An 88,392-nucleotide genomic window follows, 5' to 3' on the forward strand; every position below is an offset into this window, starting at 1 on the left:
TGGTGTCCGGGGGCGTCCGGGGTGGCCGGCCGGGCGCCGGGGACCCGCGGCCGCACGGACGCGCCGGCTCCCCGGGGAGCGATGACGTCCTCGGCGTGCCCGAGGACCGGAGTGGGCACCTTCACCCCTTCCAGGTCCCCGCGGTGGTCCGAAAGGAACGTGGCGCGCGCGAAGACGCGGGCCGTCGCCGTGACGTGGTGCCGGTGTCGTACGTCCGTGTCCGTCATGCAGTCTCCTGCTCGCGTCCCCTCCGCGCCCTCCTCCACCTCGATAAGTCGGCAAATTTCTTTATTTCCTCGCCCCGGACGGTTCGCCGCCCGCCGAAGTGTCCGTGCCGCATGCTGGACCCATGAGCGACAAGGACGGTGAAGCACCCGGGCTCGCGCGGCTGGCCGGGCTGATCGCCGACGAGACCAGGGCCGCCTGTCTGCTGGCGCTGCTCGACGGGCGGGCGTGGACCGCCGGCGAGCTGGCCCGGCACGCGGGCGTCGCCGCGTCGACCCTGAGCGAACACCTCGGCAAGCTCGTCGCGGGCGGGCTGCTCACCGAGGAGCGGCAGGGGCGGCACCGGTACGTCAGGCTGGCCGACGAGCGGATCGCGCACCTGGTGGAGGACCTGGCCGCGCAGGTCGCGCCCGAGGCGGCCACGCGGCGTCCGCGCACCCTGCGCGCGTCGAGCGCCGGGTCGGCGATGGCCCGCGGGCGCACCTGCTACGACCATCTCGCCGGGCGGCTCGGGATCACGGTCACCGACGCGCTGACCGGGCGCGGGCTGCTGCGCCAGGACACCGGCTTCGCGCTCACCGACGCGGGGCTCGACTGGTTCGAGGCCGCCGGGATCGCCCTGAAGCCGACGGGCCGCCGGCCGCTGGCCCGGGCGTGCCTCGACTGGACCGAACGCCGTCCGCATCTCGCGGGCGTCGCCGGAGCGGCCCTGTGCCGGCACGCGCTGGACGCGGGGTGGTGCGTGCGCATCGGCTCGGAGCGGGCGGTGAAGGTGACGCCCGCCGGTGAGGGCGCGCTGTCCGAGCTGCTGGGCATCGACCCGGTGGCGCTGCGCTGATCGCGCGTGTCCCCGTCCGAAAGCCGCCGGTCGCCCCGGCCCTTCCTTCCCCGTATCAGGAGCATGATGAGCACTGCCCCGTCCCGCCGTGCCGGACTTCTCGCCGCCGGCGCCGCCACCGTCACCGTCGTCCTGTGGGCCTCCGCCTTCGTCTCCATCCGCAGCGCGGGCGAGGCGTACTCACCGGGTGCGCTGGCGCTCGGGCGGCTGCTGTCGGGCGCGCTGACGCTGGGCGTGATCTGGCTGCTGCGCCGGGAGGGGCTGCCGCCGCGGCCGGCCTGGCGGGGGATCGCGATATCCGGGCTGCTGTGGTTCGGCTTCTACATGGTCGTCCTGAACTGGGGCGAGCAGCGGGTGGACGCCGGTACGGCCGCCCTGGTGGTGAACGTGGGCCCGATCCTCATCGCGCTGCTCGGCGCCAGGCTGCTCGGCGACGCGCTGCCACCGCGGCTGCTGACGGGGATGGCGGTGTCGTTCGCCGGTGCGGTGACCGTGGGGCTGTCGATGTCCGGCGAGGGCGGCTCCTCGCTGTTCGGGGTGGTGCTGTGCCTGCTGGCGGCCGTGGCGTACGCGGGCGGGGTCGTCGCCCAGAAGCCGGCACTGGCGCGGGCGAGCGCGCTGCAGGTGACGACGTTCGGGTGCCTGGTCGGGGCGGTGCTGTGCCTGCCGTTCACGGGGCAGCTGGTGGCCGAGGCGGCCGACGCGCCCGTCTCCGCGACGCTCAACGTGGTCTACCTGGGCGTGTTCCCGACCGCGCTGGCGTTCACGACGTGGGCGTACGCCCTGGCCCGTACGACCGCCGGCCGCATGGGCGCGACCACGTACGCGGTGCCCGCGCTGGTGGTGCTGATGTCGTGGCTGGCGCTCGGCGAGGTGCCGGGGCCGCTCACGCTGGCGGGCGGCGCGCTGTGCCTGGCGGGCGTGGCGGTGTCCCGGTCCAGGAAGCGCGCGGCGGCGGCTCCGGGGCCGGAGGGGGCCCCGGAGCCGCGCCACGAGGACGCGGGCCGGCGGTAGGTTGTCTCCGGCCCCCGCGGCGGGGTCAGAAGACCACCAGGGCCCGTCCGCCCTTGCCCGCCAGCATGTTCTCGAAGGCCGCCGGGATGCCGTCCAGGGCGATGTGTTCCGTGACCAGGGCGCCGAGGTCGAGGCGGCCGGCGCGGACGTGTTCGGCGAGGACCGGGAGGTCGCGGGCGGGGTCGGCGTTGCCGTAGACGCAGCCGGACAGGGTGCGGCCCCAGTGGAAGATCTCCAGGGCGTTGAAGGTGACCTGTTGGTCCTTGCCGCCGATGCCGACGACCGTGGTGCGGCCGCCGCGCCGGGTGGACTCCCAGGCGGTGCGGATGGTGACCGCGCGGCCGACGCACTCCACGGCGACGTCGACGCCCTGCTTGCCGGTGAGGGCGCGGATCTCGCGGGCGGTGGTGTCGGAGGCGATCAGGTAGTCGGTGGCGCCCGCGGCGCGGGCCAGTTCCTCCTTCTCGGGGGACACGTCGACCGCGACGATCTTCGAGGCGCCCGCGATCCGGGCGGCCTGGAGGGTGGCGAGGCCCACTCCCCCGACGCCGAAGACCGCGACCGTCTCGCCCTCGCGCACCTTCGCCGCGTGGTGGACGGCGCCGTAGCCGGTGAGGACGGCGCAGCCGAGCAGCGCGGCGTCGGTGAGCGGGATGCCGTCCGGGCAGGGCAGGACGCAGGACGCGGCCACGACCGTCTCCTCGGCGAACGCGGCGACGTTGAGGCCGGGGTGCAGGTCGGTGCCGTCGTCGGCGCGGCGGGCGTGCACGTTCGCGGCGCCGGTCAGGGCGTTCGCGCACAACCAGACCTCGCCGAGCGAGCAGGGGTGGCAGGCGCCGCAGGACGGGGCCCAGTTGAGGACGACGCCGTCACCGGGCGCGACGTGGGTGACGCCCTCGCCGACGGCGACGACGGTGCCGGCGCCCTCGTGGCCGAGGACGGCGGGCAGCGGCACGCGCATGGTGCCGTTGGACAGGGACAGGTCGGAGTGGCACACCCCGGCGGCGGCGAGCCGCACCCGGACCCGGCCGGGGCCGGGCTCGGGCAGCTCTATCCCGGTGACCTCCAGCGGGGCACCCGGGGCGGGTACGACGGCGGCGCGGACTGCGGTACGGACGGCCATGACGTGGACGGCTCCCCTGCGGGCTGGATGCGGGACAGAAGCAGGACTGAAGTGGGTTAGAACTGGAGGGACTTGGTCTGGAGGTACTCGGCCAGGCCGTGCGCGCCCAGTTCGCGGCCCACGCCGGACTGCTTGTAGCCGCCGAAGGGCGCCAGCGGGTTGAACCGGCCGCCGTTGATGTCGACCTGCCCGGTGTCCATGCGGCGGGCGAAGGCGACGGCCTCGGCCTCGTCCCCGGCCCAGACGGCGCCGGCGAGGCCGTACACCGTGCCGTTGGCGATCCGCAGGGCGTCCTCCTCGTCCTCGTAGCGCAGGATCGACAGGACCGGCCCGAAGATCTCCTCCTGGGCGATGGTCATCTCCTCGGTCACGTCGGCGAAGACCGTCGGGCTGACGAAGTACCCCCGCTCGCGCGGGGCTTCGGGGCCGCCCGCGACCAGGCGCGCGCCCTCGGCGACGCCCTTCTCGATGTAACCGCGCACCCGTTCGCGCTGCTTGGCGTTGACGACGGGGCCGATCCGGTCGCCGTACTTCGCGGCGGCCTCGGCGGCGAGCGCCACGGCCTCGTCGTACCGGTCGCGGTGGACCAGCATCCGCGTCCACGCGCTGCACGTCTGGCCGGAGTTGGACATGACGTTGGCGACGCCGACGTTGACGGCCCTGGCGAGGTCGGCGCTCGGGAGGATCACGTTGGCGGACTTGCCGCCGAGTTCGAGGGCGACCTTCTTGACGGCGGCGCCCGCGGTGGCGCCGATCCGGCGGCCGACGGCGGTGGAGCCGGTGAAGGAGACCAGGTCGACGCCGGGGTGTTCGGCGAGGGCCTGGCCGGCGACCGGGCCGAGGCCGGTGACCAGGTTGAAGACGCCCGCCGGGACTCCGGCCTCGTGCACGGCCTCGGCGAAGAGCTGCGCGGTGAGCGGGGTGTCCTCGGCGGGCTTGAGCACGATCGTGCAGCCGGCCGCGAGCGCCGGGGCGACCTTGGCGACGATCTGGTGGAGCGGGTAGTTCCAGGGGGTGATGGCCCCGACCACGCCGATCGGCTCGTGGTGGACCACGGAGTTGCCGACCTTCTCCTCGAAGGCGTACGTCGCCGCCAGCTCGGCGTAGGAACCGGCGACCGCGATCGGGGCGCCGACGTGCACGGCCTGCGAGAACTTCAGCGGGGAGCCCAGTTCGGCGGTGACCGTCCCGGCGATCTCGTCCTTGCGGGCCACCAGGACGTCCCGCAGGGCGGCCAGGCGCGCGGCGCGCTCGGCGGGCGGGGTGGCGGCCCAGCCGGGCAGGGCGGCGCGGGCGGCCCGTACGGCGGTGTCGACGTCCAGGGCGTCGCCGGCGGGGACGTGGCCGATCACCTGCTCGTCGGCCGGGTTCACGACCTCGATCGTGTCCCGGCCGTCGGCGGGACGCCAGGCTCCGTCGATGTACATGCCGTCGTGTGCCTTCATCGCGTTCCTTCCGGGCGGGCCTCGTCGTCCGACCCCAAACTAGCGCCGTTAGTTTTACGGCACCAGGGGCTCCCCCGATGGTGGCGCGGCTCACCCTCCCGGAGTGCGGAATCGCGGCGCGGTCACTCCTCCAGGTCGGGCAGCCGCGCCGGGGCGGGGCAGATGCGGTCGCCGTGCTGGTCGAAGACGAACAGGTGGGCGAGGTCGACGAGGAGGGGCACCTGCATGCCGTGGCGGAGGTCGATGTCGGGGGTGGTCCGGACGATCAGGTCGCCCGGGAGGCGTCCGTCGGGGGCGGCGACCGCCGGTTCGGGCTCCTCCGGTTCTTCCATGACGACCACCGGTCCGGCGCGCAGGGCACCGGCCCGTTCCCGCAACCGGTCCAGGACCGTGCCGTCGCGGCGGCGGCGCCGGACGGTGCGGGCGGCGGGGCGGGGGGCCTCGAGGTCGGGTACGACGGCCGGCCGCGAACCGGTGTTGAAGTGCACGAGGACCTCGTGGCCCTGGAACTCGACGTGCTCCACCAGCCCGGTGAGCAGCACCTCGCCGGGGCGGGCGGCGGAGGGCTTCGCGATCCGTACGGCCTCCGAGCGCAGGCCCACGATGACCTCGCGGCCCTGCTGGACGCGGAGCAACTGGTGGTCCAGGGAGAGCGGTTCGGGCAGGCGCAGGAACTGCTTGCCCAGGCTGATCGTCATCGCCCCGTCGAGCGGGGCGCGCACGAGGCCGCGCAGCAGGTTGATGCGCGGGGTGCCGATGAAGGCCGCCACGAAGACGTTGCGCGGCAGGGCGTAGACGGTGCGCGGGGTGTCCACCTGCTGGAGCACGCCGCCGCGCAGCACGGCGACGCGGTCGCCGAGGGACATGGCCTCGGACTGGTCGTGGGTGACGTAGACGGTGGTGACGCCCAGTTCGCGGGTCAGTCCGGTGATCTCGGCGCGCAGGTGGTTGCGGAGTTTGGCGTCGAGGTTGGAGAGCGGCTCGTCCATCAGGAAGGCGGTGGGCCGGCGGGAGATGGCCCGGCCCATGGCCACGCGCTGGCGTTCGCCGCCGGAGAGCTGGGCGGGGAAGCGGTCCAGGAGGTCCTCGATGCCCAGCATGCGGGCGGTGGCGTCCACGCGGGGGGTGTGATCGGCCTGGGGCGCCTCGACGCGCAGCGGGAAGCCGATGTTCCCGCGGGTCGTCATGTTGGGGTAGAGGGCGAAGTTCTGGAAGACCATCGACATGCGCCGCTCGGCGGGGAGCAGGTCGTTGGCGTACTCGCCGTCCAGCAGGAGCCGGCCCTCGGTGATCTCCTCCAGTCCCGCGATCATGCGCAGGAGGGTGGACTTGCCGCAGCCGGAGGGGCCGAGCAGGACGAGGAACTCGCCGGGCGCGATGTCCAGCGACAGCCGGTCCACCACGCGGACGCCTCGCGCGTAGGTCTTGCTCACGTCGTGCAGGGAGATGGCGCGTGTCATGGAGTGTCCCCGGGGGCTCACTGGCGCTGGTTCTTCGCGGACGGACGCCTCGTGCGGGACGCACGGGGCGTGTGAGTCACGGAAGTTAACGGACTGTGCCCGGCCGGGGAAGACGCCGGACCGCAACTCGCGGAAGCGTCCGTATGGCGAGAAAGCGGACGGCCGGATTCAGGCCCGGGGGCGTCTCAGGGAGTGATCGGGCGCGTCGTCGCTGCGCGGGCGGGACGGCGGGACCGCGCCGTCGCTGCGCGGGCGGACGGTCCGGGACCGTGCCCCGGGGCGGCGGACGGCCGGCCACCGTTGTGCGGGGCGCGCCGGGCGCCGGCGGTCACCGTTGTGCGGGGCGCGCGCGGAGCGCTAGGCGTCCGAGTCGTCGTCCCCGCCCGAGCGGCCGTTCGAGCGGCCGCTCGAGCGTCGTGAGGCGCGGGCCAGTTCGCCGGCCGCCAGGGTCGCGCGCGCCACTCCGCGGGCCCAGCGCGGGCCGCCCCGGGCCGCCCACACCACGCAGGCGCATCCTCCGACGACGAGCAGCAGGACGCCGGTCAGGACGAGTACGGTCACGGTCGTTCCCCCGATTCGCTTGTGGTGACCGCCATCATCCCCCGTGACCCGGCGGGCCCTCCCGGCGGCCACCGCCCCGGCACGCCGTGCGACGTGACGGCCGGGCCCGGTCGGGGCGGCCGGGGAACGTGCGGTCGGGTGCCGGTCCGGACGGCGAGCGCAGCGCCACGCCGGAGGAGAGCAGGAGCAGGGCGCCGAGCATCACGAAGGGCGCGGCCACGCCCGCGACGCCGGCGATCAGACCGGCCGCGGCGGGGGCGGCGACCTGGCCGAGGCGGTTGCCGGTCAGGCGCAGGGCGAGGGCGGTGGAGCGGGCCTCGTCGGGGGCCGCCCGGACGACGGTCGTCATGGACAGCGGCTGGCCGACGCCCAGGCAGAAGCCGAGGACGGCGAGCATCACGCCCAGCGCCCACACCGGCACCGGCAGCGCGACGCCGGCGCACAGCACGGCCGCCAGCAGACAGGTGACCGTGAGCAGCAGGGTGCGGCCGAGCAGGCGCAGCAGGGGCGTGAGCACCAGCCGGCAGGCGATCGTGGCCGCGGCGCGCAGGCTGAGCAGGACGCCGATCACCGCCGGGGAGATGCCCCGGTGCTCGCCGACCACCGGCAGGTAGGCGGTGAGGATGTCGGTCGCGGACAGCACCGACAGGCTGATCAGGATGCCCGCGGGCACGCCCCGGGCCCGCAGGATGCCCGCCACCGGGACGCGCGGCCCCGGCTCCTTGCGGAACCCGGCGGCCGTCGAGTGCTCCGTGCGCCACAGCGAGGTGAACGCCACCGCCGCGCCCGCGCCCGCGACGACCAGGGCGAGCGCGCTGGTGCCGGCCATGTCGGGGCCGCCGATCAGCGCGCCCGCGGCGATGGGACCGACGAGCTGGCCGAGCGAGGCGCCGATGGTGAAGTGGCCGAAGTTGCGGTCCTGTTCGTGCGGCGCGGACTGGCGGGCGACCAGCGACTGGGCGCCGATGACGAAGCAGAGGTGGCCGAGGCCCATGACGCCGCTCCACAGCGCCATCGTCCACAGCGACCCGGCGACGCCGCTCAGCGCGCAGCCCCCGGCGATCAGCGCCACCCCGACGGGCAGCAGCGGGGCGCAGCGGCCGTGGTCGGTGCGGCGGCCCAGCGGCACGGCGGCGAACAGCGGGAGCAGCGCGTACACGCCGGCGATGACGCCGACCGCCCGTTCGTCCGCGCCCAGCGCGAGGGCCCGGTAGGAGACGGCGGGCCGGGCCATCGACACCGCCCCCTGCGCGAAGCCGAAGGCGATGACGAGGCGGAGCAGCCAGCCGCGGTTCCCGCCGCGCACGATGATCGTGTCCCTTCCTGATGATCTCTGGCGGTCAGACGATGCCGAACAGGATGCCCGCCGTGAGGATCACCAGGCTCGTCAGGACCGCCCACTTGACCACGAACCGCGTGTGGTCGCCGAACTCGACCTTGGCCATGCCCACCAGGACGTAGACGGCGGGGACCAGGGGGCTGGACATGTGCAGCGGCTGGCCGACGATCGAGGCGCGGGCGATCTCCAGCGTCGACACGCCGTGCGCGTGGCCGGCCTCGGCGAGCACCGGCAGGACGCCGAAGTAAAAACCGTCGTTCGACATGAAGTAGGTCAGCGGCAGGCTGAGCAGGCCGGTGACGAGGCCCATGTGCGGGCCCATGCCGTCGGGGATGGTGTCCACGAGCCAGTTGGCCATGTGGTCGACCATGCCGGTGCCGGTGAGGACACCGGTGAAGACGGCGGCGGCGAAGACCATGCCGGAGACGTTGAGGACGTTGTCGGCGTGGGCCGCGATCCGGGCCTTCTGGTCGGGGATGTGCGGGAAGTTGACGGTGAGGGCGAGCGCGGCGCCGATCAGGAACAGCACCGGGATCGGCAGCAGCTCCATGATCATGGCGGTCAGCAGGGCGACCGTGAGCAGGGCGTTGAACCAGTACAGCTTGGGGCGCAGGGTGGCCCGGTGCGGGTCGAGGCCCTGGAAGCCGTCGTCCGCCGCGCCGTCCCGGTCGGCCGCACCGTCCCGGTCGGCCGGGCCGCCGGAGCCCGCGGAGCCCTTGCCGGAAGCCTTGCCCGCTCCCGTGCCCGTCGCCGCGCCGGCACCGGCGCCGACCAGCACCGTCTCGGTCTCGTCCGCCCGCACCAGCGCCTCGTCCAGCGTCAGCGTGCCGAGCCGCCGGCGCTCGCGCAGACCGAGGACGCAGGCCAGGACGACGACCGCGACCAGACCGACGGCCAGGGCCGGGATCATGGGCACGAAGATGTCGGTGGCGTCGACCTTCAGCGCGGTGGCGGCGCGGGCGGTGGGGCCGCCCCAGGGCAGGGTGTTCATCACGCCGTTGGCCATCGCGGCGACACCGGTCATCACGACCAGGCTCATCTTCAGGCGCTTGTAGAGCGGGTACATCGCCGAGACCGTGATCATGAAGGTGGTCGAGCCGTCGCCGTCCAGGGAGACGATCGCGGCCAGCAGCGCCGTACCGACGACGATCCGCATCGGGTCGGCCTTGCAGAACTTCAGGATCGCGCGGACGATCGGGTCGAACAGCCCGACGTCGATCATCACGCCGAAGTAGACGATCGCGAACATGAGCATCGCCGCGGTGGGGGCGAGGCTGGACACGCCGTCGATGACGTAGTCGCCGAGGTGGGCGCCCTTGCCGACGAACACGCAGAACAGCGCGGGGATCAGCACGAGCGCCGCGATCGGCGACATCTTCTTCATCATGATCAGGACCAGGAAGGTCGCGATCATGGCGAAGCCGAGGATGGTCAGCATGAGTGAGTACCTAACGTTCGCCCTTGAACATCCCACCGGGGCAGGCGGTGCGAGCGACGTTAGGGGCCGTGAAGCCGCGGCAACAAGATGTCGACGTGCGAGCAATAAGCGCAAAACTCCAGGTCACAGCTTTGCGTCGGTCAGTGGGGTGAGCGTTATGGGGACGCCGTTGAGGACGGCGTTGCCCGAGAGCGGGTCGAGCAGGCTGCCGTCGAGGAGCTGGTTGACGTTGACGCCGGGGTCGCCGGCGGCGTGGGTGAGGCGGGTGCCGGGCCGGTCGTGGCCCCAGCCGTGCGGGAGGCTGACCACGCCCGGCCGGACGGTGTCGGTGACCTCGGCGGGGACGGTCACCTCTCCCCCGGCGCCCTTGACGCGCACCGGCCGGCCGTCCCGTACGCCGAGCCGGGCGGCGTCGTCGGGGTGCAGGTGCAGGGTGCAGCGGTTGGAGCCGCCGGTGAGGGCGGGGACGTTGTGCATCCAGCTGTTGTTGGACCGCAGGTGGCGACGGCCGACCAGGACGAGCCCGGCGGGGCGCTCGGTCATGGCGTGCCTCAGGCGCGGCAGGTCGGCGGCGATCGGCGCGGGCAGCAGCTCCACCTTGCCGCTGCGGGTCTTCAGCGGCTGCGGCAGGCGCGGGCGCAGCGGGCCGAGGTCGATGCCGTGCGGGTGGGCGAGCAGCCGCTGGAGCGTGAGGCCGTCCGGGCGGGCGCCGAAGCCGTCGCCGTAGGGGCCGAGGCGCAGCATCATGTCGAGCCGCCGTTCGGGGCCGTCGACGCCGGTGAGGCGGGCGGCGAGGTCGCCCGGGTCGCGTCCGTGCACGGGCGAGTGCGGCTCCCGTACGGCCTTGCCGAGGGTCTGCTCGATCACCATGGCGTCGACGGCGGCGGGGTCGGCGCCGTGGGAGCCGGTGGCGGCGAGGATCAGCCGGGCCAGGATCTCGGTCTCGGCCATGCGGCCGGGTTCGAGCGGGACGGCGGGGCGGGTGTAGCGGACCTGGTTGCGCACGGCGAGGGTGTTGAAGGCGAAGTCGTGGTGGGGGCTTCGGGACGGCGGGGGTGGCGGCAGGACGACGTGGGCGTGGCGCGAGGTCTCGTTCAGGTACGGGTCGACGCTCACCATGAAGTCGAGCGATTCCAGCGCCTTGTCGAGCCGGTCGCCGTCGGGTGCGGACAGGACGGGGTTGGCGGCGATCGTGATCAGGACGCGGACCGGTTCGCCCCGGTCGGTGGCGGTGTCGATCTCCTCGGCGAGGGCGGCCAGCGGCAGTTCGCCCTTCGCCTCGGGGTGTCCGCTCACTCGGGAGTGCCAGCGCCCGAGCGCGAAGCCGCGTCCGGGTCCGGCGGGGCGTGGGGTGCGGTCGGTGGCGGCCTGCGGGAAGAGGGCGCCGCCGGGCCGGTCCAGGTTGCCGGTGAGGATGTTGAGGACGTCCACGAGCCAGCTGGCGAGGGTGCCGTGCGGGACGGTACAGCTGCCGATGCGGCCGTAGACGGCCGCGGTGGGGGCGGCGGCGAGTTCACGGGCGAGGGCGCGCGTCGTGGCGGCGTCGACGTCGCAGGCGGCGGCGACGGACTCCGGGGTGAAGTCCCGCACGACTCCGGCGAGTTCACCGACCCCCTCCACATGGGGTTCGAGGGCGCCGAGCGCCACCAGGTCCTCCTCGAACAGGACGTGGGTCATCGCGGCGAGGAGCAGGGCGTCCGTGCCGGGGCGGATCGCCACGTGCCGGTCGGCGAGCTTCGCGGTGCGGGTGCGGCGCGGGTCGATGACGGTGAGGGTGCCGCCGCGGGCCCTGAGGGCCTTCAGCCGGCCGGGGAAGTCGGGCGCCGTGCACAGACTGCCGTTGGACTCCAGCGGGTTGGCGCCGATGAGGAGCAGGTGGTCGGTGCGGTCGAGGTCGGGCACGGGGATGGCGTTCGCGTCGCCGTACAGCAGGCCGCTGGAGACGTGCTTGGGCATCTGGTCGACCGTGGAGGCCGTGAAGAGGCTGCGGGTGCCGAGTGCGCCGACCAGGACGGGCGGGTAGAGGGCGCCGGCGACGGTGTGCACGTTGGGGTTGCCGAGGACGATGCCGGCGGCGTGCGGCCCGTGCCGTTCGACGACGGGGCGGATGCCCGCGGCGACCGCGTCGAACGCCTCCTCCCAGGTGGCCTCGCGCAGCTCGCCGTCCCGGCGCACGAGGGGCGTGCGCAGCCGGTCGGGGTCCGCGTCGAGGGCGCCGAAGGAAGCGCCCTTGGGGCAGACGAACCCGCGGCTGAAGACGTCGTCGCGGTCACCGCGGGCGGCGGTGACCCTGGTGCCTTCGACGGTCAGGGTGAGACCGCAGGTGGCCTCGCACAGGGGGCAGATGCGCAGGGCGGTGCGGGACACGGGTCCTCCCGGAGGGCGGCGGTGACGGTGACGCGCGGACGTGGAACCTCGCGGCGAGCATACCGACCGGTAGGCATGGTGGGGAGGCCTTGGACGCACCCGGTGGGAGGACGGCCTCCCGGTACGTCAGTCGAACACCCGCCCCAGGTACGCCGCCAGCAGCTCCCGGGCCTCCTCGATGATCGCCTCGTCACCGTCCGGCGACACCCGGAAGGCGAGCTGGACGAGGGTGTCGGCGGTCTCCACGGCGACCAGGAAGACCCGGCGCACGGCGTCGTCGGGGCGGCGGCCGAGGTAGCCGGAGAGCAGTTCGGCGACCCGGTCGGCGACGCGGTGGTTGGGCTCGGCGTCACGGCCGCCGACCGGTATCTGGTTGCCGAAGTCGACGAGGGAGAAGCCGGGCGCGGTCCGCTTCATCGCCAGGTACTCGTCCAGCACCGCGTCGAGGGCGTCGCGCCAGCCCCCGTCGCCGGCCTCCGTCAGCCGCCCGGTCACGCGCTCGGTGTAGCGCTCGAGATTGCGCTGGGCCAGCGCGTCGGCCATCTGCCGCTTGTTGCCGAAGAAGCGGTACACCGAGCCGATGGGGACGCCGGCGCGCTGGGCCACGGCCCGGGTGCTCAGCGCGTCGTAGCCGACCTCGTCGAGGAGGGCGGCGCAGGCGTCGAGGATCCTGGTCAGCCGTTCGGCGCTGCGCCGCTGCACGGGGGCACGACGGAGCGGGGTCGCGTGGGGCACGTGCCTCATGATGCCTTTCCGCCGCGGTCCGGGGAACCGTGACCTCCGGTACGCGGGCGGACCGCGGCGACGGACGGGGCCGCGCCCTCGCGGAACACCGGCCCCGCGGCCCCGGTCGGCCCCGCACCCTCGCGGAACACCGGCCCCGCGGCCCCGGTCGGCCCCGCACCCCCACGGAGCGCCGGCCCCGAGGCCCCGGTCGGCTCCGGGTCCGAGACCGTGATGTCCGCCGTGCTCTCCACCGGCTCGCCGTCGACGGCCCAGACGGTGCCGTCGTCGGCGTACAGGCGCGCGGTGACGTGGTGGGTGCCGCGCGGAACGAGCCCGGCGGCGAGGTGGTGGCGCGGGCCGCGCAGCGACGCGACGAGGTCTCCGTCGACGAAGAGGCGGGCCACACCGCGACCGGCCACGGCCGTCGCCTCCGTGCCGGCCGGGGAGAACCGGAAGTTGCGAACGGTCAGGCGGACGTCCCAGCCGTCGTCGGCGTGGGGCTGCACCTCGATGTCGACCTCGGGCTCGCGCCCGGCGTCCGCCTCCCGGTGGCGCCGACCGTCCCCGTCGGTGCCGCCGGGGAGTCCGCCCGCCGACGCGGGTGACGCGCCGGTTCCCGGCTCTTCCCCGCCACCGGGGCCGCAGCCCGCGGGTCCGGTCGGCAACAGGACACAGACCGCGAGCGCGGCGGCTGCTCTCCGCGTCCACGACATGCCGGGAGAGTAGAACACCGGTGCGACACCCCGGATCCCCCGGAGGTCTGGTTCCGGTCATCGTCCCCGAGGAGGAGGGCGAAGGTCCGCTCGCCCCCTTGCGCCCGGGAAACCGCAATCCTACGGTGAGGCATAGGAATCAGAGGGCGAGGGAGCGATTCATGAGCGGGGACGCGCGGAAGACCGCGGAGGGTCTGGCCTACCTGTCCGGTTTCGGCAACGAGCACAGTTCCGAGGCCGTTCCGGGCGCACTGCCCGAGGGCCGGAACTCGCCGCAGCGGGCGCCCCTCGGGCTGTACGCGGAGCAGCTCAGCGGCACGGCGTTCACCGAGCCGCGGGCGCACAACCGGCGCTCGTGGCTGTACCGCATCCGCCCCTCGGCCGCGCACCCGCCGTTCACCCGGACCGGCAACGGCGCGGTCCGCACCGCCCCGTTCACCCAGTGCGTGCCGGACCCCAACCGGCTGCGGTGGAACCCGCTGCCCGAGCCCGACGCCGGGACGGACTTCCTGGCGGGCCTGTGGACCCTCGGCGGCAACGGCGACGCGACCCAGCGCACCGGCATGGCCGTGCACCTGTACCACGCCAACGCCTCCATGGAGCGCGTCTTCAGCGACGCCGACGGCGAGCTGCTGATCGTCCCGGAGCGCGGCGGGCTGCTGCTGCGCACCGAGTTCGGGCTGCTGCACGCCGAGCCGGGCCACGTGGCGCTGATCCCGCGCGGGGTGCGCTTCCGCGTGGAGCTGCTCGACGCCGACGCCCGCGGTTACGTCTGCGAGAACTACGGCGCCCCCTTCACCCTGCCCGAGCTCGGCCCGATCGGCGCCAACGGCCTGGCCAACGCCCGGGACTTCCTGGCACCGGTCGCGGCGTTCGAGGACGACGACAGCACGACGGGCCCGGTGGAGGTGGTCAACAAGTTCTGCGGCAACCTGTGGTCGGCCGTCTACGACCACTCCCCGCTCGACGTGGTCGCCTGGCACGGCACCCACGTGCCGTACGTCTACGACCTGCGCCGCTTCAACGTGATCGGCACGATCTCCTACGACCACCCCGACCCGTCGATCTTCACGGTGCTCACCTCCCCTTCGGACACCCCGGGCCTGGCGGGCGTCGACTTCGTGGTGTTCGCGCCGCGCTGGCTGGTGGGCGAGGACACCTTCCGGCCGCCGTACTTCCACCGGAACGTGATGAGCGAGTACATGGGCCTGATCGAGGGCGCCTACGACGCCAAGGCGGAGGGCTTCGTGCCGGGCGGCGGTTCGCTGCACAACATGATGTCGGCGCACGGCCCGGACCGGGAGACCTTCGACCGGGCGAGCGCGGCCGAGCTGAAGCCGCAGCGGATCGACGACGGTCTCGCGTTCATGTTCGAGACCCGGTGGCCGGTGAGCCTCACGCCCCAGGCGGCCCGCGCCGAGCACCTGCAGCAGGGCTACGACGACGTCTGGCAGGGCCTGGAGCGTCACTTCCGCCCCTTGCACTGAGGATTCCCCTACCGGTACGGATGGCCCGTGACCTCCTTCGCCCCGGACTCCATCGTCCTGAACCGCAAGCTGCCGCTCTGGTACCAGGTGTCGCAGTCGCTGCGCGCCTCGATACTCGGCCGCTCGCCCCGGGATCCGCTGCGCCTGCCCACGGAGGAGCAGTTGGCCGGGCACTACGGGGTGAGTGTGCTGACCATGCGGCAGGCGCTCAAGGAGCTGGAGGACGAGGGGCTGATCACCCGCCACCGTCGGCGCGGCACGTTCATCGAGCCGCACGTCAGGCGGGGCGCCCCGGTGCGGCTGCTGGGCTCGGTGGACGCCATCGTGGCCCAGCAGTCCGGCATGAAGGCCGAGCTGCTGGACCACGGCACGGCCCCCGTGCCGCCCGAACTCACCGAGTACTTCCCGGACCTGGCCGAGGCGGCCACGTACCACCGGCTGCGCTGCGACGAGAAGACCGGCGAGCCCACCAATCACGCCCGCAACTGGGTCCGGCCCGAGCTGGCCGCCCGCATCGACCCGGACGACCTCGCGCGCCGGCCGATGACCAAGGTGCTGCGGGACGTGGTGGGCGTGGACATCAGCCGGATCACCGACACCGTCGAGGCCCGGCTAGCGGACCCGGAGACGGCGCGGCTGCTCGAGGTCCCGCTGCTCAGCCCGATCCTGCACTACACGGGCATCACGTACGACACGGCGGGGCGGGTGCTGGACGTGGCCGTCATCCACTACCGGGGGGACCGTTTCTCCTTCACGGTCACGCTGGACGCCACCTGAGGCCGTGGCACCCCGTCGTACGATGCCGGGCGTGACGCACGACGACGCTCCGCGGCCGGCGGACCTCATGCCGTGGTCCGTCGCACCGCCGCGGCTCGGCCGGGGGTGGCCGGCGGCCCCCGACCCGGCGGCCCTGAAGGCCCGCTGGGACGCCCTGGTGAAGGCGGAGGGACCCGATCGCGAGGCCCTGTTCGAGCCGACGCGTGCGCGCACGCTGCACACGGCGGTCGGGCAGCTGCCGGGCACGTCCGGCGGCACGGACCGGCTGGTGCGCGCCTCGGGGCCCTGTCCCGAGCCGGTCCGCGTGCTGCGCGCGCCCTTCGACGAGCAGTGGCTGATCCCCGACCAGCGGCTGATCGACGCGGCCCGCCCCGAGTTGTGGCGGGTGGCCGACGAGCGGCAGGTCTTCGTCGTGGAGGCGTCCGACGCCGCCGGCCCCCTCCTGCTCGCGACCTCGTTCCTCCCCCTGTTCGGTCCGGCCCGCGTCCGCCCGCTGCACCGGCGCCCCGGCGGGGCCGAGCCCAACCTGGCCCCCGGGCTGCTGGACCACCTGGCCGGCCGGCTCGGCCTGCGCCCCGGTCCGCTGGACGTGCTGGCGTGGATGGTGGCGGCCGTCCGTCCCGGCCCCGTGGTTCCGCTGACCGCCGACCCCGCGCAGTGGGAGCACGGCGTCTCGCTGGGCCGCCGCGCGCTGTGGCTGATGCGCCGCGACGGCGAGCGCCCCAAGCTGCCCGGCGGACGCCGCCCCTACGTCCGCGCCCCGTTGCCCGCGCGCCCGCTGACCCTGCGCTACGACCGGGAGGAGGAGGCCCTGTACCTGGACGAGGGCCGTGTCTCCCCGGTGCCGCCCGGCGCCTGGGACTTCGAGGTGGGCGGGGTGCGGGTCCTGGAGCAGTGGTTCGCGGCCCGCACCGCCGGGGGCGAGCCGGGCACGCTGGCGGCGATCCGCCCGGCCGGCTGGCCGCAGGCCTGGACGTCCGGGCTGCTGGAGCTGATCACGGTCCTCGCCCTGCTGGCCGAACTGCGCCCGCACTGCGCGGAGCTGACGGTGACGGAACCGGTCACGGCCACGGAACTGCGCGCCGCGGGCGTCCTGCCGGCCCCCGAGACCTCCCGCAGACCGGCCTCGGTCCTGGACGGCCTCGAGGAGGGGCCGGAGGGACAGCTGGCGCTGCTGTAGGGGGCGGTCACCGCTCCGGCAGGGCGGCCTCCTCGTCGGTGAGGGCGCGAAGCGGTCGTGCTCACCAGTCGTCGCCGATGTCGAAGTTGGCGTCGATCGGCATGCCGTCCTCGGCGAACACCGCCACGAAGCAGGTCCCGGTCGCGACCAGGCCGGCGTACAGCTTCTCCGCCAGCTGCCGGGTCTCGGCCGACTCGGACCGGGACCGGGCGGTCAGCATCGCCGGGACCTTCTCGAAGACCCAACCCGGCTCGCCCTCGTCGACGTACAGGGAGACGCTCATCGCGTCGTCCTCGAACCGGTACCGGTGGCTTCCCCGGTCCCCGGGCTCTCCCGGAGAACCGGCGAAGGAGACCTCGAGAACGCGCGCGACGTCGGCCCACAGCCGGTCGCCGAACTGCTTGCAGTCCCCCTCGCTCTCCACGGGACCGGCATGGAGATCGAAGTCCCTCTTGACGCCGCCGTGCACCTCGTACTTTCCCACCGGATGCTCCGTCCGTTCACGCCGGTCGGGGTCCTACGCGAACCCGTCCAGCACCCTCTCCAGCGCCCGCTCGAACACCGCCTCCAGGTCGATCGGACCGGCGTCCTCCGCGAAGGACGCCGCCAGTCGCGGGTAGGCACCGCTCGCGAGCTGCCGGCCCAGGTAGGCGATCCGCACCGCGTTCTCCTGCTCCTGGGACCAGGGCAGCGAGCGGGTGCGTTCGACGGTGGCGAGTTCGTTGCCGACGTAGGTCGTCACCACGCCGTTCACCATCGCCACCAGCTCCATCTTCGTGCCGTACGGCGCGTCGAAGGGGTCGAGGCAGGCCAGGCAGTGCTCCAGGTAGCGCAGGGCGTTGGGGCTGAAGCCGTAGACCGGGGACATCAGCCGGGGCAGCCAGGGATGGCGGTGCATCAGCGCGCGGGTCTGGTGGGCGACCCGGAGCATGTCGGCGCGCCAGTCGCCGCTCGGCTCCCACAGCTCGTGCTCGCCGCTGACCGCGTCCATCATCAGCTCGTGCAGGTCCTCCTTGCGGGGGACGTAGTTGTACAGCGACATGGTGCCGCAGCCCAGTTCGGCGGCGACGCGGCGCATCGAGACCGCGTCCAGGCCCTCGGCGTCGGCGATCCGCACCGAGGCGGCGGCGATGTCGGCGCGGGTGTACGCCGGTCTCGGCCCCCGGCCGGTGCGCTCGGGGCGCGCCCAGATCACTTCGGGTACGGCCGCTCGGCCCGCCATCGTTCATCACCTCGGCCACCATCCTAGTTACGTACACCGTACGTAGTGCGCTATGGTCGACCCATGACTACTACGTACGCTGTACTTAGTGAGGGTCTGGAGAAGCGCTTCGGCGAGGTGCGCGCCCTGCGGGGGCTGGATCTCGCGGTGGCCGAGGGCACGGTGTGCGGGCTGCTCGGACCGAACGGGGCGGGCAAGACCACGGCGGTGCGGCTGCTGACCACGCTGCTGCGGCCGGACGCGGGCTCGGCGCGGATCGCGGGGCACGACCTCGTGCGGGAGGCCGCGGCCGTCCGGCGCCTGATCGGCGTGACCGGGCAGTACGCCTCGGTCGACGGGGACCTCACCGGACGTCAGAACCTGCGGCTGTTCGCCCGGCTGCACCGGGTGCGGGACGCCTCCGCGCGGGCCGCCGAGCTGCTCGACCGGTTCGGCCTGGCCGAGGCCGCCGACCGGCCGGCGTCGACCCTGTCGGGCGGCACGAGACGGCGCCTCGACCTGGCCGCGAGCCTGATCCGCCGGCCCGAGGTGCTCTTCCTGGACGAGCCGACGACCGGGCTGGACCCGGCCAGCCGGAACCAGATCTGGGACGCGGTGCGCGCCCTGAAGCAGGAGGGCACGACCGTGGTGCTGACCACGCAGTACCTGGAGGAGGCCGACCGCCTCGCCGACGACATCGCCCTGGTGGACCGGGGGCGGGTGGCGCACACGGGTGCGCCGGCCGAGCTCAAGGCGCTGGTCGGGGCGCACGCGGAGGCCGTCGTCGCGGACGCGGACGCCCTGGGGCGGGCGGCGGCCGTCCTCGACCGGCTCACCGGGGCCGAGCCGGTGCTCGACCACCAGCGCCGGGCGGTCGGCGCGGTGAGCACCGACCCGACCCTCACGCTCCCGCGCCTGGTGCGCGAACTCGACGCGGCGGGCGTGCCCCTGGTGGACGCGAGCCTGCGCCCGCCGACCCTCGACGACGTCTTCCTCCGCCTGACCGGCAGCAAGGAGCTCGCGGCATGAGCACGACGACGGTGACGACGACCGCGGGAAGGGCCACGCCGTACGACCTCGCGTACGACGGCGCCATGATGCTGGGCCGGCAGGTGCGGCGGATCCGGAACAATCCGGGGCTGCTGATCCTCACCCAGACGATGCCGGTGACGATGCTGCTGTTCTTCGGCTACGTCTTCGGCAGCGCGCTGGCGATGCCGGGCGCGCAGTACCGGTCGTTCCTGGTGCCGGGCCTGCTGGTGGCGACGGCGGCGAACGGGATCATGACGGGCATGTTCCAGGCCGCCCAGGACGTCCACCGGGGCGTGACGGACCGGTTGCGCACCCTGCCGGTGAGCCGGGCGGCGGTGCCGCTCGGGCAGTCGGTCGCGGACGTGCTCGTCACGGCCGCCGGGACGGTGCCCTTCCTGCTGGTCGGGCTCGCCGTGGGCTGGCGGGTGGAGGGCGGTGCGCTCGGCGCGGCGGGGGCCGTGGGGCTGCTGCTGCTGTTCCGGTTCGCGACGACGTGGATCGGGATCTTCCTGGGGCTGCTCACCCGGAGCGAGGAGGCCGCCGGCCAGCTGGGCGGGGCGACGTTCGTCCTGCCGCTGCTGTCCAACGCGTACATCCCGACCGAGGGTCTGCCGGGGTGGCTGCGCACGGTCGCGGAGTGGAATCCGATCAGCGCGGTGACCACGGCGCTGCGCGACCTCTTCGGCAACGCGCCCGTGCCGGAGGGGGCGGCCTGGCCGGTGGCGCATCCCGTCGCCGGGTCGCTGGCCTGGTGTGCGGTACTGCTCGCGGTGTTCGCGCCGCTCGCCGTGCGCCGGTACGCGCACGGCGAGCGCTGAGCGGACCCGATCCTCGTCACCGCCGGGCGGGGACGCGGCGGGGCGGGGGCGCGCCCCCGCCGGGGATCACACCGGGGGCGCCACCGCGTGCCGTGGGGATGACGGACGGGTGCGTGGCGCCGTGCCGGGACGGGTGTGATCGCCGGGGCGCGGACCTCAGTTGCTGCCGAAGAGCGAGCGACGGAGCCGGCGCAGGGGTGCGAAGAGCGAGACCCCGCGTACGCGGGCGCCCCTGACGCTGCGCCGGTGCGCGGGCTCACGCGCGGTCAGCTCGCGCATCAGCGACGTCGCCTCCAGCGTCTCCCGCTGCGGAAGGGCGGGGCCTCCGAGCACCGCGAGATGACGGTCGAGGCGCGAACTGGTCGCGCTGCTCCCGCAGGTGATCGCGGGCACCCTCGCCCTGCTGCGCACTGTTATCTGTTCCATGTCACTCCCCACCCGTACGAGTCCACCCGGCCCGGGCAGGGTAACCCTATCGTCCCGGTGAGGCAGCCGTGTATCGCGGTCACAGGATTCACCTTCCCCGTAAGGGTGTTGACGATCACTCTCCGAATCCGACGGATTCCAGGGCGAGTTGGACAACATGCTGTTCGTCGGCCCGTCCGGGTCCCCCGCGGGGCCCGACGGTCACGGTCGGTGACGTCTCGGACCGGTCCGGTTCGACGCGGTCGGGGGCGTGTCGCCGCCACGTCCGCACGCCCCTCGGACACGGGGACGACCACGGCGGGGGCGGCCTCCGCGACGGAGACGGAGGGGGAGGCCCCGACGAGCAGGGCCTCCCCCTCCTCCGGCTCTTCCGCTTCTCCTTCCGCTCCGGATCAGGCGGCGCTGTTGAGGACCGGCAGGTAGCCGCCCGACTGACCGGCCGCGGTCGGGTGGTACGACTCGCCGATGTTGAGCCAGTTCACGCTGTGCAGCCAGGAACTGCCGGAACAGATCTCGTGTCCGGTGAACGGGGGACGCACGTCGCCGAAGGTGAAGCCGTGGTCGGCGGCGCGCTTGGCGATGGTGGTGTTGAGCAGGTCGGAGGCGTCGTTGATCGCCTTCCGCTTGGTCTCGGAGAGGCCGATGCAGGAGGTGCCGAGCTTGTAGAAGCGCGGGTAGCCGATGACGACGACGTGGGCGTTCGGGGCCTTGTTGCGGATCGCCGAGTAGACGGCGTCGAGGTTGCCGGGCAGGGTCTGGTCGACGTACGCCCGCGCGGTGGCGATCCGCGACAGGCAGGAGCTGTCGGACTGGAGCACACAGGTCGTCATGACGTCGGCGAAACCGGCGTCGTTGCCCCCGATGCTGATCGAGACGAGGCTCGTGGAGGAGCCGAGCGGGCCGAGTTGTCCGGCGAGGACATCACCCGTACGGGCTCCGGAGCAGGCGGTGAAGTCGAACGACGAGGGTGAGTGCGCGGCCGCCCACAGGTACGGGTAGGCCTTCGTGCTGCGCTTGCAGTCGCCGGAGGAGCTGAGGTAACTGCCCGCTCCGACGCCGGAGGAGTAGGAGTCGCCGAGGGCCACGTAGCCTCCGGCGGCCGCGGCCGCGGCCGGGGCCGGGGCCGCCTGGGCGGTCGCGGCCCCGGTGAGGGCGGCGCCGGCGGCGAGAAGGACCGAGGTCAGGAAGCCGACAAGTCGGGAACGTCTCATGGAACCTCCCTTTAGCAGGATCTCTGCCTCAACCGTGGTAGCAGCTACGCGTGTTGATAGGAAGTGTCCATGCCAATAATTGGCTGACGATGATTCAAAACCGGACGAAAGTCAGCGGGAACACCAGTGCCGTCTTGACGCTCTCCGGTGGGCTGGGCCACATTGAGGTCCGGCATCTTGGGCTTCGGGGGGCAAAGCGGAACGGTCAGGGGACCCGACTTCCGCGCGAGATCGCCCCTCGAGAAGAACAGATGACGGCAAAACAACAAAAACGTGAGACCTCGTTCCAGGTCTTGCCATAGGGGTTCAATCGTCAATACCGTCATACATCTTCCGCATCGGTACGTCGGCAAGCGGCTCAGGGGAGGGCTCGAGGCCGCGGCGGACCGGGCGGAGCGCGGTAGGGGGGTGCCGTGCTCGGTGACCACATCGGTGGCCGGGCCGTGCCGCGCGGTCGGCTGCCGTCTTCCTTGTCGGCGTCGACAGGCTTTGCCAGCTCACCTGGCACGCAACGGGGGTCCACATGCCGTCGCGCCGTGGGTGAGAACCCCCCTTTCGAACCGGATACAGAGCCGGACCGCCCTGGGGCGGGCGGTCCGCCGGACGAGAGGGATCAGACTCATGAGCTCAGTCCTGCAGCCGGCGGCGACGGACAACGAACCGACACCCGCCGGGAAGTACCGGCCCGTCTCCTCGCACCTGGCGATCGCTCCGCCGGTGAGCGTGGTCATCCCCGCGATGAACGAGGCGGAGAACCTTCCCTACGTCTTCAAGACGCTGCCCGACTGGATCCACGAGGTCGTCCTCGTGGACGGCAACTCCACCGACGGCACCGTCGAGGTCGCCCGGGAGCTGTGGCCGGACGTCAAGGTCGTCGAGCAGCGCGGCAAGGGCAAGGGCGACGCGCTGATCACCGGCTTCGAGGCGTGCACCGGGGACATCATCGTGATGGTCGACGCCGACGGCTCGGCCGACGGCCAGGAGATCGTGTCGTACGTCTCCGCCCTCGTCTCGGGCGCCGACTTCGCCAAGGGATCCCGCTTCGCCAACGGCGGCGGCACCGACGACATGACCTTCATCCGCAAGCTCGGCAACCGCGCCCTGTGCGCGGTCGTCAACCGGAAGTTCGGCGCCCGCTACACCGACCTCTGCTACGGCTACAACGCGTTCTGGCGGCACTGCCTGGACAAGATCGACCTCGACTGCACCGGCTTCGAGGTCGAGACCCTGATGAACATCCGGGTCGTCAAGGCCGGCCTGAAGGTCCAGGAGATACCCAGCCACGAGTACCTGCGCATCCACGGCGTCAGCAACCTGCGCGCCGTGCGGGACGGGCTGCGGGTGCTCAGAGTGATCCTCGACGAGCGCTCCAACCGGCGTGCGCTGCGCAGCCGTACGCACTCGCCGACGCTCGTGTCGGCCGGCTCGGCCCGGAGGAAGGTGTCTTGAGCACGGTCGGCACCCCCCTCACGATCTCCGTGGTGATCTGTGCCTACACCGAGGACCGCTGGGAGGACATCCTCGCGGCGGTCGCCTCGGTGCGGGCGCAGTCCCACCCGGCCCTGGAGACGCTGCTGGTCGTCGACCACAACGAGGCGCTCCGAGGGCGGCTGGCCCGGGAGTACAAGGACGTCCCGGACGTGCGGGTGTGCGCCAACGCGGGCCCGCGCGGCCTGTCCGCCGGCCGCAACACCGGCATCGCGGCCTCGCGCGGCGAGGTCGTCGCCTTCCTCGACGACGACGCCGTGGCCGAGCGCGACTGGCTGCGGCACTTCGCCGCGGGGTACGCCGATCCGGCGGTCATGGCCGTCGGCGGACGCACGGAGCCCGTCTGGGCGTCGGGGCGCCGGCCCGACTGGTTCCCGGAGGAGTTCGACTGGGTGGTGGGCTGCACGTACCGCGGCCTGCCGCCCGGCCGGGTCCGGGTGCGCAACGTGCTCGGCGGCAACGCCTCCTTCCGGCGCGAGGCGTTCGACGCGGCGGGCGGTTTCGCGACCGGCATCGGACGCGACGGCGACAAGCGCCCGCTGGGCTGCGAGGAGACGGAGCTGTGCATCCGGCTCTCCCGCGCCCGGCCCGACGCGGTGCTGCTGATCGACGACCGGGCGGTGATCCACCACCGGGTGCCCGGGGCGCGCGAGCGCTTCGGCTACTTCCGCACCCGCACCTACGCCGAGGGCCTGTCCAAGGCGCTGGTGGCCCGGAGCGTCGGGGCGGACAAGGGACTGGAGTCCGAACGCCGGTACGCCACCCGCGTCCTGCCGGTCGGGGTGGTGCGCGGCCTGCGCGACGCCGCGCTGGCCCGGCCGGGCGGCGCGCGCCGGGCGGGGGCGATCGTCGCCGGGGTGCTCACGGCGGCGGGCGGCTACGTGGTGGGCAGCGTACGGGCGCGGCGGGGCGGGGCGGCGTTCTCGGTGACGCCCGTCGGACCGGCCGAGGGGGGCGCGCATGGCTGAGGTGTCCGTGGCCGACGCGCGGGTGCCGATCCTCATGTACCACGCGGTCGCCGCCGACCCGGACAAGGCGACCCGCGCCCTGTCCGTGACCCCGGAGGCGTTCGCCGAGCAGATGGCGGCGATCGCCGACCGCGGCCTCACCCCGGTCGGCACCGCGGAGCTGGCGGCCGCCTGGCGCTCCGGCGGCCCGCTGCCGGAGCGGCCGGTCCTCATCACCTTCGACGACGGCTACGAGGGCGTGCACCGGCACGCGCTGCCCGTGCTCGCGGGGCACGGGTTCCCGGCCACGCTGTTCGTCACGACCGGCTGGCTGCGCGGCCCGTACGACACCGGGGACGCCCTGGACACCATGCTCGACTGGGACCAGGTCCGCGAACTGGCCGCCGCGGGCGTGGAGATCGGCGGGCACAGCCACACCCATCCGCAGCTCGACCAGCTCGGCGGGGACGCGCTGCGGTACGAGCTGATCCACTGCCGGGAGGTCCTCACCGACCAACTGGGCACCGCGCCGGTCTCGTTCGCCTACCCGTACGGCTACTCGGACCGCCGGGTGCGGGAGGTGGTCCGCGAGACGGGGTACGCCCAGGCGCTCGCCGTCGGCAACGGTCTGGCGCGCCGCCGTCAGGGGCCGTACGCCCTGCGGCGGGTCACCGTGCGCCGCAGCACGGGGCCCGAGGAGTTCGCCCGACTGCTCGAGGGGCGCGCGATCGCCCGCACGTTCGCCCGCGACCGCGCCCTCACCAAGGGGTACGCCGTGCTCCGCGGGGCACGCCGGGCGCGGACGCGGTTGCCGGGGGCCGGTGCCTGAACCATCCGGCCGCCGGATGCCGCGTGCGCCCGGGAAACCGGGTGCACGCGGCGTCCGCGTGCCCGATCATGGCGGCATGTCCGTGAACCCGCACGACGCCCTGCCGATCCGGCTCAACGTCGACGACAGCGACTCCCCCTCCGACGTGGTCGACGCGCTGTTCCTCGGCCGTTTCGCCACCGGCGAGCAGCCGTTCGCGCACGCCGTGAACATCGACCGTGTGCGGTCCGGGGCGTCGCTGCTGCCGCCCGGCGCGCGCGTGCTGCGCGTGGCCCGCGACGACGACCGCAGCGCGACCCTGGCGGAGGGCGAGGGCTGGACGCTGCTCGTCTCGCGCTGGAACCGGGGCGCCGACGTCACGGTGACGGCGACCAGCGCTGACCTGGCCGAGAAGGTGCTCGGCGACGCGACCGACGGCGCGGCGGACGAGCCGGAACCGCAGCCGGAGAACGTCACCATGGGCTTCTGGTACGTCTCCCCGCGACGCGGCCCGCACCGCACCACCCGGCAGATCTCGGCCGGCACCTGGGACGAGGTCCGGGCCAACTACACCGCGCCGGTGGCACGGGCGATGGACGGCCTGATGAGGACGACCCCCGAGGACATCGCGGGCCGGCTGCTGCTCCTGCACGGGCCGCCGGGCACCGGCAAGACGTCGGCGCTGCGGACGCTGGCCCGGTCCTGGCGGGACTGGTGCCAGGTGGACTGCGTGCTGGACCCCGAGCGGCTCTTCTCCGACGTCGGCTATCTGATGGACATCGCCATCGGCGAGGAGGACGCGTCGGGCAAGGACCGCTGGCGGCTGCTGCTGCTGGAGGACTGCGACGAGCTGATCCGCGGCGAGGCCAGGCACACCGCCGGGCAGGCCCTCTCGCGGCTGCTGAACCTCACGGACGGCCTGCTGGGCCAGGGCCGCAACGTCCTGGTCGGGGTGACGACCAACGAGGACCTGGAACGGCTGCACCCCGCCGTGGTGCGTCCGGGCCGGTGCCTGGCCCGCATCGAGGTGGGCCCGCTCACCCGCCGGGAGGCGGTGGACTGGCTCGGCACCGAAGAGGGCGTCGGCCGGGAGGGCGCGACGCTGGCGGAGCTGTTCGCGCTGCGCCGGGGCACCTCGCCGACCGCGCTGCCCGAGCCGCGGGACGGCGCGGAGGCGGGGTTGTACCTGTAGCTGTGCGATGGGGGTGCGACTCCGTTCGCCGGCACGCCGGACCGGCAGTACCGGGACCGGCGGGGCGTCCGGTACCCGCCCGGCCACCCCGCCGGGGCGCGGGGCCGGGACGTGGTGCGGTTCCGCCGCGCGGACGCGACCGGCCACGACGCACGCGCGGACGGCGGACCGGCCCCGCCACCACGGCGCTCAGCCCCCGTAGGCGGCCCGCAGCGCATCCCGCACGGCGGCCACCGCGTCCCCCTCCGGAAGGCCGAGCCGCCGAGCCCGCTCGGCGTAGACCTGCGCCGCCGACGCCAGCTCCCGCTCCGCCGCCGCGCCCGCCGCGGCGACGAACGTGCCGTTGCGGCCCCGCGTCTCGATCACGCCGTCCGCCTCCAGGGCCCGGTACGCCTTGGCGACCGTGTTGGCGGCGAGTCCCAGGGACTCGGCCAGTCCGCGCACCGTCGGCAGCCGGTACCCCACCGGCAGCGCGCCCGAGCGCGCCTGTTCGGAGATCTGGGCGCGCACCTGCTCGTAGGGCGGGGCGCCGTCGTCGATGTGGATCTTCAAGGTCACCCGGCGATTGTCCCGCACCCGCCGGAAATCCGAAGGCGTCGCGACCGTGGTCCCGCGTAGCGTGCGGCCCATGACCGTGATAGTGCGCGATCTGCGCCCCGGAGTGCGGGCCGACCTGGAGGGCTTCGCCCGGGTCCGGCACGCCGCCCTGCCGTACATCCTGTCCACTCCGGAATCGATCGTCCACGCCCTCACCCGGACCCACCCGAGGGCGCGGTTCCGCTCCCTGGTCGCGGAGGAGGACGGCGAGGTCATCGGCACGGCCCAGACCGGGCTGGTCCACGACAGCCCGGAGCCCGGGCAGGGGTTCCTCAACGTCTACGTCCACCCGGACAGGGTCCGGCACGGCGCCGGCGGGCTCCTGGTGCGCACGGCCGAGGAGTACCTGGCGGGCGAGGGGGCGACGAAGCTGTTCGCCTGGGTGCTGGAGGAGCCCGCCCACCTCGCCTTCGCCGAGCGGCACGGCTACGGACGGCGGCGCAGCGCCCACTTCCTCCGGCTGGACCTGGCCGGCGGCACGCTTCCGCCGCCGTGGTCCCCTCCCCCGGGCGTCGAGCTGCGCACCGCGGCCGACTTCGCGGACGATCCGCGTCCGCTGTTCGAGCTGGACGCGGAGGCGGCGGCGGACGAACCGAGCGACGTCGAGGCCGAGCTCACGGACTACGAGGCGTGGCTCGCGGAGACCTGGCGGCATCCGCTGCTGAACCGTGAACTGACCACGGTCGCCGTCCTCGACGGCCGCCCCGTCGCCTTCAGCGTCGCCTTCACGGACGGCCACGGCCGGTACTCCACCGCCATGACCGGCACCGCCCGCGCCCACCGCGGCGAGGGGCTGGCCAAGCTCGTCAAGACCGCCTCCCTGCACCGCGCCCGCGCGGCGGGGTGCACGGAGGCCTTCACGGGCAACGACACCGGCAACGGCCCGATGCTCGCCGTCAACAGGGGCCTCGGGTACGAGGTCTGCGCGACGGAGGTGCGGTATGTCCGTGAACTCGGCTGAAGCACCGGCCCGGGTGGACGTGGTCCTCGTCAAGGCGGGCCGTACGAAGATCCGTTATCCGAGTGAGCTGCTGGACGACGACGGGACCCGCGTCGTGGTCCGCGCACCCTGGGCCGGTGGCGGCGTGCGCGACTTCGGCTTCGTCCGCTTCGAGGCCGGTGACGTGTTCACCGAGTACTACTGGCGCGACCGGTGGTACTCCGTGAAGGAGGTCCGGGCCGGTTCGGGTGTGCTGAAGGGCTGGTACTGCGACATCACCCGCCCCGCCGTGCTCACGGGCGCGGAACTGGTCGTCGAGGACCTCGACCTGGACCTGTGGCGCTCCGCGGACGGCACGGACGTACGACGGCTGGACGAGGACGAGTTCGCCGAGAGCGGTCTGGCGCAGCGGGACCCGGAGGCCGCCGGTGCCGCCGTGGCCGCGCTGGACGAGCTGGAGCGGCTGGCCCGCGGGGACGGTTTCACGGACCTGCTGACGTAGGCACCGGCCGTTTCACGGACCTGCCGGCGCAGGCACCGGCCGGCTCACGGGCCCGCCGGTGGCGGCGTCGGGGGCGGTCCGGGCAGCGCGACCACCGCGTACCGCTCGTCGTCGACCTCCTTGCCCCACAACGACGGATCGTCGGACAGCCGTTCCACGCGGATCCGCCCGCCGAGCGGGGCGAGGAGACCGGTGAGCCGGTCGGCGGGTATGCCGACCGGGGCGACGCTCCCCCACACGCCCTCGACGAGGACCAGCCGGCCTCCCGGCCGCAACAGTCCCCGCCAGTGCGCCAGGACGCGGCCGGGATCGGGCAGCGTCCACAGCACGTGCCGGACCAGGACGGCGTCGAAGCGCCGCTCGCCCACCGGCGGTGCCCCCGCGTCGCCGGTCAGGAACGCGGCGTCACGGCCGGCGAGTTTGGTCCGGGCCAGCTCCACCATGGCCGGGGACAGGTCGACGCCGGTCACCCGGTGTCCCTGCTCGGCCGCGAGGAGCGACAGGCTGCCGGTGCCGCAGCCCAGGTCGAGGACGTCACCGGGCCGGGCGGGCAGCCAGGACCGCAGCCGGTCGGCCCAGGCCCGGCGCACGCCGGGGTCGCGCAGCCCGTGGTCGGGTTCCTCGTCGAAGGCCGCGGCCCCGGCGTCCCAGTCGATGCCCACCGTGGTCGTCCCGTCACTGTCGTCCGTCATGGCCCAAGAGTGACATCCACCACTGACAGCGATGCATCGATGAGGAACTCTCGGGGAAAGGGTCTACCTCCGTGAGAACGCGGAACCCGGTGGATCCGTGAGGAGGCAGCCATGCGCCGTCTGACCGTGCAGAAGCCCCTGAAGAAGACCGACGCCCGCCGAGTCCGTGAGGAGGCCGACGAGCGCCCCGCCGGGCGCCCGGAGGTCCGCAAGGACATCGCCCGCACCTGGTGGCCGGACAACTGACCGGGACGCCCTGCCGTGAGACGCGTCAGAGCAGTCGCCTGCGGTAGTGGACGCGGTCGTAGGGACCGTCCACCCGGCGCTCCACGACCTCGTAGCCGTACTTCGGGTAGATCCGCTGGTTCTCCCACATCAGCGCGTTCGTGTAGAGCCTGATTTCGGGCAGGTCCAGGGCACGCGCGTGTGCGTCCACGAACCGCAGCAGCCGTCGTCCCACGCCCGTGCCGTGCGCGTCGGGGTGGACGGCGATGCTGTCGAGGAAGAGGTGGTCCTCGAACACCTCCAGCACCACGAGGCCCACGACGGGTTCGCCCGTGACGAACACCCTTCCCGCGGCCACGTCCGCCGCGTGGTCCGCCTCCATGGGCTGCGGCACCACCCCGATGCGCTCGATGTAGGGGCGGTACGCCGCGTCGGTGACGGCTCCGACCGCGGGCACGTCGGCCGCGGTCGCCGCTCTGGTCTCCTCGTTCGTCATACGGCGAACGGTAGGTACCTGAGCACAGTCTGAGCACTCCCTTAACGCGACCATAAGGATCGCCGGATCCCGCTTCCGGCAGGGAATTCCACGGTTTCCAGGGGCTAGCTTGCTGATCACCCCACGGGTTCCGGCCCATGTCCCAGTGACCGTTTCGAGGAGTTCCCATGCCCGCGTCCCGCAGGGTCGCCGCCGTCGTCGCCGGCCTCGCCCCGCTCGCCCTGACCGCGCTGGCCGCCGCGCCCGCGTCGGCGCACGGCTCGATGGGCGACCCGGTCAGCCGGGTGTCGCAGTGCTACGCCGAGGGTCCCGAGAGCCCGGAGTCGGCCGCGTGCAGGGCCGCGGTCGCGGCCGGCGGCACCCAGGCGCTCTACGACTGGAACGGCATCCGCATCGGCGACGCCGGCGGACGGCACCGGGAGCTGATCCCGGACGGCAGGCTGTGCAGCGCGAACAGCGAGGAGTTCAAGGGCCTCGACCTGGCCCGCGCCGACTGGCCCGCGACCGGCGTGAGCAGCGGCTCGTACACCTTCAAGTACCGTGTGACCGCCCCGCACAAGGGCACCTTCAAGGTCTACATCACCAAGCCCGGCTACGATCCCGCGAAGCCGCTGGGCTGGAGCGACCTGGATCTGTCCGCCCCGGTGGCGACGGTCACCGACCCGGTGGCCTCGGGCGGCTACTACACGTTCTCCGGCACCCTGCCCGAGCGCACCGGCAAGCACCTGCTGTACGCGGTCTGGCAGCGTTCGGACAGCCCGGAGGCGTTCTACTCCTGCTCGGACGTGTCCTTCGGCGGTGACGGCGGCGGCAGCGGCGACGCGGAGGGCGGCGCCGCCCCGGCGCCGTCGGCCTCCGCACCGTCCGAGGAGCAGATCGCGGCGGCGGCCGACAGGTCGACGATCGAGCACCACGGGCACGGCGACCAGGACTCCGCGACGACGACGGACCCGACCGATCCGGCCACGCCGACAGCCGCGCCGACGGCCGGGGCGGCTCCGGCGGAGACCCCGGGGGCCGCGGCGGCCGGTGACCCCAATGAGGTCCGGGCCGCCGGTGCCGGCACCGGGAACCTCGCCGAGACCGGCGGCGACGGCAGCACCTCGTACCTCGCCGTCGGCGGTGCCGCCGTACTGGCGCTCGGTGCGGCGGTGCTCTTCGCGTCGGTCCGCCGGCGGGCGCCGGGCGGCGGCCGGCACGGTCGCTGACCGGGGACCACGGGGGAACGCGGGGCTTGTCCGGCGGCTCGGGCCGGACAAGCCCCGCGTGGTGTGCCGGTGCCGGTGCCGGGGTCAGCCGAAGACCGAGGCGCAGGTGGTGGGGGTGGCGTGCGCCGGGTCGAGCGCGTTGGCCACCTCGTGGAAGGCGATCCGGTCGAGCAGTCCGATCGCCAGGTGCTCGGACAGGTCGAGCGGGCACAGGTCCTGCAGCAGGACGTTGCGCACGCCGGGCCCGCTCAGGTACTGGCTGCGGTACGGCGTGACCACCTCGTCGTACCGGGTGGCGAGGACGGTGTAGCGGACGCCGGGCACGGTGTCGCCGCCCTCGTTGAGCCTGGTGAGGAGGTCGGAGCCGGCGATCTGGTCGGCGAGGGCCGGGGTGTGCTCGTTCAGCAGGTCCTCGGCGCCGGGGAAGTACGGCAGCAGGTGCGTGAGGCCGGACAGGGTGGTGCCGTGGTTGCTGGGCGCGATGCCGACGAGGGCGTTCACCTTGCCGGCCCCGCCGAGGAACTTCAGGTAGTAGCGGGGCATCATGCCGCCCTGCGAGTGGCCGACGATGTCGGCCTTCGCGGCGCCGGTCGCGGCGAGCACCCTGTCGACGTGGGCGGAGAGCTGTTCGGCCGACCTCTCGACCGGCCCGAGGCCGTGGAAGAACGGGACGCCGGGCAGTTGTCCGTAGTCGAGGGAGAAGACGCAGTAGCCGCGGTGCGTCAGGTAGGGCGCGAGGCCCAGCCAGTTGTCGACGGAGTTCCCGAGGGTGCCGTGGACCAGGACGACGGGGCGGGGGTGGGCGGCGGACGGCTTGCAGGCGTAGTCGTTCCAGCCGGTGCCGGGACGCGCGTCGGCGGCGTGGACGGTGGTGGCGGGGACCAGGGCGGCCGCGGCGGTCAGCAGCAGCGCGGCCAGGGGTCTGAGCACTCGCTTCCAGGGCAGCATCGGGTGATCTCCTTGCGGACCGAGGGAGGTGCGACGGCATGACGCCCTGTGATCCGGATCACGGGATGCTGTTCACTCGTCAAGTTACGGGCGAGTAGCTCACGTGTGAAGTGACGCGTCGGCAAAAACTTCCAGTGGTAACCGACGTGGGCCGGTCCGCAGGTGAGGGAGGGTCACCAGGTGGGCCGCACGGGCCCCTCGGACGCGACGCGGGCCACGAGGCCGTACAGCGCGTGGACCCCGTCCTCGCCGATCACGTCCCCCCACCCGCGCACGGCCTCGGCCGCCGCCTCCTCGGCGGCCCGCGTGCACGCCCACCCCCGCTCGGTCAGCACGACCAGCCGGGCCCGCGCGTCGACGGGGTGCGGCCGGCGTTCGGCGTACCCCTTGCGGACGAGCTCGTCGACGAGCTGACTGGCGGCCTGCTTGGTCACACCGAGGTGCGCGGCGAGGTCGGTGGCCGTCGCACCGTCCGGGGCGAGCCGGGCGAAGGCGAAGCCGTGGGCGGGCCTCAGCCCTTCGAAGCCGCGGGCGACGACGCCCTCGTGGATGCGCTGCGTGAGCCCGCCGGCGGCGGCGAGCAGGGCGACGGACAGGGCCATGGCGTCGGAGTTCTGCACGGGGGCATTGAAACACCCTTGACGAATTGGTCAAGCAGATTGACCATGAGGGCGACAGGGAAAGTCAAGCCGCTTGACTACTTGATGCGAGGAGTCCGCCATGCCCGTCGTCCGCTCGTCCGAGGGCGTCACCCACGAGATCCACGGCGTCCGCTTCGTCTCGTACGCCGCATCCCGCACCGGCAGCAGGGAACTGTGCGCCTGGCGGGTCGAGATCCCCGCGGGGACGCGGGCGCCCGCGCACACCGTCGGCCGGGAGGAGATCTTCCACCTGCTCACCGGGGAGCTGCTGATCACCCTCGACGGCCGCACCGAGCGCGTCACCGCGGGCGACACCGTGATCGTCAACCCGGGCGCGACCCTCGCCGTGGAGAACCCCACCGACCGGACCGCGACGTCCTGGGTGACGACCTCCGTCGGCCTGGTGGCCGAGCTCGCCGACGGCACCCGGATCACTCCCCCGTGGGCCGACTGACCCGCGGGCGCCCCGGACCGCCGGCGACCCCGGCCTCGCCGCGCGCCGTCCCGCACGGGCGGGCGGCATCCGTTCAGCCCCTCCCCGCCTGCACCGGCACCCGTACGCCCCGACCGTGGGAGCATGGCGCACACCTCGGGCACCGACACGCGAACCCGCTCCTTCCTCGACGAGGCCAAGGACGCCGTCACCCCGCGGGCCACCGCGCTCGTCCTCGGCGTGCTCGCGCTCCAGCTGCTGTTCATCGCCTCCTACGTGGGAGCGCTGCACGATCCGAAGCCGAAGGACGTGCCCTTCGGCGTGGTCGCGCCCGGGGCGGCCGCCGGACGGACGGTGGACCGGCTGGAGCGGCTGCCCGGTTCGCCGCTGGACCCGCGCACGGTGGCCGACGAGGCGGGCGCCCGGCGGCAGATCATGAACCGGGACATCGACGGTGCCCTGATCGTGGACCCCCGGGGCAGCCGGGACACCCTGCTGGTCGCCTCCGGCGGCGGCACCGTCCTCGCCACCACCCTGGAGGGCATCACCACGAAGCTCGAGGAGGCCGAGGGACGCACCGTACGGACCGTCGACATCGCCCCGGCCTCCGCCCACGACTTCGACGGACTGTCGTCCTTCTACCTGGTCGTGGGCTGGTGCGTCGGCGGTTACCTGTGCGCCTCGATCCTGGCGATCAGCAGCGGCGCCCGGCCGGCCGATCCGCGCCGCGCGGCGATCCGGCTGATCGTGATGGCGCTGGTGTCGATCGTCGGCGGACTGGGCGGCGCGGTGATCGTCGGGCCGATCCTGGGCGCCCTGCCCGGCAGCGTGGTGGACCTGTGGGGGCTCGGCGCGCTGATCACCTTCTCGGTGGGCGCCGCCACGCTCGCCCTCCAGGGCGTCTTCGGGATCGTCGGCATCGGGCTGGCGATCCTGCTGGTGGTGGTCGCGGGCAACCCGAGCGCGGGCGGCGCCTTCCCGCTGCCGCTGCTGCCGCCGTTCTGGAGGGCGATCGGGCCGGCGCTCCCGCCGGGCGCCGGGACGTGGGCGGCCCGTTCGATCGCCTACTTCGAGGGCAACGCCGAGACCGCCTCCCTGCTGGTGCTGTGGGCCTGGGCGGTCGCGGGGACCGTGATCACGTTGCTGGCGGCCGTGCTGCGCCGCCGACGGCAGGAGGCGGAGCTGCCCACGCAGGTCGGCTGACCCGCGCGGCCGGACGGGACGTCCGCGGGCATGCGGACGTCCCGCCCCTCGCGCGCGGGGCGGGACTCCACAGGTGCGTGTGCTCAGCCGATCTGCGTGCCGGTGGCCGACAGGGCCTCCGTCACCGGCTGGAAGAAGGTCTGCCCGCCCGCGGTGCAGTCGCCGCTGCCGCCGGAGGTGAGGCCGATGGCCTTGTCGCCGGAGAAGAGCGAGCCGCCGCTGTCGCCGGGCTCGGCGCAGACGTCGGTCTGGATCAGGCCGTTGACGATGTCGCCGTTGCCGTAGTTCACGGTGGCGTCCAGGCCGGTGACCGTCCCGTCGTGCACCTGGGTGGTGGAACCGCTGCGGGTCACCTTCATGCCGACGGTGGCCTCGGCGGCGCCCGAGATGGCCTGCGAGGACCCGTCGTAGAGGTTCACCTCGCTCGGGTGGGCCACGTCGGCGGTGTACTTGACCAGGCCGTAGTCGTTGTCCGGGAAGCTGGACGCCTCGTTCTGGCCGATCACCGTGCCGGAGGAGTCCGACCAGCTGGAGATGGACTCGGTGCAGTGCCCGGCGGTGAGGAAGTACGGCTCGCCGCCCTTGGTCACGTTGAAGCCGAGCGAGCAGCGCCCGCCGCCTCCGGTGATGGCGTCGCCGCCCGCGACGAAGGGCTTGTACTCACCCTTGGTCCGCCTCAGTTCGGCCTTGGCGCCCAGCCCGTCGACCACCTCGGTCAGCTTGGCCCACTCGGCCGCGGAGACCGTGCGGTCTGCGGTGACGACGACCTTGTTGGTGGTCGGGTCGGTCGCCCAGGACGTGCCCGGGACGGCCGCGTCCTTCGCGAGGGTGGTGCGCGCGCTCTTCAGCTCGGCGAGCGAGTTCTCGACGATTCTCGCCTTGGCGCCGGCCTCCTCGACGGTCTGCGCGGCGGCCTCGTCGAGCACGTTGACGACGAGGCTCTTCGCCCGGGCGTCGTAGTACGTGCCCGCCGCGTCGGCGCCGAGGTCGCCGAGCAGCGCGGAGGCGAGCTTCCCGGCCGCCGTGACCGACAGGGTCTTCGGCGCGGAGGCCTCCGGGGACTCGCTGGCGTTCGCGCTCTGGAAGGTGACTCCCGCGGCGACCAGTGCGGTGATGCCCGCACCTGCCACGGCTGCCCGCCGCCTGGGTATGCGTCGGTGCTTCAACTCGCGTCCTCCTGTGGGGGGGCGGCCCGGAGGTTGTGGGGACCTCGTAGGCCGGAAGGCTGGTTGACGAGCGTTCACTCTTCCGACTCCACAGACCGCACACAAGGTCGACTCAAGGACGTGCGCACGACAACTCCAGCGCGGTCACAGGTCCTTCACCGGTCATGTCCCTTCCCGGAGGATTCGCGGAGCGGAATCGCACCGCGAACACCACGGCGGGCGGCCGGGCAAGGGGGAGCCCCCGCACGCGGGCTGCGTGCGGGGGCTCGTCGTGCTGCCGGCTGCGTTGCGGGACGGCCTCAGTAGACGCTGACGCCGTAGGCGCTCAGGGCCTCCGTGACCGGCTGGAAGAACGTCGTGCCGCCGGAGGAGCAGTCGCCGCTGCCGCCGGAGGTCAGGCCGTACGCGACGCCGTTGCTGCCGTAGAGCGGACCGCCGGAGTCGCCGGGCTCGGCGCAGACCGTGGTCTGGATCAGCCCGGAGACGATGTCGCCGCCGCCGTAGTTGACGGTGGCGTTCAGCGCGGTGACCCGGCCGCTGTGGGTGCCGCTGGTGGAGCCGTCACGGATGACGGTGGTGCCCACGCTCGGGGTGGCCGCGCGGGTGATGTCCACGCCGTTCGCGGTACCGGGCTTGCTGACGGACGTGTTGGTGTACCGCACGATGCCGTAGTCGTTGCCCGGGAAGCTGGAGCCGGCGGTCGTGCCGAGGACCGTGCTGTGCCCGGAGTTCGACCACCAGGTGCCGGCACCGTCGGTGCAGTGGCCGGCGGTCAGGAAGTACTCGGTCCCGTTGCTCGCACGGACGTTGAAGCCGAGGGAGCAGCGCCAGCTGCTCGCGTAGATGGCGTCACCGCCCTGGATGAGCTTGTTGAACGTGCCGGGGGTGCGCTTGATCGTGAGGGCGCCGGCCTTGTCGCCGGCCTGTTCCTTGATCTTCGCGATCTCGGCCTGGGTGACCGTGCTGTCGACGGTGACGAGCACCCGGCCGGACTTGCCGTCGACGGCCCAGGCGGTACCGGGGACGTCGGCCTGGAGCACGGCACCGCTGGCGCTCCGCAGCTCCGCGCCGCTGAAGGTGGCGGGGGCGCTGTCGGACGCGTTCGCGCTGGGGACCGCGATCGCTGCCGCGGCCACGAGGCCGGTGGATACGGCGATCAGCCGGGTCCGTCTCGAGATGCCGCTGCGGGGGTTGGTGCGCTTGATCCTCACTTTTCGTTCCTCCACGGGGGAAGTCGGGGGCCCTCTCGTGGGGTTGGGGCCCGTGAGGCGCAGTCAGGGAACGGGCGTCCGGGTCCCGGACACGCCGTGCTCCTGACAAGCGCTGAGGTTGGAGTATTCGGCCGAACGGCCGGTCGGCGCAAGAGTGCCTTTCGGCCTTCAACCACCGCCCGGCCGTCTCCGCCAACCCCCGTGGGACGTCAACGCAGTTCACGCTCCCCCGCCTCGATCCCGGCCGCCGGCGTGTTCCCCGGCGGCGGGAAGGGGCAGATGAAGTGGTCGGCGAACGCGCACGGCGGCAGCAGGGCACGGTTGAAGTCGACCGTCGTACGCCCCTCGGCGTCCGGTGCGCCGGGGCGCAGGAACCGGAAGCGGTGACTGGTGCTCCCACTGGTGGCGTCCGCGAACACGGCCCACAGCGAACCGTCCTCCTCCACGGTCACCTGGAGCGTGTGGTCCCGGCCGTCCAGCGTGAAGGCCAGTTCCCCGCCGAGGCCGAGCCCGCGCTCCCGTCCGTCCGCGTTCGGCACCCGCACGCTGCGCCGCCCGGTGTCGTACGGCGTGAAGCGTCCCGGCACCGACCGGCGCGGATCGTAGGGCGTGGCCACGATGCCGCGGAACGCGCGCCGCGCCCCGGCGGCCGGGTCGAAGTCGCGCACGCCCCAGGCGCCCTCACGGAGCAGGACGACCAGGCGCCGTTCGCCGTACGCCACCCGGGCCGCGCTCGCCGGGCCCGGGTCGGCCGCCAGCCGCACCTCGCCGTCCAGGGGCCGGCCGTCCACGATCAACCCGTCCGCCCCGGCGGCCGTCAGCACCACGGCGTCGTCGTCCGCCGCCCAGGTGCCCGGGATGCCCGGCAGCCGCCCGTCCGGACGGTCCTCCAGCCAGTACGTGCCGGTCAGCGCGAGCGGCCCGTAGGGCGCCGACACCGTCGCCACGCGCTGCTCGTGCCAGCGCTCCCACTCGTCGGATGCGTCCGTCGTCATGCGGTCGCCCTTCCCCACCGGTCCGGGGCGATCACCGGGTCCGAGGTCTCGCCCCCGAACCGGGGGACCGACGGCCGGCCGACGGTCCCTCAGCAGTCGCACCCACAGTCACAGCCGCTGCAGCAGCACCCGTCGTCACCGCAGCAGTCACTGCAGTTGCTGCAGCACTCACAGCAGTCGCAGCAGTCGTCGCAGCTCTGGCACAGCCCTTCCCTGCGCTGCCTGGTCCAGGGGTCCTCGAACGTGCCGCAGCACATCTGGCACGTGCAGGCCAGCCCCAGCCACACGGCACACCCCGCGAGCAGCCCCCGCCGGTCGCGGCGCGGCGGCTCCGGGGGCGTCGGCGCGCCGGGGCCGCCCGGGGCACCGGGCGGGGCGTACGGGTGGCTGCCGTGCGCGCAGGAGGGGGTGCCGAAGGCGCGGTCGACGGAGGTGCCCAACTCGTGCACCAGCAGCCGGTGCACCAGCCGGCCGTCGGTGAACTCGGCCTCGCGCAGCGCCAGCCGTATCCCGTGCACGGCGTCGTCGGCCAGCCGGCGTGCCTCCGTGCGCGGGGTGCCGGTGGCGGTGAGCGGGTTCCAGGCGCCCGACGCGGCGTCGGCCTCCTGGTCCTCCACGGCGTCCAGGAGATGGGCGAGCCGACCGAACAGGCGACCCGCCTCGGCGAGCGGCCCGGCGTTGTGCGGCCGTCCGGCGAGGTGGGCGGTGTGGGCGAACGCGGCGGCGGTCGCGGTCTCGGTCGGCTCGGTGACGGTGAGCAGGGGCGTGCCGGGTCCGGCGAGCGCCTCGATGCCGGTCTGCCGGTCCACGGCGTCGACCAGGACGGCGGTGTCGAACCCGACGGCGCCGCCGCCGCGGTGGCCGGCCGCGTCCCAGCCGGCGGCGACCCGGCGGGCGGCGCGGGCCACCGGCCGCCGGGCCAGCAGTCCGTCCCCGTCGGCGACGTGGTCGCGCACCTTCGCCGAGGCCAGGACCAGGGAGACGGCCGCCGCGAGCCGGGCGCCCTCACCGTGCGCGACGGACGCGGTGCGCATCCCGCGCAACGGGCACGGTCCCGCCGTGCGCCGGCCGGCCCCCGCGCCGCCCCGCTCGGCCTGAGCCTCCGTCAACACCGATATGAGCAGCCCGTCATAGTTCGTCACGATCCGCGCGAACTGTCCGTGGTTCTTGCGCAGCGCGAGACACAGCCCGCACAGGTGCGCCATCCACTGACTGGTGAGGTTCTCCCCCAGCCGGTGCCTGCAGGGCCTGACGATTCCGAACACGACACTCCCCCGTGAGTTCGTACGACGCTGAGCTGCGGCATCGTACCGGCAGCCGTGTTCACCCGTCCGCACCCTCCCTCACCCGTCCGCCGGGAAGAATCATATTTCACTCACAGTCAGCATCCGTTTGGGAAACGTCCCTTGGGACACAAGGACTCTCGACGGATCCGCTGTGCACCAGTACCGTCACAAACCCCCCGCGCGGCGTCTATCCACTTGGCGCGACGTCCGCATCATGGATGACCATAGGGATGCGGAAGACACGAAAGACCGCTGTGAGAGGAGGCGTCCATGGGATCGGTACGCAAGGCGAGTGCGTGGCTCGGCCTCGTCGACGACAACGATGACGAGCGCTACTACGACGACGACTACTCCGAGGGCACGGAGTCCCCGGACGCCTGGGTCACGGACCCGCGGGTGAAGGTGGCCTCGGACGTCGCCGAGGAGAAGGGCCGCCGGATCGGCACGGTCACCCCGGACAGCTTCCGGGACGCCCGCGCCATCGGCGAACTGTTCCGGGAGGGTGTCCCGGTCATCATGAACCTGACGGCGATGGAGGCCGCCGACGCCAAGCGCGTCGTGGACTTCGCGGCCGGGCTGATCTTCGGCCTGCGGGGTTCGATCGAGCGGGTGTCCACCCGGGTGTTCCTGCTGAGCCCGGCCGACACCCAGGTGATCAGCGGCGACCCGGCCGCGCACCGGTCGGACGGCTTCTTCAACCAGAGCTGAGGCGGGGCCGCGCACCACGGCCCCGCCCGCCCGAGCCTCACCGGAAGGCGTCGAGTCCGGTGAGCGCCTTGCCCAGCACCAGCTGGTGCATCTCGACGGTGCCCTCGTAGGTGAGCACCGATTCCAGGTTCGTCGCGTGCCGCATCACGGGGTACTCGAGGGAGATCCCGTTGGCACCGAGGATCGTGCGGGCCGTACGGCAGATGTCGATGGCCTCGCGTACGTTGTTGAGCTTGCCGAAGCTGACCTGCTCGGGACGCAGGCGGCCGGCGTCCATGCGCCGCCCGAGGTGGTGGGCGAGCAGGATCCCCTTGTGCAGTTCGACCGCCATGTCGGCGAGCTTGGCCTGGGTCAGCTGGAAACCGCCGATGGGCCGCCCGAACTGCTCCCGCGACGTCGCGTACTCCAGGGCCGCCTCGAAGGAACTGCGGGCCGCGCCCATCGCGCCCCAGACGATGCCGTAGCGGGCGTGGGAGAGACAGCTGAGCGGTCCGCGCAGACCGGTCACCTCCGGCAGCACGGCGTCGGCGGGCAGCCGTACGCCGTCGAGGACGAGCTCGCTGGTGACGCTGGCCCGCAGGGACCACTTGTGCTTGATCTCGGGGGCGGAGAAACCGGGGCTGTCGGTCGGCACGACGAAGCCGCGGATGCCCTCCTCGGTCTGCGCCCAGACGACGGCGACCCCGGCCACCGACCCGTTGGTGATCCACATCTTGCGGCCGTCGAGCACCCAGTCGCCCCCGGCGTCGCGCTTGGCGCGGGTGCGCATGTTCGCGGGGTCGGAGCCGTGGTCGGGCTCGGTCAGCCCGAAGCAGCCGATCACCTCGCCGGCGGCCATGCGCGGCAGCCAGGTCCGCTTCTGCTCCTCGCTGCCGAAGCGGTGGATGGCGTACATGGCCAGGGAGCCCTGCACGGAGACCAGCGAGCGGATGCCGGAGTCGGCCGCCTCCAGCTCGAGACAGGCCAGCCCGTACTGCACGGCGGTCGCGCCGGCGCAGCCGTAGCCCTCCAGCGACATGCCGAGCGCGCCGATGGAGCCGAGCTCGCGGGCGAGGTCCCGGACGCCGGGCAGCTCGCCCTTCTCGTACCACTCCGCGACGTGCGGCAGCACGCGGTCGGCCGCCCAGCCCCGCACGGTGTCCCGGATCGCCAGGTCCTCCGGCTCCAGCAGGTCGTCGATGCCGAGGGGGTCGGCGGGGTCGAACGCGGGCAGCTTGGGGGACGAGGCCATGGGACACCCTCCGGGACGAGTGAAAACTAGCGATGCTAGTTACGGTTCTCATGCCGACGTTACGATGCGGGGCCGCCCGCGTCCACCATCCCCGTCCCCCGCCCGCGCGCCACCCGTCCGCCGTCGGCCGAAGGGCGGACGGGCGGTGCGTGGGAGACCCCGGCGGTCACACCGAGACGCGCGACTCCGCCGCGTCCCGGGGCGCGGGCACCGCCACCGCCTCGCCGTCCTCCTCGCACTGCATCACCCGCGGCAGCCGCAACGCCATCACCGCTCCCAGCAGCAGCAGCCCCGCACTCACCACCAGCGTCACGTGCAGCCCGTGCACGAACGCGTCGCCCGCAGCCCGCCGCAGGGCACCCCCCGCGGGCCCCCCGAGCTGCGCGGCGACCTCGTAGGCCTCCCCCAGCGAATGCCCCGCCGCCGCCGACGCCGACGCCGGCACCCCCGGCACCCCGCCCGTCAGCCCGGGCGCGTACGCCGCGTTCATCACGCTGCCCAGCAGCGCTATCCCGATCCCGGCGCCCAGCTGGTACGACGTCTCGCCGATCGCCGCCGCCCCGCCGGACTGCTCCTGCGGCGCCTCGCTCAGCATCGACTCGTACGCTCCGAACAGCGTCGTCTCCAGGCCGAAGCCGAGCAGGACGAACCCGGACAGCAGCAGCGCGCGGTCGTCCGCCCGGCCCATCGCCGTCAGCAGCAGCACCGCCACCGCCGTCAGACAGAACCCGGCGCACACCATCCGGCGCGGCCCGAACCGCCGCAGCAGGCGGGCACCCGCGAGGCCCGCCGCCATCGCCGCGAAGGTCAGCGGCAGCAGCCGCAGTCCGGTCTGGAGCGGTGACAGCCCGAGCACCAGCTGCAGGTACTGTGCCGCGACCAGCTCCAGCCCCACCAGTGCCAGCATGGCCAGCACGATGCAGCCCACCGACGTGCTGAACGCGGGCCGCCGGAACATCCGCAGGTCCACCAGCGGATGCGTCCGGCGCCGCTGTCTCCGCACGAAGCCGGCCAGCAGGGCCGCGCCCGCCACCAGCGGCAGCACGGTGAACGCGCTCGCCGGCGGCTCACCGGCGCCGAGCCGCTTCACGCCCAGGACGACCCCGAACAGCCCGGCCGCCGCCATCAGCGCGCCGACGACGTCCCAGGGACCGGTGCCGTCGCCCTTCGAGGCGGGCAGCAGCAGCCGTCCCACCGGCAGGCTGACCAGCATCAGCGGGATGTTGACGAGGAACACCGAGCCCCACCAGAAGTGCTCCAGCAGGAAACCGCCGAGCAGCGGCCCGATCGCCGCGCCCACGGCGGCGACGGCGCTCCAGATGCCGATGGCCAGCGCCCGCTCCCGCCGGTCGGGGAAGACCTGGCGCAGGATCGACAGCGTCGCCGGCATGATCATCGCCCCGCCCGCGCCGAGCAGCGCGCGGGCCGCGATCAGGACCTGGGCGTTCTCGGCGAGGGCCGCCAGCGCGGAGGCGATACCGAAGAGCGCGTACCCGAGGAGCAGGATCCGTCTGCGGCCGACCCGGTCGCCCAGCGTGCCGAAGAGGATCAGCAGCGAGGCGCAGACGAGGGGGTACACGTCGACGATCCAGAGCAGTTCGATCGCGCCGGGCCTCAGGTCCTCCGTGACGGCGGGGACCGCCACGTGCAGGACGGTGGCGTCGACGGCGACGAGCAGCAGGCTGACGCAGAGGACGACGAGGACCACCCAGCGGTTGGCACCGGCCCCGGCCGCCCGGCGGCGCAGCACGGCGGCAGCCGTGGTCGTCCCGGACATGCACGTACCTCCAAGATGTTCCCTCGCGTCCGGCGGGCCGCGCGGGGTGGGGACTCCCCTGCGGCTCGGCCGGAGAGGAGCGGGGGCTCCGGGCCGTGCAACGGAACGCGAGTGACTCGCCAGCGTACGCCAGTCCGCCACGCACCCCCGTGGCCGGGCTCACACATCCCGCGTGACCTGTGTGGCGTGCGCCACCGCCCCTGCCGGGCCGTCCCGCCCGGCCGGTCGCCCCGCGGATAATCGGGCCCGTGACCGATCTTGAAACGCGTGCGGCGGCGGACCGCCCCGGTGCCCTGCGCCGGGCCGCACCGGCGCTCCTCGGCTACGCGGCCGTCCGCGCCCTGGGCCTGGCCGCCCTGGCCCTGTGGAGCGCCGCGCGCGACAAGAGCGCGTACACCCTGCTGACCGCCCGCTGGGACTCCCTCTGGTACACCAGGGTCGCCGAACTGGGGTACGGCTACGAGGTGCGCCTGCCGAACGGCGACGTGCACTCCAACCTGGCCTTCTTCCCCCTGCTGCCCTGGCTGGAGCGGCTGGGCGCGGCCGCGGGTCCGCTGTCGTACGCCGACGCGGGGTTCGCGGTGAGTCTGCTGGCCTCGCTCGCGGCGGCCTGGGGGATCTTCGCGGTGGCGGAGCACGCGTACGGCCGGGACGGGGAGGGCGCGGGGCGCGGCCTCGGAAGGGCGGTGCCGGGAGACGGGCGGGTCGGGACGTGGGCGGTACTGCTGTGGGCCGTGCTGCCGGTGGGGATCGTGCAGTCGATGGCGTACAGCGAGTCGCTGTTCACGGCGCTCGCCGCCTGGTCGCTGTACGCCGTGCTGACGGGACGCTGGGTGGCGGCGGGGACGCTGGCCGCGCTGGCCGGGCTGACCCGGCCGGTGGGACTCGCGGTGGCGGCGGCGGTGTGGGCGGCCGCGATCACCGCGTTCGTGCGAAACCGGAGCGGCACCGCCGCGCACGGCGCCCTTTCCGCACCGCGCGCCCCCGGCGGGGGCGCGCGGTGCGCGCTCGGCATGCTGCTCGCGCCCCTGGGCGCCGCCGGCTACGTCCTGTGGGTCGGCCACCGCACCGGCCGGGGCCCGCTCGGCTATCTCGACGTCCAGGCCGGCTGGCGCAACGGCTTCGACGGCGGCGTGGCCTTCGCCCGCTTCGTCGCGGCGAAGTTCACGTCGTTCCCGGCGGCCCTGGCGGGCGTCGGCCTGATCGTCGGGGTCGCCCTGCTGCTGTGGCTGTACGTCGTCTGCGTACGGCAGCGCCAGCCGCTCGCGCTGCTGGTGTACTCGGGGATCGTCACCGCTCTCGCCCTGTGCGCGTCGAGTTACTTCGGCTCGAAGCCCCGGCTGCTGCTGCCCGCCTTCCCCCTCCTGCTGCCACCGGCCCTGGCCCTGGCCCGGCTGCGGACCTCCAGGTCGGTGCTGGTGGTCGCGGGTGTCGCCGTCGCGTCGGCCGGGTACGGCGCGTTCTGGCTGAACGGCTCCGGCCCGCCCTGACCGGCCCCGTCCGCCCCGACCGCCCCCTGCCGCCCCGACCGGCACCGCCCGCCCGGCGAGCGCCGGGAAAATTCCGCACCAGCATTCGGTGAACCCATTGATAAGCACGATAAAACCGCCGACCGGGCCGATCAAAAGAATTGAAGTCCGCAGTCGGCCCCGTTTGTGGATTCCCGGGAAATAGACCACCCGCTGAGAGGAATCCCACATCACATCGTCATCACAAAGCCGTTGATTCGGCGGGGATCACTCCTCACTCGCTGTAACGTCGATTGGGTGCGTACCGAACGGAACCTCACCCGTCTGGACCGGGTGTTCGCGAGACTCGACCGGGAGCCGGAACGGCCGGCCCACCTAGATGTGCCGGAGATGAGCCGGCACCGCATTGCGCTGTTCTCCGGGACCCTCGCGTTCTATATCGCGATCGTATGGGCCGTGCTGATCACCTCGTGGCTGGTCCGGCTCGACTGGCAGGTCATGTTCTTCCGGCCCTACCAGCAGTGGCCGGAGATCCACGCGTTCGTCGACTACTACGTGGTCCTCGGCCAGCGCGGCCCCACCGCGGTGATGGTCGCGGCCTGGCTCGGCTGGCGGTCCTGGCGGCAGCACACCCTGCGGCCGCTGCTCGCGCTCGGCGCCTCCCTGCTGTTGCTGAACGTCACCGTCGGCGCCGCCAAGATCGGCATGGGCCGGCTGGGGCCGCACTACGCGACCACGATCGGCGCGAACGAGATGTGGCGCGGCGGCGATATATTTCCGAGCGGTCACACCGCGAACGCCGTGGTCACCTGGGGCATCCTGGCCTACCTGGCGTCGACGCCGAGGGCGCGGCGCTGGCTGTCGGCCCTGTCGGCGGTCACGTCCCTCGGGGTCGGGATGTCCACCGTCTACCTCGGTACGCACTGGCTCAGCGACGTGCTCCTCGGCTGGGCCGCGGGACTGCTGATCCTGCTGGCGTTGCCGTGGTTCGAGCCGCTGATCGGCCGCACCGAGACCTGGATCCTCGGCCTGCGGGACCGCTGGTCCGCCCGGCACCGCCGTACGGCACCGGCGAAGGAGCCGGTCGCCGCCCCCGTGGTGCTCACGCACCCCGTCACCGGCCGGGAGGGGACTCCGGCGCGCGAACCGGTCGCCGCGTCCCGCCCCCGGGCCCCGGCGTACCTGACCCCGGGGCCGCACACGACCCGCTCGGACCGCACGCCGGTCACCCCGGCGGGCAGCCGCCGTCCGCCGCACGCCGACCGCCACCCGCGCAGCGCGGCCCCGGCGGCTCGACCCCTGTCCGGCGGCTGACGGCACACGGACAGGCGGGGCCGGTACGCACACCCCCTCCCCCGCAGCACGACGGCCCGGCCCTCCGCACAGGAGGGCCGGGCCGTCGGCGTGTGTCAGCCCTTCCAGGCACGGGCCACGCGGCCGTCCTTCACCTCGAAGTTGAGCCGGCCCACGCGGTACTCCATGGTGATGACCGTCCCCGGCTCCAGCGACCGCACCGTCGACCAGCCCCGCTCGCGCGCGAGCCGTTCGGCCGCCCCGGAATCGAGGCCGACGTAGGCGTCCGTACTGTCCTGGGGTTCGGCGGGGGGTGTCGGAATCGGTGCCATGCCACCACGCTATGTCCTGCTCCCCGGGCGGGGAAGCCCCGGACCGTAACACAGGCCACAGAAGCCCCTACGGTCACATTTCTGTCACAGGATCACGGCATGAGTTTTGACTGAACTCCTTCACCCGAACGGATGCTTCCACCCCCCTTCCACGAGCCCTGGAGGACAATTCCGGAGCGCCGCGCCGACCCCTCGAATAAGCGAACGGAAAAAGACGCCGGAGCTCCCCGGGGATTCCGTTCCCTTTCCTTCCGGCAGGCCCGAACGGATGTACGGGGATCGGATATCGGCACAGGAAGCACACTCTTTGCTCACATGTTCCCCGCGCCCGGCCCGGCGAGGACGGACCGGGCCGACGGGCCGCACGGCATCGGCACGGCGGAACCGCCGGGGTCGCTCACACGCCCCCCGAAGCGGTCGGCGAGGACGCGGAGACCGGACGCCGCGGCGCGGTGGGCACGCCGCGCGTCAGCCGGGTGCGAGCACCCGCCACATGCGCCGATTTCCTGATTTGTCGACCTACCGATCCGGTGACTTCCGTCTCCCCGTCCTTCATCAACTTCCCTGTGGAGCACTCCACTTGACGGGAACCGTCCGGCGCCGCGGCCGCCCCGTCCCCGGTGCCGGGCGGCTCGATTCCGTTCGCCGCGGGGCGTGACTCCCGCCGCGGATCGCCCGTTGTCTTCAGCATGAGCCGGGGACCCACCCGGACCACGGGCCGGGAGCCACCCGGCCCAGCCACGTACCGCATCCCGAGGGAGCCACCCGTGCCGCGCATGCTCGACGTCAGCGACGACGTACGCGCCGAGATCGGCGACGAAGAAGCCGACCGCCTGCTCGCCGGGGGCTCCACCCCGGGCAGCTACGACTGCACGTCCTGCCGTACTCCGGGTGACTGCGAGCAGGAGCGCACCAGCACCGTTCTCTTCGTCGGGGACGAGACCGCCGTTCTCGCCTTCGCCCACGCCGGCTGTCTGCCCTCACAGGTCGTCAAGGTCACCGAGGAGCAGCTCCAGGGAGCCGTGAAGTCCATCAACGGCGACCCCGCCCGCTCGCAGCAGCCACAGCCGCAGCAGTCGGAGGCGGCCGCGGGCGAGCAGGCCGTGCTGGGCGTGACCAGCGGGCTCGTCCTGATCGCCGACGAGCTGCACCCCGCCCTCGTGGTCGAGCCGACCGCCCCCATCGTGCGGCCCGGCACCACCGGTACCGGCGACGACTTCCTGCCGCTGCTCATCGAGCAGGGCTTCACGCCGGTCGTCGAGCTGTCCGCCGTCCCCACCGTGCTGCGCGGCTGGTCGGTGCTGCTCGCCATGGGCCAGCTACACGCGGTGCTCCAGCCGGGGACGAACGGCGGCCGGCCGGTGGCCTGGTGGCAGGCGCACCAGCCCCTCCAGGTCACCGACGGCTGGCGCGCGGCGGCCGCCAAGCAGCAGCAGGTGCTGATGTTCGCGGCGCCGGTCGGGACGATCGGCCGACAGCCCCGGGAGGACCTGCTGCGCGAGGCGCTGGACAGAGCGGCGGCACACGGGCAGCTGGTCGCCGCCGCGTTGCCCCTGGCAGGGACCTGATCACCGGCCACGGGTGACCGCCGCCCCGACCGCATCCCTTCCGGCCCGGGGTCGTTTGGACATACGTGCACGCATACGACTCCTTCCACCGCCACGGTGGCCCCTCGGCCACGCCGATCTACGACGCGCTCTACGCCGAGTACGTCAGGTCCTTCCGCTCGCTGCCGGGGGATCGCAGCGGCGAGGAGGAGCTGGAGTTCACCGGGTTCCGGAACCTGTCCCGCGGCCGGGGCTACAGCGCCTACAGCGTGGGCGCCCACAGCACCCGGCTCGGCCAGCAGTCGCCGTGGCAGCGCGTCGGCCAGCTCGGCCCGCACGGCACCGGGACGATGCGTCACGTCCCGGCCGCGCTGCCGCCGGCCCCGCGCCGGGCGCCCGAACACGGGTGAGCGGCGAGAAGGGGGCGGTCCCGGCCGGGACCGCCCCCTTCTCGCTGCTCACCGCTGCTGCTTCGCTACTTCTTCTTCGCGCCGCGCTTCTCGCGCACCCGCACCGAGATGTGGATCGGCGTCCCCTCGAAGCCGAACTCCTCGCGCAGCCGGCGCTCGATGAAGCGCCGGTAGCCCGCCTCGATGAAGCCGGAGGCGAAGAGCACGAACCGCGGGGGCTTGGTGCCCGCCTGCGTGCCGAACAGGATGCGCGGCTGCTTGCCGCCCCGCACCGGGTGCGGGTGGGAGGCGACCAGCTCGCCGAGGAAGGCGTTCAGCCGGCCCGTCGGGACGCGGGTCTCCCAGCCGGCCAGGGCCGTCTCGATCGCCGGGACCAGCTTCTCCATGTGCCGTCCGGTCTGCGCCGAGACGTTCACCCGGGGCGCCCAGGCCACCTGGCCGAGCTCGGTCTCGATCTCCCGCTCCAGGTAGTAGCGGCGCTCCTCGTCGAGGGTGTCCCACTTGTTGTAGGCGACGACGATCGCGCGGCCCGCCTCGACGGCCATGGTGACGATCCGCTGGTCCTGCACCGAGATCGATTCGGAGGCGTCGATGAGGACGACGGCGACCTCCGCCTTCTCGACGGCGGCGGCGGTGCGCAGCGAGGCGTAGTAGTCGGCGCCCTGCTGGAGGTGGACGCGCTTGCGGATGCCCGCCGTGTCGACGAACTTCCAGGTCTTGCCGCCGAGCTCGATCAGCTCGTCGACCGGGTCACGGGTGGTGCCGGCGAGTTCGTTGACGACGACGCGCTCCTCGCCCGCCACCTTGTTCAGCAGCGACGACTTGCCGACGTTGGGCCTGCCGATCAGGGCCACGCGGCGCGGGCCGCCCACGGCGGTGCCGAAGGTCTGCGCCGGGGCCTCGGGGAGGGCCTCCAGGACCTTGTCCAGCATGTCGCCGGTGCCGCGGCCGTGCAGCGCGGAGACCGGGTGGGGCTCGCCCAGGCCCAGCGACCACAGATAGGACGCGTCGGCCTCGCCGCTCGGGCCGTCCACCTTGTTGGCGCACAGCACGACGGGCTTGCCGGCCTTGCGCAGCAGCCGGACGACCGCCTCGTCGGTGTCGGTGGCGCCGACCTTGGCGTCCACGACGAAGACGACCGCGTCGGCGGCCTCGATCGCGTACTCGGCCTGGGCGGCGACGGAGGCGTCGATGCCGAGGACGTCCTGCTCCCAGCCGCCGGTGTCGACGACCTTGAAGCGGCGGCCGGCCCATTCGGCCTCGTAGGTGACGCGGTCGCGGGTGACGCCGGGCTTGTCCTCGACGACCGCCTCACGGCGGCCGATGATGCGGTTCACCAGGGTCGACTTGCCGACATTGGGGCGGCCGACGACGGCGAGGACGGGCAGCGGGCCGTGCCCGGCCTCCTCGATGGCGCCCTCGACCTCCTCCAGGTCGAAGCCCTCTTCCGCGGCGAGCTCCATGAACTGCGCGTATTCGGCGTCGCCAAGCGCCCCGTGGTCGTGCTCCTCGCCCGAACCCTCGGAGTGGATGTCGTCGTTCATGAAGTCCGTACCTCGTTCATCGTGGTGATCGGTGGAACACCCCTGTACCGGATGATCCACTACTCAAGTGTCGCCTAACGGCCGGTGAGCCGCCTGGCGTTTTCCAGGTGCGCGGTGAGCTGCTTCTGGATGCGCTCGGTCGCCTCGTCCAGCGCCTTGCGGGTGCGCCGTCCGCTGCTGTCGCCCGCGTCGAAGGGGTCGCCGAAGACGACGTCGACGCGGGAGCGCAGGGGTGGCAGCGCCTTTATCAACCGTCCAGGTCGCTCGGAGCTTCCCAGGACGGCGACCGGGACGATCGGGGCGCCGCCGCGCACGGCGAAGTAGGCGAGGCCCGCGCGCAGCGAGGCGAAGTCGCCCTCGCCGCGGGTGCCCTCCGGGAAGATGCCGAGCACGCCGCCGCTCTCCAGCACGCCGAGCGCCCGGGCGATGGCGGTGCGGTCGGTGGAGGCGCGGTCCACCTGGACCTGGCCGATGCCGGTCAGGAACTGTCCGAGCGGGCCGACGAACGCCTCCTTCTTGATCAGGAAGTGCGTCGGCCGGGGCGCCACGCCCATGACCATCGGGCCGTCGATGTTGTGCGCGTGGTTGACGGCGAAGATCAGCGGGCCGGTCGTGGGCACCCGCCAGGCGCCGAGCACGCGCGGCTTCCACAGGCCGTACATCAGGCCGACGCCGATGCGCCGCCCGACCTCGGCGCCCTTCTCGGAGGGGACGGAGGGTGAGGTCACTTACCCGCCCGCTTCTCCTCGACGAGGGTGACGACGCACTCGATGACCTGCGGGAGGGTGAGATCGGTGGTGTCCACCTCGACCGCGTCGTCCGCCTTGGCGAGCGGGGAGGTCTTGCGGCTGGAGTCGGCCGCGTCCCGCTTGATCAGGGCCTCGCGGGTGGCCTGCACGTCGGCGTCCTTGAGCTCGCCGCTGCGGCGGGCGGCGCGGGCCTCCGGTGAGGCGGTCAGGAAGATCTTGAGGTCGGCGTCGGGCAGCACGGTCGTACCGATGTCGCGGCCCTCGACGACGATGCCCCGCTCGGCGCTCGCGGCGATGGTGCGCTGCAGCTCGGTGATCCGGGTCCGCACCTCGGGGACGGCGCTGACCGCGCTGACCCTGGAGGTGACCTCCTGGGTACGGATCGGGCCGGCCACGTCCACGCCGTCGACCACGATGGTCGGGGCCTCCGGGTCGGTGCCGGACACGATCTCGGGCTTGCCGGCCGCGGCCGCGACGGCGTGCGGGTCGGCCGTGTCGATGCCGTTGGTCACCATCCACCACGTGATCGCCCGGTACTGCGCGCCGGTGTCCAGGTAGCTCAGGCCGAGCCGGGCGGCGACGGCCTTCGACGTGCTCGACTTGCCCGTGCCGGAGGGGCCGTCGATCGCGACGATCACGGCCGGGGCGGTCGGGGCGGCGCCGTTTTCCACGGGGGGACACCTTCCTGGTGCGGTGCGGTGGGTGGTGTGCGGGACGCGAGCGCGTCCCGCACAAGGTTACTGGGTCCGCGGGGCCCCTCCGACAGGCGCATGATCCCGCACGGCCCCGTGCGTCACTGCCGGATCGCCCAGCCCCGTTCCTTCAGGGCCGCCGTCAGCGCGGCGGCGGCCCTCGGCTCCACCATGAGCTGCACCAGACCGGCCTGCTGCCCGGTGGCGTGCTCGATCCGCACGTCCTCGACGTTGACGCCGGCCCGTCCCGCGTCCGCGAAGATGCGGGCGAGCTGTCCCGGCTGGTCGTCGATGAGGACGACCACGGTCTCGTAGACGCGCGGCGCGGAGCCGTGCTTGCCGGGGACCCGGACCTGGCCGGCGTTGCCGCGGCGCAGGACGGCCTCGATGCCGGCGCTGCCCTCGCGGCGCTTGTCGTCGTCGGAGGACTGCAGGGAGCGCAGGGCCCGCACCGTCTCCTCCAGGTCGGCGGCGACGTCGTCGAGCAGGTCGGCGACCGGTCCCGGGTTCGCGGAGAGGATGTCGATCCACATCCGGGGGTCGGAGGCGGCGATCCGGGTCACGTCGCGGATGCCCTGGCCGCACAGCCGGACGGCGGCCTCCTCGGCGTGCTCCAGGCGGGCGGCGACCATGCTGGAGACCAGGTGGGGCATGTGGGAGACGAGCGCCACGGCGCGGTCGTGGGCGTCGGCGTCCATCACGACCGGCACGGCCCGGCAGTGCGAGACCAGCTCGAGCGCGAGGTTGAGCACCTCGGTGTCGGTGTCCCGGGTCGGGGTCAGCACCCACGGGCGGCCCTCGAAGAGGTCGCCGGTGGCGGCCAGCGGGCCGGACTTCTCGCGGCCGGACATGGGGTGGGTGCCGATGTACGCGGAGAGGTCGAGCCCGCGCGCCTCCAGTTCGCGCCGGGGGCCGCCCTTGACGCTGGCCACGTCGATGTAGCCGCGGGCCAGCCCGCGCTCCATGGCGTCGGCGAGCACGTCGGCGACCAGGGCCGGCGGGGCGGCGACGACCGCGAGGTCGACGGGCCCCTCGGGGGCCTCGTCGGTGCCGGCGCCGAGGGCGGCGGCGGTACGGGCCTGCTCGGGGTCGTGGTCGGCGAGGTGCACGACGACACCCCGCCCGGTCAGGGCGAGGGCGGCGGAGGTGCCGATGAGGCCGGTGCCGATGACGAGTGCTGTTCTCACTGGGCGATGTCCTTGCGCAGGGCCGCGGCGGCGCCGAGGTAGACGTGGGAGATCTCGGCGCGGGGCCGGTCGGACTCGATGTGGGCGAGGATCCGGACGACGCGCGGCATGGCGCCCTCGACGTCCAGTTCCTGGGCGCAGATCAGCGGGACGTCGGTGATGCCGAGCTTGCGGGCGGCGGCGGCCGGGAAGTCGCTGTGCAGGTCGGGCGTGGCCGTGAACCAGATGCTGATCAGGTCGTCGCCGGTCAGCCCGTTGCGCTCCAGGACGGCGGTCAACAGGGCCGCGACCCGCTCGTCCATGTGCCCGGCCTCGTCCCGTTCCAGTTGGACGGCGCCCCGGACCGCTCGTACCGCCACGGCATGCTCCTCGCTGACGTGCGTTTCGGCTCTTGGTCCGTCCAGCGTAGTCAGCCCGCGCCGGGCCGGTGTGCGGCGCCCGTCTCCTGAGACGCTGGTCCCGGTTCTGACCACCGCCCCCTCACTCCTGGAGCGACGACATGACGCACGGTCCGACCCGCCGTACGGTCCTTCTCTGCACGGGCGCGACGACGCTCGCCGTGAGCTGTGGCGGTGGAGGCGGCGGGAGCGGCGACGCCGGTGACGGCGGTGACGGCGGTGACGGCGGTTCCCCCACCGTCTCGGCGGAGCGGGCGCTGGCGTCGACGAGTGACATCCCGGTCGGCGGCGGCAAGGTCTTCGACGCCGAGAAGGTCGTGGTGACCCAGCCGGTGCAGGGCGACTTCAAGGCCTTCTCCGCGGTCTGCACCCACCAGGGCTGCATCGTGTCGGACGTGCGCGACGGCGCCGTCCTGTGCGCCTGTCACGGCAGCAGGTTCGCCATCACCGACGGCGCGGTGGAACAGGGCCCGGCGACGAAGCCGCTGCCGCAGAAGCGGATCACGGTGGAGGGAAATTCGGTCCGCCTGGCGTGAGGGGTCCGCGTACGCTCCCGGGCATGCACCCCGAGACGCTGGTACGCGACCACACCATCTACGCCTGTGTCATGGGTTCGCGCGCCTTCGGACTGGCGACGGAGGACAGCGACACGGACCGCCGGGGCGTCTTCCTCGCCCCGGCCCCGCTGTTCTGGCGCTTCGAGAAGCCGCCGACCCACGTCGAGGGGCCGGCCGAGGAGCAGTTCGGCTGGGAACTGGAGCGCTTCTGCGAGCTGGCCCTGCGCGCGAACCCGAACATCCTGGAGTGCCTGCACTCCCCGCTCGTGGAGTACGCTGACGCCACCGGCCGCGAACTCCTCGCGCTGCGCGGGGCGTTCCTCTCCCGCCGGGCCCACGGGACGTTCACCCGGTACGCCCACGGCCAGCGCCGCAAGCTGGACGCCGACGTGCGCACGCACGGCGCCCCGCGCTGGAAGCACGCGATGCACCTGCTGCGGCTGCTGACGTCGGCCCGCGACCTGCTGCGCACGGGCGTCCTGACGATCGACGTGGGCGAGGCGCGGGAGTCACTGCTCGCCGTGAAGCGCGGCGAGGTGCCCTGGCCGGAGGTGGACGCCCGGATGGCCCGCCTGGTGGAGGAGAGCGAGCGGGCCGTCCGCCGCAGCCCGCTCCCCGACGAACCGGACCGGCGCCGCGTGGAGGACTTCCTCGTCCGCGTGCGCCGTGCCTCGGCCCTCCGGGCGGATCCGCACGACGAGGCCGTACGGGGCGTCGTGGGCGGCCGGGACGCCGGGCAGCGCTGACGCGGGCCCGCGCCCTCGTCCGGCACCGCGTGCAGCCGCTCCACGTCGGCCCGTACGCGCGCGTGGTCGACGTCCAGGGCGTCGATCATGGGCTCAAGCGTCCCAGAGCGCTCCGAGGGCCAGCAGGTCGGCCCGGTACTCGATGCGGTCCGCCCAGTCGGCGGGCCAGGCGTCGGCGCCCAGGTGCGCGCCCGCGAAGGCGCCCGCGAGGCAGGCGATGGAGTCGGAGTCGCCGGAGGTGCAGGCGCCGCGGCGCAGTGCGGTGAGCGGCTCGTCGACGAAGAGCAGGAAGCAGAGCAGCCCGGCGGCCATGGCCTCCTCGGCGATCCAGCCCTGGCCGACGGCCAGGCAGGGGTCGGTCTCGGGCGAGACGGTGCGCACCGCCTCCTGGAGCCGGTCGAGCGTCGCCAGGCACTCGTCCCAGCCGCGGGCGATGAAGTGCTCGGGCGTGGGGTCCTGGGCGCGGGTCCACAGGTCGCCGAGCCAGCGCTCGTGGTAGCGGGTGCGGTTGTCGTAGGCGTAGGAGCGCAGCCGCCCGACCAGTCCGGTCGGCTCGGCACCCTCGGCGAGCAGCCGGACGGCGTGCGCGGTGAGGTCGGAGGCGGCGAGCGCGGTGGGGTGGCCGTGGGTGAGCGCGGACTGCAACTGGGCGGCGCCCGCGCGCTGTTCGTCGCTCAGGCCGGGGACGAGTCCGACCGGTGCGACGCGCATGTTCGCGCCGCAGCCCTTGGAGTGGATCTGGCTGGCGTCCTGCCAGGGACGGTCGCCGCGCTCCAGCAGGTCGCAGGCCCTGAGGCAGGTGTTGCCCGGGGCCCGGTTGTTCTCCGGCGACCGGTTCCAGGCGATGAACTCCCGCCGTACGGGCTCGGTCATCCCCTCGGGGGTCAGGCTCCCGCGGTCCAGGGCCGTGCGCAGCCCCTTCCCCAGCGCCAGCGTCATCTGCGTGTCGTCGGTGACGAGCGCGGGGGCGGGCAGCGCCATCTCGCGCCAGGGGCCGCACTTGGCCAGGATCGAGGGGATGTCGTTGAACTCGGTGGGGAAACCCAGGGCGTCGCCGAGGGCGAGGCCGATGAGCGCTCCGGTGGCGGCGCGCTTGGTGCCGGGGGTCGTGGTCATGCGGGGCGTCCTTCCCGAGGGGTGCGGAGCAGGGGCGGGTGCAGGGTGGTGGCCGGGCCGGCGCGGTACAGCGCGGCCGGCTTGCCGCGGCCGCCGGTGAGGCGGGCGGCGCCGGGGACCGCCTCGACGAAGCCGGGGGTGGCGAGGACCTTGCGGCGGAAGTTGGGCCGGTCCAGGGCCGTGCCCCACACCGTCTCGTAGACCTGCTGGAGCTCGCCGAGCGTGAACTCGGCCGGGCAGAAGGCGGTGGCCAGGCAGGTGTACTCGAGCTTGGCGCCGACGCGTTCCCGGGCGTCGGCCAGGATCCGGTCGTGGTCGAAGGCGAGGTCGCGGGCGGTGTCGTACGGGACCCAGCGGGCCTCGGCCGCGTCGGTGCCGGCGTGCGGCTCGGGAGGGTCGGGCAGCAGTGCCGTGAAGGCGACGGACACGACCCGCATCCGGGGGTCCCGGCCGGGCTCGCTGTAGGTCCGCAGCTGCTCCAGGTGCAGCCCGGTCACGTCCGCGAGGCCCGTCTCCTCGGCCAGCTCCCGGCGGGCCGCCTCCTCCGCCGACTCCTCGGGCAGCAGGAAGCCGCCGGGCAGGGCCCAGCGGCCGGCGTACGGCTCCTGCCCCCGTTCGACGAGCAGCACGTGCAGCGCGCCCGCGCGGAGCGTGAGGACGGCGAGGTCGACGGTGACGGCGAAGGGCTCGAAGGCGTGCTTGTCGTAGCCGGACACGGACGGCCACCCCCTTAATAGTCACTCAGACTATAAAAGGGGGTGGCCGCCCGTCACAACCCTTCGGCCTCCTAGAGGTCGACCTCCTGCATCAGCATCCCGACCTCCGTGTTGGACAGCCGGCGCAGCCAGCCCGACTTCTGGTCGCCCAGCGTGATCGGGCCGAACGCGGTGCGCACGAGCTTGTCCACGGGGAAGCCCGCCTCCGCCAGCATCCGGCGGACGATGTGCTTGCGGCCCTCGTGGAGGGTGACCTCGACCAGGTAGTTCTTGCCGGTCTGCTCCACGACCCGGAAGTGGTCCGCGCGCGCGTACCCGTCCTCCAGCTGGATGCCGTCCTTCAGGCGCTTGCCGAGGTCGCGCGGGATCGGGCCCACGATGTGCGCGAGGTAGGTCTTCTTCACGCCGTACTTCGGGTGGGTCAGGCGGTGCGCCAGCTCACCGTGGTTGGTGAGCAGGATGACGCCCTCGGTCTCGGTGTCGAGCCGGCCGACGTGGAAGAGACGGGTCTCGCGGTTGGTGACGTAGTCGCCGAGGCACTGCCGGCCCTCCGGGTCCTCCATGGTGGAGACGACGCCGGCGGGCTTGTTGAGCGAGAAGAACTGGTACGACTGCGTCGCGACGGTCAGGCCGTCGACCTTGACCTCGTCCTTCTCCGGGTCGACCCGCTTGCCCTGCTCCATGACGATCTCGCCGTTGACCTCGACGCGCGCCTGCTCGATCAGCTCCTCGCAGGCCCGCCGGGAGCCGTATCCGGCGCGTGCGAGGACCTTCTGCAGCCGCTCGCCCTCCTGCTCGGCGCCCGGGAAGGTCTTGGGCAGCCTGACGTCCTTCTTGCCCGCGTACCGCTCGCGGTTGCGCTCCTCGGCGCGGGTCTCGTACTCGCGGGACGTCGCCGGGACGCTGCGCCCGCGCTGCAGGGGCTTCTTCGGGCCGCCCTTGGCGCCACCGCGGGCCGCGGGGCCGCGGCCCGACTTCGGGCCGCCCTGGGTGGCACCGGGGCCCACGTCGTAGCGCCGCTCCTCCGGGCGCGGCTTCCTGGGACGGCCGCCCTGCCTGTCGTCGCGGTTGTTGCCGGCGCCGCGCTGGTTGCCGCGACCCCCGCTGCTCCCGCCGCGGCCGCCGCTGTTGCCACCACGGCTCCCGCCGTTGTTTCCGCTGCTGTTCCTGCCGCTGCTGCTTCGCATCAAAGTTCCGTCTTGTCGTCTGCGTCCTCGGAATCCGGGGCGTCCGGATCGAACGACGGGACCCCTTCCAGCGTCTCGGCCTCGATCGCCGCCGCCTCCGGGAGGAAGGGCGCGAGCTCCGGGAGCTCGTCCAGGCCGCGCAGGCCCATCCGCTCCAGGAAGTAGTTCGTCGTCACGTACAGGATCGCACCTGTTTCGGGTTCCGTGCCCGCCTCCTCCACCAGCCCCCGCTGGAGGAGGGTGCGCATCACACCGTCGCAGTTCACTCCGCGCACCGCGGAGACGCGGCTGCGGCTGACCGGCTGGCGGTAGGCGACCACCGCGAGGGTCTCCAGCGCGGCCTGGGTGAGGCGGGCGTGCCGGCCGTCCAGGACGTAGCCCTCGACGGCCGCGGCGTACTCGGGGCGGCTGTAGAAGCGCCAGCCGCCGGCGACGAGCCTGAGCTCGAAACCGCGGCCCTGGGCGGTGTACTCGTCGGCCAGCTCGCGCAGCGCGTCCGCGATCTGCCGCCTGGGCCGCTGGAGGACCTTCGCGAGGTGCTCCTCGGTCGCGGGTTCGTCGACGACCATGAGGACGGCTTCGAGGGCGGGCCCGAGGTCGAGGGCGGCGACGTCGCGCGCGCCCTCCGGGAACGGGGTGGTCTCGTCGCTCACGCCTGCTGCTCCTCCTCGGTCGTCCCGTTCTCCCCGGGCGTCCCGTTCTCCCCGGGCGGCCGGTCGAACTCGTCGGTCACCACCGGCTCGGCCGCCCCGTCCCCGCCGGTCCAGCGCACCAGCAGGTCGCCGAGCGCGGTCTCCTGGTCGAGCGCGACGGCCCTCTCCCGGTACAGCTCCAGCAAGGCCAGGAAGCGGGCCACGACGGTCAGGGTGTCCTCGGCGTCCTCGACCAGGACGCCGAAGCCGGCCTCGCCCAGCTCCCGCAGCCGGGCCACGACGATCCGGGCCTGCTCCTGCACGCTGACCAGGGGCGCGTGGATGTGCTCGACGTACACCTGCGGCTCGGGCCTGGGCTGCATCGCCTTCACCGCGAGCTCGGCGAAGCCCGCGGGGCCGATGCTGATGACGACCTCGGGCAGCAGCTCGGCGTGATGGGGTTCCAGGCCGACGGTGCGGGGGTGACGGCGGGCCTCGGCGTCGAGCCGCTCGTTGAAGATCTCCGCGATCTGCTTGTACGCGCGGTACTGCAGCAGCCGCGCGAAGAGCAGGTCGCGGGCCTCCAGCAGCGCGAGGTCGGCCTCGTCCTCGACCTCGGCGGCGGGCAGCAGCCGAGCCGCCTTCAGATCGAGCAGGGTGGCGGCGACGACCAGGAACTCGGTCGTCTCGTCCAGGTCCCAGTCCGGTCCCATGGCGCGGATGTGCGCCATGAACTCGTCGGTCACCTCGGAGAGCGCGACCTCGGTGACGTCCATCCTGTGCTTGGAGATGAGCTGGAGGAGCAGGTCGAAGGGCCCCTCGAAGTTGGCGAGCCGGACCTTGAAGACCCCGTCGCCCGCGTCCTCGGACGCGTCGTCGGGGTGGTCGTGGGACGCCGCTCCGGGGACGGACGCCTCGGTCCCGCCCCTCGTCGGGACGACCCGGTCCGCGGGGACGGGCTCCGGTGCCCCCGAGGACGGGCCGGAGGGGCCCTCGGGACCGTCCGGCGCGGTGGTCTCCCGGCCGGCGTGCCCCGTACCGGGCTCCGCCGCCGTGCCGGGGCCTCGCGGGGCCGCGGGGACCCGGCCCGCCTCGGACGGCGCCTCCACGCCGGGGGCGGGCGGCTCGGTGCCCGGCGTCGCCTCCTGGGGCGACGGGGCCACCCGTGGCATCCCAGGCCCTCTCCCGAGGGTGCGCCGACGGCCGGCGGGGGCACCGGGGCGGGAAGCGTCGTTCGAGGTCATGACCCCCGCAGGCTACCGCTACCGTCCGCGCAGCCGCCGTACGAGGATGCTGGCGTCCCCGCGGCTCTCCAGGTCGGCGAGGACCACGGCGACCGCCTCGCGGACGATCCGGCCGCGGTCCACGGCCAGCCCGTGCTCGCCCCGGAGCACCAGCCGGGCGTGCTCCAGATCCATGAGCTCCTCGGCGGAGACGTACACGGTGATCTTCTCGTCGTGCCGTTCACGGCCGCTGGGCCGCCGTGCGGCGGCCCGGCCGCGCTTGCGGGGCTGGGCGACGGCAGAACCTTCCTGCGCGTCCGTCCCGGGGTCGGGGCGCCGCGCCGGGCGGTCCGCGCCCCGGCTGCGCGACTCACCGGCCGGGTCCACGTCCGCCGCCGCGTGCTCCGCGCCCCCGCCGTCACCGCCCTGTGCGGGCACCGACTGCGGCGCGTCCTCGGCGGCCGCCGGGTCGCTCTCCCCCGCCGGAGCCGGTACCCGGGCGTCGCCGCCCGCCGGCCGCCGCGGGGTGGACGCCTGGAGCGCCATCCCCCCTGTCGTACGGAAGAGTTCGTCGGCCCCCGGCAGACTCACTCGGCGTGACACCGGGCGAGCACCTCCCTGGCGAGCTGGCGGTAGGCGGCGGCACCGACGGAGTTGGAGGCGTACGTGGTGATCGGCTCACCGGCGACCGTGGTCTCCGGGAAGCGGACCGTGCGCCCGATGACCGTGTGGTAGACGTGGTCGTCGAACGCCTCGACGACACGCGCGAGCACCTCACGGCTGTGCACCGTGCGCGAGTCGTACATGGTGGCGAGGATGCCGTCGAGCTCCAGGTCGGGGTTGAGCCGCTCCTGGACCTTCTCGATGGTCTCGGTCAGCAGGGCCACGCCGCGCAGCGCGAAGAACTCGCACTCCAGCGGCACGATCACCTTGTGCGCGGCGGTCAGCGCGTTGACCGTCAGCAGGCCGAGCGAGGGCTGGCAGTCGATGACGATGTAGTCGTAGTCGTCCATCAGCGGCTTGAGCGCCCGCTGGAGGGTGGACTCGCGCGCGACCTCGCTCACCAGCTGGACCTCGGCCGCCGACAGGTCGATGTTGCTGGGCAGCAGGTCCATGTTGGGGACCGCCGTCTTCAGCAGCACCTCGTCGGCCGCCATGCCCCGCTCCATGAGCAGGTTGTAGACGGTGAGGTCGAGCTCCATCGGGTTGACGCCGAGGCCGACCGACAGCGCGCCCTGCGGGTCGAAGTCGACGAGCAGCACCCGGCGCCCGTACTCGGCGAGCGCGGCACCCAGGTTGATGGTCGACGTGGTCTTGCCGACGCCGCCCTTCTGGTTGCACATCGCGATGATCTTCGCGGGGCCGTGGTCGGTCAGCGGCCCCGGGATCGGGAAGTACGGCAGCGGACGCCCGGTCGGGCCGATGCGCTCGCGGCGCTGCCGGGCCGCGTCGGGCGCGAGCGTGGCCGCGTACTCGGGGTCGGGCTCGTATTCGGCGTCGGGATCGTAGAAGTGCCCCTCGGGCAGTTCGTCGTAGACGGCGAACTGGTCGTGGGGCGCGCCACTTCCGTCGCCGGCCATGGCGTTCACGTGTTGGCCATCCATACTCATGTGTGCTGTCTGAGGTGCCTGCGGACTCTGGTGGGCAGCTGCGAAGGTGCGTACAGCGACGGAGCCGACAGCCTCGAGACGCCCGGGGCCGTGGGCCCGTGCAGGCATTCCTGGTTGACCACCCCCGGGAGTAAATGTCGACTCATTCACAAGTCGTCTTACCTCCTTGGTGACCAGGAAACTTCTAGACAGGTCAGCGTGACACCATGCCGACGTTCGGCGACTCTATGGCGTGTCGGCCGTTCGCAGCAACACAATCCGCCGGACCCGGCCGGATGTGTCGGCAAGGAAACACCCCCCTGTCAAGGGCGTACGGCCGTCGCACAGCAGGTTTCACCGGTGCGCGAATCGGTTGAAGCGTCACGTTCGAGGCGAGTTGGCCGAGAATCGCAAAGTGACCATACACACACCCGGCCGGACCTTGTCGGGCAAGGTCCGGCCGGGTGTGCGGGGTTGACGACGACTGTTGACGTATCGCCTTTTCCGGTGGATGACTTGACCGGTGCACCGGCCTCGGCGGGTCAGGCGAGCAGCGAGGCCAGCTCGACGTGCTCCAGGCCGTGCGCCTCGGCGACCTCCTTGTAGACGACCTTGCCGTCATGGGTGTTGAGGCCCTTGGCCAGCGCGGGGTCGCGGCGCAGCGCGTCGGCCCAGCCGCGGTCGGCCAGCTCCACGATGTACGGCAGCGTGGCGTTGGTCAGCGCGTAGGTGGAGGTGTTCGGCACCGCGCCGGGCATGTTGGCGACGCAGTAGAACACCGACCCGTGCACCGGGAAGGTCGGCTCGGCGTGCGTGGTCGGGTGGGAGTCCTCGAAGCAGCCGCCCTGGTCGATCGCGATGTCGACAAGGACACTTCCGGGCTTCATCCGGGAGACCAGCTCGTTGGTGACCAGCTTCGGGGCCTTGGCGCCCGGGATCAGCACGGCGCCGATCACGAGGTCGGCCTCCAGGCAGGCCTTCTCCAGCTCGAAGGAGTTGGAGACGACGGTCTGGATCTTCGTGCCGAAGATCTTGTCGGCTTCCTTGAGCTTGTTGATGTCCTTGTCGAGCAGGGTCACGTGGAAGCCCATGCCGATGGCGATCTGCGCGGCGTTCCAGCCGGAGACGCCGCCGCCGATGACGACGGCCCGGCCGGCCAGCACGCCGGGGACGCCGCCGGGCAGCACGCCGCGGCCGCCGTTGGCCGCCATCAGGTGGTAGGCGCCGACCTGCGGGGCCAGGCGGCCCGCGACCTCGGACATGGGGGCGAGCAGCGGCAGCGCGCGGTTCGGGAGCTCGACCGTCTCGTAGGCGATCGCGGTGGTGCCGGACTCGATGAGCGCGTCCGTGCACTCCTTGGACGCGGCCAGGTGCAGGTAGGTGAAGAGCGTCTGGTCCTTGCGGAGGCGGTGGTACTCCTCCGCGATGGGCTCCTTGACCTTCAGCAGCAGGTCGGCGGCGGCCCAGACCTCGTCGGCGGTGTCGAGTATCCGCGCACCGGCGGCGACGTACTCCTCGTTCGGGATCGAGGAGCCCACGCCGGCGTCGCGCTCGACGACGACCTGGTGACCGTGGCGCACCAGCTCGTGCACGCCGGCGGGGGTGATGGCCACCCGGAACTCGTTGTTCTTGACCTCGCGGGGAATGCCGACCTTCACGTGGATCACGGTCCTTGGCTCAGAGAATGGGGTTATTACAAGGCATACCCGCTCAGGCTCGGGCACACCGGGGTAGACCGCAGGAGAAAGTGCGGCAGAGCCAGTCTAATGAAGGCGTTGCCACTGTCTAGCCTTTCAAAGCATTAATCTTCACGGGAAGCGCTGCGGATTTCGCAGGCATCATCGGCTTCTTCCCTCAGCATGCGTTCTGCTGTGCTCCGGTGCAGGCCGGCCGCGGTGGGGTCGCCGAGGTGGTCGAGCGTGTCGGCGAGCCGGAGGTGCAGCGCGGCCTGGAGCCGGACGTCCTCGGCCCGGCGCGCCCACTCGACGGCCTCCTGGCAGGTGCGCAGCGACTCCTCGGGCCGCCCGGCGTACTCCTGGACACGGGCGAGCTCGCTCAACGCCCGCGCGTGAGCCGGGAGATCGCCGGTCCTGCGGTACCCGGCGACCGCCGCGCGCCAGGAGCGCGCCGCCTCGCCGTAGCGGCCGGCGTAGGTGTGGGCGGTGGCGATGCGGCCGTAGACCCGGGCGGCGTCGGCGCGTTCGTCCCGGGCGAGCCGCTGGGCGAGGGCCCGGCCGAACCAGTCGGCGGCCCGGTCGTAGTCCCCCAGCTCCAGGTGCGCGCCGCCTACGGATTCCATCGCGCGGCCGGTCGCGTACGGGTCGTCCGCCGCGCGTCCGGCGTCCAGCGCGGCCCGGTAGCGCACCAGCGCCTCGGCGGTACGGCCGGTGCGGGCGTCCAGGTCGCCCAGGTTCAGCAGGGCCGCCGCCTTCTCCCGGGGCAGATCGCGGCGCTCGGCCACGTCGAGGACGAGCCGGTGGACGTCGTACAGGTCGGGCGCCGCCGCCCGGGTGCCGAAGTGGGCCACCATGGCCCGCACCAGCTGGGACATCAGCCTGCGGGCGAGGGTGTCCAGCTCGCCGTCGGCGACCGCGTGGCGGGCCGCGGCCAGCAGGGCGGGCCGGCGAAGGCGCAGCCAGTCGGCGGCGGCCCTCGGGGTGGGGAAGCGCAGGGCCCGCGGCATGCCGTCGAGCTTCTCGCGCGCCCGGTCGCTGTCGGTCTCGGTGATCGCCCGGCACGACTGCAGCAGCCGTACCGTCCGCTCCAGCATCCGGGCGCGCGCCAGCTGGAGCTCGGCGGGCCGGTCGTGCCGGTCGGCGAGGGCCTTCAGCAGGGGATGCAGGCAGCCGGGGACCTCGTACTGCGGCAGCGCCGAGCCGACCGGGTGCAGCAGGCCGAGGGCGACGAATTCGTCGAGGGTGGCGCGCGCGTCGCCCACGGAACAGCCGGCGAGCGCGGACGCGGTGTGCGGGTCGACCAGGCCGGCCGGGGCCAGGGAGAGCAGGCGCAGTATCCGGGCGGCGGGGCCGGGCAGCGACGTGTAGACGAGGCGGAAGACGCGGCCGAGCGGCGTTCCCCGGTCGTCCTCGGCGTGCACGTGCCGGGCGAGGTCGGCGACGGCCGCCTTGGGGCGGGCCGCGAGCCAGCCGCCGGCCAGGGTGAGGGCGGCGGGCTGCGCCTGGCAGACCTCGGCCAGCTGCTCGGCGGCCCGGGGGTCGACGGTGATGCGGACCGAGCCGGTGAACCGGGACAGCAGCTCCACGGCCGACTTGGTGTCCAGGCCCCCCAGCGTGCACGGGCGGACGTCCGCGATGCCGGTCAGCGGGCCCCCGGAGACGACGACGGCCAGGCAGTCCGGGGCGTCCGGGAGCAGGGCGTCGACCTGCTCCGCGTCGGCGGCGTCGTCGAGCAGCAGCAGGACCCGGCGGTCGGCGAGCGTCTCGCGCAGGGCGGCGGCGAGGTCGTCCTCGTGGGCGCCGGGCGGGGTGGGGCGGTCCAGCTCGGTGAGCAGGTCGCGGGCGATCCGGTCCACGGGCACGCGCCTGCCGTCCGGCTCGCTCAGCCGGGCCCGCAGCAGTCCGTCGGGGTAGCGGACGGCGACCTGGGCGGCGAGCTCCTCGGCGAGCGCGGTGCGGCCGGAGCCGGGCCTGCCCGCGATGAGCAGCACACGGGCGCGGGGGGCCTTGCGGCCGGAGAGGGTGTCCAGGCCCGCTCGCTCGATGTCGGCCCGCAGCTGTTTCAGCTCGCGGGTGCGGCCCAGGAACCGAGTCTCCTCGGCAGGGTCGCCCGACAGCCGCACACCGTCCGTGTCCACCGCCTGATCCGTCACGGGCCACACTCCCGATCCCACCGCACGCCGGCGCCCGCCGGAACTCCGGTTCGGGCGTTTCCCGAGCCTAGTTCACGCTGTGCTACGCGCCGGGAGGAGCGCGGCGGGCGCATCCCCTGATCGGATCAACCGATCGTCACATCGCAGGAGGCCGCGCGGGCGTCGCCCGGGGCCGTTCGGGGGTGTGCGGGCGGGCCGGGGCCGGAGCCCCGTCCTCAGGCCTCGAACGGACGCGCCGGCCACGGCGCCTCGGCCGGGCGCAGCGCGTCCAGCCCGTCGCCGTGCTCCGCCGCGACCAGCGAGAGCACACCCACGACGAGGCAGTTGTTGTGCAGGTCGCCCGCGAGCACCCCCCGGACCAGGTCCGCGACGGGCACCCGCTCCAGTTCCATGTCGGCCTCCTCGTCCTCGGCCGCGAAGCGTTCGCCGTCAGCCTCGGACAGGTTCCGGGCGAGGAAGATCCGCACGGCCTCGTCGCAGCCGCCGGGGGTGGTGTAGACGTCGGTCAGCACCCGCCAGTCCTCGGCCTTGACGTGCGCCTCCTCGTACAGCTCGCGCTGGGCGGCGTGCAGCGGGTTCTCGCCGGGCACGTCGAGCAGGCCGGCCGGGATCTCCCAGAGCTTCTCGCGCACCGGGTGCCGGTACTGGCGGATCACCAGCGCCCGGCCCTCGTCGTCCAGGGCGAGGACGGCCACGGAGCCGGGGTGGACCTGGTAGTCGCGGCTCGTCACGGAGCCGTCGGGCATGACCACCTCGTCCGTGCGGACGGAGGTCTTCTTGCCCCGGAAGGGGGTCTGGGTCGCCCGGACCTCCCACTCCTCGGGGGTGTCCCTGATGGTCGTGCCCGTCATGCCCTGTCCTTCCAGACGTACGAGAAGAAGCCGGGACGCGCCCCGTCGAACGGACGCGTCCCGGCCACCGTACAACCGGTGTGCTACTTCGACGTCTTCCGCTCGACCGCGGCCTTGACCAGCCCGGCGAACAGCGGGTGCGGGCGGGTCGGGCGCGAGCGCAGCTCCGGGTGCGCCTGCGTGGCGACCAGGTACGGGTGGACCTCGCGCGGGTACTCGACGTACTCGACGAGCTTGCCGTCCGGGGAGGTGCCCGAGAAGACGATGCCGGCCTTCTTCTCCAGCTCCGCGCGGTAGGCGTTGTTCACCTCGTAGCGGTGGCGGTGGCGCTCCTCGACGTACTCCTTGCCGTCGTACACCTCGCGCACGATGGAGCCCTCGGCCAGCTTGGCCGGGTACATGCCGAGTCGCATGGTGCCGCCCATGTCGCCCTCGCCGGCGACGATGTCCAGCTGCTCGGCCATGGTGGAGACGACCGGGTGGGCGGTGGCGGGGTCGAACTCGGTGGAGTTGGCGTCCGCGATGCCGGCCAGGTTGCGCGCGGCCTCGACCACGATGCACTGCAGACCCAGGCACAGGCCCAGCAACGGGATCCTGTTCTCCCGGGCGTACTTGATCGCGCCGACCTTGCCGGTCACACCGCGCTCGCCGAAGCCGCCCGGGATGCAGATCGCGTCGACGTCGCCGAGCTGGGCCTTGGCACCGGCCGGGGTCTTGCAGTCGTCGGACGTGACCCACTTGATCTTCACGCGGGCCCGGTTGGCGAAGCCGCCGGCCCGCAGCGCCTCGGTGACCGAGAGGTAGGCGTCGGGCAGGTCGATGTACTTGCCGACCAGCGCCATGGTGATCTCGTGCTCGGGCTTGTGGACGCGGTCGAGCAGGTCGTCCCAGGTCGTCCAGTCCACGTCGCGGAAGGGCAGGTCCAGCTTGCGGACCACGTAGGCGTCCAGGCCCTCGGCGTGCACGACCTTCGGGATGTCGTAGATCGAGCGGGCGTCGGGGCAGGCGACGACGGCCGCCTCGTCGACGTCGCACATCAGGGAGATCTTGCGCTTGATCGCCGTGGGTACTTCACGGTCGCAGCGCAGGACGATCGCGTCCGGCTGAATGCCGATGTTGCGCAGCGCGGCCACGCTGTGCTGGGTGGGCTTGGTCTTCAGCTCGCCCGAGGGACCGATGTAGGGCAGGAGGGAGATGTGGACCACGAAGACGTTGTCGCGGCCGACCTCGTGGCGGACCTGGCGGACGGTCTCCAGGAACGGCAGCGACTCGATGTCGCCGACCGTGCCGCCGACCTCGGTGATCACGACGTCCACCTCGTCCGTCGCCATGCGGCGGATGCGGTGCTTGATCTCGTTGGTGATGTGCGGGATGACCTGCACCGTGTCGCCCAGGTACTCGCCGCGCCGCTCCTTGGCGATCACCGTCGAGTAGACCTGGCCCGTGGTGACGTTGGCGGAGCCGTCCAGGTCCCGGTCGAGGAAGCGCTCGTAGTGGCCGATGTCCAGGTCGGTCTCGGCACCGTCGTTGGTGACGAAGACCTCACCGTGCTGGAACGGGTTCATCGTGCCGGGGTCGACATTGAGATACGGGTCGAGCTTCTGCATCACGACGCGCAGACCGCGGGCCTTGAGCAGCATGCCGAGGCTGGAGGCGGTCAGCCCCTTGCCGAGCGAGGAGGCGACACCCCCGGTGACGAAGATGTGCTTGGTCGTCGAGGCTGTGCTGTTTCGAAAAACAGTGGTCGGCATGGCCAAGAGGGGGCTCCCGTGGTCGCGGTCTGGGTGCGGTGCGTCCGTCGTGCGGCCCGGTCGTCCCGGGGTGCCGTCGGCGGCGCCGCTGCGGTTCCGGGGTTTTTCTCCCACCGGTCCACGGGCTACCAGCGTATCAGCGCCGGAGGGCGGCGGCTTCCGACCACGCTCCGCGCACATGCGGACACGGACGCGCGCGGTCCACCGGATCCTCACCCGATGGTCACCCGTTCGGCGGATCCGTGTTGCCCGGAGGGGCATACAGATCATCTACGTGCGTCGTATCCTGCTCGGACGTCCGCTGCCGAGCCCGCCCGGCGACACGGCACCACCCCTCGCCCGTCAGCGCCGGAGTAACGAGAGCTCGTCAGTTCGTTGAGCGACAATGGTCGTTTGCGGCGCAGCGTTTGGCTTCACGGCCGGACGGCTGCTTTGCTTCATGGCTCAACGACGCATGACAAACCCCCCTTGACCGCACTAGCGACCGCCCCCACGCGGGGTGACGTGGCCGTTCGACTGGAGTTGCACGTGGCCGGGCGCATCGAAGACTACGCACTCATCGGAGACATGCAGACCGCCGCCCTGGTCTGCCGGGACGGCACAGTCGACTGGCTGTGCCTGCCCCGCTTCGACTCGCATGCCATCTTCGCCGGTCTGCTGGGCACCGGGGAACACGGCTTCTGGCGGCTCGGGCCCGCCTACGCCCCCGGCACCGAGCCGCCCACCGCCGCCCGGCGCGGCTACCGCGGCGACTCGCTGATCCTCGAATCCGAGTGGGACACCCCGCGCGGCACGGTCCGCGTGACCGATTTCATGCCGCCGCGCGACGGCGCCCCGCAGCTGATCCGGATCGTGGAGGGCGTCTCCGGCCGGGTGCCGATGCGTTCGGAGCTGCGGATGCGGTTCAGCTACGGCCGGGTCGTGCCGTGGGTGCACAAGCACGAGGGCCGCACGGTGGCGGTCGCGGGTCCGGACTCCGTGTGGTTCGACACGGAGGCCGAGACCTACGGCAAGGCACTGACCACGTACGCGGACTTCACGGTCGCTCCGGGTGACCGGATCGCGTTCACCATCTCCTGGGAGCCCTCGCACAAGCAGCCGCCGCCGCTGCCGGAGCCCGAGCAGTCGCTGGTGGCGACGGAGGACTTCTGGCGCGAGTGGGTCGAGCACTGCACGTACCACGGTCCCTACCGCGAGGCCGTGATCCGTTCCCTGATCACGCTGAAGGCGCTGACGTACGCCCCCACCGGCGGCATCGTCGCCGCGCCGACCACGTCCCTGCCCGAGGAGATCGGCGGCGTCCGCAACTGGGACTACCGCTACACCTGGCTGCGCGACGCGGCGATCACCCTGTCGTCCCTGCTGCGCACCGGCTACCGCGAGGAGGCCCGCGCCTGGCGCGAGTGGCTGCTGCGCGCGGTCGCCGGCGACCCGGAGAACCTGCAGATCATGTACGGCATCGCCGGCGAGCGCGAGCTCGGCGAGACGGAGCTGGACTGGCTGCCCGGCTACGAGGGCTCCACGCCGGTCCGGGTCGGCAACGGCGCGGCCCACCAGCTCCAGCTGGACGTGTACGGCGAGGTCACCGAGGCCCTGCACCTGGCCCACATGACGGGTCTGGCCCGCAACGACTACGCCTCGGTGCTCCAGCTGAAGCTGATCCGCTACCTCGAGGACCACTGGCAGGAGCCGGACGAGGGCATCTGGGAGGTGCGCGGCCCGCGCCGGCACTTCGTGCACTCCAAGGTGATGGCCTGGGTCGCCGTCGACCGCACCATCAAGCTGGTCGAGTCCGGCGACGCGGACGGCCCGCTGGAGCGCTGGAAGCAGCTGCGCGACGACATCCACCGGGACGTGTGCGAGAAGGGCTACGACGAGGAACGCAACACCTTCACGCAGTCCTACGGCTCCCGGGAGTTGGACGCCTCGCTGCTGCTGATCCCGCAGGTGGGCTTCCTGCCGCCGGACGACAAGCGGGTCATCGGCACCGTCGAGGCCATCCAGCGGGAGCTGTCCACGTCGGACGGCTTCATCCTGCGCTACCCGACGGACGGCAGGGACGAGGGCGTCGACGGCCTGCCCGGTGACGAGGGCGCCTTCCTGGCCTGCTCGTTCTGGATGGCCGACGACCTGGCGATGATCGGCCGGGTGGACGAGGCGCGCAAGCTCTTCGAGAAGCTGCTGTCCCTGCGCAACGACCTGGGCCTGCTCGCCGAGGAGTGGGACCCGCGCCTGCAGCGCCAGGTCGGCAACTTCCCCCAGGCCTTCAGCCACGTCCCCCTGATCGACACGGCCCTGCGCCTGACGGCGAGCGGGGCCTACGGGGGCTGAAGCGGGGCCCGCGGGGGCTCGAGGGGACTCGACAGGAAGCCCTGGCCGTACCCGCCTAGGCTGGGAACAGACACCAACCCCTTTCCGGAAGGGGACGGCCATGGCTTCCCTCTCGACGGCGGGTGCGGCGGTGGCCGCGCTGCAGGAAGAACTCACCGGTGAGGTGTTCATCCCCGGTGACCCGGGGTACGACGAGGCCCGGATCGTCCACAACGCCATGATCGACCGGCGGCCCGCCGTGATCGCGCGGTGCGCGCACGAGGACGACGTGGTGCGGGCCGTGCGCTTCGGCAGGGAGCTGGACCTGCCCATCGCGGTGCGCGGCGGCGGTCACAGCGTGTCCGGGCAGGCCCTCAACGACGGCGGTCTGGTGATCGACCTGCGCCTGATGCACGAGGTGACCGTCCACCCCGCGGCCAAGGCGGTACGGGTCGGCGGCGGGGCCACCATGAGTCACCTGGACCGCGCCACCCAGCCCTTCGGCCTCGCCACCACCGGCGGCCGCGCCTCGACCACCGGTGTCGGCGGCTTCGTGCTGGGCGGCGGCACCGGCTGGCTGGACCGCTGGTGCGGACTGGCCGTGGACAACCTGCTCGGCGTGGAACTGGTCACCGCCGACGCCCAGAAGGTCAAGGCCGGCGCCGACGAGAACCCGGACCTGTTCTGGGGACTGCACGGCGGCGGCGGGAACTTCGGCATCGCCACCGCGCTCACCCTGAGACTGCACGAGCTGCCGGAGTTCTCCATCGCCCTGCTGCTGTACCCGCCGGAGTCCGCCGAGGAGGTCGTGCGCACCTACCGCGACCTCGTCGAGTCGGGGCCCGACGAGGCGGGCGGCGGCGTCATCTTCCTCACCGGCCCGCCCGCGGACTTCGTCCCGCCGCCCCTGGTGGGCACCCTGCTGTGCGCGGTGCTCCTCACCTGCGCCGGTCCGGAGGCGGACCTGCGCAGGCTCGCCGGACCGCTGCTGGCGCTGCCCCACGAGGCCGAGGTCGTCGGTGCGATCCCGTACGCCGACCTGCAGTGCATGCTCGACGACCCGCCGGGGCTGCGGAACTACTGGTCGGCCGAGTACCTGAAGGGGCTCCCCGACGAGGCCGTGGACGTGTACTGCGCCCGTGCGGCCTCCATGCCCGTGCCGAGCAACACGCAGCACATCCTGTTCCCGCAGGGCGGCGCGATCTCCGACGGCCCGTCCGACTACCCGGTGCCCTACCGGGACGCCGCGTGGGTGGTGCACCCCTTCGGGGTGTGGGAGGAGCCGGACGACGACGAACGCGGCATCCGGTGGGTGCGGGACGTCCGCGCCGACGTCCGGCCGTGGAGCACCGGGGCGGTGTACCTCAACTTCATCGGCGACGAGGGCACGGACCGGGTGGTGGCCGGACTGGGTACCGAGAACACCCGCAGGCTCACGGAGCTGAAGCGGCGGTACGACCCGGACAACGTGTTCCGGTTCAACCACAACATCCCGCCCGCGTGAGGCGGACGCCCCGCCCGCGTGGGGCACGCGCGCGGGACGCCTCCCCGCGATGTGCCCGCCGGCGGCCCGCGCGGGTAGCGTCCGGCCCATGGACAGCGGCAAGGTCGACAGCGGCGACGGCTCCGGGGACGGCGGGTACGGGCCTCGGGGCGCCGGGATCACCGTGCGGCGGGCCCTGGAACTCCCCGGGCTGCGCAGTGGCCTGCCGGAGGTCGTCGCCGGTGCCGACCGCCTGCACCGCACCGTGCGCTGGGTGCACGCGGGCGAGGTGCCCAACATCGCCTCCCTCCTCAAGGGCGGTGAGCTCCTGCTGACCACGGGCTACGGCCTCGGCACCCGCCCCGCCGAGCAGCGGGCGTTCGTCCGCACGCTCGCCGAGCGCGGCATCGCGGCCCTCGTCGTGGAGCTGGGCCCGCGCTTCGCCCGGCTGCCCGCGACCCTCGTGGACACCGCCCGCGCGGCGGGGCTGCCGCTGGTCCAGCTGCACCGCGAGGTGCCGTTCGTGACGGTCACCGAGGAGATCCACACCGAGATCGTCAACGGCCACTACGCACTGCTCCAGCGGGCCGAGGAGGTGCACCGCCGCTGCACCCGGGCGCTCCTGGACGGCGGTGGAGTGCCCCATGTGCTCGGCGTCCTCGCCGAGTTCGGCGACAACCCGGTCTTCCTGGAGACGACCGACGGCCGCCTGCTGTACGCCGCCGGCTCCGGGCCCGAGGGTGCCGATCCGCTCCAGGTGTGGGAGGGGCTGCGGGGCCAGCACAAGGAGACCCCGCCCCCGGCGGGCTCGGTCCTGGTGGACGTGCCCGGCGGCGGCCCCGGCGCCGGGTCGGTGCGCGCCCGGCTGGTCCTGCTGCCCGTGCGGTCCCCGCTGGCGCCGGTGCACCGGATGGCGGCGGAGCGGGCGGCCGGCGTCCTCGCCGTGGTGCTGATGCAGGCGCGGCAGGAGGAGGAGCTGGCGGCGCGCGGGCGGGGCGACTTCCTCACCGACCTCGCCGAGGGCCGGATCACCCCGGAGAACGCCCCGGCGCAGGCCCGCGTCCTCGGCTTCAAGCCGGGCGGCAGTCCGCTGCTGCCGGTGGTGATGCGGCTCGGTGACTCCCTCGCCCCGGCCGGCGGCGGCTGGGCGGTGCTGGCCCGCGCGGTCGCCGAGGAGCTCGCGTCGGTCGGCGTGCCGGTGCTGCTGGGCGTACGGCCGGTGGAGGGCCGGGTGCCGCTCCTGCTGGGTCTGCGCTCGGAGTCGGAGCGGGCGGCGGTCGCCGACCGGGTCGCGGCGGCGCTGCGGGCGGGCGCCGAGCGGGCCGGGATGCGACGCCCGGGCGCGCACCCGCCGGTCGTGGTCGTCGGAGTCGCCGGCGGCTGGGCGGCGGCGTCGGCGGGGCTGCGGCACGCGGCGGAGACGGCGGCCGCGGCCCAGGGGCTGGACGACCGGCCGTGGTACGACGCCCGGCGCCTCGACATCGACCTGCTGCTGTGGCGGCTGCGCGACCATCCGGACCTGGCGGCGTTCGTCGACCGGGCGATCGGCCCCCTCCAGGACCACGACAACCGCTCCAGACCGCCCCTGCTGCCCACCCTCCAGACGTACTTGGCGCACGCGGGCCGCAAGGCGGAGACGGCGCGCGAGCTCCACCTGAACCGGCAGACGCTGTACAACCGGCTGGCGCGGATCGAGGAGTTGCTGGGCACGGACCTCGACGACCCGCAGACGGTCCTGGCGTTGAGCCTGGCCCTGCGAGCACGCCGGCACGTGCCGTAGCGCAGGACGCCCGGGCCGTGTCGTCGGACTCCCGTCGTCCGCCCGGAGGGCGGGCACGGCGGCGTCGGGCGGACGGAAGTTCGACGGCAGGGCCTAGAACAGCGGCGCGGGCCGGGTCAGTTCGTCGTAGACGCTCAGGACCTGGGCGACCGTCTCGTCCTCGGTCGGCCAGGTGGCCGCCTGACGTGTCCCGCGGTCGCGCAGCGCCTCCCGCCGGGCGGCGTCGCCGAGCAGTGCGACGACGGCGTCGGCGAGTGCCGCGGCGTCCCCGGGCGGGACGAGTTCGGCGGCGTCGCCGACGAGTTCGACGATGTCGCCGGTGCCGCCGGCGACGAGCGGCAGTCCCGTGTGGAGGGCCTCCTGTGCGAGAACGGAGCGCCCCGCCCCCCGGTGGTTCGGCAGCAGCGCGAGGTCGGCCGCCGCCAGCAGGTCGGTGACGTCGTCACGGCGGCCGATGAGCGCCACCGGCAGCCCCTCGTCCTCGATCCGCCGCTGCAGCTCCCCGCGCAGCGGGCCCTCCCCGGCGACGACGACCAGGGGCACGGGATCGAGACGGCGCCACGCGCGGGCGGCGTCGAGCAGGACGTCGTGTCCCCGGTGCCGTTCCAGGGAGCCGACCGTGATGAGTAACGGGCGTCCCAGGGCGCCCAGTTCGGCCCGGATCTTCGGGCGCGTCCGGTCGGGGTCCTGCGGCCCGGCGGCCCGCCGGGTCCGGTCGGGGAGGGCGACGGGCCCGAGCCGGGCGTCCCGCGCGCCGTTCAGCCGAGCCCGGTCGACCAGGTCCGAGGTGGCGCCCAGCACCACGGTGGCGGACCGCATCACCCGCCGTTCCAGTACCCGCAGCAGAGGGGCGCGCGCCCCTTCGGCGTGGACCCGGCCGTGCCGGGTGACGACGAACGGGGTGCGGCCCCGGCGCCCGCCGAGAGCGAGCACGGCGCGGAGGGAGGCGTGCAGCCCGTGCGCGTGCACCAGATCGGCGCCGGCGCACACCGCCCGCAGCGCCGCCACGGAGGCGGGGTCGCTGCTGCGCGGCACGTGCACGTGGTCGGCTCCGGCGCCGGTGAAGTCGTAGGTGCGTTCCGCCTCGGCGGGGGCGCACACCGTGACCTCCACGCCCCGCGCGACGAGCCCCGCGGCCAGTGAGCGCACGTGCGCGCTGCTGCCGGCGTCGCCTCCGCCCAGCACCTGCACGGTGCGCAGCGGTGGCCGGCCGAGCGGTGAGTGGCTGCTCGCGGGGGTCACGTGTCCCGGGACTCCTGGTTCGGCGGGGGACGGTCATGAAGAACGTACAGAAGGATGGTGCGGTCGGGGCGCGTCGGCGGCCTCCTGCGCGTCACGCCGTCAAGGATGCCAGCACGTACGGGTGTTCCGGGAACGACGATCCCCGCGCGCACGCGACCACGGGGCAACGGAACGGGACCGTTTCACTCACACGAGTGACGTGCCAGTTCGCTCACCCGGTCCCCGCACACCGCCGCGGCCACCAGCGCGACGGCGTGCGCGGCGAGGCCCGCCCTGCCGTTGCCGTCCACGACGGCGGCGCCCAGGGCCGCGCCCAGCGCGTGCGCCCCCGTGTCGCCGAACATCGTGCGCCCGGCGAGGTCGTCGGGCAGGACGGCCGCGGCGGCCCCCATCGCGACGGCGGCCGCCTCCGCCCCGGGCCCCTGCCGCAGCAGCCCCGGCGCCCCGAGCGCGAGGACCGTCACGGCGGCCCTGCCGGGGCGCACGTCCACGAGGTTGACGAAGTGGGCGGCGCCGGCGATCACGACGCCCGCGAGCACCTTGTCCAACGGCCGTTCCCTCATCACCGCACCCGCGACGAGCCCGGCCGCGCAGATCCCGAACAGCTTCACCGCCCCGCTGGTGACCTCCCCGTCCCGCAGCGCCGTCAGGTGCGCCCGGAACCCGCGCCTGGGGTCCTCGGCCCCCGCCACGTCGTCGTAGGCCCCGCAGACCCCGGCGGCGAGCACGGCCAGCCCGGCGGCGGGCCTCACCCGCGCCACCCCCGCTGCCGCCGCCACGGCGGACGCGGGCCCGGCGTACAGCCCGACGGCCCGCCCGGCGTGGTTCTCCCGTTCCCAGCGGTCACGGCCGCCCGGCGCCGTGGCCCGCAGCGCGGTCAGGGCGGTCCGGGCGACGGCTGCGGCGAGGACGAGGGAGGCACCAGGCCGGCGGCTGGAGGTGATCATCCCGTCACCCTACGGCCGTCGGGCCGGGTCTCCCGGGCCGTGCCGTCCCCGTCCGGGGATGCCGGGCCGGCGGGCGCCGTCGTGCGGGGGCCGTCATGCGGGCGCTCCGGGCACCGGAGGGGTGAGAGGGGTGCGGGCCTCGAGCGCCGCCCGCCCCAGCGTCAGCAGACGCAGGGCGCGGGGAAAGTCCTCGAGCTGTGCGGCGAGCCCGGTCGTCGCGGGGAGCAGGGCGCCGGCGGGAACGCCCCGGGCCTGGAGGATGTCGGCGGTCCACCGGAGGAAATCGGTGAACAGCGGCGCGTCGTCGACGTACAGGGCGGCGGCCAGGAAGTCGACGACGTGGGCCACGTCCTCGGCGGTGCGTTCGCGCTGGGCCTGCGTGTAGGTCCGCATCACCGGCAGGCTTTCCTCCAGCCCGGACAGGGTGTTCCTGACCAGCCGCGCCTTGCTGCCCACGACGAACGTGTACTCCTGGTCGCTCAGGTGCGGCAGGCCGTCGGCCGGCGGGTCGCCGGCGCCGGGCACGCGACGCGTGAGCCCGCTCGCGAGGATCTCCGCGGCGGCGCGTGCGTCCGGCGCCCAGGCGTCCGCGCCCAGCCGGCGTGCGTGGCGGCCGTCCGCGCCGAAGGCGGCGCCGCCGACGAGGACGGGGACGCCGACGGCCTGGACGGCGGTGACGGCCGCGTGCGCCGCGGGCAGCCGCGTGGGAAGCGACGAGGAGAGGGCCAGGACGTCGGGGGCGGTGTGGTGCATGTGCGCCACCAGGTGCGGGGTGGGCACCTGGGCGCCGAGGAAGTCCACCTCGTACCCCCGTCCCCGCAGCACCTCGGCGAGTATCCGCGCGGGCAGGGCGTGCCACTCCCCGTCCACACAGGCGACGGTCACGGCGGCGGCCGTACCCGGCGCGGAGGTGGTCGGGTCCGCGTCCCGGTGGGCCATGGCGGCGATGATCCGGTCGTGGATGGCGGTGGCCGCGTGCTCCTGCGCCACACCGAGGCGCCCCGCGGCCCACTCCGCGCCCACCCTCACCTGCACGGGCACGATGACGTCGAGCAGCGCCTCCTCGGTGGAGAGGCCGTCGTCCAGCGCGCCGAGGACGACGCGGCCGGCCGCGCGCTCGTCGCGGTCCGTCACCGCCCGCCACAGCGCGGTGCGCAGCCCGGTGACGGACCGGGGCGCTCCGTCGCCCGGCGCGGCCGGGGTGCCGGTGGGTGTCACGCCGTGCCGCCGTCCGCCGGCGCCGGGTGGGCCGACCGGGGAGCGGTGATCGCCACCAGGGCGATGTCGTCGTGCCGGTTGGCGCCGATCCACTCGGCGGCGAGCAGCTGGACGCGTTCGACGACGGCCTCGGCGGGCATCCCGGCGCAGTCGGCCACGGCGGCCCGCAGCCGCTCCTCGCCGAACATGACGTCGCCCAGGGGACCGCCCTTGGCCTCGGTGATCCCGTCGGTGAACATCAGGCACGTCTCGCCGGGTGCCAGGTCGACGTGCGCGGTGCGCGTCCTGATGCGGGGCAGGACGCCGATGAGCGTGCCGGAGGTGTCGGCCTCCTCGACGCTTCCGTCGTGCCGCACGATCAGCGGCGGCGCGTGGCCGGCGCTGGTCAGCCGCAGGCGGACCCGCGCGCCGCGGCGGACGACCGAGGCCAGGACGAGGGTCGCGAACCGGGTGTGGCGGCTGCCGAGGAGCGCGCCGTTGAGGAGGCGCAGCATGTTCTCGTGGTCGCCCGCCATGGGCAGCAGGGCGTGCAGCGTGTTGCGGATCTTGCCGGTGAGGACGGCGGCGTCCAGTCCCTTGCCGCACACGTCGCCGAGGATGGCGAGCGTCTCCTGACCGGGCTCGTCCGCGGGGTGGAGGTCGTAGAAGTCGCCCCCTATCCGCTCGGTGTCCTGCGCCGCCCGGTAGCCGCCGGCGAACTCCACGCCGTGCACCTGTCGCAGCGCGGGCGGCAGCAGGTCGGCCATGAGGGTGGCCGTGATGCCGGCCTGCTCCGAGTACATCCGGGCCGCGGAGAGCGCGGATCCGGCCCGGGCGGCGAACAGGCGGGCGATGACCTCCTCGGAGGCGTCGAACGCCGCCCGGTCGCCGCGGCGCAGCAGGATCAGCGCGCCGGCCGGCACGCCGTGCCCCGGCAGCGGGCAGACGGCGACCGACCCCACCGGACCGCCGAAGCCCTCGGGCACCGCCCAGGCGGGCAGGGCCGCGGGGTCGATCCACCTCGACGGCACCGGCGGGAAGCCCCGGAGGGCCTCGCCGAGGCCGGGTATCGACGACGGGTCGATGCGGGCGGTGGTGTGCCTGGGCGCGTCACCGCCCACGCTGCCCGCGAGGGGGTGCTGCCGGCCGTTCGCGGGGGCCACGAGGAGCGCCGCGTCGGCCAGGTGCTCGGCCGCCAGCCGTACGGTGACGTTCATGCACCGCTGGACGTTCAGCGACGCCGACAACCGGGTGGAGGTCTCGGCGAGGAAGGCGGTCCGCTCCTGCTCGTCGTGCAGCTCGCTCCGGGCCGGCATGCGGTCGGTGTCGTCGACCAGCCACCACACCACGTCGCCGTCCGTTCCCGGGGTGGGGTGTGCGGTCAGCGTCATGTGCCGGTGACGTCCGGTGACCGGCGGCGCGGGGGAGCCGAGGTCGCTGCCGGCCGTGCGCCGGTGGGCGTCGGTGAGCCAGGGCGGCACCACGCCGTCCAGCGTCGACCCGCGGGCCGCACCCGGGAACAGGGCGGCCGCCGAGGCGTTCACCCCCACGATCGTGCCGTCGGTGTCCGCGACGACGACCGGGTACGGGGCGCGCAGCCAGGAAGCGCCGATGTCCGGGGGCGAACCGCAGGGCTGCGTCGAGGCGTCTTCACATATCGTCATGTCCAAAGACCGCACGCGAGGGGTCTCATCACCTTCCCTGGAAGACACGCTCACCCCACCATGACCCGACACCCACGTCCACGACAAGCCGCCTTCCCCGGCCGGAGCGCGGTGCACTCCCCGGCCGCGCCGCGATCGGGCCGCTCCGACCTGCGGCGATGCCGCGGGCACCGGTGGATCCGGACCGCCGTGAAACCGCGGAGAGGAACGGCCGCGTGACGGCCGCGGAGAGAGGCACGGCGGTGTCCGGCACGTCCGACGCGCTGTCGCCGCCACCGGTCACGGCCGCCGCGGCACGCGCCCGGGTCAGGGACGTCCTCGACGGACTGCCGGCCCCGCTGCCCGCGACGGTGACGAACGACATACTGCTGATCACCTCCGAGCTGGTGACCAACGCGATCAGGCACGGCGGCGGTCTCACCGCGTTCCGCGCCGCACCGGAGGCCCGCGCACTGCGCATAGCGGTCACCGACCGCTCCCCCGCGCCACCGGTCGTCCGTGAGCCGGGGGACGGGAGGAACGGCGTGCCGGGCGGCTTCGGCTGGCCGCTCGTCCAGCGGCTCAGCCGGTCGGTCACGATCACCCCGGCTCCTCCGGGGAAGACGATCGAGGCCGTGGTGGCCTACGAGCCCCCGGCCGGCTGAGGCCGGCCCCTGACGGGCCCCACGGTGTCCGGCCGGCCCCCGCCCCGCGGGGGCCGGCCCACTTCTCCGCGGGTCCGGCCTACGCGTCCGCCCGGGCCGTCGCCAGCAGCTCCTCCGCATGGGCGCGGGCCGTCTGCGAGTCCTCCTGGCCGGCGAGCATCCGGGACAGCTCCCGGATCCGCTCCTCGCCCTCGAGGACCTTCACGCCCGAGCGGGTCACCGAGCCGTCGTTCGTCTTCTCCACCAGCAACTGCCGGTCGGCGAACGCGGCCACCTGCGGCAGGTGCGTGACCACGACGACCTGCGCCGTCTTCGCCAGCTTCGCCAGACGCCGCCCGATCTCCACCGCCGCCTTGCCGCCGACCCCGGCGTCGACCTCGTCGAAGAGGTACGTCGGCACCGGGTCGGTCCCGGCGAACACGACCTCCACGGCCAGCATCACGCGCGACAGTTCACCGCCGGAGGCGCCCTTGGCGATGGGCCGCGGCGGCGCGCCCGGGTGCGGGGCGAGCAGCAGCTCGACCTCGTCGGCACCGGACGGCCCGTAGGCGACCGTCCGCCCGCCGACCTCGACGCCCTCAGGGTCCTCGGTCTGCCGGATCGCGAACGACACTCGCGCGTGGGGCATGGCCAGCGACGCCAGTTCGGCGGTCACCGCGGCGGCGAACCGTTCGGCCGCCTCCGTCCGCGCGTCCGTCAACGCCTGGGCCAACCCGCCCAGTTCCGCCCTCAGCGCGTCCCGCTCGGCGGTCAGCTCGCCGATCCGCTCGTCGTCGCCGTCCAGCTCGGTCAGCCGCGCGGCGCTCCGCTCGGCCCAGGCCAGTACGGCGTCGACGTCCTCGCCGTACTTGCGGGTCAGCGCGGTCAGCGCGGCCCGCCGCTCCTCGACCGCCGCCAGCCGCAGCGGGTCGGCGTCCAGGTCGTCGGCGTATCCGGCCAGCTCCCCGGCCACGTCGCGCAGCAGGATCCCGACCTCGCCGATCCGCTCGGCGAGCGCGGCGAGCGCCGGATCGTGCGACCGCACGGCGTCCAGGGCCCGCTGGGCGCCCGCGACGAGCGTCGCCGCGTCCACGCCCTCGGGGTCCTCCGGGTCGCCCGCGAGCGCGGCGTGCGCGACCGTGGCGGCCGACGCCAGCGCCTCGGCGTGGCCCAGCCTCTCGGCCTCCTCCGCCAGCTCCGCGTCCTCACCGGCGCGCGGTTCGACGGCGGCGATCTCGTCGAGGCCGTAGCGCAGCAGATCGGCCTCCTGGGCGCGTTCACGCGCGCGCGTGGTGATCTCCTCCAGCTCGGAGGTGACGGCCCGCAGCCGACGGTAGGCCCCGGCGTACTTGGCGAGCGGCACGGCGACCGCGTCACCGGCGTACCGGTCCAGTGCCTGCCGCTGCCGGGACTGCTTCAGCAGCCCCTGCTGGTCGGTCTGCCCGTGCACGGCCACCAGCTCGTCGGCGAGCTCGGCGAGCATCCCCACGGGCACGGACCGCCCGCCCAGGTGCGCCCGCGAACGCCCTTCGGCGGAAACGGTGCGGCTGATCAGCAGGGCGCCGTCGTCCAGCTCGGCCCCGGCCTCCTCGGCCCGCACGACCGCCGCGGCGTCGCCGGGCACGGCGATCCGCCCCTCGACGACCGCGTTCTTGGCCCCGATCCGCACCAGTGCCGCGTCCGCCCGCCCGCCCAGGAGCAGCCCCAGGCTGGTGACCACCATGGTCTTGCCCGCGCCCGTCTCACCGGTGACAGCGGTGAACCCGGGCGACAGCTCGACAACGGCGTCGTCGATGACTCCGAGCGACCGTATCCGCATCTCCTCAAGCACGCACCGACCATACGAGGTTTCGCCCGTGCTGTGCGACGCCACCCCACCCGACCGGGGGCAGCCGCGGGGCGTCACCTGCGGACGGGTCGCTCGTTACTGCTCGCGTACCGCTCCCCGCCGCCGCGGGGACGCGGGCGCCGCGGCGGGTCGCGCTCAGTGCGGCGCCCCGCGCCACCCGGAGACGGGCAGCGCGAACTTGGCCACCAGCCGGTCCGTGAACGACGCGTGGTGCAGCCGGGCCAGCCGCACCGGCACCGCCCCCCGCCGCACCTCCACCCGCGCCCCGGGCGGCAGCTCCACCGTCCGCCGCCCGTCGCACCACAGCACGCCCGGCGGGATGTGCGGCAGCACCTCCACCGCGAGCACCGAGTCCGGCGAGGTCACCAGCGGCTTCGCGAACAGCGCGTGCGCGCTGATCGGTACCATCAGCAGCGCCTCGACCTCGGGCCACACCACGGGCCCGCCGGCCGAGAAGGCGTACGCCGTCGACCCGGTCGGCGTCGACAGCACGATGCCGTCGCAGCCGAACCCCGTCACGGGCCGCCCGTCGATCTCCAGCACCACCTCGAGCAGCTTCTCGGCGCCGGCCTTCTGCACGGCGGCCTCGTTCAGCGCCCAGTCGGTGTGCACGATGTCGCCGTTGCGGTGCACGACGACGTCGACGGTCATCCGCTCCTCGACCTCGTACGCCCGGTTCACCACCCGGTCGACGACCTTGTCGAGGTCGTCCCGCTCGGCCTCCGCGAGGAAGCCGACCCGGCCGAGGTTGACGCCGAGCATCGGCACCCCGGAGGCGCGGGCGAACTCGGCGCCGCGCAGCAGCGTCCCGTCACCGCCCAGCACGATGAGCAGCTCGCACCCGTCGAGGCACTGCGGGGTGGCCTCCCCGACCAGCTCCACCTCGTCCGGCAGCGGCAGATCGCACGCCTCGGCCTCCAGGACCCGCACCCCGATGCCGGCCAGCAACAGCCCCTTGACCACGAGCTCGGCGCTGCGGATGGCCGCGGGTCGCCCGGTGTGGGCGAGCAGGAAAACAGTACGAGCTCGGTTCTGTGTCAACGCGGCCCCTCCGCCACTGCACGGTCAACGTCGGCCGGGTCCAGTTCACCGGCCCCGGCCCGCAGCCACAGAAAGTACTCGACGTTCCCGGAGGGACCGGGCAGCGGACTGGCGGTGACCCCCTTCACGCCGAGTCCCAGCTCCCAGGCCCTGCGGGCGACCCCCCGTACGGCCTCGGCCCGCAGCTGCGCACTGCGTACCACTCCCCCGCTGCCCAGCCTCTCCTTGCCCACCTCGAACTGCGGCTTCACCATCATCACCAGGTCGGCGTCCGGCCGCGTGCACCGCACCAGGGCGGGCAGCACCAGCCCGAGCGGGATGAAGGACAGATCCCCCACGACAAGGTCCACGGGCTCCCCATCGATCGCCTCCAGCGTCAACTCGCGTACGTTCGTACGGTCCTTGACGGTGACGCGTTCATCCTGCTGCAGACTCCACGCGAGTTGTCCGTAGCCGACGTCCACCGCGACGACGTGCGCGGCGCCCGCCCGCAGCAGGACGTCGGTGAAGCCGCCGGTGGAGGCGCCGGCGTCGAGCGCGCGCCGCCCCTCGACGACGAGGCCCTGCGGCACGAACGCCGACAGGGCGCCGGCGAGCTTGTGGCCGCCGCGCGAGACGTAGTCCGGATCGCTGTCGTCCTGGGTGACGACGATGGCCGCGGCGGTCTCCACCTGGGTGGCGGGCTTGGTCGCGACGGTCTTGCCGACGCTCACCCGGCCGGCGGCGATCAGCTGGCTGGCGTGTTCGCGCGAGCGCGCCAGCTTGCGGCGGACCAGCTCCGCGTCGAGACGGCGGCGTGCGACTCCTGCCACGTTCGGTTCAGCTCCTGTGTTCGTGTGACCGCGGGGGCACCGGAGGTCCCGGGCGGGCGTCGAGCGCGGTGAGCGCGTCGCGCAGCCCCCGGTGTACATCCTCGTACACCGCGACGTGCCCGTCCGTGGCGAGGTGGTCGGCGTCGGTCAGGCGCCGCAGCACCGCGTCCACCTCGGGGTCGCCGGTGGGGGCGCGGGGGACGCCCAGCGGGGCGGGGGCGGCCGGGTCGTGCGCGGGGGCCTCCTCCCGGGCCCCGGCCTCGGCCACGGCACCGGCGGTGGTCTCGGTGGCCTCCTGGGACCCCGTCTCCGGGACTGCGTCGCTCATGCGTCGACGCTACCGCGAACCACTGCGGTACGGTCTGTCCCGATGGCGACGACCGAGGAGTGCCGTGCCGCACTCGACAAGCTTTCGGACATCATGTGCCGTGCCGAGGGGGACGTGCGGGCGGCGGCCGCGCTGGACCGGTCGGTGAGCTGCCACATCACCGACCTGGACGTCACCTTCGCGGGGCGCATGACGGGCGGCCGGATCGACGTGCGCGAGACCCTGGAGGGTCCGCCGCGCGAGAAGGCCGAGATCAGGCTGGCGATGACCGGCGACGACCTGGTGGCCCTGGTCGGCGGCGAGCTGGGCTTCGCCAGGGCCTGGGGGTCGGGCCGGGTGAGGCTGGAGGCGGGTCTGCGCGACCTGTTCCGCCTCCGGAAGCTTCTGTAGCCGCTCTCAGGAGCGTTCCGCGGCCGACACCTTCTCGCGTCCGGCGCCGCCGGTGAGGCGTGCCCTGCGCGCGGCCGGCACCACCAGCGGCGTGCCCGTCTCCGGGTCGTCGATGACCTGGCACCGCAGTCCGAAGACCTCCTCGACCAGTTCGGCCGTGACGATGTCGTTCGGCGCGCCCTCGGCGATGACCTTCCCGCCGCGCAGGGCGATGAGGTGGGTGGCGTACCGGGCGGCGTGGTTGAGGTCGTGCAGGACGGCCACGAGGGTGCGGCCCTGGGTCTCGTGGAGTTCCGCGCACAGGTCCAGGACGTCGATCTGGTGCTGGATGTCCAGGTACGTCGTCGGCTCGTCGAGCAGCAGCAGCGGGGTCTGCTGGGCCAGCGCCATGGCGATCCACACGCGCTGGCGCTGCCCGCCGGAGAGTTCGTCGACGTAGCGGTCGGCGAGTTCCGCGACGCCGGTCTGCGCCATCGACTCCCGGACGACCCGCTCGTCCTCCGCCGACCACTGGCGCAGCAGGCCCTGGTGCGGGTAGCGGCCGCGGCCCACCAGGTCGCCGACGGTGATGCCGTCGGGCGCGATGGACGACTGCGGCAGCAGGCCGAGGGTCCGCGCGACCTGCTTGGCGGGCATCGACTGGATGACCGACCCGTCGAGGAGCACCCGGCCCCGGGTGGGCTTCAGCATCCGCGACAGGGCGCGCAGCAGGGTGGACTTGCCGCAGGCGTTGGGGCCGACGATCACCGTGAAGGAGTTGTCGGGTATCTCCACCGACAGCTGCTCGGCGATGACCCGCTGGTCGTAGGCGAGGGTGACGTTCTCGGCGGACAGACGGTTCACGGTGCTCCTTCGGTTGTTCGGCCCGCCGACGGCGGTGACGCCGGCGCTCATATCCGGCCCGCCCTGCGCTCGGTGACCAGCAGCCACAGCAGGTAGACGCCGCCGAGGACGCCGGTGACCACGCCCACGGGCAGCCGGTCGGCGCCGAAGGCCCGCTGCGAGACCCAGTCGGCGCCGACCAGCAGGGCGGCGCCCATGCACAGCGACGGCAGCAGGTTGGGGCCGGGCGAGCGGGTCAGGCGCCGGGCGAGCTGCGGCGCGGTGAGCGCGACGAAGCCGACCGGCCCGGCGGCGGCGGTCGCGGCGGCGGTGAGCAGCACGGCGGCCACCATCAGCAGCATCCGCACGCGCTCGACGCGCACGCCGAGGGCGTACGAGACGTCGTCGCCCATCTCCATCAGCCTGAGCGCCCGGCCGTTGACGAGGACGAGCGGCACGAGCACCGCGCACAGCACCAGCAGGGGCCAGACCTGTGCCCAGTCGCGGCCGTCGAGGGACCCGGTCATCCAGACGACGGCACGGGCGGCGTCGACGATGTCGGCCCGGGTCATCAGATACCCGTTGACCGCCGTGACGATCGCGGACATGCCGATGCCGACCAGGACCAGTCGATAGCCGTGCACGCCCCGCTTCCAGGCGAGCACGTAGATACCGGTGCCGGTCACCAGGCCGCCCGCGAGCGCCCCGAGGGTGACCTGGGTGGCGGTCCCGGAGAACAGGACGATCATCACGAGGGCGCCGGCCGTCGCCCCCTGGCCGAGACCGAGGACGTCCGGACTGCCCAGCGGGTTGCGCGAGATGGTCTGGAACAGCGCGCCGCCCAGCCCGAGCGCGGCACCGACCAGCAGCCCGACCAGGACCCGCGGCAGCCGCAGTTCCTCGACGATGAACTCCTGGCTGGGGTTCCCGCCGCCGGCCAGGGTCTTCAGCACGTCCCCGGCCGGTATCTCGAAGTCGCCGGTCCCGATCAGCAGGACGCTCGCGGCGAGCGCGACGACCAGCAGCAGGGCCACGACGACCACGGCCCGGACGTCGAGGCGCAACGAGAGCCCTCCCGGGCCGCGTACAGCACGATGCGTCTTCACAGCTGGGCCGTCCTCCGCCGTCGTACGAGAAAGATGAAGACCGGTCCGCCGAGGACCGCGGTGACGATGCCGACCTGGAGCTCCGAGGGCCGCGCGACGATCCGGCCGAGGACGTCCGCGCCGAGCAGCAGCACGGGCGACAGGATCGCGGCGTACGGCATGATCCAGCGCATGTCCGGTCCGGTGAAGGACCGCACGATGTGCGGGACCATCAGCCCGACGAACACGATCGGCCCGCAGGCGGCGGTCGCGGCCCCGCACAGCACGGTCGCGGCGAGCATGGACAGCGCCCGGGTGCGGTTCAGGTGGGCGCCGAGGGCCCTGGCGGTGTCGTCGCCCATCTCCATGGCGTTGAGCGGCTTGGACAGTGCGAGCGCGAGGACCGTGCCCGCCACGAAGAACGGCAGCACTTCCCCGATGGTCCCGGTCGTCGCCGAGGACAGCGAACCGACCGTCCAGAACCGCATCGGGCCCAGCGCCGCGTCATCCATGATCATCACGGCCTGGAGGTAACCGAAGAGGGCGGCGCTGATCGCGGTGCCGGCCAGCACCAGCCGCACCGGCGTGGCTCCCCGGCTCCCGCCCAGGAACCAGACCAGCGCGCCGACCCCCGCCGCACCGGCGAAGGCGAACCAGACGTATCCGCTCAGCGAGGTGACGCCGAAGAAGGTGATGGCCGTGACGACCGCCGCCGAGGCGCCCGCGTTGATGCCGAGCAGGCCGGGGTCGGCCAGCGGATTGCGGGTGAGCGCCTGGAGCACGGCCCCGGCGAGGCCGAGCGCGGCACCGGCCAGCAGGCCGAGCACGGTCCGCGACAGCCGATCGCTCACCACGACGTCGCCGTAGGTACCCGAGTCGTGGAACAGGCCGTGCCAGACCTGGGCCAGCGACAGGTCCTTCGCGCCGACCGCGATGCTCGCCATCGCGATCAGCACCAGGATCGCTGCGGAGAGGGGCAACCCGGCGGCACGGAGCGCGCGGCGCCTCGGGGGCGCGGGAGCGGTCTCCGCGCACTGTTCGGGGGGACTGTCGACCAACACGCAGTTAGGTTAGCCTACCCTGTCATTCGATCATGATCCCAGGCAGCCGCCGCGGCGCCGACCGGCGAGGCCCGGCGAGGCCCTGCCGGGCTCCTTCCCCCTCGTCCGGCGTGCAACCCCGGCCATTCCCCGGCTCACAGCCCCAGCCGCGCCAGCGCCTTCCCCCCGTCCAGCGCGCAGGCGTTCTCCCCGCCCGCCGTCCAGGCCGCCGCGCACAGCGCGCGCAGTCCGTCCAGCGCCTCGCCGTCGCCCCGCAGCTCCAGCCGCTCGTCGCCCGCGGTCGCCGTCCAGCCGCCGCAGCGGAACCCGCCGTCCTCGTCGTCCGTGACCTCCGGCTGCCCGGTGAGCAGTCCGCGCAGATCGGCGTCGACGTACGTCGGCCGGTGATGCGGGGGCGCGGCCAGCAACCGGGCGCCGTCGGTCACCCCGGTCAGCACGAGCAGCGAGTCGACGCCCCCGTTGAACGCGCCCTCGATGTCCGTGTCCAGCCGGTCCCCGACCACCAGGGGCCGCTCGGCCCCGGTCCGCAGGATCGTCTCCCGGTGCATGGGAGGCAACGGCTTCCCCGCGACCTGCGGCTCGGCGCCGGTGGCGATCCGCACGACCTCCACCGCAGCGCCGTTGCCCGGTGCGATCCCCCGGGCACTCGGGATCGTCAGGTCGGTGTTGGAGGCGTACCACGGCACGCCGCGCGCGATCGCGTAGGACGCCTCGGCGAAACGCCCCCACGGCAGGTCGGGCCCGCCGAAGCCCTGCACCACGGCCGCCGGATCGTCCTCCGCCGACTCGACCGGCACGAGCCCGCGCTCGCGCAGCGCGACGCGCAGCCCCTCCCCGCCGATCACCAGCACCCGCGAGCCCGACGGCACCTGCTCGGCGATCAGCCGCGCCACCGCCTGCGCCGACGTGATGACGTCGTCCGCCTGCGTCGGTATGCCCAGCTCGGTCAGGTGCGCGGCGACCGCGTCGGGCGTCCGGAGCGCGTTGTTCGTGACGTACGCCAGGCGCATCCCGCCCGACCGGGCCTCGGCGAGGGAGTCCACCGCGTGCGCGATCGCGTTCCCCCCGGCGTACACGACACCGTCCAGATCGAGCAGCGCCGTGTCGTACGCCTCGCTCAGGTCCCGCCCACTGCCGTCGGGCCTCGTCCTGACGCTCCGGCTCATTGCACATCGCTCCTCATCAGACGCCTTTCCCCCGATCATCCCCCATGCGGCCGACAGTCGTACGATGCCGGGATGAATACTGAGGGTCACCCGGAAGCAACGGCGCGCCGGGGCCTGGAACTCACCCCGTTCCGAGGCCTCCGTTACGACCCCGACCGGGTCGGCAGCCTGGCCGCCGTGACGTCCCCTCCGTACGACGTCGTGGTCCGCCCCGACGGGCTGCTCCACCTCGAGTCCGCCGACCCGCACAACATCGTCCGGCTGATCCTGCCCCAGGCCGCCACGCCGGACGCCCGCAACGCCCAGGCCGCCGACACGCTGCGCCGCTGGCGGTCCGAGGGCGTCCTCACCGCCGACGCGGAACCGGGCCTGTACGTGTACGAGCAGCGCGACGGCGCCGGCCTGCTGCAACGCGGCATCATCGGCGCCCTGCGGGTGTCCGACCCGGCGGAGCAGGTGGTACTGCCGCACGAGGACGTCATACCGCACGTCGTCGCCGACCGCGCGGCACTGATGCGGGCCACCTCGGCGAACCTCGAGCCGCTCCTGCTGACCTACCGGGGCGACGGCGCGACGGCCGCGACGACCACCGTCGTGGAGCGCACCGCCGGACGGCCGCCGCTCCTGTCGACGACCACGGAGGACGGCTTCTGCCACCGCCTGTGGTCACTCACCGACCCCGACGACCTGGCCCGCGTCCGGGCCGAACTCGCGGAGCACCAGGCCCTGATCGCCGACGGCCACCACCGCTGGGCGACCTACCGCAGGCTCCGCGCGGAGCACCCCTCCCCCAGCCCCTGGGACCACGGCCTCGTCCTGCTGGTCGACACGGCCCGCTATCCGCTCCGCGTCCGCGCCATCCACCGTCTGCTGCACGGCCTCCCGGTGAGCGACGCGGTGGCGGCCCTGGACGGCCACTTCCGCGTCCGGCGCCTGGAGACGTCCCTGCCCGAGGCCATGGACGCCCTGGCGGAGGCCGCCGGCGCGGGCAACGCGTTCCTGCTCGCCGGCGACGGCGCCTTCCACCTCGTGGACCGGCCGGACACCGGTCTGCTGGCCCGCACGGTCCCCACCGACCGTCCCGAGGCCTGGCGCACCCTGGACGCCACCGTCCTGCACGCCACGCTCCTCGCCCACGTCTGGCGCATCCCCGAGGACTCCGCGGCCCACATCGCGTACATCCACGACACGGCGGCCACGGTCGAGAAGGCGGAACGCGACGGCGGTACGGCCGTCCTGATGCACCCCGTGCGCGAGGAGGTCGTCCGCGACCTGGCCCGACAGGGCGTCACGATGCCCCGCAAGTCGACGTCGTTCGGCCCGAAGCCGGCCTCGGGCCTGGTGCTGCGCGCGCTGGACCTGTGACCCGGCATGACGAAGGGGCGGGACCCGGTGCACGGGCCCGCCCCTTCGTCATACCGGGTGGACGTCAGTCCTTCTCGCCGTCCTCGACGTCCTTGCCGTCCGCGTCGCCGTCCTCGCCGGCCGGACCGTCCGCGTCGCTCTCGTGCACGCCGTCGTCCTCGCGCTCGTCGAGGGCGTCCACGAACTCCACCCCGTCCAGCTCGGCGAGCCGGTCGGAGGCGTCCGTGCTGCCGTCCCGGTCGGACTCCACGGCCTTGGCGAACCACTCCCGCGCCTCCTGTTCCCGGCCGGCGGCCAGCAACGCGTCGGCGTAGGCGTACCGCAGTCGTGCGGTCCACGGCTGCACGGAGTGGGAGGCCAGCTCGGGGCTCTGCAGCGTCACGATGGCCGCGTCCAGCTGCCCCATGTCGCGCCGGGCGCCGGCCGCCACGAGCCGCATCTCGACCTGTCCGGCCTTGTCCAGCTTCTGCACCTCGGGGGCGCCGGCCATGTCCAGCGCCTTCTCCGGCCGGCCGAGGCCGCGCTCGCAGTCGGCCATGACCGGCCACAGCTCCACGGAGCCGGTCATCCGCCGGGCGGCCCGGAACTCGGCGAGCGCCTCCGCGTACTTCTGGTTGGCGTACGCGGCGAACCCGCCCGCCTCGCGTACGGCGGCGACACGCGACGCCAGTCGGAGGGCCACCTTGGAGTAGCCGTACGCGGCTTCGGGGTCCTCGTCGAGGAGCCGGGCGACCATCACGAGGTTCCTGGCGACGTCCTCCGCGAGCGTCTTGGGCAGGCTCTGCAGCTCCTGCTTGACGTCCTTGTCGATCTCGTCGCCGGTGACCTCCTCGGGGATCGGCAGCCTCTTGATCGGCTCCCGGTCACGGTCCCGCTCCTCGCGGAAACGGCCACCGCCGCCCTGCCGGTCGTCACGCCCACGGAAGCCGCCCGGTCGCCCGCCGCGGTCGTCCCGACGGGGGCCGCGCCCACCGCGATCGTCCCGCCCGCGGTACCCACCGCGGTCACCGCCACGGTCCCCACCGCGGCTGTCGTCACGGCGGTAGCCACCACGGTCGTCGTCGCGCCGGCCGAAGCCACCACGGTCGTCACGACGGTCGTCGCGACGGAAGGAGGGACGGTCACCCCCACGCTCGTCACGACGGTCGTCCCTGCGGTCGTCACGCCGGAACGAAGGACGCTCACCGCGGTCACCGCGGTCGTCGCGACGGAAGGACGGACGGTCACCCCCACGGTCGTCACGGCGGAACGACGGGCGGTCACCGCGATCGTCGCGGCGGAAGGGGGACGGTCGCCCCCACGGTCGTCCCTGCGGTCGTCCCTGCGGTCGTCAC

Annotated in this window: 84 protein-coding genes and 1 pseudogene; 30 read left to right on the forward strand and 55 right to left on the reverse strand. The window is 73.6% G+C overall.

The window, feature by feature from the left end; genetic code table 11:
* A pseudogene (locus tag JHAT_RS19585) lies at window positions 1-227 on the reverse strand (hypothetical protein); the annotation flags it as partial.
* 122 nt (window positions 228-349) lie between these two features.
* Here JHAT_RS19585 and JHAT_RS19590 point away from each other — a divergent pair.
* Window positions 350-1,063, forward strand: a complete 714-nt coding sequence (locus tag JHAT_RS19590) for a helix-turn-helix transcriptional regulator (protein ID WP_077799514.1) — start codon at window positions 350-352, stop codon at window positions 1,061-1,063.
* A gap of 66 nt (window positions 1,064-1,129) precedes the next feature.
* Window positions 1,130-2,077, forward strand: coding sequence for a DMT family transporter (locus JHAT_RS19595; protein ID WP_375603576.1), 948 nt, complete (start codon window positions 1,130-1,132; stop codon window positions 2,075-2,077).
* A gap of 25 nt (window positions 2,078-2,102) precedes the next feature.
* Here the strand turns inward: JHAT_RS19595 and JHAT_RS19600 are convergent, their stop codons facing one another.
* From JHAT_RS19600 to JHAT_RS19640, 9 genes are all read right to left on the reverse strand, one after another.
* Window positions 2,103-3,200, reverse strand: coding sequence for a Zn-dependent alcohol dehydrogenase (locus JHAT_RS19600; protein ID WP_077799516.1), 1,098 nt, complete (start codon window positions 3,198-3,200; stop codon window positions 2,103-2,105).
* Window positions 3,201-3,256: 56 nt separating this feature from the next.
* Window positions 3,257-4,645 carry an aldehyde dehydrogenase family protein gene (locus JHAT_RS19605; protein ID WP_077799517.1) on the reverse strand — a complete coding sequence of 463 codons (1,389 nt, stop codon included), beginning with the start codon at window positions 4,643-4,645 and terminating at the stop codon, window positions 3,257-3,259.
* 122 nt (window positions 4,646-4,767) lie between these two features.
* The gene (locus JHAT_RS19610) at window positions 4,768-6,105 is read right to left on the reverse strand and encodes an ABC transporter ATP-binding protein (protein WP_077799518.1); all 1,338 of its coding nucleotides are present in this window, start codon (window positions 6,103-6,105) and stop codon (window positions 4,768-4,770) included.
* Window positions 6,106-6,462: 357 nt separating this feature from the next.
* Window positions 6,463-6,666, reverse strand: a complete 204-nt coding sequence (locus JHAT_RS19615) for a hypothetical protein (RefSeq protein ID WP_077799519.1) — start codon at window positions 6,664-6,666, stop codon at window positions 6,463-6,465.
* 34 nt (window positions 6,667-6,700) lie between these two features.
* The gene (locus JHAT_RS19620; protein ID WP_077799520.1) at window positions 6,701-7,975 is read right to left on the reverse strand and encodes an MFS transporter; all 1,275 of its coding nucleotides are present in this window, start codon (window positions 7,973-7,975) and stop codon (window positions 6,701-6,703) included.
* Window positions 7,976-8,006: 31 nt separating this feature from the next.
* Window positions 8,007-9,443, reverse strand: coding sequence for a CitMHS family transporter (locus JHAT_RS19625; RefSeq protein ID WP_077799521.1), 1,437 nt, complete (start codon window positions 9,441-9,443; stop codon window positions 8,007-8,009).
* Window positions 9,444-9,566: 123 nt separating this feature from the next.
* Window positions 9,567-11,810, reverse strand: coding sequence for a molybdopterin oxidoreductase family protein (locus JHAT_RS19630; RefSeq protein WP_077799522.1), 2,244 nt, complete (start codon window positions 11,808-11,810; stop codon window positions 9,567-9,569).
* 126 nt (window positions 11,811-11,936) lie between these two features.
* A complete protein-coding gene (locus JHAT_RS19635; protein ID WP_077799523.1) occupies window positions 11,937-12,554 on the reverse strand; it encodes a TetR/AcrR family transcriptional regulator in 618 nt (205 codons plus the stop codon).
* Window positions 12,551-13,249, reverse strand: coding sequence for a hypothetical protein (locus JHAT_RS19640; protein WP_077799594.1), 699 nt, complete (start codon window positions 13,247-13,249; stop codon window positions 12,551-12,553). The genes JHAT_RS19635 and JHAT_RS19640 overlap by 4 nt, the downstream gene beginning before the upstream one ends.
* A 161-nt stretch (window positions 13,250-13,410) precedes the next feature.
* Here JHAT_RS19640 and hmgA point away from each other — a divergent pair, with 161 nt between their 5' ends.
* The 3 genes from hmgA to JHAT_RS19655 are packed head-to-tail and all read left to right on the forward strand — an operon-like array spanning window position 13,411 to window position 16,693.
* Entirely contained in the window at window positions 13,411-14,736 is a 1,326-nt protein-coding gene (gene hmgA / locus JHAT_RS19645) for a homogentisate 1,2-dioxygenase (RefSeq protein ID WP_077799524.1), read from the forward strand.
* Between the two features lie 27 nt (window positions 14,737-14,763).
* Window positions 14,764-15,513 carry a GntR family transcriptional regulator gene (locus JHAT_RS19650; protein WP_077799525.1) on the forward strand — a complete coding sequence of 250 codons (750 nt, stop codon included), beginning with the start codon at window positions 14,764-14,766 and terminating at the stop codon, window positions 15,511-15,513.
* A 22-nt stretch (window positions 15,514-15,535) separates the two neighbouring features.
* Window positions 15,536-16,693 (forward strand): type ISP restriction/modification enzyme, encoded by a 1,158-nt coding sequence (locus JHAT_RS19655; protein WP_077799526.1) that lies wholly within the window; start codon window positions 15,536-15,538, stop codon window positions 16,691-16,693.
* Window positions 16,694-16,754: 61 nt separating this feature from the next.
* On the opposite strand, the gene JHAT_RS19660 is transcribed toward JHAT_RS19655, so the two are convergent.
* Both JHAT_RS19660 and JHAT_RS19665 read right to left on the reverse strand, forming a co-directional pair.
* A complete protein-coding gene (locus tag JHAT_RS19660; protein ID WP_077799527.1) occupies window positions 16,755-17,177 on the reverse strand; it encodes a hypothetical protein in 423 nt (140 codons plus the stop codon).
* A gap of 33 nt (window positions 17,178-17,210) precedes the next feature.
* The gene (locus JHAT_RS19665; RefSeq protein ID WP_077799528.1) at window positions 17,211-17,915 is read right to left on the reverse strand and encodes a TetR/AcrR family transcriptional regulator; all 705 of its coding nucleotides are present in this window, start codon (window positions 17,913-17,915) and stop codon (window positions 17,211-17,213) included.
* Window positions 17,916-17,978: 63 nt separating this feature from the next.
* On the opposite strand from JHAT_RS19665, the gene JHAT_RS19670 reads away from it, so the two are divergent.
* Together JHAT_RS19670 and JHAT_RS19675 are read left to right on the forward strand one after the other, a co-directional pair.
* Window positions 17,979-18,923, forward strand: coding sequence for an ATP-binding cassette domain-containing protein (locus JHAT_RS19670; protein WP_077799529.1), 945 nt, complete (start codon window positions 17,979-17,981; stop codon window positions 18,921-18,923).
* Complete coding sequence (locus tag JHAT_RS19675; protein WP_077799530.1) at window positions 18,920-19,744, forward strand: ABC transporter permease; 825 nt, start codon at window positions 18,920-18,922, stop codon at window positions 19,742-19,744. Before JHAT_RS19670 ends, JHAT_RS19675 begins: the two co-directional genes overlap by 4 nt.
* A 156-nt stretch (window positions 19,745-19,900) precedes the next feature.
* On the opposite strand, the gene JHAT_RS19680 is transcribed toward JHAT_RS19675, so the two are convergent.
* Complete coding sequence (locus tag JHAT_RS19680; RefSeq protein WP_077799531.1) at window positions 19,901-20,170, reverse strand: hypothetical protein; 270 nt, start codon at window positions 20,168-20,170, stop codon at window positions 19,901-19,903.
* A gap of 392 nt (window positions 20,171-20,562) precedes the next feature.
* A complete protein-coding gene (locus JHAT_RS19685; protein WP_077799532.1) occupies window positions 20,563-21,381 on the reverse strand; it encodes an SGNH/GDSL hydrolase family protein in 819 nt (272 codons plus the stop codon).
* A 621-nt stretch (window positions 21,382-22,002) separates the two neighbouring features.
* Between JHAT_RS19685 and JHAT_RS19690 the strand changes: the two genes are divergently transcribed.
* From JHAT_RS19690 to JHAT_RS19705, 4 genes are all read left to right on the forward strand, one after another.
* Entirely contained in the window at window positions 22,003-22,830 is an 828-nt protein-coding gene (locus JHAT_RS19690; RefSeq protein WP_077799533.1) for a glycosyltransferase family 2 protein, read from the forward strand.
* A complete protein-coding gene (locus JHAT_RS19695; protein ID WP_171990984.1) occupies window positions 22,827-23,837 on the forward strand; it encodes a glycosyltransferase family 2 protein in 1,011 nt (336 codons plus the stop codon). Before JHAT_RS19690 ends, JHAT_RS19695 begins: the two co-directional genes overlap by 4 nt.
* Window positions 23,830-24,645 carry a polysaccharide deacetylase family protein gene (locus JHAT_RS19700; RefSeq protein ID WP_077799534.1) on the forward strand — a complete coding sequence of 272 codons (816 nt, stop codon included), beginning with the start codon at window positions 23,830-23,832 and terminating at the stop codon, window positions 24,643-24,645. Before JHAT_RS19695 ends, JHAT_RS19700 begins: the two co-directional genes overlap by 8 nt.
* 76 nt (window positions 24,646-24,721) lie before the next feature.
* Window positions 24,722-25,816 (forward strand): DUF5925 domain-containing protein, encoded by a 1,095-nt coding sequence (locus JHAT_RS19705; RefSeq protein WP_077799535.1) that lies wholly within the window; start codon window positions 24,722-24,724, stop codon window positions 25,814-25,816.
* Between the two features lie 189 nt (window positions 25,817-26,005).
* Here JHAT_RS19705 and JHAT_RS19710 read toward each other — a convergent pair whose 3' ends face one another.
* Window positions 26,006-26,374 carry a GntR family transcriptional regulator gene (locus JHAT_RS19710; RefSeq protein WP_216353436.1) on the reverse strand — a complete coding sequence of 123 codons (369 nt, stop codon included), beginning with the start codon at window positions 26,372-26,374 and terminating at the stop codon, window positions 26,006-26,008.
* A 70-nt stretch (window positions 26,375-26,444) separates the two neighbouring features.
* Here JHAT_RS19710 and JHAT_RS19715 point away from each other — a divergent pair, with 70 nt between their 5' ends.
* Window positions 26,445-27,374: a GNAT family N-acetyltransferase gene (locus tag JHAT_RS19715; protein WP_077799537.1), complete on the forward strand. Its 930-nt coding sequence runs from the start codon at window positions 26,445-26,447 to the stop codon at window positions 27,372-27,374.
* Window positions 27,355-27,855, forward strand: coding sequence for a DUF402 domain-containing protein (locus JHAT_RS19720; protein ID WP_077799596.1), 501 nt, complete (start codon window positions 27,355-27,357; stop codon window positions 27,853-27,855). Before JHAT_RS19715 ends, JHAT_RS19720 begins: the two co-directional genes overlap by 20 nt.
* A gap of 44 nt (window positions 27,856-27,899) precedes the next feature.
* Here JHAT_RS19720 and JHAT_RS19725 read toward each other — a convergent pair whose 3' ends face one another.
* On the reverse strand, window positions 27,900-28,547 hold the full coding sequence (locus JHAT_RS19725; protein WP_077799538.1) for a class I SAM-dependent methyltransferase: 648 nt from the start codon (window positions 28,545-28,547) through the stop codon (window positions 27,900-27,902).
* Between the two features lie 111 nt (window positions 28,548-28,658).
* Between JHAT_RS19725 and JHAT_RS35750 the strand changes: the two genes are divergently transcribed.
* The gene (locus JHAT_RS35750) at window positions 28,659-28,793 is read left to right on the forward strand and encodes a hypothetical protein (protein WP_077799539.1); all 135 of its coding nucleotides are present in this window, start codon (window positions 28,659-28,661) and stop codon (window positions 28,791-28,793) included.
* A 25-nt stretch (window positions 28,794-28,818) separates the two neighbouring features.
* Here JHAT_RS35750 and JHAT_RS19735 read toward each other — a convergent pair whose 3' ends face one another.
* Window positions 28,819-29,268, reverse strand: coding sequence for a GNAT family N-acetyltransferase (locus JHAT_RS19735; RefSeq protein WP_077799540.1), 450 nt, complete (start codon window positions 29,266-29,268; stop codon window positions 28,819-28,821).
* Window positions 29,269-29,435: 167 nt separating this feature from the next.
* On the opposite strand from JHAT_RS19735, the gene JHAT_RS19740 reads away from it, so the two are divergent.
* Window positions 29,436-30,476, forward strand: a complete 1,041-nt coding sequence (locus tag JHAT_RS19740; RefSeq protein ID WP_077799541.1) for a lytic polysaccharide monooxygenase — start codon at window positions 29,436-29,438, stop codon at window positions 30,474-30,476.
* Window positions 30,477-30,560: 84 nt separating this feature from the next.
* Here JHAT_RS19740 and JHAT_RS19745 read toward each other — a convergent pair whose 3' ends face one another.
* The gene (locus JHAT_RS19745; RefSeq protein ID WP_077799542.1) at window positions 30,561-31,424 is read right to left on the reverse strand and encodes a triacylglycerol lipase; all 864 of its coding nucleotides are present in this window, start codon (window positions 31,422-31,424) and stop codon (window positions 30,561-30,563) included.
* A 173-nt stretch (window positions 31,425-31,597) separates the two neighbouring features.
* Window positions 31,598-32,044, reverse strand: coding sequence for a MarR family winged helix-turn-helix transcriptional regulator (locus JHAT_RS19750; protein WP_077799543.1), 447 nt, complete (start codon window positions 32,042-32,044; stop codon window positions 31,598-31,600).
* A 100-nt stretch (window positions 32,045-32,144) separates the two neighbouring features.
* Here JHAT_RS19750 and JHAT_RS19755 point away from each other — a divergent pair, with 100 nt between their 5' ends.
* Entirely contained in the window at window positions 32,145-32,519 is a 375-nt protein-coding gene (locus JHAT_RS19755) for a cupin domain-containing protein (protein ID WP_077799544.1), read from the forward strand.
* Between the two features lie 123 nt (window positions 32,520-32,642).
* Window positions 32,643-33,701 carry an ABC transporter permease gene (locus tag JHAT_RS19760; protein WP_077799545.1) on the forward strand — a complete coding sequence of 353 codons (1,059 nt, stop codon included), beginning with the start codon at window positions 32,643-32,645 and terminating at the stop codon, window positions 33,699-33,701.
* 83 nt (window positions 33,702-33,784) lie between these two features.
* Here the strand turns inward: JHAT_RS19760 and JHAT_RS19765 are convergent, their stop codons facing one another.
* From JHAT_RS19765 to JHAT_RS19780, 4 genes are all read right to left on the reverse strand, one after another.
* Entirely contained in the window at window positions 33,785-34,867 is a 1,083-nt protein-coding gene (locus JHAT_RS19765) for a S1 family peptidase (protein ID WP_077799546.1), read from the reverse strand.
* A 299-nt stretch (window positions 34,868-35,166) separates the two neighbouring features.
* A complete protein-coding gene (locus JHAT_RS19770; RefSeq protein ID WP_077799547.1) occupies window positions 35,167-36,078 on the reverse strand; it encodes a S1 family peptidase in 912 nt (303 codons plus the stop codon).
* A gap of 209 nt (window positions 36,079-36,287) precedes the next feature.
* Window positions 36,288-37,073, reverse strand: a complete 786-nt coding sequence (locus JHAT_RS19775) for a DUF1684 domain-containing protein (RefSeq protein WP_077799548.1) — start codon at window positions 37,071-37,073, stop codon at window positions 36,288-36,290.
* Window positions 37,074-37,162: 89 nt separating this feature from the next.
* Window positions 37,163-38,338, reverse strand: a complete 1,176-nt coding sequence (locus JHAT_RS19780) for a DUF5685 family protein (protein ID WP_077799549.1) — start codon at window positions 38,336-38,338, stop codon at window positions 37,163-37,165.
* A gap of 291 nt (window positions 38,339-38,629) precedes the next feature.
* Here JHAT_RS19780 and JHAT_RS19785 point away from each other — a divergent pair, with 291 nt between their 5' ends.
* A complete protein-coding gene (locus JHAT_RS19785) occupies window positions 38,630-39,067 on the forward strand; it encodes a cell division protein SepF (RefSeq protein WP_077799550.1) in 438 nt (145 codons plus the stop codon).
* A 37-nt stretch (window positions 39,068-39,104) separates the two neighbouring features.
* Here the strand turns inward: JHAT_RS19785 and JHAT_RS19790 are convergent, their stop codons facing one another.
* Window positions 39,105-40,298: an acyl-CoA dehydrogenase family protein gene (locus JHAT_RS19790; RefSeq protein WP_077799551.1), complete on the reverse strand. Its 1,194-nt coding sequence runs from the start codon at window positions 40,296-40,298 to the stop codon at window positions 39,105-39,107.
* A gap of 166 nt (window positions 40,299-40,464) precedes the next feature.
* The gene (locus JHAT_RS19795; protein ID WP_077799552.1) at window positions 40,465-42,075 is read right to left on the reverse strand and encodes an MFS transporter; all 1,611 of its coding nucleotides are present in this window, start codon (window positions 42,073-42,075) and stop codon (window positions 40,465-40,467) included.
* Window positions 42,076-42,323: 248 nt separating this feature from the next.
* Between JHAT_RS19795 and JHAT_RS19800 the strand changes: the two genes are divergently transcribed.
* Window positions 42,324-43,565, forward strand: a complete 1,242-nt coding sequence (locus JHAT_RS19800) for a hypothetical protein (RefSeq protein WP_077799553.1) — start codon at window positions 42,324-42,326, stop codon at window positions 43,563-43,565.
* A gap of 276 nt (window positions 43,566-43,841) precedes the next feature.
* Window positions 43,842-44,858, forward strand: coding sequence for a phosphatase PAP2 family protein (locus tag JHAT_RS19805; RefSeq protein WP_077799554.1), 1,017 nt, complete (start codon window positions 43,842-43,844; stop codon window positions 44,856-44,858).
* Window positions 44,859-44,953: 95 nt separating this feature from the next.
* Here the strand turns inward: JHAT_RS19805 and JHAT_RS19810 are convergent, their stop codons facing one another.
* Window positions 44,954-45,169, reverse strand: coding sequence for an I78 family peptidase inhibitor (locus JHAT_RS19810; protein WP_077799555.1), 216 nt, complete (start codon window positions 45,167-45,169; stop codon window positions 44,954-44,956).
* Window positions 45,170-45,936: 767 nt separating this feature from the next.
* Between JHAT_RS19810 and JHAT_RS19815 the strand changes: the two genes are divergently transcribed.
* Both JHAT_RS19815 and JHAT_RS19820 read left to right on the forward strand, forming a co-directional pair.
* Window positions 45,937-46,737 (forward strand): hypothetical protein, encoded by an 801-nt coding sequence (locus JHAT_RS19815; protein ID WP_077799556.1) that lies wholly within the window; start codon window positions 45,937-45,939, stop codon window positions 46,735-46,737.
* Between the two features lie 65 nt (window positions 46,738-46,802).
* The gene (locus tag JHAT_RS19820) at window positions 46,803-47,126 is read left to right on the forward strand and encodes a hypothetical protein (protein ID WP_077799557.1); all 324 of its coding nucleotides are present in this window, start codon (window positions 46,803-46,805) and stop codon (window positions 47,124-47,126) included.
* A 65-nt stretch (window positions 47,127-47,191) separates the two neighbouring features.
* Here JHAT_RS19820 and der read toward each other — a convergent pair whose 3' ends face one another.
* The 5 genes from der to aroH form a co-directional block, all read right to left on the reverse strand.
* The gene (gene der, locus JHAT_RS19825) at window positions 47,192-48,670 is read right to left on the reverse strand and encodes a ribosome biogenesis GTPase Der (protein WP_077799558.1); all 1,479 of its coding nucleotides are present in this window, start codon (window positions 48,668-48,670) and stop codon (window positions 47,192-47,194) included.
* A 74-nt stretch (window positions 48,671-48,744) separates the two neighbouring features.
* Window positions 48,745-49,332: a 1-acyl-sn-glycerol-3-phosphate acyltransferase gene (locus JHAT_RS19830; protein ID WP_253195553.1), complete on the reverse strand. Its 588-nt coding sequence runs from the start codon at window positions 49,330-49,332 to the stop codon at window positions 48,745-48,747.
* 62 nt (window positions 49,333-49,394) lie between these two features.
* On the reverse strand, window positions 49,395-50,090 hold the full coding sequence (gene cmk / locus JHAT_RS19835; RefSeq protein ID WP_077799560.1) for a (d)CMP kinase: 696 nt from the start codon (window positions 50,088-50,090) through the stop codon (window positions 49,395-49,397).
* 122 nt (window positions 50,091-50,212) lie between these two features.
* Window positions 50,213-51,298 carry a prephenate dehydrogenase gene (locus JHAT_RS19840; protein WP_077799561.1) on the reverse strand — a complete coding sequence of 362 codons (1,086 nt, stop codon included), beginning with the start codon at window positions 51,296-51,298 and terminating at the stop codon, window positions 50,213-50,215.
* Complete coding sequence (gene aroH / locus JHAT_RS19845) at window positions 51,295-51,657, reverse strand: chorismate mutase (protein WP_077799562.1); 363 nt, start codon at window positions 51,655-51,657, stop codon at window positions 51,295-51,297. Before aroH ends, JHAT_RS19840 begins: the two co-directional genes overlap by 4 nt.
* Window positions 51,658-51,797: 140 nt before the next feature.
* On the opposite strand from aroH, the gene JHAT_RS19850 reads away from it, so the two are divergent.
* Window positions 51,798-52,232 (forward strand): Rieske (2Fe-2S) protein, encoded by a 435-nt coding sequence (locus tag JHAT_RS19850; RefSeq protein WP_077799563.1) that lies wholly within the window; start codon window positions 51,798-51,800, stop codon window positions 52,230-52,232.
* A gap of 23 nt (window positions 52,233-52,255) precedes the next feature.
* Window positions 52,256-52,999 carry a DNA polymerase beta superfamily protein gene (locus JHAT_RS19855; protein ID WP_077799564.1) on the forward strand — a complete coding sequence of 248 codons (744 nt, stop codon included), beginning with the start codon at window positions 52,256-52,258 and terminating at the stop codon, window positions 52,997-52,999.
* 93 nt (window positions 53,000-53,092) lie between these two features.
* Here the strand turns inward: JHAT_RS19855 and JHAT_RS19860 are convergent, their stop codons facing one another.
* From JHAT_RS19860 to JHAT_RS19910, 11 genes are all read right to left on the reverse strand, one after another.
* A complete protein-coding gene (locus JHAT_RS19860; RefSeq protein WP_077799565.1) occupies window positions 53,093-54,115 on the reverse strand; it encodes an ADP-ribosylglycohydrolase family protein in 1,023 nt (340 codons plus the stop codon).
* Window positions 54,112-54,831 (reverse strand): NUDIX domain-containing protein, encoded by a 720-nt coding sequence (locus JHAT_RS19865; RefSeq protein ID WP_077799566.1) that lies wholly within the window; start codon window positions 54,829-54,831, stop codon window positions 54,112-54,114. The genes JHAT_RS19860 and JHAT_RS19865 overlap by 4 nt, the downstream gene beginning before the upstream one ends.
* Before the next feature lie 71 nt (window positions 54,832-54,902).
* On the reverse strand, window positions 54,903-56,018 hold the full coding sequence (locus JHAT_RS19870) for a pseudouridine synthase (RefSeq protein WP_077799567.1): 1,116 nt from the start codon (window positions 56,016-56,018) through the stop codon (window positions 54,903-54,905).
* On the reverse strand, window positions 56,018-56,671 hold the full coding sequence (gene scpB / locus JHAT_RS19875) for an SMC-Scp complex subunit ScpB (protein ID WP_077799568.1): 654 nt from the start codon (window positions 56,669-56,671) through the stop codon (window positions 56,018-56,020). The genes JHAT_RS19870 and scpB overlap by 1 nt, the downstream gene beginning before the upstream one ends.
* A complete protein-coding gene (locus JHAT_RS33945) occupies window positions 56,668-57,894 on the reverse strand; it encodes a ScpA family protein (RefSeq protein ID WP_107481968.1) in 1,227 nt (408 codons plus the stop codon). The genes scpB and JHAT_RS33945 overlap by 4 nt, the downstream gene beginning before the upstream one ends.
* Before the next feature lie 18 nt (window positions 57,895-57,912).
* Complete coding sequence (locus JHAT_RS19885) at window positions 57,913-58,464, reverse strand: hypothetical protein (RefSeq protein ID WP_077799569.1); 552 nt, start codon at window positions 58,462-58,464, stop codon at window positions 57,913-57,915.
* Window positions 58,461-59,591, reverse strand: coding sequence for a ParA family protein (locus JHAT_RS19890; RefSeq protein ID WP_171990985.1), 1,131 nt, complete (start codon window positions 59,589-59,591; stop codon window positions 58,461-58,463). The genes JHAT_RS19885 and JHAT_RS19890 overlap by 4 nt, the downstream gene beginning before the upstream one ends.
* Before the next feature lie 413 nt (window positions 59,592-60,004).
* Entirely contained in the window at window positions 60,005-61,129 is a 1,125-nt protein-coding gene (gene ald, locus JHAT_RS19895) for an alanine dehydrogenase (protein ID WP_077799571.1), read from the reverse strand.
* 134 nt (window positions 61,130-61,263) lie between these two features.
* Window positions 61,264-63,291, reverse strand: coding sequence for a tetratricopeptide repeat protein (locus JHAT_RS19900; protein ID WP_171990986.1), 2,028 nt, complete (start codon window positions 63,289-63,291; stop codon window positions 61,264-61,266).
* A 215-nt stretch (window positions 63,292-63,506) separates the two neighbouring features.
* The gene (locus tag JHAT_RS19905; protein ID WP_077799573.1) at window positions 63,507-64,142 is read right to left on the reverse strand and encodes an NUDIX hydrolase; all 636 of its coding nucleotides are present in this window, start codon (window positions 64,140-64,142) and stop codon (window positions 63,507-63,509) included.
* Between the two features lie 83 nt (window positions 64,143-64,225).
* On the reverse strand, window positions 64,226-65,893 hold the full coding sequence (locus JHAT_RS19910) for a CTP synthase (RefSeq protein WP_077799574.1): 1,668 nt from the start codon (window positions 65,891-65,893) through the stop codon (window positions 64,226-64,228).
* Window positions 65,894-66,421: 528 nt separating this feature from the next.
* Here JHAT_RS19910 and JHAT_RS19915 point away from each other — a divergent pair.
* From JHAT_RS19915 to JHAT_RS19925, 3 genes are all read left to right on the forward strand, one after another.
* Complete coding sequence (locus tag JHAT_RS19915) at window positions 66,422-68,224, forward strand: glycoside hydrolase family 15 protein (RefSeq protein WP_077799575.1); 1,803 nt, start codon at window positions 66,422-66,424, stop codon at window positions 68,222-68,224.
* 100 nt (window positions 68,225-68,324) lie between these two features.
* On the forward strand, window positions 68,325-69,707 hold the full coding sequence (locus tag JHAT_RS19920) for an FAD-binding oxidoreductase (RefSeq protein WP_077799576.1): 1,383 nt from the start codon (window positions 68,325-68,327) through the stop codon (window positions 69,705-69,707).
* An 88-nt stretch (window positions 69,708-69,795) separates the two neighbouring features.
* Complete coding sequence (locus JHAT_RS19925; protein WP_077799577.1) at window positions 69,796-71,466, forward strand: PucR family transcriptional regulator; 1,671 nt, start codon at window positions 69,796-69,798, stop codon at window positions 71,464-71,466.
* 93 nt (window positions 71,467-71,559) lie between these two features.
* Here the strand turns inward: JHAT_RS19925 and JHAT_RS19930 are convergent, their stop codons facing one another.
* The 4 genes from JHAT_RS19930 to JHAT_RS19945 all read right to left on the reverse strand — a co-directional run bounded on the left by JHAT_RS19930 (window position 71,560) and on the right by JHAT_RS19945 (window position 76,516).
* Entirely contained in the window at window positions 71,560-72,708 is a 1,149-nt protein-coding gene (locus tag JHAT_RS19930) for a glycosyltransferase family 4 protein (protein WP_077799578.1), read from the reverse strand.
* Window positions 72,709-72,890: 182 nt separating this feature from the next.
* Window positions 72,891-73,655: a hypothetical protein gene (locus JHAT_RS19935; protein WP_077799579.1), complete on the reverse strand. Its 765-nt coding sequence runs from the start codon at window positions 73,653-73,655 to the stop codon at window positions 72,891-72,893.
* 93 nt (window positions 73,656-73,748) lie between these two features.
* Complete coding sequence (locus JHAT_RS19940) at window positions 73,749-74,873, reverse strand: cobalamin B12-binding domain-containing protein (RefSeq protein WP_077799580.1); 1,125 nt, start codon at window positions 74,871-74,873, stop codon at window positions 73,749-73,751.
* Window positions 74,870-76,516: a SpoIIE family protein phosphatase gene (locus tag JHAT_RS19945; RefSeq protein WP_077799581.1), complete on the reverse strand. Its 1,647-nt coding sequence runs from the start codon at window positions 76,514-76,516 to the stop codon at window positions 74,870-74,872. The genes JHAT_RS19940 and JHAT_RS19945 overlap by 4 nt, the downstream gene beginning before the upstream one ends.
* A 215-nt stretch (window positions 76,517-76,731) precedes the next feature.
* Between JHAT_RS19945 and JHAT_RS19950 the strand changes: the two genes are divergently transcribed.
* Complete coding sequence (locus tag JHAT_RS19950) at window positions 76,732-77,160, forward strand: ATP-binding protein (protein WP_253195551.1); 429 nt, start codon at window positions 76,732-76,734, stop codon at window positions 77,158-77,160.
* A 79-nt stretch (window positions 77,161-77,239) separates the two neighbouring features.
* Here JHAT_RS19950 and recN read toward each other — a convergent pair whose 3' ends face one another.
* From recN to JHAT_RS19970, 4 genes are all read right to left on the reverse strand, one after another.
* Window positions 77,240-78,958: a DNA repair protein RecN gene (gene recN / locus JHAT_RS19955; RefSeq protein ID WP_077799583.1), complete on the reverse strand. Its 1,719-nt coding sequence runs from the start codon at window positions 78,956-78,958 to the stop codon at window positions 77,240-77,242.
* 165 nt (window positions 78,959-79,123) lie between these two features.
* Window positions 79,124-80,029: an NAD kinase gene (locus JHAT_RS19960; RefSeq protein ID WP_077799584.1), complete on the reverse strand. Its 906-nt coding sequence runs from the start codon at window positions 80,027-80,029 to the stop codon at window positions 79,124-79,126.
* On the reverse strand, window positions 80,026-80,841 hold the full coding sequence (locus tag JHAT_RS19965) for a hemolysin (RefSeq protein ID WP_077799585.1): 816 nt from the start codon (window positions 80,839-80,841) through the stop codon (window positions 80,026-80,028). Before JHAT_RS19965 ends, JHAT_RS19960 begins: the two co-directional genes overlap by 4 nt.
* Before the next feature lie 7 nt (window positions 80,842-80,848).
* Window positions 80,849-81,169 (reverse strand): hypothetical protein, encoded by a 321-nt coding sequence (locus JHAT_RS19970; RefSeq protein ID WP_077799586.1) that lies wholly within the window; start codon window positions 81,167-81,169, stop codon window positions 80,849-80,851.
* A gap of 42 nt (window positions 81,170-81,211) precedes the next feature.
* Between JHAT_RS19970 and JHAT_RS19975 the strand changes: the two genes are divergently transcribed.
* A complete protein-coding gene (locus tag JHAT_RS19975) occupies window positions 81,212-81,559 on the forward strand; it encodes a sterol-binding protein (protein ID WP_077799587.1) in 348 nt (115 codons plus the stop codon).
* A gap of 6 nt (window positions 81,560-81,565) precedes the next feature.
* Here JHAT_RS19975 and JHAT_RS19980 read toward each other — a convergent pair whose 3' ends face one another.
* The 4 genes from JHAT_RS19980 to JHAT_RS19995 all read right to left on the reverse strand — a co-directional run bounded on the left by JHAT_RS19980 (window position 81,566) and on the right by JHAT_RS19995 (window position 85,693).
* Window positions 81,566-82,453 (reverse strand): ABC transporter ATP-binding protein, encoded by an 888-nt coding sequence (locus JHAT_RS19980; RefSeq protein WP_077799588.1) that lies wholly within the window; start codon window positions 82,451-82,453, stop codon window positions 81,566-81,568.
* Entirely contained in the window at window positions 82,450-83,487 is a 1,038-nt protein-coding gene (locus JHAT_RS19985; protein ID WP_077799589.1) for an iron chelate uptake ABC transporter family permease subunit, read from the reverse strand. The genes JHAT_RS19980 and JHAT_RS19985 overlap by 4 nt, the downstream gene beginning before the upstream one ends.
* Window positions 83,484-84,527, reverse strand: coding sequence for an iron ABC transporter permease (locus JHAT_RS19990; protein ID WP_077799590.1), 1,044 nt, complete (start codon window positions 84,525-84,527; stop codon window positions 83,484-83,486). Before JHAT_RS19990 ends, JHAT_RS19985 begins: the two co-directional genes overlap by 4 nt.
* Before the next feature lie 134 nt (window positions 84,528-84,661).
* On the reverse strand, window positions 84,662-85,693 hold the full coding sequence (locus JHAT_RS19995; RefSeq protein ID WP_077799591.1) for an HAD-IIA family hydrolase: 1,032 nt from the start codon (window positions 85,691-85,693) through the stop codon (window positions 84,662-84,664).
* 72 nt (window positions 85,694-85,765) lie between these two features.
* On the opposite strand from JHAT_RS19995, the gene JHAT_RS20000 reads away from it, so the two are divergent.
* The gene (locus tag JHAT_RS20000) at window positions 85,766-87,058 is read left to right on the forward strand and encodes a DUF1015 domain-containing protein (protein WP_077799592.1); all 1,293 of its coding nucleotides are present in this window, start codon (window positions 85,766-85,768) and stop codon (window positions 87,056-87,058) included.
* Window positions 87,059-87,122: 64 nt separating this feature from the next.
* Here JHAT_RS20000 and JHAT_RS20005 read toward each other — a convergent pair whose 3' ends face one another.
* Window positions 87,123-87,902 (reverse strand): tetratricopeptide repeat protein, encoded by a 780-nt coding sequence (locus JHAT_RS20005; protein WP_107481969.1) that lies wholly within the window; start codon window positions 87,900-87,902, stop codon window positions 87,123-87,125.
* Window positions 87,903-88,392: the final 490 nt, after the last annotated feature.

This window comes from Streptomyces sp. JHA26 (assembly GCF_002005565.1).
Taxonomy (GTDB): Bacteria; Actinomycetota; Actinomycetes; order Streptomycetales; family Streptomycetaceae; genus Streptomyces.

Excerpts from the sequence above, each read along its gene's own strand:
- JHAT_RS19590 (WP_077799514.1), top strand. The coding sequence starts at position 350 with ATGAGCGACAAGGACGGTGAAGCACCCGGGCTCGCGCGGCTGGCCGGG.
- JHAT_RS19595 (WP_375603576.1), top strand. The coding sequence starts at position 1,130 with ATGAGCACTGCCCCGTCCCGCCGTGCCGGACTTCTCGCCGCCGGCGCC.
- JHAT_RS19600 (WP_077799516.1), bottom strand. The coding sequence starts at position 3,200 with ATGGCCGTCCGTACCGCAGTCCGCGCCGCCGTCGTACCCGCCCCGGGT.
- JHAT_RS19605 (WP_077799517.1), bottom strand. The coding sequence starts at position 4,645 with ATGAAGGCACACGACGGCATGTACATCGACGGAGCCTGGCGTCCCGCC.
- JHAT_RS19610 (WP_077799518.1), bottom strand. The coding sequence starts at position 6,105 with ATGACACGCGCCATCTCCCTGCACGACGTGAGCAAGACCTACGCGCGA.
- JHAT_RS19625 (WP_077799521.1), bottom strand. The coding sequence starts at position 9,443 with ATGCTGACCATCCTCGGCTTCGCCATGATCGCGACCTTCCTGGTCCTG.
- JHAT_RS19635 (WP_077799523.1), bottom strand. The coding sequence starts at position 12,554 with ATGAGGCACGTGCCCCACGCGACCCCGCTCCGTCGTGCCCCCGTGCAG.
- JHAT_RS19640 (WP_077799594.1), bottom strand. The coding sequence starts at position 13,249 with ATGTCGTGGACGCGGAGAGCAGCCGCCGCGCTCGCGGTCTGTGTCCTG.
- hmgA (WP_077799524.1), top strand. The coding sequence starts at position 13,411 with ATGAGCGGGGACGCGCGGAAGACCGCGGAGGGTCTGGCCTACCTGTCC.
- JHAT_RS19655 (WP_077799526.1), top strand. The coding sequence starts at position 15,536 with ATGCCGGGCGTGACGCACGACGACGCTCCGCGGCCGGCGGACCTCATG.
- JHAT_RS19665 (WP_077799528.1), bottom strand. The coding sequence starts at position 17,915 with ATGGCGGGCCGAGCGGCCGTACCCGAAGTGATCTGGGCGCGCCCCGAG.
- JHAT_RS19670 (WP_077799529.1), top strand. The coding sequence starts at position 17,979 with ATGACTACTACGTACGCTGTACTTAGTGAGGGTCTGGAGAAGCGCTTC.
- JHAT_RS19675 (WP_077799530.1), top strand. The coding sequence starts at position 18,920 with ATGAGCACGACGACGGTGACGACGACCGCGGGAAGGGCCACGCCGTAC.
- JHAT_RS19680 (WP_077799531.1), bottom strand. The coding sequence starts at position 20,170 with ATGGAACAGATAACAGTGCGCAGCAGGGCGAGGGTGCCCGCGATCACC.
- JHAT_RS19685 (WP_077799532.1), bottom strand. The coding sequence starts at position 21,381 with ATGAGACGTTCCCGACTTGTCGGCTTCCTGACCTCGGTCCTTCTCGCC.
- JHAT_RS19690 (WP_077799533.1), top strand. The coding sequence starts at position 22,003 with ATGAGCTCAGTCCTGCAGCCGGCGGCGACGGACAACGAACCGACACCC.
- JHAT_RS19700 (WP_077799534.1), top strand. The coding sequence starts at position 23,830 with ATGGCTGAGGTGTCCGTGGCCGACGCGCGGGTGCCGATCCTCATGTAC.
- JHAT_RS19705 (WP_077799535.1), top strand. The coding sequence starts at position 24,722 with ATGTCCGTGAACCCGCACGACGCCCTGCCGATCCGGCTCAACGTCGAC.
- JHAT_RS19715 (WP_077799537.1), top strand. The coding sequence starts at position 26,445 with ATGACCGTGATAGTGCGCGATCTGCGCCCCGGAGTGCGGGCCGACCTG.
- JHAT_RS19720 (WP_077799596.1), top strand. The coding sequence starts at position 27,355 with ATGTCCGTGAACTCGGCTGAAGCACCGGCCCGGGTGGACGTGGTCCTC.
- JHAT_RS19725 (WP_077799538.1), bottom strand. The coding sequence starts at position 28,547 with ATGACGGACGACAGTGACGGGACGACCACGGTGGGCATCGACTGGGAC.
- JHAT_RS35750 (WP_077799539.1), top strand. The coding sequence starts at position 28,659 with ATGCGCCGTCTGACCGTGCAGAAGCCCCTGAAGAAGACCGACGCCCGC.
- JHAT_RS19735 (WP_077799540.1), bottom strand. The coding sequence starts at position 29,268 with ATGACGAACGAGGAGACCAGAGCGGCGACCGCGGCCGACGTGCCCGCG.
- JHAT_RS19740 (WP_077799541.1), top strand. The coding sequence starts at position 29,436 with ATGCCCGCGTCCCGCAGGGTCGCCGCCGTCGTCGCCGGCCTCGCCCCG.
- JHAT_RS19745 (WP_077799542.1), bottom strand. The coding sequence starts at position 31,424 with ATGCTGCCCTGGAAGCGAGTGCTCAGACCCCTGGCCGCGCTGCTGCTG.
- JHAT_RS19755 (WP_077799544.1), top strand. The coding sequence starts at position 32,145 with ATGCCCGTCGTCCGCTCGTCCGAGGGCGTCACCCACGAGATCCACGGC.
- JHAT_RS19760 (WP_077799545.1), top strand. The coding sequence starts at position 32,643 with ATGGCGCACACCTCGGGCACCGACACGCGAACCCGCTCCTTCCTCGAC.
- JHAT_RS19775 (WP_077799548.1), bottom strand. The coding sequence starts at position 37,073 with ATGACGACGGACGCATCCGACGAGTGGGAGCGCTGGCACGAGCAGCGC.
- JHAT_RS19785 (WP_077799550.1), top strand. The coding sequence starts at position 38,630 with ATGGGATCGGTACGCAAGGCGAGTGCGTGGCTCGGCCTCGTCGACGAC.
- JHAT_RS19790 (WP_077799551.1), bottom strand. The coding sequence starts at position 40,298 with ATGGCCTCGTCCCCCAAGCTGCCCGCGTTCGACCCCGCCGACCCCCTC.
- JHAT_RS19795 (WP_077799552.1), bottom strand. The coding sequence starts at position 42,075 with ATGTCCGGGACGACCACGGCTGCCGCCGTGCTGCGCCGCCGGGCGGCC.
- JHAT_RS19810 (WP_077799555.1), bottom strand. The coding sequence starts at position 45,169 with ATGGCACCGATTCCGACACCCCCCGCCGAACCCCAGGACAGTACGGAC.
- der (WP_077799558.1), bottom strand. The coding sequence starts at position 48,670 with ATGAACGACGACATCCACTCCGAGGGTTCGGGCGAGGAGCACGACCAC.
- JHAT_RS19830 (WP_253195553.1), bottom strand. The coding sequence starts at position 49,332 with ATGTACGGCCTGTGGAAGCCGCGCGTGCTCGGCGCCTGGCGGGTGCCC.
- JHAT_RS19850 (WP_077799563.1), top strand. The coding sequence starts at position 51,798 with ATGACGCACGGTCCGACCCGCCGTACGGTCCTTCTCTGCACGGGCGCG.
- JHAT_RS19855 (WP_077799564.1), top strand. The coding sequence starts at position 52,256 with ATGCACCCCGAGACGCTGGTACGCGACCACACCATCTACGCCTGTGTC.
- JHAT_RS19860 (WP_077799565.1), bottom strand. The coding sequence starts at position 54,115 with ATGACCACGACCCCCGGCACCAAGCGCGCCGCCACCGGAGCGCTCATC.
- JHAT_RS19870 (WP_077799567.1), bottom strand. The coding sequence starts at position 56,018 with ATGCGAAGCAGCAGCGGCAGGAACAGCAGCGGAAACAACGGCGGGAGC.
- JHAT_RS33945 (WP_107481968.1), bottom strand. The coding sequence starts at position 57,894 with ATGACCTCGAACGACGCTTCCCGCCCCGGTGCCCCCGCCGGCCGTCGG.
- JHAT_RS19890 (WP_171990985.1), bottom strand. The coding sequence starts at position 59,591 with ATGCCTGCACGGGCCCACGGCCCCGGGCGTCTCGAGGCTGTCGGCTCC.
- JHAT_RS19905 (WP_077799573.1), bottom strand. The coding sequence starts at position 64,142 with ATGACGGGCACGACCATCAGGGACACCCCCGAGGAGTGGGAGGTCCGG.
- JHAT_RS19910 (WP_077799574.1), bottom strand. The coding sequence starts at position 65,893 with ATGCCGACCACTGTTTTTCGAAACAGCACAGCCTCGACGACCAAGCAC.
- JHAT_RS19920 (WP_077799576.1), top strand. The coding sequence starts at position 68,325 with ATGGCTTCCCTCTCGACGGCGGGTGCGGCGGTGGCCGCGCTGCAGGAA.
- JHAT_RS19925 (WP_077799577.1), top strand. The coding sequence starts at position 69,796 with ATGGACAGCGGCAAGGTCGACAGCGGCGACGGCTCCGGGGACGGCGGG.
- JHAT_RS19935 (WP_077799579.1), bottom strand. The coding sequence starts at position 73,655 with ATGATCACCTCCAGCCGCCGGCCTGGTGCCTCCCTCGTCCTCGCCGCA.
- JHAT_RS19945 (WP_077799581.1), bottom strand. The coding sequence starts at position 76,516 with ATGACGATATGTGAAGACGCCTCGACGCAGCCCTGCGGTTCGCCCCCG.
- recN (WP_077799583.1), bottom strand. The coding sequence starts at position 78,958 with ATGCGGATACGGTCGCTCGGAGTCATCGACGACGCCGTTGTCGAGCTG.
- JHAT_RS19970 (WP_077799586.1), bottom strand. The coding sequence starts at position 81,169 with ATGAGCGACGCAGTCCCGGAGACGGGGTCCCAGGAGGCCACCGAGACC.
- JHAT_RS19975 (WP_077799587.1), top strand. The coding sequence starts at position 81,212 with ATGGCGACGACCGAGGAGTGCCGTGCCGCACTCGACAAGCTTTCGGAC.
- JHAT_RS19980 (WP_077799588.1), bottom strand. The coding sequence starts at position 82,453 with ATGAGCGCCGGCGTCACCGCCGTCGGCGGGCCGAACAACCGAAGGAGC.
- JHAT_RS19995 (WP_077799591.1), bottom strand. The coding sequence starts at position 85,693 with ATGAGCCGGAGCGTCAGGACGAGGCCCGACGGCAGTGGGCGGGACCTG.
- JHAT_RS20000 (WP_077799592.1), top strand. The coding sequence starts at position 85,766 with ATGAATACTGAGGGTCACCCGGAAGCAACGGCGCGCCGGGGCCTGGAA.